99 protein-coding genes (1 of these 99 cut by a window edge) are annotated in these 115,343 nt (G+C 63.2%); 69 read left to right on the top strand and 30 right to left on the bottom strand.

Going from position 1 to position 115,343, the window contains the following annotated elements; all coding sequences use genetic code 11:
- Positions 1-173: 173 nt before the first annotated feature.
- Entirely contained in the window at positions 174-1,022 is an 849-nt protein-coding gene (locus tag COCCU_RS07990; protein ID WP_156231026.1) for a peptidylprolyl isomerase, read from the bottom strand.
- Between the two features lie 258 nt (positions 1,023-1,280).
- Here COCCU_RS07990 and tpx point away from each other — a divergent pair, with 258 nt between their 5' ends.
- The 3 genes from tpx to hisS all read left to right on the top strand — a co-directional run bounded on the left by tpx (position 1,281) and on the right by hisS (position 3,802).
- The gene (gene tpx / locus COCCU_RS07985; protein ID WP_156231025.1) at positions 1,281-1,778 is read left to right on the top strand and encodes a thiol peroxidase; all 498 of its coding nucleotides are present in this window, start codon (positions 1,281-1,283) and stop codon (positions 1,776-1,778) included.
- A 65-nt stretch (positions 1,779-1,843) separates the two neighbouring features.
- Positions 1,844-2,488 (top strand): MBL fold metallo-hydrolase, encoded by a 645-nt coding sequence (locus COCCU_RS07980; protein ID WP_156231024.1) that lies wholly within the window; start codon positions 1,844-1,846, stop codon positions 2,486-2,488.
- 27 nt (positions 2,489-2,515) lie between these two features.
- Positions 2,516-3,802 (top strand): histidine--tRNA ligase, encoded by a 1,287-nt coding sequence (gene hisS, locus COCCU_RS07975; protein ID WP_156231023.1) that lies wholly within the window; start codon positions 2,516-2,518, stop codon positions 3,800-3,802.
- 620 nt (positions 3,803-4,422) lie between these two features.
- Here the strand turns inward: hisS and COCCU_RS07970 are convergent.
- From COCCU_RS07970 to COCCU_RS07950, 5 genes are all read right to left on the bottom strand, one after another.
- Positions 4,423-5,838 (bottom strand): L-serine ammonia-lyase, encoded by a 1,416-nt coding sequence (locus tag COCCU_RS07970; protein WP_156231022.1) that lies wholly within the window; start codon positions 5,836-5,838, stop codon positions 4,423-4,425.
- Positions 5,839-5,892: 54 nt separating this feature from the next.
- The gene (locus COCCU_RS07965; RefSeq protein WP_156231021.1) at positions 5,893-6,561 is read right to left on the bottom strand and encodes a CE1759 family FMN reductase; all 669 of its coding nucleotides are present in this window, start codon (positions 6,559-6,561) and stop codon (positions 5,893-5,895) included.
- A 38-nt stretch (positions 6,562-6,599) separates the two neighbouring features.
- Positions 6,600-7,715, bottom strand: coding sequence for an LLM class flavin-dependent oxidoreductase (locus COCCU_RS07960; RefSeq protein WP_156231020.1), 1,116 nt, complete (start codon positions 7,713-7,715; stop codon positions 6,600-6,602).
- 118 nt (positions 7,716-7,833) lie between these two features.
- On the bottom strand, positions 7,834-8,574 hold the full coding sequence (locus tag COCCU_RS07955) for a hypothetical protein (protein WP_197088315.1): 741 nt from the start codon (positions 8,572-8,574) through the stop codon (positions 7,834-7,836).
- Positions 8,575-8,661: 87 nt separating this feature from the next.
- The gene (locus tag COCCU_RS07950; RefSeq protein WP_197088314.1) at positions 8,662-9,312 is read right to left on the bottom strand and encodes a TetR/AcrR family transcriptional regulator; all 651 of its coding nucleotides are present in this window, start codon (positions 9,310-9,312) and stop codon (positions 8,662-8,664) included.
- Between the two features lie 351 nt (positions 9,313-9,663).
- On the opposite strand from COCCU_RS07950, the gene COCCU_RS07945 reads away from it, so the two are divergent.
- Positions 9,664-12,486: a DEAD/DEAH box helicase gene (locus COCCU_RS07945; RefSeq protein ID WP_156231017.1), complete on the top strand. Its 2,823-nt coding sequence runs from the start codon at positions 9,664-9,666 to the stop codon at positions 12,484-12,486.
- Here the strand turns inward: COCCU_RS07945 and ypfJ are convergent.
- On the bottom strand, positions 12,483-13,370 hold the full coding sequence (ypfJ, locus tag COCCU_RS07940; protein WP_156231016.1) for a KPN_02809 family neutral zinc metallopeptidase: 888 nt from the start codon (positions 13,368-13,370) through the stop codon (positions 12,483-12,485). The two genes, COCCU_RS07945 and ypfJ, sit on opposite strands and share 4 nt — an antisense overlap.
- Positions 13,371-13,575: 205 nt before the next feature.
- On the opposite strand from ypfJ, the gene aspS reads away from it, so the two are divergent.
- The 16 genes from aspS (at position 13,576) to COCCU_RS07860 (ending at position 31,910) form a co-directional block, all read left to right on the top strand.
- Positions 13,576-15,411, top strand: a complete 1,836-nt coding sequence (gene aspS, locus COCCU_RS07935) for an aspartate--tRNA ligase (protein WP_156231015.1) — start codon at positions 13,576-13,578, stop codon at positions 15,409-15,411.
- A 177-nt stretch (positions 15,412-15,588) separates the two neighbouring features.
- Positions 15,589-16,842 (top strand): phosphotransferase, encoded by a 1,254-nt coding sequence (locus COCCU_RS07930; RefSeq protein ID WP_156231014.1) that lies wholly within the window; start codon positions 15,589-15,591, stop codon positions 16,840-16,842.
- 12 nt (positions 16,843-16,854) lie between these two features.
- Entirely contained in the window at positions 16,855-18,219 is a 1,365-nt protein-coding gene (locus COCCU_RS07925) for a replication-associated recombination protein A (RefSeq protein WP_156231013.1), read from the top strand.
- A gap of 204 nt (positions 18,220-18,423) precedes the next feature.
- Positions 18,424-21,093 carry an alanine--tRNA ligase gene (gene alaS / locus COCCU_RS07920; protein WP_156231012.1) on the top strand — a complete coding sequence of 890 codons (2,670 nt, stop codon included), beginning with the start codon at positions 18,424-18,426 and terminating at the stop codon, positions 21,091-21,093.
- Between the two features lie 359 nt (positions 21,094-21,452).
- On the top strand, positions 21,453-22,097 hold the full coding sequence (gene ruvX / locus COCCU_RS07915) for a Holliday junction resolvase RuvX (protein ID WP_156231011.1): 645 nt from the start codon (positions 21,453-21,455) through the stop codon (positions 22,095-22,097).
- The gene (mltG, locus tag COCCU_RS07910; RefSeq protein ID WP_231598703.1) at positions 22,094-23,296 is read left to right on the top strand and encodes an endolytic transglycosylase MltG; all 1,203 of its coding nucleotides are present in this window, start codon (positions 22,094-22,096) and stop codon (positions 23,294-23,296) included. Before ruvX ends, mltG begins: the two co-directional genes overlap by 4 nt.
- Entirely contained in the window at positions 23,293-24,117 is an 825-nt protein-coding gene (locus COCCU_RS07905; RefSeq protein WP_156231010.1) for a shikimate dehydrogenase, read from the top strand. The genes mltG and COCCU_RS07905 overlap by 4 nt, the downstream gene beginning before the upstream one ends.
- A 10-nt stretch (positions 24,118-24,127) precedes the next feature.
- Positions 24,128-24,610, top strand: a complete 483-nt coding sequence (locus tag COCCU_RS07900; RefSeq protein ID WP_231598702.1) for a prepilin peptidase — start codon at positions 24,128-24,130, stop codon at positions 24,608-24,610.
- 147 nt (positions 24,611-24,757) lie between these two features.
- Positions 24,758-25,984 (top strand): chorismate synthase, encoded by a 1,227-nt coding sequence (gene aroC / locus COCCU_RS07895; protein WP_156231009.1) that lies wholly within the window; start codon positions 24,758-24,760, stop codon positions 25,982-25,984.
- Positions 25,965-26,510, top strand: coding sequence for a shikimate kinase (locus COCCU_RS07890; protein WP_156231008.1), 546 nt, complete (start codon positions 25,965-25,967; stop codon positions 26,508-26,510). The genes aroC and COCCU_RS07890 overlap by 20 nt, the downstream gene beginning before the upstream one ends.
- 85 nt (positions 26,511-26,595) lie before the next feature.
- The gene (aroB, locus tag COCCU_RS07885; RefSeq protein WP_156231007.1) at positions 26,596-27,672 is read left to right on the top strand and encodes a 3-dehydroquinate synthase; all 1,077 of its coding nucleotides are present in this window, start codon (positions 26,596-26,598) and stop codon (positions 27,670-27,672) included.
- A 6-nt stretch (positions 27,673-27,678) separates the two neighbouring features.
- Positions 27,679-28,116 carry a type II 3-dehydroquinate dehydratase gene (gene aroQ / locus COCCU_RS07880; RefSeq protein ID WP_156231006.1) on the top strand — a complete coding sequence of 146 codons (438 nt, stop codon included), beginning with the start codon at positions 27,679-27,681 and terminating at the stop codon, positions 28,114-28,116.
- Positions 28,117-28,359: 243 nt separating this feature from the next.
- The gene (locus tag COCCU_RS07875) at positions 28,360-29,451 is read left to right on the top strand and encodes an aminopeptidase P family protein (RefSeq protein WP_156231005.1); all 1,092 of its coding nucleotides are present in this window, start codon (positions 28,360-28,362) and stop codon (positions 29,449-29,451) included.
- A 55-nt stretch (positions 29,452-29,506) separates the two neighbouring features.
- Complete coding sequence (efp, locus tag COCCU_RS07870) at positions 29,507-30,070, top strand: elongation factor P (protein ID WP_156231004.1); 564 nt, start codon at positions 29,507-29,509, stop codon at positions 30,068-30,070.
- Positions 30,071-30,091: 21 nt separating this feature from the next.
- Positions 30,092-30,766 carry a transcription antitermination factor NusB gene (nusB, locus tag COCCU_RS07865; protein WP_156231003.1) on the top strand — a complete coding sequence of 225 codons (675 nt, stop codon included), beginning with the start codon at positions 30,092-30,094 and terminating at the stop codon, positions 30,764-30,766.
- 286 nt (positions 30,767-31,052) lie between these two features.
- Positions 31,053-31,910 carry a PPK2 family polyphosphate kinase gene (locus tag COCCU_RS07860; RefSeq protein WP_156231002.1) on the top strand — a complete coding sequence of 286 codons (858 nt, stop codon included), beginning with the start codon at positions 31,053-31,055 and terminating at the stop codon, positions 31,908-31,910.
- A 78-nt stretch (positions 31,911-31,988) separates the two neighbouring features.
- Here COCCU_RS07860 and COCCU_RS07855 read toward each other — a convergent pair whose 3' ends face one another.
- The 3 genes from COCCU_RS07855 to COCCU_RS07845 are packed head-to-tail and all read right to left on the bottom strand — an operon-like array spanning position 31,989 to position 34,550.
- The gene (locus COCCU_RS07855) at positions 31,989-32,456 is read right to left on the bottom strand and encodes a YbjN domain-containing protein (RefSeq protein WP_156231001.1); all 468 of its coding nucleotides are present in this window, start codon (positions 32,454-32,456) and stop codon (positions 31,989-31,991) included.
- Complete coding sequence (locus COCCU_RS07850) at positions 32,446-32,943, bottom strand: YbjN domain-containing protein (protein WP_156231000.1); 498 nt, start codon at positions 32,941-32,943, stop codon at positions 32,446-32,448. Before COCCU_RS07850 ends, COCCU_RS07855 begins: the two co-directional genes overlap by 11 nt.
- Before the next feature lie 50 nt (positions 32,944-32,993).
- A complete protein-coding gene (locus COCCU_RS07845; protein ID WP_156230999.1) occupies positions 32,994-34,550 on the bottom strand; it encodes a TIGR01777 family oxidoreductase in 1,557 nt (518 codons plus the stop codon).
- Positions 34,551-34,695: 145 nt separating this feature from the next.
- On the opposite strand from COCCU_RS07845, the gene pyrR reads away from it, so the two are divergent.
- The 13 genes from pyrR to fmdA all read left to right on the top strand — a co-directional run bounded on the left by pyrR (position 34,696) and on the right by fmdA (position 50,892).
- Positions 34,696-35,277 carry a bifunctional pyr operon transcriptional regulator/uracil phosphoribosyltransferase PyrR gene (pyrR, locus tag COCCU_RS07840; RefSeq protein WP_156230998.1) on the top strand — a complete coding sequence of 194 codons (582 nt, stop codon included), beginning with the start codon at positions 34,696-34,698 and terminating at the stop codon, positions 35,275-35,277.
- On the top strand, positions 35,278-36,219 hold the full coding sequence (locus tag COCCU_RS07835) for an aspartate carbamoyltransferase catalytic subunit (protein ID WP_156230997.1): 942 nt from the start codon (positions 35,278-35,280) through the stop codon (positions 36,217-36,219).
- A 32-nt stretch (positions 36,220-36,251) separates the two neighbouring features.
- Entirely contained in the window at positions 36,252-37,613 is a 1,362-nt protein-coding gene (locus COCCU_RS07830) for a dihydroorotase (protein ID WP_156230996.1), read from the top strand.
- A gap of 70 nt (positions 37,614-37,683) precedes the next feature.
- Entirely contained in the window at positions 37,684-38,832 is a 1,149-nt protein-coding gene (gene carA / locus COCCU_RS07825) for a glutamine-hydrolyzing carbamoyl-phosphate synthase small subunit (protein ID WP_156230995.1), read from the top strand.
- Positions 38,833-38,838: 6 nt separating this feature from the next.
- Entirely contained in the window at positions 38,839-42,186 is a 3,348-nt protein-coding gene (carB, locus tag COCCU_RS07820; RefSeq protein ID WP_156230994.1) for a carbamoyl-phosphate synthase large subunit, read from the top strand.
- Complete coding sequence (gene pyrF / locus COCCU_RS07815; RefSeq protein ID WP_156230993.1) at positions 42,186-43,034, top strand: orotidine-5'-phosphate decarboxylase; 849 nt, start codon at positions 42,186-42,188, stop codon at positions 43,032-43,034. The genes carB and pyrF overlap by 1 nt, the downstream gene beginning before the upstream one ends.
- A gap of 209 nt (positions 43,035-43,243) precedes the next feature.
- Complete coding sequence (mihF, locus tag COCCU_RS07810; protein WP_156230992.1) at positions 43,244-43,567, top strand: integration host factor, actinobacterial type; 324 nt, start codon at positions 43,244-43,246, stop codon at positions 43,565-43,567.
- A gap of 5 nt (positions 43,568-43,572) precedes the next feature.
- Entirely contained in the window at positions 43,573-44,145 is a 573-nt protein-coding gene (gene gmk, locus COCCU_RS07805) for a guanylate kinase (protein ID WP_156230991.1), read from the top strand.
- Between the two features lie 85 nt (positions 44,146-44,230).
- The gene (gene rpoZ, locus COCCU_RS07800; protein WP_156230990.1) at positions 44,231-44,512 is read left to right on the top strand and encodes a DNA-directed RNA polymerase subunit omega; all 282 of its coding nucleotides are present in this window, start codon (positions 44,231-44,233) and stop codon (positions 44,510-44,512) included.
- 193 nt (positions 44,513-44,705) lie between these two features.
- The gene (coaBC, locus tag COCCU_RS07795; RefSeq protein ID WP_231598701.1) at positions 44,706-45,992 is read left to right on the top strand and encodes a bifunctional phosphopantothenoylcysteine decarboxylase/phosphopantothenate--cysteine ligase CoaBC; all 1,287 of its coding nucleotides are present in this window, start codon (positions 44,706-44,708) and stop codon (positions 45,990-45,992) included.
- Positions 45,993-46,122: 130 nt separating this feature from the next.
- Positions 46,123-47,337 carry a methionine adenosyltransferase gene (gene metK, locus COCCU_RS07790; protein ID WP_156230989.1) on the top strand — a complete coding sequence of 405 codons (1,215 nt, stop codon included), beginning with the start codon at positions 46,123-46,125 and terminating at the stop codon, positions 47,335-47,337.
- Between the two features lie 11 nt (positions 47,338-47,348).
- Positions 47,349-49,370 (top strand): primosomal protein N', encoded by a 2,022-nt coding sequence (locus tag COCCU_RS07785; protein ID WP_156230988.1) that lies wholly within the window; start codon positions 47,349-47,351, stop codon positions 49,368-49,370.
- Between the two features lie 88 nt (positions 49,371-49,458).
- Complete coding sequence (fmdA, locus tag COCCU_RS07780; RefSeq protein ID WP_156230987.1) at positions 49,459-50,892, top strand: formamidase; 1,434 nt, start codon at positions 49,459-49,461, stop codon at positions 50,890-50,892.
- Here the strand turns inward: fmdA and COCCU_RS07775 are convergent.
- The 3 genes from COCCU_RS07775 to COCCU_RS07765 form a co-directional block, all read right to left on the bottom strand.
- Positions 50,815-51,558, bottom strand: coding sequence for an MBL fold metallo-hydrolase (locus COCCU_RS07775; protein WP_156230986.1), 744 nt, complete (start codon positions 51,556-51,558; stop codon positions 50,815-50,817). The two genes, fmdA and COCCU_RS07775, sit on opposite strands and share 78 nt — an antisense overlap.
- A gap of 223 nt (positions 51,559-51,781) precedes the next feature.
- On the bottom strand, positions 51,782-52,738 hold the full coding sequence (locus COCCU_RS07770; RefSeq protein ID WP_156230985.1) for a PRC and DUF2382 domain-containing protein: 957 nt from the start codon (positions 52,736-52,738) through the stop codon (positions 51,782-51,784).
- A 651-nt stretch (positions 52,739-53,389) separates the two neighbouring features.
- A complete protein-coding gene (locus tag COCCU_RS07765; RefSeq protein ID WP_156230984.1) occupies positions 53,390-53,650 on the bottom strand; it encodes a G protein-coupled receptor family protein in 261 nt (86 codons plus the stop codon).
- Between the two features lie 79 nt (positions 53,651-53,729).
- On the opposite strand from COCCU_RS07765, the gene def reads away from it, so the two are divergent.
- The 18 genes from def to secG all read left to right on the top strand — a co-directional run bounded on the left by def (position 53,730) and on the right by secG (position 73,874).
- Positions 53,730-54,239 carry a peptide deformylase gene (gene def, locus COCCU_RS07760; protein ID WP_156230983.1) on the top strand — a complete coding sequence of 170 codons (510 nt, stop codon included), beginning with the start codon at positions 53,730-53,732 and terminating at the stop codon, positions 54,237-54,239.
- 34 nt (positions 54,240-54,273) lie between these two features.
- The gene (gene fmt / locus COCCU_RS07755) at positions 54,274-55,230 is read left to right on the top strand and encodes a methionyl-tRNA formyltransferase (protein WP_156230982.1); all 957 of its coding nucleotides are present in this window, start codon (positions 54,274-54,276) and stop codon (positions 55,228-55,230) included.
- Positions 55,227-56,906: an RsmB/NOP family class I SAM-dependent RNA methyltransferase gene (locus COCCU_RS07750; RefSeq protein ID WP_156230981.1), complete on the top strand. Its 1,680-nt coding sequence runs from the start codon at positions 55,227-55,229 to the stop codon at positions 56,904-56,906. Before fmt ends, COCCU_RS07750 begins: the two co-directional genes overlap by 4 nt.
- Positions 56,907-56,937: 31 nt before the next feature.
- Positions 56,938-57,594 (top strand): ribulose-phosphate 3-epimerase, encoded by a 657-nt coding sequence (gene rpe, locus COCCU_RS07745; protein ID WP_156230980.1) that lies wholly within the window; start codon positions 56,938-56,940, stop codon positions 57,592-57,594.
- 3 nt (positions 57,595-57,597) lie between these two features.
- Complete coding sequence (gene ribD, locus COCCU_RS07740) at positions 57,598-58,638, top strand: bifunctional diaminohydroxyphosphoribosylaminopyrimidine deaminase/5-amino-6-(5-phosphoribosylamino)uracil reductase RibD (protein WP_156230979.1); 1,041 nt, start codon at positions 57,598-57,600, stop codon at positions 58,636-58,638.
- Positions 58,638-59,279 carry a riboflavin synthase gene (locus tag COCCU_RS07735; RefSeq protein WP_156230978.1) on the top strand — a complete coding sequence of 214 codons (642 nt, stop codon included), beginning with the start codon at positions 58,638-58,640 and terminating at the stop codon, positions 59,277-59,279. Before ribD ends, COCCU_RS07735 begins: the two co-directional genes overlap by 1 nt.
- 11 nt (positions 59,280-59,290) lie before the next feature.
- On the top strand, positions 59,291-60,562 hold the full coding sequence (locus tag COCCU_RS07730; RefSeq protein ID WP_156230977.1) for a bifunctional 3,4-dihydroxy-2-butanone-4-phosphate synthase/GTP cyclohydrolase II: 1,272 nt from the start codon (positions 59,291-59,293) through the stop codon (positions 60,560-60,562).
- Positions 60,562-61,041, top strand: coding sequence for a 6,7-dimethyl-8-ribityllumazine synthase (gene ribH / locus COCCU_RS07725; protein ID WP_156230976.1), 480 nt, complete (start codon positions 60,562-60,564; stop codon positions 61,039-61,041). The genes COCCU_RS07730 and ribH overlap by 1 nt, the downstream gene beginning before the upstream one ends.
- 51 nt (positions 61,042-61,092) lie before the next feature.
- Positions 61,093-61,662 carry a PH domain-containing protein gene (locus COCCU_RS07720; protein ID WP_407924130.1) on the top strand — a complete coding sequence of 190 codons (570 nt, stop codon included), beginning with the start codon at positions 61,093-61,095 and terminating at the stop codon, positions 61,660-61,662.
- A gap of 18 nt (positions 61,663-61,680) precedes the next feature.
- The gene (uvrC, locus tag COCCU_RS07715) at positions 61,681-63,768 is read left to right on the top strand and encodes an excinuclease ABC subunit UvrC (RefSeq protein ID WP_156230975.1); all 2,088 of its coding nucleotides are present in this window, start codon (positions 61,681-61,683) and stop codon (positions 63,766-63,768) included.
- 87 nt (positions 63,769-63,855) lie between these two features.
- Positions 63,856-64,752, top strand: a complete 897-nt coding sequence (gene rapZ, locus COCCU_RS07710) for an RNase adapter RapZ (RefSeq protein WP_197088313.1) — start codon at positions 63,856-63,858, stop codon at positions 64,750-64,752.
- Positions 64,753-64,806: 54 nt separating this feature from the next.
- Positions 64,807-65,781 carry a gluconeogenesis factor YvcK family protein gene (locus tag COCCU_RS07705; RefSeq protein ID WP_156232696.1) on the top strand — a complete coding sequence of 325 codons (975 nt, stop codon included), beginning with the start codon at positions 64,807-64,809 and terminating at the stop codon, positions 65,779-65,781.
- 205 nt (positions 65,782-65,986) lie between these two features.
- Positions 65,987-66,970, top strand: coding sequence for a DNA-binding protein WhiA (whiA, locus tag COCCU_RS07700; RefSeq protein WP_156230973.1), 984 nt, complete (start codon positions 65,987-65,989; stop codon positions 66,968-66,970).
- 458 nt (positions 66,971-67,428) lie between these two features.
- A complete protein-coding gene (gene gap, locus COCCU_RS07695; RefSeq protein WP_156230972.1) occupies positions 67,429-68,433 on the top strand; it encodes a type I glyceraldehyde-3-phosphate dehydrogenase in 1,005 nt (334 codons plus the stop codon).
- 160 nt (positions 68,434-68,593) lie between these two features.
- Complete coding sequence (gene pgk / locus COCCU_RS07690; protein WP_156230971.1) at positions 68,594-69,811, top strand: phosphoglycerate kinase; 1,218 nt, start codon at positions 68,594-68,596, stop codon at positions 69,809-69,811.
- 81 nt (positions 69,812-69,892) lie between these two features.
- Positions 69,893-70,672: a triose-phosphate isomerase gene (tpiA, locus tag COCCU_RS07685; RefSeq protein ID WP_156230970.1), complete on the top strand. Its 780-nt coding sequence runs from the start codon at positions 69,893-69,895 to the stop codon at positions 70,670-70,672.
- A gap of 45 nt (positions 70,673-70,717) precedes the next feature.
- Complete coding sequence (gene ppc, locus COCCU_RS07680) at positions 70,718-73,483, top strand: phosphoenolpyruvate carboxylase (protein ID WP_156230969.1); 2,766 nt, start codon at positions 70,718-70,720, stop codon at positions 73,481-73,483.
- A 154-nt stretch (positions 73,484-73,637) separates the two neighbouring features.
- A complete protein-coding gene (gene secG, locus COCCU_RS07675) occupies positions 73,638-73,874 on the top strand; it encodes a preprotein translocase subunit SecG (RefSeq protein ID WP_156230968.1) in 237 nt (78 codons plus the stop codon).
- A gap of 80 nt (positions 73,875-73,954) precedes the next feature.
- Here the strand turns inward: secG and pgl are convergent, their stop codons facing one another.
- The 5 genes from pgl to tkt all read right to left on the bottom strand — a co-directional run bounded on the left by pgl (position 73,955) and on the right by tkt (position 80,729).
- On the bottom strand, positions 73,955-74,716 hold the full coding sequence (gene pgl, locus COCCU_RS07670) for a 6-phosphogluconolactonase (RefSeq protein WP_156230967.1): 762 nt from the start codon (positions 74,714-74,716) through the stop codon (positions 73,955-73,957).
- Positions 74,717-74,767: 51 nt separating this feature from the next.
- Positions 74,768-75,712 carry a glucose-6-phosphate dehydrogenase assembly protein OpcA gene (locus COCCU_RS07665; protein WP_156230966.1) on the bottom strand — a complete coding sequence of 315 codons (945 nt, stop codon included), beginning with the start codon at positions 75,710-75,712 and terminating at the stop codon, positions 74,768-74,770.
- Between the two features lie 61 nt (positions 75,713-75,773).
- Complete coding sequence (gene zwf, locus COCCU_RS07660; protein ID WP_156230965.1) at positions 75,774-77,333, bottom strand: glucose-6-phosphate dehydrogenase; 1,560 nt, start codon at positions 77,331-77,333, stop codon at positions 75,774-75,776.
- Positions 77,334-77,427: 94 nt separating this feature from the next.
- The gene (gene tal / locus COCCU_RS07655; RefSeq protein ID WP_156230964.1) at positions 77,428-78,510 is read right to left on the bottom strand and encodes a transaldolase; all 1,083 of its coding nucleotides are present in this window, start codon (positions 78,508-78,510) and stop codon (positions 77,428-77,430) included.
- A 125-nt stretch (positions 78,511-78,635) separates the two neighbouring features.
- Positions 78,636-80,729, bottom strand: coding sequence for a transketolase (tkt, locus tag COCCU_RS07650; RefSeq protein WP_156230963.1), 2,094 nt, complete (start codon positions 80,727-80,729; stop codon positions 78,636-78,638).
- A gap of 540 nt (positions 80,730-81,269) precedes the next feature.
- On the opposite strand from tkt, the gene COCCU_RS07645 reads away from it, so the two are divergent.
- On the top strand, positions 81,270-82,202 hold the full coding sequence (locus COCCU_RS07645; RefSeq protein WP_156230962.1) for a heme o synthase: 933 nt from the start codon (positions 81,270-81,272) through the stop codon (positions 82,200-82,202).
- 97 nt (positions 82,203-82,299) lie between these two features.
- On the opposite strand, the gene COCCU_RS07640 is transcribed toward COCCU_RS07645, so the two are convergent.
- A complete protein-coding gene (locus COCCU_RS07640; RefSeq protein WP_156230961.1) occupies positions 82,300-83,262 on the bottom strand; it encodes a quinone oxidoreductase family protein in 963 nt (320 codons plus the stop codon).
- Positions 83,263-83,444: 182 nt separating this feature from the next.
- Here COCCU_RS07640 and COCCU_RS07635 point away from each other — a divergent pair, with 182 nt between their 5' ends.
- Positions 83,445-84,686, top strand: coding sequence for a winged helix DNA-binding domain-containing protein (locus COCCU_RS07635; RefSeq protein WP_156230960.1), 1,242 nt, complete (start codon positions 83,445-83,447; stop codon positions 84,684-84,686).
- Between the two features lie 102 nt (positions 84,687-84,788).
- Here the strand turns inward: COCCU_RS07635 and COCCU_RS07630 are convergent, their stop codons facing one another.
- The 4 genes from COCCU_RS07630 to mptB all read right to left on the bottom strand — a co-directional run bounded on the left by COCCU_RS07630 (position 84,789) and on the right by mptB (position 89,404).
- Positions 84,789-85,820 (bottom strand): COX15/CtaA family protein, encoded by a 1,032-nt coding sequence (locus COCCU_RS07630; RefSeq protein ID WP_156230959.1) that lies wholly within the window; start codon positions 85,818-85,820, stop codon positions 84,789-84,791.
- Positions 85,821-85,887: 67 nt separating this feature from the next.
- On the bottom strand, positions 85,888-86,592 hold the full coding sequence (locus COCCU_RS07625; RefSeq protein ID WP_156232695.1) for an ABC transporter permease: 705 nt from the start codon (positions 86,590-86,592) through the stop codon (positions 85,888-85,890).
- 79 nt (positions 86,593-86,671) lie between these two features.
- Positions 86,672-87,625 carry an ABC transporter ATP-binding protein gene (locus tag COCCU_RS07620; protein ID WP_156232693.1) on the bottom strand — a complete coding sequence of 318 codons (954 nt, stop codon included), beginning with the start codon at positions 87,623-87,625 and terminating at the stop codon, positions 86,672-86,674.
- Between the two features lie 51 nt (positions 87,626-87,676).
- Positions 87,677-89,404, bottom strand: coding sequence for a polyprenol phosphomannose-dependent alpha 1,6 mannosyltransferase MptB (gene mptB / locus COCCU_RS07615; protein WP_197088312.1), 1,728 nt, complete (start codon positions 89,402-89,404; stop codon positions 87,677-87,679).
- Between the two features lie 360 nt (positions 89,405-89,764).
- On the opposite strand from mptB, the gene COCCU_RS07610 reads away from it, so the two are divergent.
- From COCCU_RS07610 to COCCU_RS07580, 7 genes are all read left to right on the top strand, one after another.
- Positions 89,765-90,499 carry a helix-turn-helix transcriptional regulator gene (locus tag COCCU_RS07610; protein WP_156230957.1) on the top strand — a complete coding sequence of 245 codons (735 nt, stop codon included), beginning with the start codon at positions 89,765-89,767 and terminating at the stop codon, positions 90,497-90,499.
- Positions 90,496-91,938, top strand: a complete 1,443-nt coding sequence (gene sufB / locus COCCU_RS07605; protein WP_156230956.1) for a Fe-S cluster assembly protein SufB — start codon at positions 90,496-90,498, stop codon at positions 91,936-91,938. The genes COCCU_RS07610 and sufB overlap by 4 nt, the downstream gene beginning before the upstream one ends.
- A 5-nt stretch (positions 91,939-91,943) precedes the next feature.
- Positions 91,944-93,122 (top strand): Fe-S cluster assembly protein SufD, encoded by a 1,179-nt coding sequence (gene sufD, locus COCCU_RS07600; protein WP_156230955.1) that lies wholly within the window; start codon positions 91,944-91,946, stop codon positions 93,120-93,122.
- A gap of 92 nt (positions 93,123-93,214) precedes the next feature.
- Positions 93,215-93,970: a Fe-S cluster assembly ATPase SufC gene (sufC, locus tag COCCU_RS07595; protein ID WP_156230954.1), complete on the top strand. Its 756-nt coding sequence runs from the start codon at positions 93,215-93,217 to the stop codon at positions 93,968-93,970.
- Positions 93,971-93,975: 5 nt separating this feature from the next.
- The gene (locus tag COCCU_RS07590; protein ID WP_156230953.1) at positions 93,976-95,241 is read left to right on the top strand and encodes a cysteine desulfurase; all 1,266 of its coding nucleotides are present in this window, start codon (positions 93,976-93,978) and stop codon (positions 95,239-95,241) included.
- On the top strand, positions 95,241-95,687 hold the full coding sequence (sufU, locus tag COCCU_RS07585; protein ID WP_156230952.1) for a Fe-S cluster assembly sulfur transfer protein SufU: 447 nt from the start codon (positions 95,241-95,243) through the stop codon (positions 95,685-95,687). The genes COCCU_RS07590 and sufU overlap by 1 nt, the downstream gene beginning before the upstream one ends.
- Positions 95,684-96,106, top strand: coding sequence for a metal-sulfur cluster assembly factor (locus COCCU_RS07580; RefSeq protein WP_156230951.1), 423 nt, complete (start codon positions 95,684-95,686; stop codon positions 96,104-96,106). The genes sufU and COCCU_RS07580 overlap by 4 nt, the downstream gene beginning before the upstream one ends.
- Positions 96,107-96,388: 282 nt before the next feature.
- Here COCCU_RS07580 and COCCU_RS07575 read toward each other — a convergent pair whose 3' ends face one another.
- Positions 96,389-96,850, bottom strand: coding sequence for a CPBP family intramembrane glutamic endopeptidase (locus COCCU_RS07575; protein ID WP_197088311.1), 462 nt, complete (start codon positions 96,848-96,850; stop codon positions 96,389-96,391).
- 166 nt (positions 96,851-97,016) lie between these two features.
- Positions 97,017-97,199, bottom strand: coding sequence for a hypothetical protein (locus COCCU_RS07570; protein WP_156230949.1), 183 nt, complete (start codon positions 97,197-97,199; stop codon positions 97,017-97,019).
- Positions 97,200-97,801: 602 nt separating this feature from the next.
- On the opposite strand from COCCU_RS07570, the gene COCCU_RS07565 reads away from it, so the two are divergent.
- From COCCU_RS07565 to COCCU_RS07550, 4 genes are all read left to right on the top strand, one after another.
- Positions 97,802-99,433 carry an ABC-F family ATP-binding cassette domain-containing protein gene (locus COCCU_RS07565; protein WP_156230948.1) on the top strand — a complete coding sequence of 544 codons (1,632 nt, stop codon included), beginning with the start codon at positions 97,802-97,804 and terminating at the stop codon, positions 99,431-99,433.
- Positions 99,434-99,443: 10 nt separating this feature from the next.
- Positions 99,444-99,938: a DUF1990 domain-containing protein gene (locus COCCU_RS07560; protein WP_156230947.1), complete on the top strand. Its 495-nt coding sequence runs from the start codon at positions 99,444-99,446 to the stop codon at positions 99,936-99,938.
- Between the two features lie 426 nt (positions 99,939-100,364).
- Positions 100,365-101,189, top strand: coding sequence for a GDSL-type esterase/lipase family protein (locus COCCU_RS07555; RefSeq protein ID WP_156230946.1), 825 nt, complete (start codon positions 100,365-100,367; stop codon positions 101,187-101,189).
- 108 nt (positions 101,190-101,297) lie between these two features.
- Complete coding sequence (locus tag COCCU_RS07550) at positions 101,298-103,001, top strand: AMP-binding protein (RefSeq protein WP_156230945.1); 1,704 nt, start codon at positions 101,298-101,300, stop codon at positions 102,999-103,001.
- Between the two features lie 84 nt (positions 103,002-103,085).
- Here the strand turns inward: COCCU_RS07550 and COCCU_RS07545 are convergent, their stop codons facing one another.
- Positions 103,086-104,450, bottom strand: coding sequence for a PFL family protein (locus COCCU_RS07545; RefSeq protein ID WP_156230944.1), 1,365 nt, complete (start codon positions 104,448-104,450; stop codon positions 103,086-103,088).
- Positions 104,451-104,465: 15 nt separating this feature from the next.
- Entirely contained in the window at positions 104,466-104,732 is a 267-nt protein-coding gene (locus COCCU_RS07540; protein WP_156230943.1) for an ACT domain-containing protein, read from the bottom strand.
- Positions 104,733-105,131: 399 nt separating this feature from the next.
- Between COCCU_RS07540 and COCCU_RS07535 the strand changes: the two genes are divergently transcribed.
- Complete coding sequence (locus COCCU_RS07535; protein ID WP_156230942.1) at positions 105,132-105,785, top strand: NAD(P)H-binding protein; 654 nt, start codon at positions 105,132-105,134, stop codon at positions 105,783-105,785.
- A gap of 138 nt (positions 105,786-105,923) precedes the next feature.
- Positions 105,924-106,610: an NAD(P)-binding oxidoreductase gene (locus tag COCCU_RS07530; protein WP_156230941.1), complete on the top strand. Its 687-nt coding sequence runs from the start codon at positions 105,924-105,926 to the stop codon at positions 106,608-106,610.
- Between the two features lie 14 nt (positions 106,611-106,624).
- On the opposite strand, the gene COCCU_RS07525 is transcribed toward COCCU_RS07530, so the two are convergent.
- The 3 genes from COCCU_RS07525 to acnA all read right to left on the bottom strand — a co-directional run bounded on the left by COCCU_RS07525 (position 106,625) and on the right by acnA (position 111,030).
- On the bottom strand, positions 106,625-107,386 hold the full coding sequence (locus tag COCCU_RS07525) for a glutamine amidotransferase (RefSeq protein ID WP_156230940.1): 762 nt from the start codon (positions 107,384-107,386) through the stop codon (positions 106,625-106,627).
- 160 nt (positions 107,387-107,546) lie between these two features.
- Positions 107,547-108,113 (bottom strand): TetR/AcrR family transcriptional regulator, encoded by a 567-nt coding sequence (locus tag COCCU_RS07520; protein WP_156230939.1) that lies wholly within the window; start codon positions 108,111-108,113, stop codon positions 107,547-107,549.
- A 115-nt stretch (positions 108,114-108,228) separates the two neighbouring features.
- Positions 108,229-111,030 carry an aconitate hydratase AcnA gene (gene acnA, locus COCCU_RS07515; protein WP_197088310.1) on the bottom strand — a complete coding sequence of 934 codons (2,802 nt, stop codon included), beginning with the start codon at positions 111,028-111,030 and terminating at the stop codon, positions 108,229-108,231.
- A 301-nt stretch (positions 111,031-111,331) separates the two neighbouring features.
- On the opposite strand from acnA, the gene COCCU_RS07510 reads away from it, so the two are divergent.
- The 3 genes from COCCU_RS07510 to COCCU_RS07500 all read left to right on the top strand — a co-directional run.
- Positions 111,332-111,853 (top strand): Rv1476 family membrane protein, encoded by a 522-nt coding sequence (locus COCCU_RS07510; protein WP_156230937.1) that lies wholly within the window; start codon positions 111,332-111,334, stop codon positions 111,851-111,853.
- 657 nt (positions 111,854-112,510) lie between these two features.
- Complete coding sequence (locus COCCU_RS07505) at positions 112,511-114,367, top strand: DIP1281 family NlpC/P60 protein (RefSeq protein WP_231598700.1); 1,857 nt, start codon at positions 112,511-112,513, stop codon at positions 114,365-114,367.
- 23 nt (positions 114,368-114,390) lie between these two features.
- Positions 114,391-115,343, top strand: the 5' portion of a protein-coding gene (locus COCCU_RS07500) for a ferrochelatase (protein WP_156230936.1). It continues 130 nt past the right edge of the window; 953 of the gene's 1,083 nt are visible here — the first part of the coding sequence; it begins with the start codon at positions 114,391-114,393; its stop codon lies off the right edge, out of view.

The following is a 115,343-nucleotide window of genomic DNA, read 5'->3' as shown; positions in this document are numbered from 1 at the left end:
CATCAAAAGCCCCCCGAAGGGTTGAATGAGCAGAAAACTTCGGATCAAATCGGGCACCACTCATGAGAAATATCACCTCCCCCTTAATTAGGGGGAGGTGAACTTCAGGGAAAGGGGTCCAGAGGGGTGAATCCCCATGCCCGGGGGCAAGCCCCGGGTTTTCAGAAAATCAACTAGGCGATGCTGGCCTCTTCGATCCGGACCTCTTCCACGGGGGCGCCGTCACCGGCGCCGCCTTCCACACCCTTTTCGGCGATGGCATCGAGGGTGGCGAGCCCTTCCTCGGAGATCTGACCGAAGTAGGTGTAGTCCGGCGCCAACGGGGAGTCCTGGTAGTTCAGGAAGATCTGGGAACCGTTGGTGCCGGGGCCGGCATTGGCCATGGCGATCGAACCGCGCGGATAGATCACCGCACTGGTTTCCTCATCGGCCTCATCGGTGGGGTACTCATTGGCGAATTGGAAGCCCGGGCCACCGGCACCGTTGCCGCTGGGGTCACCACACTGCAGCACGAAGATCCCGCTGGTGGTCAGACGGTGGCAGACGGTGTCGTCATAGTAGTCATTTTCCGCCAGATGCTCGATGGCGTTGACGGTGCAGGGGGAGACGCTCCGGTCCAGCTCCATACCGATGTTGCCCTGGTTGGTGCTCAGGTTGACGGTGACGGTACCGGTGGTGGGGATGTCCTCCCCGGCCGGGACGCTGACCTCGCGGGCGGCATCGCCGGTTTCCTCGTAGGTGCAGGCCACAGTTTCCGCCAGCGGAGTCTCACGGGTCATGGCCAACGGCTCAATCTCCGGGGCTTCAGTGGTCTGCTGGGTGGAGGTCTCCTCGGCGGTGATCTCCTCTTCATCACCATTCTGGGTGGCGGCGAACCAGATACCGCCGACCACCACGACGATGGCGGCAGCCGCTGCGACGACGGTCTTGAGGGGACCTGTCTTCTCCTTGCGGTCGCGTGCCTTGAGTGCCTTGTCCAGCTGCTCGAGCGACTGCTCGCCGCGCTCCTTATTATTGCTCAACGTAGAAGTTCCTCTGCCGTGTCGGTGGACTGTCCAGGGATGGTCCCGGCGCGCACTGTCCCAGCCCCCAACGCTTGACGGCTGGGAGGTGGCGAAACCCGAGCGCGGGCCATCTGCTCCGCATAATTGTAGCGCCCGGCCCGGTACCCGGCCCCGCAGGGCGAGATCGGGTGCCACCCCGGCCCCGAGACCGGGTCGGGGTGGGGTACTCCGACAGCCCCGTGGCAGGAGACCTGAAAAATGCCTATCCTGGCGGTTATGGCAACCACTAATTTTCAGAATGACCCCACCCAGACCTCCGGCGAGCTGCCCCAGGTCGGCGAGACCCTCCCCGATTTCACCCTGGTCGGCTCTGAGCTCGGTGAAATCTCCCAGGCTGATTTCGCAGGTAAGCGCATCGTGCTGAACATCTTCCCCTCCGTGGACACCGGTGTCTGCGCCGCCTCGGTCCGGGAGTTCAACCAGCGTGCCGCTGACCTGGAGAACACCGCCGTGCTGTGTGTCTCCCATGACCTGCCCTTCGCCCAGGGTCGTTTCTGCGCCGCTGAGAACATCGAAAATGTCACCTCCGGTTCCGCTTTCCGTTCCACCTTCGGCCAGGACTATGGCCTGAAGCTGGAGGGCTCCCCGCTGAAGGGGCTGCTGGCCCGCGCGGTCATCGTCGCCGATGAGAACGGCAAAATCGTCTATGAGCAGCTGGTTCCGGAGATCACCACGGAGCCGGACTACGATGCGGCCATCGCAGCGCTGAACTAGCCTGCCTTCCCGGCCCTGGCGGGGCATCGACAAGCACCCCCAGGGTTGCGGATAAACTCTGATCCATGCAGATCTCGGGTTTTTCCGCCGGCCCCTACCAGACCAATTGCTACCTGCTTCATGAAGGGGAGCAGGTGGTCGTCATTGATCCCGGCATGCACACGCATGACCGGGTTCTCGACTTTCTCCAGCAAAATGACGCAAGCCTGGAAAAGATCATCCTCACCCACGGGCACATCGACCACACCCGTGATGCCGGGACGCTGGCGCGTCGTCTGAATGTGCCGGTCTACATCCACCCCGAGGACGCCTTCATGCTGGCGGGTGGGCGTGGGGTCTCCGCGAACTCCCAGGTGCTTTTCGAGGCTGCGGGTATGACCCCCATCGATGATCTTCGGGAACTCAACGGGGGAGAGCGTATCCGGCTAGCTGGTACGGAGTTCGAGATCAGCCACGCGCCGGGGCATTCGCCGGGGTCAGTGATGTTGCACAATGCGGAGCTCTGCTTCTCGGGGGATGTCCTCTTCAAGGGGGCGATCGGGCGTACCGACCTGGAGGGTTCGGATCCGGCGCAGATGATGGATTCCCTGCGGGGCCCGGTGCTGGGGCTGGCGGACCAGGTGCAGGTGCTGCCCGGTCATGGTCCGATGACCACGATGCGGGCGGAGCGACACGGTAACCCCTTTTTGCAGGGTCTGGCTCCGGCCTGAGGCTGAGCTCAGGCTAAAGTTGTTCGGGTGAGCGATAAGCAGAAGTTTCAGGCCCTGTCCGCACCGAAGGGTGTCCCGGACTACGTACCCCCGGTGTCCCCGAAGTTCCTCGCCGTGCGCGAGGCCTTCACCAATCAGGCCCATTTGGCCGGTTACCAGCACATCGAGCTGCCGATCTTCGAGGACACCACGCTGTTCGCCCGCGGCGTCGGCGAGTCCACGGATGTGGTCAGCAAGGAGATGTACACCTTTGCTGACCGTGGTGAGCGTTCGGTGACCCTGCGCCCCGAGGGCACCGCAGGGGTGATGCGCGCGGTGATCGAGCACAACCTCGACCGTGGACAGCTGCCCATCAAGCTGAACTACGCCGGTCCCTTCTTCCGTTATGAGCGTCCCCAGGCGGGTCGTTACCGTCAGCTTCAGCAGGTGGGCATCGAGGCCATCGGCATCGACGACCCGGCACTGGATGCTGAGGTCATCGCCGTGGCGGACCGAAGTTACCGCAGCCTGGGGCTGTCCCAGTTCCGTTTGGAGCTGACCAGCCTGGGTGATGCCAACTGTCGTCCGGCGTACCGGGAGAAGCTGCAGGAGTTCCTCTTCAAGCTGCCGCTGGATGAGGAGACCCGCCAGCGTGCTGAACTCAACCCGCTGCGGGTACTCGATGACAAGCGTCCCGAGGTGCAGGAGATGACCGCGGACGCCCCGCTCATGCTTGACCACCTGGATGCCGGTTGCCGCGAGCACTTTGAGACCGTCACCGGCCTGCTTGATGACATGGGTGTGCCCTATGTGATCAACCCGCGGATGGTGCGTGGTCTGGACTACTACACCAAGACCTGCTTCGAGTTCGTCCACGATGGTCTCGGTGCGCAGTCCGGCATCGGAGGTGGCGGCCGCTATGACGGTCTGATGGGTCAGCTCGGTGGCCAGGATCTCTCCGGCATCGGTTATGGCCTGGGTGTGGACCGCACCCTCCTGGCCCTGGAAGCTGAGGGTGTGGACCTCTCCAGCCTGGGTGTGGACCGCCGCGTTGACGTCTACGGTGTGGCTCTGGGTGCAGCAGCCAAGAAGGCGATGGCCGGTCTGGTCAACCAGTTGCGTGGTGCCGGCATCTCCACCGATATGGCCTATGGTGACCGTGGCCTGAAGGGTGCGATGAAGGGTGCTGACCGCGCCCAGGCCCGTTTCGCCCTGGTTCTGGGCGACCAGGAGCTGGCCAATGGAAGCGTGGCGGTGAAGAACCTGGCCGAGCATTCCCAGGAGGATGTTGCCCTGGCTCAGGTGCAGGAGTACCTGGCCCAGGCACTGGCTTAAACAGGCTGTCCCTTGTAATGCCCCTGCTGGCTGACCCGGAGCTCCGGGTCAGCCAGCAGGGGCATTTCTTCCCGTGAGAATCTGCGCACCTGCCGGCAGCCGAAAAGGCCCCTTGTGGCCGCACTCGGGGTGGGGCACTTTTTCGCATCAGCCCACTTTTTCCTGGGACTGAACCTACGAACCGGAGCGGGCTCCGCCAGCGGCGCGGAAGGTTTCCCGCGTCATCATGGATCATCTTCACCGGCAGGGGTCTCCCCGGACTCAGAAACACCCGGTTTTCTTAAATGGACTCGGGGGGGTAGCGGTCGCGGGAAGGGGAGGGCGGGCTCTCTGGCCCGCGCTCCGGCCTAAGGGAATCTCCGATGCGCAACGAATGTACACCATGCCACACATTAGCGATCTTGTCACGCTTGTGTGCTGCGTAAATATGGGAAGAAGTGGTGATGCACGGTATCTATAGGGCAATGCGAGGAGGACGGCGGGGGTGAAAAGCTTTTTGATGTGAACTACCCTGCCCGCTGGTCCCTGCCCGGGGAGAACGGATCCCCAGCAGATCCCGAGCCGTGGTTCCGGTGGGTGCTACCCAGCGCCCCACCGGTAGCTCTCGGCACTTGAAAATCTCAGCACTCCGTGAAAGCCACCGAGATGCCAATATTGACCGCCAGCCCACCCATGGAGGTCTCCTTGTACTTGCTGAGCATGTCCCGGCCGGTCTCCGCCATCGTGCGGATCACATCATCCAGGGTGACACGGTGAATTCCCTCACCCATGCAGGCCAGCCGGGCGGCGTTGATGGATTTCACGGAGCCGATGGCATTGCGCTCGATGCACGGGATCTGCACCAGCCCGCCGACGGGATCGCAGGTCAGCCCGAGGTTGTGCTCCAGGGCGATTTCGGCGGCATTCTCCACCTGTGAGGGACTGCCGCCGATGATCGCCGCGAGTCCTGCCGCCGCCATGGCGGAGGCTGAACCAACCTCACCCTGGCAGCCGACCTCAGCACCTGAGATCGAGGCATTCTGCTTGATGATGATCCCCACCGCGCCGGCGGTGAGCAGGAAGGTATGAACTTTCTCGATGCTGAAGTCCCGGAGGAAATCCCGGGCATAGTGCAGCACTGCCGGGATGATTCCGGCGGCACCATTGGTGGGGGCGGTGACCACCCGGCCACCGGCGGCATTCTGTTCATTGACCGCCAGGGCGTAGAGGTTGACCCACTCCATCGCATCCAGTCCCTCACCCCGGGTATGCCGGGAACCACCCTCCATCAGGGAGTCGAAAAGCAGCGGTGCGCGGCGGACCACACCCAGGCCACCCGGCAGAGTGCCGTTGGCGGCCAGACCTGCGGAGACACAGGACTTCATGGCCGCCCACACCCGATCCAGGTGATCTAGGACCGGGGGCTGGGCAGCGCCCTCTGCCGGGGGGGTCAGGGCAATCTCATTGGCCAGCACGATCTCGGCGAAGGACTTGCCCTCCCGCTGAGAATGCTCCAGCAGTTCTGCGGCGGTATTGAAGGGGTAGGGGACCTGGATCTCACGATCCGCGGAGGCGGCACCTGCCTTGATGCCTTCACCGGACAGCTGCTCTCTCAGCTGCTGGGCGGTCTGGATGAAGCCACCACCGACGGAGAAATACTCCATCGTCTCACCCAGGGGCTGCCCGGACTCATCGAAGGCACGCAGGATCATCCCGTTGGGATGCTGGGGAAGCGCCTCATTATTGAAGATGAGGGAGTACTCCAGCTGCCCGGCTGGACCGGAGTGGGTGCCCTGGGCAGGCACCGCCTCGCCCGGCGCGGGCTCCACATCCGCCGGGAGGGTGGTGGGCTCATATCCGACCAGCCCCAGGATCACCGCCCGGTCGGTGCCGTGTCCGGCGCCGGTGGCGGACAGTGAGCCGCGGAGCTCCGCCTCCACCCGCGCCGGGAACTGGGGCAGCTGGGAGGTGAAGTCATGGGCGGCGCGCATCGGGCCCACCGTGTGTGAGGAAGATGGGCCGATGCCGATGCTGAAGAGGTCGGAGACGCTGATCACGGAAGAAACCTCCGGAAGTGGTGAGGGGAATTGTGCTTGCCCTCACATTAGCGTCTAGGAGCCGTCGTAGTCAGCCAAAAGCTCAGAGAAGGAGGTGAAGTCCTCCCCCAGGTCGGTACCGGAGTGGCGTTCCCGGGTGCTGCGCGAGGTGGGGCCAGCCAGTCCACCGACCACGGTGCCGGACTGGGCGAGCATCAGCTCGGCCAGTTCCTCGGCAGCTTGCTGGATACGGCGTTCAATGGCGGCGCCCTCAGCGCCACCGAAATCCTCGGTGGCGGCGAAGATTCCGGTGGGCAGCACGCGGGCCCGCATGTAGCTGAGCAGGGGGCGTAAGGCATGCTCGAGCACCAGTGCATGGCGGGCGGTACCGGCAGTGGCGGCGATGACGGTGGGCATGTCATTGATCGCCTCATCGTCCAGGACGTCGAAGAACATCTTGAGCAGCCCGGTGTAGCTGGCCTTGAATACAGGGGTGGCCACGAGCAGGCCATCACTTTCGCTGAGCTGTTTCTTGGCCGCGCTCAGAGCTTCGGAGCTGATGCCACCGGCGGCCATGGCGTGGGCCAGGTCGACGGCGAGGTTCTTGAGCTCGATGACATTGATCTCCAGAGCTTCGCCGCGGGCGGTGACGGCGGTGTTGACGGCCGCGGCGATCTGGTCGGCCAGGGTGCGGGTGGAGGAAGGGTTGGATAGTCCCGCTGAGATGACGGTCAGTCTGGGCATGGGGGAGGTGCCTTTCGTGCTGCTCGGGGTTGTGGGGGTTAGGCATTGTCCTTGCCGGGGCGGACCTTGTGGTGGGGGTGGCCCGGGTCTGCCTTGAGGGTGGCGTGGGTCGGCGGTTCGGAGGGGACGTGCTCGGGGCGGCGGGCCTCCATGCGGTGGCGGACCTCCGGGACGACCTGGGTGCCCAGGATCTCGATCTGCTTGAGCACGACCTCCAGGGGCAGGCCGGCGTGGTCCATGAGGAAGAGCTGGCGCTGGTAGTCCCCGACCCAGTCGGCGTGTGCCATGGTGCTTTCGATGACCTGCTCGACGGTGCCGACGGTCAGCGGGGTCATCGCGGTGAACTCCTCGAGGGAGGGGCCGTGGCCGTAGACCGGGGCGTTGTCGAAGTAGGGGCGGAACTCCTTCTTCGCCTGCTCCTCGGAGTCTGCGATGTAGACCTGGCCGCCGAGGCCGACGATGGCCTGGTCGGCCTGGCCGTGGCCATGCTTTTCGTAGCGGCGGCGGTAGATGTCGACCATCTGCGCCGTGTGTTCCTTGTTCCAGAAGATGTTGTTGTGGAAGAAGCCGTCGCCGTAGAAGGCGGCCTGCTCGGCGATCTGCACGGAGCGGATGGAGCCGTGCCAGACGAAGGGCGCGACGTCGTCAAGCGGGAAGGGGGTGGTGGTGAATCCCTGCAGCGGGGTGCGGAACTTGCCCTGCCAGTTCACGTTCTTCTCGCGCCAGAGGCGACGCAGCAGATGGTAGTTCTCGATGGCCAGGGGGATACCCTGGCGGATGTCCTTGCCGAACCAGGGGTAGACCGGTCCGGTGTTGCCGCGGCCCATCATCAGGTCCACACGACCGTTGGAGAGGTGCTGCAGGAAGGAGTAGTCCTCAGCGATGCGCACCGGGTCGGTGGTGGTGATCAGGGTGGTCGCGGTGGACAGCTTCAGGTTCTTGGTCTGGGCGGCGATATAGGCCAGATGGGTGGTCGGGGCGGAGGGTACGAAGGGGGGGTTATGGTGCTGGCCGGTGGCGAAGACATCCAGGCCGACCTCCTCGGCCTTGAGTGCGATCTGGGTGATGGCGTTGATGCGCTCATGCTCGGTGGGGGTCTTACCGGTGGTCGGGTCGGTGGTCACGTCACCGATGGTGAAGATGCCGAACTGCATGGGGGTGCTCCTAAATCGGGAATTCAAAAAGGTTTGTTGTTATGTCAACAACTATAGTCTCAAAGTATTCCCCGGCGCCACTGAGCGTTGCGACGCCCCCCGCCCGCAGCCTGGCCCACTACTCCACCGCCTCCAGCAGAAATGCCAGGTCAGAACCCCCGATCACGCGGATCGGGCGCTGATCCCGCCGCCCGTGTTCGGTGATCAACACCGCCCGGGGCAGCCTGCCCGACCGGTCCGGAACGGTCAGCTCCTCCAACACCTCCCGGGCCGTGGCCTGCCGGGAGAGGAAGACCGCATCATCATTGTCCTCGGCGAAATCCAGCACCTCCCCAATGCTCCGGGCATCCAGATGGTCATTGTCATCCAGGTCGGCTGCCACCCACCGGGCGATGGTGTTGGTGGTCAACAGTGCCCGGAAGGTATCGCCCTCATAGATCGGAAACTGGGAGATCGTGCTCTGCCGGATGATCCCCAGCGCCTGGCGGACATCATCTTCCGGACTGAAGGACTGCACCTGGTGGGGGCCCAGCACGTTCAGCGCCAACGGAGGATCCAGCAGTAGATCCCGGATCCGGGAGATCTCGTCCACCGTTTCCGGCAGCGGTTCCGCAATGGGGCGGTGATCCCGGTAGGTGCCGTGGCTGATCGCGTTGCGCAGATCCGCAAAGGCCTGCAGCGCCTCGGAATGGGTGTCCGAGATCAGGCTCTTTCGTGCCGCCAACCGCACCATCCAGCTGAAACCATCCGACTTCCTGGCGCTCAATTCATTGCGCAGATGGTTCTCGATGTCATTGAAGGCCGCCAGGAAAGGAATGGCGCGGTTGGGGGACCTGGGAGTCGAGGAATTCTCTTTCACCAGGCCGAGGTTAATGGTCGACGCCCGGCCCTGCTGGGCCAGATGTCCAGACCGGGGGAGGGCGGCGGGTAAGGGGTGGTTGCGGGTTTAACTCTCCTGCGTCGGGAAGGTGACACCCAGGTGTTCACCGTCCATCTGCTCCGGCAGTGGGTCCAGAACCAGTTCCTCCGGACCCTGGCGCAGACCGGCGAGATAGACGCGGAGCAGCTGGCGGTTGAGCTCGGGAATCGCGCCCGGGGACGTGGGCTCCGCCGTCCGGGACAGGATGATCAGCCCCTTGAGCAGGGTGTGGGGGGTGATGTGGGAATGAACCAGGCCAGCCTCCTGCACCAGGGTGAGTACCTGCCTGCCCTGCACATCATTGGCGGCCTGCAGTTCCCGCATTCCCGGGGGGAGCTGCTGGAAATTATCAGGGGTCATGACCTGCGCCAGTGCCCCCAGGCCGAGTCTGGCCAGATCCCGCACAAAGCTGTGCCAGAGAGGCAACGGATCCACTGGTTCGCTGGCGAAATCTTCCAGGAACACTCTCTGCAGCTCATTGACTTCATGCATCAGGTGTTCGATGCAGGCATGCCAGAGTGCCTGGCGGTTCGGGAAATTACGGTAGAGGGTGGCAATCCCCACGCCTGCGGCCCGAGCCACCTCCTCCAACGTCAGGCCTTCGATATCCCGGCCGCGCAACAGGTTGCAGGCGGTGTTGATGATGCGTTCTCTTCTCTCACGGGCATCCGCACGCATATCTTGGTCGATCCCTTCCGGCCATGCCTTTCGCCATCTGGCGGAGTGGCCCATGTTCTTCGCAGGGGGGTGTCCCGGTGCAATTTCAGCCACCGGGGAGGTACACGGCTGATGTTTCCCTACTCCGGCAAATTAGTCAGCTGAATGAAGGGGGGAACCCATCAGTGCCCGCAACGCTTGAAGATAAATTATGTCAGTAAAAATTAATATACCGAGGCGTAAGTATAACCTTTTAATTATGTGCTAAAAATCATGAAAAAATCAATGACAGGTCAGACCATTTTCAGACTCCGCGGGGGAGCATCTGAGAGACACTTTCGCCCCTCTGGCAGAATCAGCCAGGTGACAAGGGTGGAGAAAACACAACTCGAAGCAATCCTGGCCGCAGCCGACCGGGCCATCGCCGTGGCGCAGGAAGCCGAAGAAGCAGTGGGCTGCCTCGGCTCCGGAGAAACAGCCACCGCTGGCACCATCCTCTCCGGAGCGCGCCTCGAAGAAGCAGAATTCCGGGTGGACATCCTCCCGCACGGAGCCCTCACCTGGCCTGAGAGCCTCTACCTCCACCTCGAGTTCTCCCACCACCCCCATGCCGCCGACACTCTGGTCCAGGTGATCCACACCTGTCGGGAACTGCCCGAACTCCGGGAAAAGGCCACCCATGCCGCGCCGGGTCTGCTCGGTCGACTCTTCGGTGGCAACCGGGTTAAAGCTGGCCAGGAAGCCGCCGCGCAGATGCAGGCCATGCTGGCGGACCCGAACCGCCGGGGCCTGCTCACGGACGCAGGAACGCTGCTGGATAAATTCCAGCGCGCCGAAACCCTGCAACGAGTCGGAGTCCGGCTCTTCCCCGGTTCCCACGGCACCCCGGACCACCTGATCGCCGGGGCCCGGCACGCCCTGGCCCAGGCCCTCGGCACCGAAAACCCCGTATTCCTCCAGTGGGAGCAGTCCCAGATCCAGCCGGTGCTGCGCCTGGCCCAGGCCCTCCGGACAGACCCCCACAGCGAACCGAAACTACGCCAGGGCGCCCAAGCGGCGCTCAATGCGCTCAACGGTGAAAGAGTTGAGGTGCTGCTGCGCCAACTGCCGGTGGAGGCCCTGCGCACCGCCACCCGGGAACGCCTGCGCTTCCCCGACCTCTCAACCCACGGGTACAACAGCGTCGCCGATGTCCTGAATGCCAGCCAGCGCGAGCTGATCGCCCTCAACGGCATCGGTGAGGTCACCGCAAAAAGAATGAAGGCTGCCGCCCAGACCCTGCACCGCGAGGCACTCGCGGCACACCACACCGCCATCGGTGACACACCCACCACCGCAGCACTGCGACTACTGGCCATCCTGGCCCAATTCGATGCCCTCAACAGTCTCGACGAGCTGGAGAGGGACCGCCGGAACCGGGTGTTGGAGGACACTGAACACCTTCCCCTCACGGACTCCCCGGATCCCTGGACCGTGGTTCTCAACACCCCCGAGGCCGAGAACCAGCTCTGGCAGCGCTACACCGATGACCTCGCCTGGGCCAGGGCGCACCCCGCACCCTTCCGGCCAGCGAAAGATCTGCGTTCCCGGCCCCTTCAGGGCATGAGCGCCTGGGAGGACTACCTCACCCGCCCCGCCCACTACCAGGGACTCCTGGTCAGCCTCCTCCAATTGGAGGTCGAAGGTGGCGGTGACCTGGCCGGAGACACCCTCGCAAGAGTCCGGGCACTACGCCTGGATCGCAGCCACCTCAAAGACCTGCGGCTACGTGGTTACCAGTCCTTCGGGGCACGCTTTGTCATCGTGCAACGCAAGGTCCTCCTCGGGGATGAAATGGGGCTGGGAAAAACCGTGCAGGCTCTCGCAGCAGCCGCCCACATCGCCGCCGGTGTCGAGAAAGAAAGACAAAAATCTGCCCACCTGCTGGTGGTCTGCCCGGCTTCCCTGCTGGGCAACTGGGTGCGGGAATCCCACCGCTTCACCGACCTACCGGTTCACCGTGCCCACGGCAGTGACAAGGACACCGCCCTCGGCCAGTGGCGGGGCAGCGGCGGAATCCTGGTGTGCACCTTCGATGGAGCCCGCACCCTCGACATCGGCCGCATCGACATGATCATCGTGGATGAAGCACACATGATCAAAAATCCGGAGACCCAACGCTCCCGCGCCCTCCAGACACTGATCACGCGGGCCACGTACGCCCTGCTGATGAGCGGAACCCCCCTGGAAAACCGCGTCTCCGAGTTCGCCGCCCTCATCAACTACCTCCAGCCCGAGCTGATCACACCGGCCATGGCCACCATGTCCGCCACTGATTTCCGCAAACACATCGCCCCCGCCTACCTGCGCCGCAACCAGGTAGAAGTACTTGATGAACTGCCCGAGAAAATGGACCAGATCGACTGGGTGCAACTCAACGACGCCGACCAACGCCACTACGCCACCGCCGTTGGGGAAGGCAGCTGGATGGACATTCGCCGGGCCGCATTCTCCACCCCCGGCGTCGAACCCGCCAAACTCACCCGGATCCGCGAAATCCTCGAAGAAACCACCGAAGCTGGTCGCAAAGCCATCATCTTCACCTACTTTCGAGAAGTTCTCTCCCGCCTGGCGGAAGAACTGGGGGAGCAGGTGCTGGGCACCATCTCCGGATCCGTGCCACCCACCAGGCGCCAGGACCTGATTGACGCCCTCGCTGACGCTCCCGCCGGCTCCGTCCTGCTGATTCAGATCACCGCTGGCGGAGTGGGCCTCAACATCCAGTCCGCCAGCGTCGTCATCATCGCCGAACCCCAGGTCAAACCAAGCATCGAAGCCCAAGCCATCGCCCGCGTCCACCGCATGGGCCAGATCTCCACCGTTCAGGTTCACCGCCTGGTCGCCGATGACACCGCCGAAGAACGCATGCTTGACATGCTCGCCGATAAACGCCGACTCTTCGACACCTACGCCCGGCCCAGTGAATCCGCCGCCATCCACGACGCCGTCGACATCAGTGAAGCCACCCTCGCCGCCGAAATCATCGCCGAAGAACGCCAACGCCTGGGCTACTCGACGACCCCGCCGAATCCCGGGGACGCCGGAGCGAACCAGCACGACCTGCACCCCCCGGGGCACGCTGCGTCGTCAAGCAGGCACCGCAAAACCCCCGGCCACCAGGACACGGTGACCGGGGGAGAGGACCAGCAACCCTAGGGGTTGTAGACCCCACGCTCCAGCGTGTCGCAGGCAGCCATCGAACCAGTTTCATAACCGGTCATGAAGGCCTGCTGACGCTGCTCCGAAGAACCATGGGTCCAACTCTCCGGAGACACCTCACCCCCGGAGCGACGCTGGATATTATCATCACCGACCGCACCGGCGGTGGCCATCGCATCAGCCAACTGCTCCCTGGTGATGGTCTCCAACAGGGCATCCTCCCCATCATCGGCATAATGCGCCCAGATCCCGCCGTAACAGTCCGCCTGCACCTCGATCTTCACCGCATTGGATTCCGCGCCGGGGTTGTTGTAGTCGCTCATCCCCAGGGTGCCCTCCAGGTGCTGGATGTGATGGCCGAACTCGTGGGCCACGATATATTCCTGCGCCAGCGGGGCATCCTCGCCACCGAGCTCCTCCAGCTGAGCGAAGAAGGAGGTGTCGAAGTAGGCGGTCTGATCACTGGGGCAGTAGAAGGGGCCGGTTGCGGCCGAAGCTGCCCCACAACCGGAGGAGATGGACTGTTCGAAGATCATCAGGCCCGGTTCGACATAGTCGATACCGGCCTGGGCGGGCAGCTCCTCCACCCACACCTGATCCAGGGACACCGCTGTGGCAGCCACCCGGCAGTCTGCGTAGGTGTTGGCGGCCTCAGCGGTGCCACAATGCTCCAGTCCACCGCTTTCGGAGCCAGGCTCCAACTGGCGTTGGCCCTGCCCGCCCACGATGTCATCGACCTGGGAAGGGTCACCGCCCAAGAGCAGGAAAAGTCCGACCAGCACCAGGGCGCCAAGACCGCCGCCACCGGCGATCAGTCCGCCGCGGCCGCCACCCGTCCGGGCACGGCCACTGGATTTACTCACATCGCCACGAAAGGTCATGAGAAAATCATGCCATGAACTGTGCCCTCAAGTGACAGCGGACACCATTATGTGACCAAAGGAGGGGTTCTGGGTGGGGTGGGAAGAATCCCGGAAAGGGCCGGCCGAGGCAGCTGGTGTGGGCCGATCCCCGGGCGGGTCCGTGGCAGCAGGTAAAGTGGGCGCCTGACAGAAGCTGCTTGAATACTGGAAGGACGTAGACGCCTTGCTGCGTACACATCTCGCGGGCGACCTCCGCAAAGAAAACGCTGGACAGACCGTGACCCTGACCGGCTGGGTTTCCCGTCGTCGCGATCACGGCGGTGTGATCTTCATCGACCTGCGTGACCGCACCGGCCTCGCCCAGGTCGTGTTCCGTGACAGTGAGGTCGCTGAGCGGGCCCATGATCTGCGCAGCGAGTACTGCCTCCAGGTCACCGGCGTCGTTGAGCTCCGCCCCGAGGGTTCCCAGAACCCCAACCTGCCCTCCGGTGACATCGAGCTCAACGTCACCGAGCTCAACGTCCTCAACGAGTCCGCCGCGCTGCCCTTCCAGATCGGGGATTCTTCAGCCGGTGGTGAGGTCGGCGAGGAGACCCGTCTGAAGTACCGTTACCTGGATCTGCGCCGCCCGGTCCAGGCCAACGCCCTGCGACTGCGCTCCGCCGCCAACAAGGCGGCCCGCACCGTTCTGGACGGCCATGACTTCACCGAGATCGAGACCCCGACCCTGACCCGCTCCACCCCTGAGGGGGCGCGTGACTTCCTGGTGCCGGCACGTCTGAAGCCGGGCTCCTTCTACGCCCTGCCGCAGTCCCCGCAGCTGTTCAAGCAGCTGCTGCAGGTCGCCGGCATGGAGCGTTACTACCAGATCGCCCGCTGCTACCGGGACGAGGACTTCCGTGCCGACCGTCAGCCGGAGTTCACCCAGCTCGACGTCGAGATGAGCTTCGTCGACCAGGATGATGTCATCGCCCTGGCCGAGGAGATCCTGGGTGAGGTCTGGAAGCTGATCGGCTACGAAATCACCACCCCGATCCCGCGGATCACCTACGCCGAGGCGATGCGTCGTTTCGGTTCCGATAAGCCGGACCTGCGCTTCGACATCGAGATCACGGAGTGCACCGAGTTCTTCCAGGACACCAGCTTCCGTGTGTTCAAGAATGAGTACGTCGGTGCGGTCGTCATGAAGGGCGGGGCTTCCCAGCCGCGTCGTCAGCTCGATGCCTGGCAGGAATGGGCCAAGCAGCGTGGCGCCAAGGGCCTGGCCTACATCCTCGTCGGCGAAGGCGGTGAGCTGGGCGGCCCGGTGGCCAAGAACATCACCGACGCAGAGCGTGCCGGTATCGCCGCCCACGTCGGTGCGGAGCCGGGGGACTGCATCTTCTTCGCCGCCGGTGAGACCAAGCCCTCCCGTGCCCTGCTGGGCGCGGCCCGCGGTGAGATCGCGGAGAAGCTGGGTCTGATCAAGGAAGGCGACTGGGCCTTCACCTGGGTCGTCGACGCCCCGATGTTCGAATCCGCTGCCGATGCCACCGCTTCCGGTGACGTGGCCCTGGGCAACTCCACCTGGACCGCCGTCCACCATGCCTTCACCTCCCCGAAGCCGGAGTACCTCGAGAACTTCGACACCGAGCCGGGTGAGGCACTGGCCTACGCCTATGACATCGTCTGCAACGGCAACGAGATCGGTGGCGGCTCCATCCGCATCCACCAGAGTGATGTTCAGGAACGCGTCTTCAAGGTGATGGGCATCTCCGAGGAGGAGGCCAAGGAGAAGTTCGGCTTCCTGCTTGACGCCTTCGCTTTCGGCGCCCCGCCGCACGGCGGCATCGCCTTCGGCTGGGACCGTATCGTCTCCCTGCTGGGCGGTTTCGACTCCATCCGCGATGTCATCGCCTTCCCGAAGTCCGGTGGCGGAGTTGATCCGCTTACCGATGCCCCGGCCCCGATCACCGCGCAGCAGCGCAAGGAGTCCGGTATCGACGCCAAGCCGAAGTCGGCTGAAGGCGGCGAGAAGGCCGGGAAGAAGGCTGTGGCCACCGCGGCCGAGGCCAACTAACACCTCAATCCCGAAGCGGGAGCAGTCATGCCCCCGAATTCAGTTTTTTCTCGAATTCGGGGGTATCACCGTGCCCGCCATGCATAATCGTCAACAGGTGGGCTAGTTCACACTTCCCACATCAGTGGCCCCAGATCGCCTACCGGGTCACACCCCCCGCTTGAAGGAGAAACCCTCGTGCTGTCCACGGAAGAGATCATCCAGATCGCTGAAAGTCTGCTCTCTGAGCGTTTCGGCGGCCAACAGGAGATCACCGAAACCGAGCAGCTGAGCGGCTCCGGAACCGCCACTGTCCTCCGGGCCCGCGTGGCGCCCTCACCCTTCCTGCAGCAGCGCAGCATCATCCTCAAATGCATCCCCGAGACCGGGGAAAGGCTTGATGATGCCGCCCTGGTCCGCGAGGTGGTCTCCTACCAGTTCACCACCTCCCTTCCGGAGGAGGTCCGCCCGGGGCCGATGCTGCTGGCCCATGACATCACCCGCCGCATCCTGGTCATCACCGACTCCGGTGACGGTGACACCTTCGCTGATCTGCTGACCACCACCTCGGGGGAGACCCGCATCCAGATCCTGCGCAACCTCGGCCAGGCACTCGGTCGGATGCACGCCGGTACCGCCGACCGGGAGGAGGACTTCGACATCCTCATGGCCCGGATGCTGCGCACCCACCCGGAGACCTCCGATGTCAACCGGCTCCGCGACCGGGCCCTGGTCTTCTCCATCCAGGTCGGCCTGGAACTGCTGCGCGACGCCGATTTCGAGATCCCCCAGGTCGTGCTGAACCTGGCCAAGGAGGCGGAGCGTCGGCTGCTGACCGGTCACCACCGCGCCTTCACCCCCTTCGACCTCTCGCCCGACAACATCATTGTCGCCGAGCGCACCCACTTCCTTGACTATGAGTGGGCCGGATTCCGGGACGTCTCCTTCGACATCGCCAGTGTGGTCGCAGGTTTCCCGCAGTTCCTCTTCTCCCGGCCCATCACCGATGATGAGGCTGATGTCTTCATCGACGCCTGGGTACGTGAGGTCTCCACCCGCTGGCCCAACACCAAGATCGAGGAGGAGCTGAACCTGCGGGTCACCGCCGCCCTGATCGGCTGGCTGTTGGAATCGATCTCCCTGATGCGTTTCGGTTCTCTGACCAACACCGTCTTCGCCCTCCGGGACAGTGGCCTGGCGCCGGAACTCACCGAGGGGATCCGGGTGCCTGAGTCCGCCCCGGAACTCAAGGAAGGGGAGGGGCTGGGTGACATCCTCCGCCGCGCCAGCGAAGGACCCTTCACGCAGGATGAACTCCTGGTCCGTCAGGACCTCTATGAAACCGCGGAGGCGCTGTCCCGTTTCGCGGAGCGCAGCAAAGACACACAGCTGGAGATCGTCGCGAAGTTCGCCAGCGAGATCGCCGAGCGGGTCGCGGTCCGGGAAGCGTAGACTTTCCCAGCTATGAGCCAGGATTCTCTGTTCGGACCAGCTGACCCCCTCTCCGGTGGTGATCCCGCTGACAGCGGGAACGCCGAAGAGTTCTTCAAGGTCGGTCCCGGAGCGCCCCTGGCTGCCCGGATGCGGCCCCGCACCCTGGATGAGGTAGCCGGCCAGCAGCACCTGCTGGGGCAGGGCCGTCCCCTGCGCCGCCTGATCGAGGGTTCCGGCGAGGCCTCGGTCATCCTCTACGGACCACCCGGTACCGGAAAAACCACCATCGCCTCCCTGATCAGTACCGCCACAGGCCAGAAATTCGTCGGTCTCTCCGCCCTGAACTCCGGGGTGAAACAGGTTCGCGAGGTCATCGACCGGGCCCGCCGCGATCTGATTCACGGTCAACGCACCGTCCTCTTCATTGATGAGGTGCACCGTTTCTCCAAGACCCAGCAGGATGCTCTCCTGGCCGCGGTGGAGAACCGCACCGTGTTGCTGGTGGCCGCAACCACGGAGAACCCCTCCTTTTCAGTGGTGGCCCCGTTGCTCTCCCGCTCCCTGCTGCTGCAGCTGGAGTCCCTGGAGCCGGAGGACATCCACCAGCTGCTGGAACGTGCCTTGAGTGATGAGCGTGGCCTGGCAGCGCGGATCACAGCCTCCGCGGAAGCTCTGGAACAGCTGGTGCTGCTGGCTGGTGGTGATGCCCGTCGCGCGCTGACCTACCTGGAGGCGGCGGCGGAGGCGGTCAGCGATGGTGGGGAACTGGACGTCGATACGGTCCGGGACAATGTCAACCGTGCAGTGATCCGTTATGACCGCGATGGTGATCAGCACTATGACATCGTCAGTGCCTTCATCAAGTCGATCCGGGGCTCGGATGTGGATGCTGCACTGCACTACCTGGCCCGGATGGTGGAGGCGGGGGAGGACCCCCGGTTCATCGCCCGCCGCCTGGTGGTGCACGCCAGTGAAGATATCGGCATGGCAGATCCCACCGCCCTGCAGACCGCGGTGGCCGCATCCCAGGCGGTGCAGCTCATCGGGATGCCGGAGGGCCGCCTGGCACTGGCCCAGGCAACGATCCACCTGGCGACCGCACCGAAGTCCCCCGCGGTGATCAACGCCATCGGGGCTGCCGTGGCGGATGTACAGAAGGGGCATCTGGCACCAGTCCCCGCCCACCTGCGGGATGGTCACTATGAGGGGGCGAAGAAGATGGGCAGTGCCGTGGGCTATCAGTATCCCCATGATGATCCCCGGGGTGTGCTCACCCAGCAATATATGCCGGAGGGCATGTCGGACCGGGTGTATTATCAGCCGACCGAGCATGGGGTGGAGAAGAAGATCTCCAGCTACCTGGGCAGACTTCGACGCATCGTCCGCGGCCACTGAGCCGGAGGGGCAGATGATCCTCCTCACGTGGGGGAGGTGGGGTGGAATTTAGCGGTCCCGGAGGCTGTTCCTGAAAAGTGGGAGGGCTGACACTTCAGTTCAGCTGCCAGGCAGGTAATGTAGGGCACCGTTCACTTTCGGTTCGGGAGTAGCCTTCCCGGAACAAAATAGCTAGCCATAACAATATGGAACAAGGAGCACGGCGTGCAGACCCATGAGATCAGGGAGCGTTTCACCAATCACTTCGTCAGGTCCGGACACGAGGCGGTCCCGAGTGCGTCGCTGATTCTCGATGACCCCAACCTGCTCTTCGTCAACGCAGGAATGGTTCCCTTCAAGCCCTACTTCCTGGGCCAGGAGACCCCGCCTTTCGCCAACGGCACCGCCACCTCCATCCAGAAGTGTGTGCGCACCCTCGACATCGACGAGGTCGGCATCACCACCCGTCACAACACCTTCTTCCAGATGGCCGGCAACTTCTCCTTCGGCCAGTACTTCAAGGAGGGGGCGATCACCCATGCCTGGACGCTGCTGACCGGTTCCCTGGCCGAGGGCGGCCTGGGCCTGGACCCGGAGCGACTGTGGGTCACCGTCTACCTCGATGATGATGAGGCCGCCGAGATCTGGGAGAAGAAGATCGGTGTTCCGGCGGAACGTATCCAGCGTCTGGGCATGGAGGACAACTACTGGCACATGGGTGTGCCCGGCCCCTGCGGTCCCTGCTCCGAGATCTACTTCGACCGTGGCCCGGCCTACGGCAAGGAGGGCGGCCCGGCGGTCGATGACAACCGATACATGGAGATCTGGAACCTGGTCTTCATGGAGAAGGAGCGCGGTGAGGGCACCGCTAAGGGTGAGTTCGAGATCCTCGGTGACCTGCCCAAGAAGAACATCGACACCGGCATGGGTGTGGAGCGTGTCGCCTGCCTCCTCCAGGGCGTGGAGAATGTCTACGAGACCGATCTGCTGCGTCCCGTGATCGACACCGCCGAGAAGTTGACCGGCGCCACCTACGGCAAGGACAACACCGCCGACATCCGCTTCCGTGTGATCGCCGACCACTCCCGCACCGGCATGATGCTCATCCTTGATGGTGTCACCCCCGGTAATGAGGGTCGTGGTTACATCCTGCGTCGTCTGCTGCGCCGCATCATCCGCTCCGCCCGTCTGCTGGGGGCCACCGCTGAGACGATGCAGCAGTTCATGAACACCATCATGGACACCATGACCCCCTCCTACCCGGAGATCGCCGAGAACCGGGAGCGCATCCTCAACGTCGCCACCAATGAGGAGAAGGCCTTCCTGCGCACCCTGGAGTCCGGCACCCAGCTCTTCGAGCAGGCTGCCAGCAGTGTCAAGCAGTCCGGTTCGACCACCGTCGCCGGTGATCAGGCTTTCGCGCTGCATGACACCTATGGCTTCCCGATCGACCTGACCCTGGAAATGGCCGCCGAATCCGGCCTCGAGGTCGACATCGAGGGCTTCGAGTCCCTGATGGCGGAGCAGAAGGCCCGCGCCAAGGCGGACAACCAGGCCAAGAAGCACGGCCACGCCGACCTCAGTGTCTACCGCCAGTGGGTTGATGAGCACCCCACCGAGTTCCTCGGTTATGAAGCACTGAGCTCCCAGTCCAAGGTGCTGGGCCTGGTTCGCAATGGTGAATCCATCAATGAGGCCCATGCCGGTGAGGAAGTCGAGGTCATCCTCGACCACACCCCGATGTACGCCGAATCCGGTGGTCAGCTGGGTGACCGCGGCCAGTTGGTCTCCGGTGACACCCTGCTCAACATCAATGATGTGCAGAAGATCGGCAAGAAGCTGTGGATCCACAAGGCCACCGTCGCCTCCGGGGGACTGGACCTGGGTTCAGAGGTCACCGTCAACGTTGACGGGAAGTGGCGTCACGGTGCCCGCCAGGCACACACCGCCACACACCTGATCCACGCTGCCTTGCGCCAGGTGCTCGGCCCCACCGCGGTCCAGGCCGGTTCCCTGAACCGTCCCGGTTACCTGCGTTTCGACTTCAACTTCACCGAGGGACTGTCCCCGGCACAGATGGAGCAGATCGAGTTGATCACCAACCAGGCGGTGGACACGGACTGGGCTGTCAACACCATCGAGACCTCCCTTGAGGAGGCCCGGAAGATGGGCGCGATGGCGCTCTTCGGTGAGAACTACGGCGACAGTGTCCGCGTCGTCGAGATCGGTGGCCCCTTCTCCATGGAACTCTGCGGTGGCACCCATGTCACCCACTCCTCCCAGATCGGGCCGGTCACCCTGCTGAGCGAGGCCTCCGTGGGTTCCGGCGTGCGCCGTATCGAGGCTTACTCCGGCATGGATTCCTTCCAGTTCCTGTCTCGGGAGGCTGCCCTGGCTTCTGGTCTGGCGTCCTCCCTGAAGACCCCGACCGTTGATCTGCCGGAGCGTGTCCGCCAGCTCACCGATAAGCTCAAGGCCGCCGAGAGGGAGATCGAGAACCTCCACAAGGCACAACTGGCGGCCAACACCTCCAAGCTGCTGGACCAGGGGGTCGAGATCAATGGTTTCACCGTCCTGACCATCCAGCTGCCCAAGGGCACCTCCGCCGGTGATCTGCGAACCGTGGCCACCGACCTGCGTGGTCGTCTCGGTGAGCGGGAGGGCATCGTGGTTCTGGCTGCCGAGGATGGACAGGGGAAGGCCCCCTTCATCATCGGTGCCACCAAGTCCGCCATCGCCCGGGGCGTGAAGTCCGGTGACCTGGTCAAGCTGCTCGGCGGTTATGTCGATGGCCGGGGTGGCGGAAAGCCGGACATGGCGCAGGGTTCCGGCAGCAAGCCGGAGGGCTTCAATGCAGGTTTTGAGGCACTGAAGAGCGAACTCGCCCAACTCTAAACCTCCCAGACACCACCCTGACTAGAGTCGGGGTGGTGTCTTCATCTCCCCAGGGACCGGCACTCTCCCCAGGGACTTCCGGGAGATTCACACTGACCCTTCTGGATTGCTTCGCTCATGTACGGGTTAGCATGGTTGACGCTTGTTCGGGCATGCTGTGGTAGTCCGAACGGGCATCCAGATCAGGCATCTCAGCTAAGGAAACTTTGCCCCAGGCAAAGCTGAGAGTGTGTATCGATTAAGAGACACACGCCTGAAATGGGTCCAGAGACGTTGCGAAACCGTTACATTGGAGCAGTGCGAGGGTGATCGTCCCATGCCCCTGCCCCATCCCGAAACCGAAAGGCGGCGGTAGCCAGATGAAGGTCACCCCGGATGTCCCAGGTGTCAATGATCCCGGTCCTGGCCGAAGGCTCGGCATTGATGTCGGCACCGTCCGTATCGGAGTCGCCTCCTCAGACCGTAATGCGACACTGGCAACCCCGGTGGAGACCATTCCCCGGGTGACCGGCTTCAAGGGCAGGGACGGTGCAGATATCGACCGACTCATTGAACTCATCGAGGAATACCGGGCGGTGGAGGTGGTTCTGGGCCTGCCCCGTGACCTCAAGGGGGATGGCTCCCACAGCGTCAAGCATGCCAAGGAGATCGCCTTTCGGATCCGGCGCCGCCTCAACAACCCGGATAGTGCCTTGAGCAATGTCGCGGTCCGGCTCGGCGATGAGCGGCTGACCACCGTGGTGGCCCTTCGGGCGATGCGAGAGTCTGGAGTGGGGGAGAAGGAAGGCCGGAAATTCATCGACCAGGCCGCCGCCGTGGAAATTCTGCAGACCTGGCTCGATACCCGTGCCAACCATCTCGCCCAGAATTCCCTGACGCCCCAGGCAACCCCGGATACCCCGCAGCCAGAACAAACCAGCACCCCTGAGACCGGCTCAGATAAGAGCAGCACCGAGCAGCGCCCTGTGACACCGGGGCCTGAGAACCAGAATGGAACGCTATGACCCAGAAAGTAAAGCGTGCGGCCAATGGACGGCGAATGGAAAACAAGTTCGTCAAACGCCGCCAACGTGGCCTGGCGGTGCTCATCGCCGCACTGGTGCTGCTCATCGGCGGGGTGATCTACATCGGCGTCCGGGTCTCCAGTGGGGAGAACGGAACCTCCGTCTCCGCCACCGACTATGAGGGCACCGGCAACGGTGAGGTGCAGCTGGTGGAGATCCCCGAGGGTTCCTCACTTTCGGCGCTCGGCCCCCAGCTGGAGGAGCGTGACATCGTCAAATCCGATGCCGCCTTCCAGACTGCAGCCGCCTCCAACCCGGATGCCTCCAATGTGCAGCCCGGTTTCTACCGGTTGCAGGGCCAGATGAGCGCGGTGGAGGCGGTCCGGGCACTCTTGGATCCGGCCAACCGCACTGAACTACTCGATATTCACGGGGGTGCGACCCTGTTGGATGTCAATGTCATCGGCGGGGCAACCCGACTGGGTGTCTACTCCCAGATCTCTGCCCTGACCCAGGATGGACTGGGCAACCCCACGGTCACCGCGGAACAGCTGGAGCAGGTTGCGGCGAACACCCCGCCGGAGCAGCTGGGTGTTCCGGAGTGGGCCCTGGAGGCGGTCAACGCTCGCGGCAATGACCCTAAACGCCTGGAGGGCCTGATCGTGCCCGGACAGTATGTGATCAACCCGGAACTCAGCGCAGCGGAGATTCTCACTGACCTGGTCACCCGTTCCACCCAGAACTACAATGACAGTGGCATCGTCGACCGGGCGGCAGCCCTGCAGCTGAGCCCCTATGAGCTGCTCACCGCCGCCTCCCTGGTGGAACGTGAGGCACCGGCTGGGGAATTCGACAAGGTAGCCCGGGTGATCCTGAACCGCCTGGCAGAGCCGATGCGCCTGGAGTTCGACTCCACCGTCAACTACGGCCTGGAGTCGGTGGAGGTCGCCACCACTGATGAGGACCGTGCCAGGGTGACCCCCTGGAACACCTACGCCAAGGATGGGCTACCGGACACCCCGATCGCCGCGGCTTCCATGGAGGCGATTGAGGCGATGGAGAACCCGGCGGAGGGTGACTGGCTCTTCTTCGTCACCATCAGTCAGGATGGCACCACCGTTTTCAACAATAATTTTGAGGATCACGTGCGAGACACTCAGCAGGCACTGGACAACGGTGTTCTGGATTCGCAACGATGAGCGGGATCAGCCACCGTGCCGCTGTACTCGGCTCGCCGATCGAACATTCCCGTTCCCCGCTGCTGCACAACGCCGGTTACCGTGAGCTCGGCCTGGATGACTGGGAGTATGGCCGTTTCGAGTGCACCGCGGAGCAGCTGCCCGAGCGGGTTTCCGGGCTGGGTGACAGCTACGTGGGTTTCTCGGTGACCATGCCCGCCAAGTTCGCGGCCCTGGAATTCGCCGATGAGGTCAGCGATCGGGCCCACCAGATCGGTTCCGCCAACACCCTGGTGCGTACCAGCTCAGGTTGGCGGGCGGATAACACCGACTGTGATGGCATTGCCGGTGCCCTGCGGGAACTGCTGGCCGCTAAGTCCCCGGCGGGGATGCATGCCCTGGTGCTCGGTGGGGGCGGCACTGCCCGCCCGGCACTGTGGACCCTGGCCAACGAGGGTGTGGCAAAGCTGACGGTGCTCAACCGTTCCGACAAGCGCGCCGAGCTGGCACCCCTGGCCACCGCACATGGTGCCGAGTTCGAGATGGGGGACTTCTCCGGGGACCTGGAGAAGATCGCACTCTCCGCGGACCTGATCGTCTCTACTCTGCCCGCCGGGGTGCTGGCGGGGATGGAACGTCAGCTGGCACACGCCCCGGTCTTCGATGTGCTCTATGAGCCCTGGCCCACACCCCTGACGGTGCAGGCCGCCGCCAATGGCCACCGCAGTGTCGGTGGCCATGTGATGCTCGCACATCAGGCCTATGGCCAATTTGAGCAGTTCACCGGCATTGCAGCTCCCCGTGAGGCGATGTGGCAGGCACTGGAGAAGTCTTTGAGCTAATCTCAGGCACATGATCGGGTCAGCCGTGGGGGCGGCGAATATTCCGGGCGTGCTCATCGATGCCGCGCACAGCGCAGCTTCAATGAGCACGCCCTTCCTCTTGCTCGGGTTGGGCTGCACCACCTGGGCCATCGCGCTCTGTGTAGTGGATTTGCGGCAGCGGCGGTTGCCGGATGCACTGACCCTGCCGGCTATTCCACTGGCATGGGGGTTGGCACTGCTGTGGCAGCCCACGGCGGTCCTGGGTGGGGTCGGGTGGGCCCTGTTTCTGCTGTTGATCGGGATCTGGCTGGGTGGGGTCGGCGGGGGAGACATCAAATTGGCTGCCTCGCTGGGCACCGGTGTGGTGCTCGGTGCGGGCTTTGGCACCCTGCCCTGGGTGATGGCCGGGGCAGCGGGGATTGCCGCACTGATCATGCTGCTCAGCCGTCGGGAGAGCCTGCCCTTCGGGCCAGCGATGCTGCTGGCTGCGGGACTCGGGATTCTCTCCTGAACCGGCGCCTGAACCTGTGCCTGAGCCTGTTCCGGGGGTGGGTGCGGGGGATGAAGGGTCGCCTGGAGTGGGGTGTCTGGGTGTGCTGACCACCGCTTAAGGGGAGTCTAAGCGCTTAAGGTCCGGCAGTCATGAGATAATGTCAGCATGCTTCGATGGACTACTGCAGGGGAATCCCACGGCCAGGCGCTGATCGCCATGGTGGAACACATGCCCGCGGGGGTGCCGGTCTCCAAGGAAGAGATCGCCGCTCAGCTTTCGCGGCGCCGACTCGGTTATGGGCGGGGTGCCCGCATGAAGTTTGAGGCCGATGAGCTGACACTGCTCACCGGCATCCGACACGGCAAGACTTTGGGCGGCCCGATCGCTGTCATGATCGGCAACACCGAGTGGCCCAAGTGGACCACCATCATGTCGGCCGAGCCGGTGGATCTGGACGATCCAGAGATCGCCAAGGAAATGAACTCCGGGCGTGGTGCCAAACTGACCCGCCCCCGCCCGGGCCATGCTGATTTTGCCGGCATGCTCAAATATGACTTCGATGAGGCCCGGCCGGTGCTGGAACGTTCCTCCGCCCGGGAGACCGCCTCCCGGGTGGCTGCCGCCACCATTGCCCGTAGCTTCCTCCGGGAAACCCTCGGCGTGGAGGTTTTCTCCCACGTCATCTCCATCGGCCGTTCCGAGCCTTATATGGGCGAAACCCCGAGCTTCAGTGCTCTCTCCGCCATCGACGAGTCTCCGGTCCGGGCCTTCGGCAAGGATGCCGAAGAGTCCATGATCACCGAGATCGATGCCGCCAAGAAGGCCGGTGACACCCTCGGTGGCATCGTCGAGGTCGTGGTGGAGGGGCTGCCGATCGGCCTGGGCTCCCACGTCTCGGGTGAGGATCGTCTCGATGCTCAGCTGGCCGGCGCCCTGATGGGTATCCAGGCCATCAAGGGGGTGGAGGTTGGTGACGGCTTCGAGGAGGCCCGCCGCCGAGGCTCCGAGGCCCATGATGAGATGGTCCGCACCGAGGATGGTGTCGACCGGCTCAGCAACCGGGCTGGTGGACTAGAGGGTGGCATGACCAATGGTCAGACCCTGCGGGTGCGCGCTGCCATGAAGCCGATCTCCACGGTGCCGCGGGCCCTGAAGACCGTCGACATGGCTGATGGTTCTGCCGCCACCGGCATCCACCAGCGTTCTGATGTCTGCGCCGTCCCAGCTGCTGGTGTCGTCGCCGAAGCAATGGTTGCCCTGGTCCTGGCCCGTGCGGTACTCAAGAAGTTCGGGGGCGATTCCCTCAATGAGACCCGCCGCAATATCGAGGGCTACCTGGACCACATCAATGCACGATTGGATTTCAACACCCATGACGGAACTGATTCCTAACGTGGACGAAACCGCCCAGCGTCCGAGGGTGGTCCTGGTCGGCCCTCCCGGTGCCGGAAAGTCCACCATCGCCCGCCGCCTGGCCAGGGCCCTCAGCCTTGGCCTGGTCGACTCCGATGAACTGATTGAGGAGGCCACCGGCAAGGCCTGCGGTGAAGTCTTCGCCGAGCTGGGCGAACCCGCCTTCCGTGAGTTGGAGGCCGCGCAGGTGGCCGAGGCCCTGAAGACCAGCGGAGTGGTCAGTCTCGGTGGTGGTGCAGTGGTCACCGCATCAACCCGGGAACTGCTCGCTGATCACGATGTGGTCTGGATCGATGTTTCTCCGGAGGAGGGCTACCGCCGCACCTCCAGCGATGACACCCGCCCGGTGCTGCTCGCGGAGAACCCGCGGGAACACTACCGGAATCTGCTGGAGACCCGCATGCCGCTGTACCACGAGGTCGCCGGCTTCCGGATCCGCACCGATCGACGCACCCCGCAACAGGTGGTCGCCGATGTACTCGGCCATCTTGATTCCCTGGTCTGACCTAAGCTTTCAGCATCTGAAATAACATCCGGGGCCTGCCCACAGGCTCCCCCCGGAGCGAACCTGCAGGAGGATCCACCCCGCCATGACCATCATCGACGTCAACGGCCCCACCCCCTACCAGGTGCACATCGACCGCGGTCTGAACTCCGCGATCGTCGATCGTGTCCTGGTGACTGGTGCAGCCAAAGTCGCCATCATCCATCAGCCCACCCTGGTGGAGCCGGTGCGGGAACTGACCAACCTGCTGGGGGAGCGGGGTCTGGAAGTGGTGCCGATCCTAGTTCCTGACGCCGAGGCGGGAAAGAGCCTGGAGGTTGCCGGGCAGTGCTGGGATGCGCTCGGCCAGGTGGCCCTGGGTCGCCGGGATGTGGTCATCGGTTTCGGTGGCGGTGCCGCCACCGACCTGGCCGGTTTCATTGCCGCCGCCTGGATGCGTGGTGTCAAGGTCATCCAGGTGCCCACCACCCTGCTGGCCATGGTCGATGCCGCAGTCGGTGGCAAGACGGGTATCAATACCGCCGCCGGTAAGAACCTCGTCGGCGCCTTCCACGAGCCGGACTCGGTATTCATCGACCTGGATCGTTTGGAGACCCTGCCGAAGGAAGAGATCATCGCCGGTTCCGCGGAGATCATCAAGACCGGTTTCATCGCAGACCCGGTGATCCTGGAACGCTATGAGGAAGATCCGGCGGCGGCCCTGGACCCGGCTGGTTTCCTGCCGGAGCTGATCGCCCGTTCGGTGCAGGTCAAGGCTTCCGTGGTGGGCCAGGACCTCAAGGAGTCCGGCCTGCGTGAGATCCTCAACTACGGACACACCTTCGGGCATGCTGTGGAGCTGCGTGAACAGTACCGCTGGCGTCACGGTAACGCCGTTGCCGTGGGCCTGATGTTCATCGCCGAGCTGGCGGAGATCAACGGCCTGATCGATGCTGAACTCGTGGCCCGCCACCGTCGCATTCTGACCTCCGTGGGCCTGCCCACCACCTATGAGGCCGGGGTTTTCGATGAACTCCATGAGGGCATGACCCGCGACAAGAAGAACCGGGACGGCAACATTCGTTTCGTGGCGCTGACCGGAGTGGGAGAGACCACCCGACTGGAAGGCCCGGCCCTGGGTCAGCTGCAGGATGCCTACCGGCGCATCAGCGAAGGAGCTTAAGGGCACATGAAGGTTCTCGTTCTCAACGGCCCCAACCTCAACCGCCTGGGGAAGCGTCAGCCGGAGATCTACGGTTCCACCAGCCTGGCTGATGTGGAGAAGATGATCTCGGTGCGTGCCGCCGAACTCGGGCTGGAGGTCGAGTGCCGCCAATCCAATGCCGAGCATGAGTTGCTCAATTGGGCCCATGAGGCCGCCGACAACAACTGGGCTGTGATCATCAACCCGGGTGGTTTCACCCACACCTCCGTGGCATTGCGGGATGCTCTGGTGGAGGTCTCTGATGGTCATGGTTTTGTGGAGGTGCATATTTCCAATGTGCACGCCCGGGAACCTTTCCGGCAGCACAGTTACCTCTCGCCGATTGCCCGGGGTGTGATCGCCGGGCTGGGGGTGCAGGGCTATTTGATGGCTCTGAGCTACTTCGCCGCCCAGTCGTCCTGAGGTCTCCTCCTGATCCGCAGTGTGGATCAGGGGCGGGGCCTTGTAAAGCGTGGCACCAGAAGTGGGTGCCAGGGGGTTGGAATGATGGGGGAAATCCTTGGGGATCCCCCCGGTGATTCCAACCCCCTTCCTGACTTTTGCGGGTTAAGCTTGGTTGATAATTCAAAATGCCTGTTGCTGCCGCCCAGCCCCTCCCCGGGGAGGGGTGTGCCAGTAACCGACCTACGTGGAGGTTTCGACCAGATGGCTCTCGCGGACACCCGTTTCGCCACCCGACGTCGCGCTCTGGCGGCCAAGCTCGCCGGCCAGCGTATCGACATGATGCTGGTGACCAACCTGATTCATGTCCGTTATCTCTCCGGCTTCTCCGGCTCCAATGGTGCACTTCTGCTCTCCAAGGATCTCAACGCCCACATCTGCACTGACGGTCGCTACGTCACCCAGATCGCGGAGGAGGTCCCCGATATCGAGGCCTTGATCGCACGTCCCTGTGCCGAAGCTCTGCTGGGCAGGATTGAAGGCCCTCGTCGGGTCGGCTTCGAAGCCTCCTACGTCTCCGTGGAGCAGCTGGAGTCTCTGCAGGAGATCTGTGGTGAGGACGTCCAGCTGGTCCCTGTCAGCGGGGTGATCGAGGAGATCCGTCTGACCAAGGATTCGATTGAGCTGGAGCGACTGCGGGAAGCCGCTGATATCGCCGCCACCGCCTTCAAGGATCTGCTGGCAGCAGGGGAACTGGCGGTGGGCCGCAGTGAGAGGGAGGTCGCTGCTGATCTGGAATACCGCATGCGCCTGGGTGGAGGAGAACGTCCCTCCTTTGACACCATCGTCGCCTCCGGCCCGAACTCCGCTAAACCCCACCACGGGGCAGGTGAGCGTCGTATTGAAAAGGGTGACCTGGTCACCATCGACTTCGGGGTGCACACCCGTGGCTTCAACTCCGACATGACCCGCACCCTGGTGATGGGGGAGGCGAATGACTTCGCCCGCGAGATCTATGATGTGGTGCTGCGTGCCCAGCTGGCCGGCATTGAAGCTGCTAAACCGGGAACCGCTCTGGTGGATGTGGACCGGGCCGCCCGAGATGTCATCGTCGAGGCAGGCTATGGTGATTACTTCATTCACTCCACCGGCCATGGCATCGGCCTGGAGGTCCATGAAGCTCCCAGTGCCTCGCTCTCCGGCGTGGGGGTGCTCAGGGAGAACATGTCCCTGACCATCGAGCCCGGAATCTATGTGCCGGGTAAAGGTGGGGTGCGCATCGAGGACACCCTGATCATCACTCAGGGCATGCCCGAAATTATCACCGATATCAAGAAGGACCTGCTTGTGATGTAGGATATGTAAGCTATTTACACCAGGTCATAAACCAAGCTCAAAGGGAGACACCTAAGTGGCGACCACAGCCGATTTTAAGAACGGTCTTGTCCTCAAGGTCGATGGCAAGCTGCAGCAGATCATCGAATTCCAGCACGTCAAGCCGGGCAAGGGCCCCGCATTCGTGCGCACCAAGCTCAAGGATGTCCTCTCCGGCAAGACCCTCGACAAGACCTGGAACGCAGGCGTCAAGGTCGAGACTGCGACCGTCGACCGCCGCGACATGACTTACCTCTACAACGACGGTTCCTCTTTCGTCGTCATGGACGACAAGAACTACGAGCAGGTTGAACTGCCGCTGGACGCCTTCGGCAATGCCGGCGACTTCCTGCTGGAGAACATGCGGGTTCAGGTGTCCTTCCACGAGGGCGAGGCTCTTTTCGGTGAGCTCCCCGTTTCCGTGGATCTCGTTATCCAGCACACCGATCCGGGCCTGCAGGGTGATCGTTCCACCGGTGGCACCAAGCCTGCCACCCTCGAGACCGGCGCCGAGATCCAGGTGCCGCTGTTCATTGAGACCGGCAACGTCGTTAAGGTGGACACCCGCAGCGGTGAATACCTGTCCCGCGTGAACAACTAATTCGGCGGTAGAGATATTTCAGTGAGTGATCCCAAGAATTACCGTCGCCATGGTGCGCGTTACCGCGCCCGCCGTCGCGCCGTGGATATCCTCTTCGAGGCTGAAGCCAGGGACCTTGATCCCGTGGCGATCATCGAAGATCGGGTACAGCTGTCCAGAAACCTCGACAACGGAGTTCCCCCCGTCGCCGACTACACCCGGGTGATTGTGGCGGGTGCCGCCGCCGAACTCGACCGGATCGACGACACCGTGGAGAAGTACCTCTCCGAGGACTGGGAGCTGCACCGCATCCCGGCGGTGGACCGAGCCATCATGCGCGTCGCCACCTGGGAGATGCTCTTCAATCCCGATGTTCCGGTGAAGACCGCCCTCGTCGAGGGTGTGGAGCTGGCCAGCGAGTACTCCAACGATGCTGCTGCGCCCTATATCCATGCTCTGCTTGACGACATCGCGCAGGTGGTTCATGAACTCCGCGCCGAGATCAAGGGCGAGGCTGCACCAGACGTCGCAGCAGAGGCTGCAGATGTCGAGAATGAAAAGGCTGTGGCCACCACCCCCGAGGCCGAAGCTGCGGAACAGTCCGAGACTGCTGCACCAGCTGTGGAAATCCCGGCTGAGCAAGCTGAGTCAGTTGAGCCGGTTGAGACCGAAGCTGAAGCCGCATCGGCTGATCCGGTCACCGGAGACAACAGGTAGTTTCCTGCCTGCCCGGGTTTTCTGCCGCGGTGCCCTGAACAGATCCTTTCCGAGGATCCGTTCAGGGCACCGCGGCTTTTGTCGCCTTCCAGGGCCTGGGACATCGTCGGGGTGGAATTTTTTCCGCCGGATGCCCCATCCCGGAGAAGTTCCCCTCGGTCAAAGCGTGCCCCGCGTGAGCGGGAGAAGCAGGGATCTGCTGAAAATCACGGTTTTCCATATCTGTTGGGTCTCTATCCGCATTATTCCCGCAGGGCGGGGGAGTGTCGGCGCTAACATGGAAACCATGTCCGATTTCAGCATTAAAGATGCCCAACGAACTCGCGTCGGCCCCGGATTCACATTGTCTGAGGTTGATCCGGACTCCACCCCCGGTTTCAAGGGCGGCAACAAGGATCTTGATCGAGCTTTCAGGGAACCCGATGAGGAACTGCTCACCCTGCAGGAGAAACTCTGGGCTAATGGCCGACGCAACCCCGAGGAAATCGGATCCGTACTGGTGGTGCTCCAGGGTATGGACACCTCCGGGAAAGGCGGCGTGGCCCGCCGCGTCTTCGGTATCTTCCCTCCCTATGGCCTGAAGGTGTACGCCTTCGGTAAACCGACCGAGGAAGAACTGGCCCATGATTTCCTGTGGCGGATCCGCCCCCAGGCCCCGGAACCCGGACAGATCGCCGTGTGGGACCGCTCCCATTATGAGGATGTGCTGGTTCACCGGGTGCTCGGGCTCAGCCCGGCGGAGGAGATTGAACGCCGCTATGGGGCGATCACCGACTTCGAGTGGGAACTTTCTCAGCGTGGCACGCGCATCATCAAGGTGATGCTGCATATCTCCCCGGAGTTCCAGGCCAAAAATCTGCTTGATCGTATCGAGAACCCGGAGAAGGTCTGGAAGTATCAGCCCGGTGACATTGATGATCGCCGTCATTGGGATGACTATCAGGAGGCCTTCGAGATTGCGCTCACCCGTACCTCCACCGCCTATGCCCCCTGGTACTGTGTGCCCGGCGATGACAAGGACTATGCCCGCCTGGTGGTGAAGTATCTGCTGCTGAATGAGCTGCGCTCCATGAATCTGGAGTGGCCGGAGATCCATTTCGACCCGGATATGGAGAAGCAACGACTCTTTGACTCCATGAAGTAGTTTCCGGGGGGCCTTGGTGCTGCGCCGAGCGCCCCCTGCCTGGGGGGGCAAGGGGAGGGCGTCGATAAGCGGGGCTTTTTAAGCTTCGGTGGCGCCGGGGGCGGCTGCGCGAATTTCCTGGGCGGCCTGCTGCACCGCGGTCTGGGCGGCGAGCACCGTATCCACCGCTTCCTGGATATTGCTGTGCAGCTGATCATCGGACATGCCGGCAGCGACCAGGACATCATGCTCGGTGCGCACGATCAGCTTCTCGGAACGGTCCACGATGGCTGCCTTGGCGGCGAAGGTACGGCTGTTGACCTGGTTGCAGGCCAGATGCAGTGTCGGATCGCCCTGCTCGGTGATCTCCTCGGTGGGGACATCTGCTCGTATGATGAGCACGGAACTCAGCAGTGCGAAAGTGACCATGGTGCCATTGAGGTTGGCGGTGGTCACGGTCTCATTTTCGCCGGGGATCAGCTCAACTCCGAAGCTGGCCATAGTCTCCGTGATCCGCGGGAAATCCACCGCACTCAGCGGTTGTTTCGCAGAATTCTTAATGCTCATCGTGCTGATCCTCCCAGGTCACGAGTTCTGGGAACTGGCTCTCCAACCACTTGGCGCAGTTGTTGACGGAATCCAGGGTCGACATCATGAAGGCCCCGATCTGGTTCCGGCTCAGTCCATGGGTGCTATTTGCCTGACGGCTGGCGCTGAGGGCCAGGACACCGCCCCGGGTCTCGAAGAAGCGCAGTGTCGGGGTGAACTGGGTGAGATTCCACTCGTTGACCGCCGCCACCACCTGTGGGGCCATTTCAGGGGCGGGGGTGCCCCGCCACATGGAGTCGAAGATCAGATGATCTGCGTCCACAGCAAAAGAAATGGCCACATTGATGAATCCGGTGCGGACGATCATCTGCTTCTCACCGTCGGGGCCCGGGGCCTCCTCCAGTCGGTACTGAAGTCCCTCGGACTCCAGGATTTCAGCCACCCGCTGAGGTGTCACCGCAGCGATGGGGGTGTCCGGTTCTCTCTCCGGTTCAGGTGTGGTCACGCCTGTTACGTTCCTTAAAGATCATGGGGGTCAGGTACTCCGGAACCATCCTAGCTATCAGACCAGGCACCGGTCTGGGGGTCCTCTTCTAGGACATGGCCATCGAGCTGCTGGCCAGCAGTTTTGGGGGCGGACTCAGTTTCCCCCGGTTTCTTTTCAAGGCTTTCAGCTGGCACGGAACTGTCCTCGGGAAGTACGGCAGGCTCCGCGGCTTCCGTCTTCTCCACCAACCCGCCCTTCTGCTTCATCCCCATGATCTCCTCGAAACCGAGTTCATGAGCCAAGGCGGAGTTGAGGCTGGGGTAGCGGAAATGGTGCCCCAGCCCCTGCAGTACCTCAGGGATCACCTTCTGGTCTGCCAGGGCCACCTGCTGGGCTCCTTCCTTCCCCAGCACCATGCGGGGGCCGATGGAGGGGATCTGAAACAGCTTGGGGCGGTGCAGGCTGGTGCTCAGGGCGGCCATGAAATCATGGTTGATCACCGGGCTGGGCGCGACAGCATTAACGGGGCCGGAGAGCTCCGCATCGAGGATGGCGCGGAGGTAGATGTCGGTGAGGTCATCGATGGCGATCCAGGACATCCAGAAATTTCCGTCACCGATATCACCACCCAACCCAGCACTTGAGAGGGTGCGCAGCGGAGGTAGGAGACCGCCCAGGCCACTGAGCACCAGGCCGGTACGGATCTGGACGGTGCGTGCCCCCGACTCGGCGGCGGGGGCGGTGGCCTCCTCCCAGTCACGGATCACTTCGGCGAGGAAATCATCCCCGGCGGTGGCGGATTCATTGAGCTTCTCACCACTGCGGTCCGCACCGTAGTAACCGATGGCGGAGGCGGAGACCATGGTGCGGCAGGTGGGGGAGTCCCCCACGAGCTGGGCTAATCGGCGGGTCGGTTCAATACGGGATTCCCGGACCGCCTTCTTGTGGGCTTCATTGAAACGGCTCGAGATGGGTTCGCCAGCCAGGTGCACCAGCACATCAACACCCTCGAGCAGATCGGCGGCGGGGTAGAAGGGATCCCACTGTCGCTGCCCAGGCTTCGGGGTTTTACGGACCAGCTGGATCACCTGGTGGCCGGCGGTGCTCAGCTGAGCACTGAGGGCCCGGCCGATGAACCCCCGGGAACCGGTCATGGCGATGACCAAGGAGCGGGGCTCACCTCCGGTGTCTCGCGGGGTGAATTCCTCGAAACGTCGCAAGGCCAGAATGTCCTCGATCAGCTGGTGCTGACGGTAGGCGAACATGGGTGCCAGACTGGCTCCGGGAAGCCGGGTGCTCACTGTGTCGGTGATCAAGGTGCCATCCTGGTGGTCCGCGAAAGCGTGGATATGGCGCCAGTTGGCCATCAGTTTGAAGGGGGCACTGGTACAGACATCGGTGAACTGGTGCCCCCGCCGGTAGGCGGAGAGATCATGACGGGAGACCCATTTGAGGCCGGCGGGGAGTGCGAAGATGGTGGTGCCATCGGAAAGCCGCTCCGCCTGCTGGATGGGGGTCATCGACAAAAATGGTGGGGCAAGCCGGGTCAGAGCACCGGGGCGGGTGTGCCACTCCCAGACGAACTCGCGGGGTGCAGGAACAATATGGCTGGCGGTCAGGCTCATCCGACGGCCCTCCCTCTGGTGGCGTTGATGGGGTGGAGTGGCAGGAGTTCATGTTAGAATTCGACTGTCTCAAGCATAGACAAATGTTTCGATCCATTCAGACATCCTTTAAGGACCGCCCAGAGAGGCGGGGAAGGAGGTCACGATGAGCGAATACGACGTTTCCGAAGACACCATCGAGCTACTGAGCTCGGATGAAGTCCGGCGTACCGTCGCGCGCATCGCGCACCAGATCATTGAACAGACGGCCCTCGACTCCGAGGATGCCCCGACCGTACTCTTGCTGGGTATCCCCTCCGGCGGTGTCCCCCTGGCCAAGCGCCTGGCGGAGAACATCGAGGAGTTCACCGGCATCAAGGTTCCCACCGGCGCACTGGATGTCACCCTCTACCGTGACGATCTGCGGAATAAGCCGCACCGTGCGCTGCAACCCACCAGCATCCCCTCCGGCGGCATCGATGATGCCGTGGTGATCCTGGTTGATGATGTTCTCTTCACCGGACGCACCGTCCGCGCCGCCTTCGACGCGCTCGGCGATCTGGGTAGCTACCACAGCATTCAGCTTGCGGTCCTGGTGGACCGTGGCCACCGTCAGCTGCCGATCCGCGCCAACTATGTGGGCAAGAACCTGCCGACCTCCCGCAATGAGAAGGTCGACGTAATGCTCTCCGAGATTGACGGCCGTGATGGTGTCCTGTTGACCCGACCCCAGCGCGAGGCACAATAGATGAAGCATCTTCTTTCCATCTCTGACCTGGACAAGGAAGAGATCATTGCACTGATGGATGAGGCGGACCGCTTCCGGGAGGCTCTGGAGGGTCGGGAGATCAAGAAGCTCCCCACTCTGCGGGGCCGCACCATCTTCACCATGTTCTATGAGAACTCCACCCGCACCCGCGCCTCCTTCGAGACCGCCGGCAAGTGGATGAGCGCCGATGTCATCAACATCTCCGCCTCCTCCTCTTCGGTGTCCAAGGGTGAGTCCCTCAAGGACACCGGTGCCACCCTGGCCGCCATCGGCGCAGACGCCATCATCGTCCGCCACCCTGCCTCGGGTGCCGCCCAGCAGCTCGCCGGCTGGCTCGCCCCCGGTGGAATCGGCCCCAGCATCATCAACGCCGGTGACGGTTCCCATCAGCACCCCACCCAGGCGCTTCTCGACGCCGTGACCATACGGCAGCGCCTCGGTGAGCTTGAGGGCCGCAAGGTCGTCATCGTCGGGGACTGTCTCCACTCCCGGGTGGTGCGCTCCAATGTGGATCTGCTCTCCGCCCTGGGTGCCGAGGTTGTCCTGGTTGCCCCGCCGACCCTGCTGCCTGCCGGTGTGGACACCTGGCCGGTGCGCACCACCATGAACTTCGACGCCGAGATCAAGGACGCCGATGTCGTGATGATGCTGCGCGTGCAGGCGGAACGCATGCACGGCGGTTTCTTCCCCTCGCACCGCGAATACGCCAATTACTTCGGGTTGTCCCAGGCACGTTCCGCAGCCATGAAGAAAGGTGCGATCGTGATGCACCCCGGTCCGATGCTGCGTGGCATGGAAATCAACTACGCCGTCGCGGATGCTCCGCACACCGCGATGCTCCAGCAGGTCTCCAATGGTGTGCACCTGCGGATGGCGGTGCTGTTCACCCTCCTCGCCGGTTCCGATCAGCCAGGCTTCTAGTACGGCGTTGCCGGAGAAAGAATAGAGAAACAATGTCAGAAAAGATTCAGGAAGCGGATTTTCCGGCCACCGGCCCGCTGGCCGCACCCCCTGCAGGGACGCTGCTGCTGAGCAATGTGCGCCCCTATGGAGAGGGTGATCCGATCAACGTCCTCATCGAAGACGGTGTGATCACCGACCTGGACGCCGCCGCGGACACCCCGGCCGATGAGCAGGTTGAGGGCAATGAGGGAGTGCTGCTGCCGGGTCTGGTGGACATGCATGTCCACCTGCGTGAGCCGGGCCGGGAGGACACCGAGACCATCGCCACCGGTTCCGCCGCCGCCGCCAAGGGTGGTTTCACAGCGGTTTTCACCATGGCCAACACCAGCCCCGTGATGGATCAGCCGGTTATCGCCGAGGGCGTGTGGCTCAAGGGTCAGAACAGCAACCTCTGCGATATTCACCCCGTCGGTTCCATCACCAAGGCCCTGGCGGGCAAGGAGCTCACCGAGTTCGGCATGATGGCGTCCTCCGAGGCGAAGGTCCGCATGTTCTCCGATGACGGCAAATGTGTCGCGGATCCGCTGCTGATGCGCCGTGCCATCGAGTACGCCCGTGGCATGGATGTGCTGCTGGCCCAGCATTGCGAGGAGCCCCGTCTGACCGAGGGGGCTGTCGCCCATGAGGGTGAGATGGCCGCCAAGCTGGGGCTGCGGGGCTGGCCCCGTGCCGCCGAGGAATCCATCGTGGCCCGGGATGCCCTGCTGGCCCGGGACTACGGCAACCGCATCCACATCTGTCACGCCTCTACCGAGGGAACCGTGGAGCTGCTCAAGTGGGCCAAGGGGCAGGGCATCCCGATGTCCGCAGAGGTCACCCCGCATCATCTCATCCTCACCGATGAGCGCCTGGCCACCTATGACGGTGTCAACCGCGTCAACCCGCCGCTGCGCGAGGAGCGCGACACCCTGGCCCTGCGTCAGGCACTGTTGGACGGGACGATCGACGTGGTCGCCACCGACCATGCCCCGCACGGTTCCGAGGACAAATGCGTGGAGTTCGAGCACGCCAAGCCAGGCATGCTCGGGCTGGAGACCTCCCTGGCCATCATCGCGGACACCTTCGTCAAGAGCGGCCTCGCCGACTGGCGCTGGGTGGCCAAGGTGATGAGTGAGCGCCCTGCCGAGATCACCCGGTTGCCGGGCCACGGTCGGCCGCTCGCGGTGGGGGAGCCCGCTAACCTCTGTGTGGTGGACCCGGGCCAGACCTGGACCGCCCACGGCGCGGAGATGGCCTCCAAGGCAGAGAACACCCCCTTTGAGGGCATGGAGTTCAGCGCGAAGGTCAGCACCACCATCCTCCGGGGCCGAGTGACCTGCCATGAGGGTGTCCCCGCCCCTTCCGCGGCCTAGTCGCATAAAATACGAATAACTGAAACATATACAATTGACCGAGAATTACCTCCAGTCGAAAGGTGACGCCTTGACGTCTACTACTGACCTTGCCCTGCTGGTCCTCGCTGACGGCCGCGTTTTCCGCGGTCGCGGTTTCGGAGCCACCGGCACCACCCTGGGAGAAGCAGTCTTCACCACCGGCATGTCCGGTTATCAGGAGACCATGACGGACCCCTCCTTCCACCGTCAGCTGATCACCATGACCGCCCCCCAGATCGGCAACACCGGTTGGAACCATGAGGACAATGAGAACCGGGAAGGCAAGATCTGGGCAGCCGGCCTGATCATCCGCGACCTGGCCGCCCGCGTCTCCAACTTCCGCGCCACCCACTCCCTGCCGGAGGAGATGGAGAAGCAGGGAATCATCGGCATCCGCGGCATCGACACCCGAGCCCTGACCCGCCACCTGCGCGACCACGGTTCCATCGCTGCCGGCATCTTCTCCGGTGCCGATGCCCAGCGCGATGTCGAAGAGCTCATCGCCGAGGTCAAGGCCCAGCCCTCCATGGCCGGTGCCGACCTGGCCGCCGAGGTCACCACCCAGGAGAACTACACCCTGGAGCCGGAAGGTGAGGTCAAGTTCACCGTCGTGGCCTATGACATGGGTATCAAGTCCGCCACCCCGAATGAACTGGTCAAGCGCGGCATCCGCACCATCGTGGTGTCCGCCAACACCCCCTTCGCCGAGATCCAGCAGCACAACCCGGACGGCGTGTTCATCTCCAACGGCCCCGGTGACCCGGCCACCGCCGACGGCATGGTCAACATCGTGCGCGAGATTCTCGCCGCCAAGCTCCCCCTCTTCGGTATCTGCTTCGGTAACCAGATCCTGGGCCGTGCCCTGGGCATGGAAACCTACAAGATGAAGTTCGGCCACCGCGGCATCAATGTCCCGGTTCTCAACCACCTCAACGGCAGGATCGACATCACCTCCCAGAACCACGGTTTCGCCCTGAAGGGGGAGGCAGGCAAGACCTTCGAGACGGACTTCGGTCCCGCCAAGGTCACCCACACCTGTCTCAACGACGACACCGTCGAGGGTGTCGCCCTGGAGAACGGCCTGGCCTTCTCGGTGCAGTACCACCCGGAGTCCGCGGCCGGCCCGCACGACGCCAACCCGCTCTTCGACCAGTTCCTTGAGCTCATGTCCGCCCAGCAGACCACCCAGGAGGGTTAAACAAAAATGCCCAAGCGCAACGACATCAAGCACGTCCTGGTCATCGGTTCCGGCCCGATCGTCATCGGTCAGGCCTGTGAGTTCGACTACTCCGGCACCCAGGCCTGCCGCGTGCTCAAGGAGGAGGGCCTGCGGGTCACCCTCATCAACTCCAACCCGGCGACCATCATGACCGACCCGGAATTCGCCGATCACACCTACGTCGAGCCGATCGAGCCGGAGTACATCGACAAGATCTTCACCAAGGAAACCGAGCAGGGCCACCCCATCGACGCGGTGCTGGCCACCCTGGGCGGTCAGACCGCCCTGAACGCCGCAATCCAGCTGGACCGTGCCGGGATCCTCGAGAAGCACGGTGTTGAGCTGATCGGCGCCGACATCGAGGCCATCGAGCGTGGTGAGGACCGCCAGAAGTTCAAGGACATCGTCGCCACGATCGGTGGGGAGTCCGCCCGTTCACGGGTCTGCCACAACATGGAGGAGGTGCACGAAACCGTCGCCGAGCTCGGCCTGCCGGTTGTCGTCCGTCCCTCCTTCACCATGGGTGGCCTGGGCTCCGGCCTGGCCTACAACAACGAGGACCTCGAGCGCATCGCCGGTGGCGGCCTGGCCGCCTCCCCGGAAGCCAATGTCCTGATCGAGGAGTCCATCCTCGGCTGGAAGGAATTCGAGCTCGAACTCATGCGTGACTCCGACGACAACGTCGTGGTCATCTGCTCCATCGAGAATGTCGACGCCCTGGGTGTCCACACCGGTGACTCCGTCACCGTGGCACCTTCCATGACCCTGACGGATGTCGAGTTCCAGAAGATGCGAGACCAGGGCATCGCCATCATCCGTGAGGTCGGGGTGGACACCGGTGGCTGTAACATCCAGTTCGCCATCAACCCCGCTGACGGTCGCCTGATCACCATCGAGATGAACCCCCGCGTCTCACGTTCCTCCGCCCTGGCCTCCAAGGCCACCGGCTTCCCGATCGCGAAACTGGCCGCGAAGCTGGCCATCGGCTACACCCTCGACGAGGTCAAGAACGACATCACCGGCACCACCCCGGCCGCCTTCGAACCGACCCTGGACTATGTCGTGGTCAAGGCTCCGCGCTTCGCCTTCGAGAAATTCGTCGGGGCAGATGACACCCTGACCACCACCATGAAGTCGGTGGGTGAGGCCATGTCCCTGGGCCGCAACTACACCTCCGCCCTGAACAAGGTCATGCGCTCCCTGGAGACCAAGGCCGCCGGTTTCTGGACCCTCTCCGATGAGGCCATCGCCGGCGAGCGTGCAGGCGATGTCCAGGCCATCCTGGAGGATCTCAAGCGCCCCACCGAGGGCCGCATGTACGATGCTGAACTCGCACTGCGTCTGGGTGCCAGCATCGAGGAGGTCCACGAGGCCTCCGGCATCGACCCCTGGTTCCTGGCTGAGCTGCAGACCCTGGTCGACTTCCGCCAGACTCTGATCGATGCCCCCACCCTGAATGAGGATCTGCTGCGCGAGGCCAAGTTCTACGGCCTCTCTGACGCCCAGATCGCCGCCCTGCGCCCCGAGCTCGCCGGTGAAGATGGCGTGCGTCGCCTGCGCTGGTCCCTGGGCATCCGCCCGGTATTCAAGACCGTGGACACCTGTGCCGCCGAGTTCGAGGCACAGACCCCGTACCACTACTCGGCTTATGAGATGGACCCCGCCGCCGAGTCGGAGGTCGCCCCGCAGACGGAGCGCGAGAAGGTCATCATCCTCGGTTCCGGCCCGAACCGCATCGGCCAGGGCATCGAGTTTGACTACTCCTGTGTCCACGCCGCTCTGGAGCTCTCCCGCGTCGGCTATGAGACCGTCATGGTCAACTGCAACCCGGAGACCGTCTCCACCGACTACGACACCGCGGACCGCCTCTACTTCGAGCCGCTGACCTTCGAGGATGTCATGGAGGTCTACCACGCGGAGTGCGAGTCCGGCACCGTTGCCGGCATGATCGTCCAGCTCGGTGGCCAGACCCCGCTGGGTCTGGCCCAGAAGCTCGAGGACGCCGGTGTCCCGATCGTCGGCACCTCCCCGAAGTCCATCGACCTGGCTGAGGACCGTGGCGAGTTCGGCGGCGTGCTGGAGCGCGCCGAGCTGCCCGCCCCGGCTTTCGGCACCGCCACCTCCTTCGCGGAGGCCAAGGCCGTCGCCGGCAACATCGGCTACCCGGTTCTGGTCCGCCCCTCCTATGTCCTGGGTGGACGTGGCATGGAGATCGTCTACGACGAGGAATCCCTGCACGACTACATCGACCGCGCCACCGAGCTCAACACCGCTCACCCCGTGCTGGTGGACCGTTTCCTGGACTCCGCCATCGAAATCGACGTCGATGCCCTCTGTGATGGTGAGAATGTCTATCTCGCCGGCGTCATGGAACACATCGAGGAGGCCGGTATTCACTCCGGTGACTCCGCCTGCGCACTGCCCCCGATGACCCTGGGTGACGAGGACATCGAAAAGGTTCGTACCGCCACCATCAAGCTGGCGCACGGTATCGGTGTCAAGGGCCTGATGAACGTCCAGTTCGCTCTCAAGGACGATATCCTCTACGTCATCGAGGCCAACCCGCGTGCCTCGCGCACCGTGCCCTTCGTTTCCAAGGCCACCGGCGTGCAGCTGGCGAAGGCGGCTTCCCGCATCGCCCTGGGTGCCACCATTCCGGAGCTGCAGGCTGAAGGTATGATCCCGACCTCCTATGACGGTGGCTCGCTGCCCCTGGACGCGCCGATCGCGGTTAAGGAAGCAGTGCTGCCCTTCAACCGGTTCCGTCGTCCGGACGGCAGCATGCTCGACTCGCTGCTCTCCCCGGAGATGAAGTCCACCGGTGAGGTCATGGGCCTGGCCGATAACTTCGGTGCCGCCTACGCCAAGGCCGAGGCCGGCGCCTTCGGTGCGCTGCCGACCGAGGGCACCATCTTCGTCTCGGTGGCCAACCGCGACAAGCGCAACGTCATCCTGCCGATCCAGCAGCTGGCGGCCCGTGGCTTCCGCATTCTGGCCACCGCCGGCACCGCCACCATGCTCAAGCGCAATGGCATCGAGTGCGAGACCGTCCTCAAGCAGAATGAGGTCAAGGCCGGCGCCGAGGGTACCTCCGTGGTGGACCTGATCAAGGCAGGCGAGATTGACCTGATCCTGAACACCCCGGCTGGTTCCGCTGGCGCCCGCCACGATGGTTATGACATCCGTGGTGCCGCAGTCTCCAAGGGTGTCCCGCTGGTGACCACCGTTCAGGGCATCACCGCTGCGGTCCAGGGCATCGAGGCCCTGCGTAAGGGCGAGCTGACCGTCCGTGCGCTGCAGGAGCTGGAGCACACCGTGGTGGGGCAGCAGTAGTGTCAGCGGCACCGCAGACCTTCGGTGACCGCCTCCGTGAGGTGGCGGTGGAGCGCGGTCGACTCTGTGTCGGCATCGATCCTCACGCCGCCCTGCTCCGGGCCTGGGGCCTGGCTGATGACATCGAGGGCCTGGCTGAGTTCAGCCGTCGTTGTGTGGCCGCTTTCGCGGACACCGCTGCCCTGGTCAAGCCTCAGGTCGCCTTCTATGAGCGCTTCGGTTCCCGCGGTTTCGCGGTGCTGGAGGAGACCATCGCCACGTTGCGCGAGGCCGGCTGTCTGGTGGTCGCCGATGCCAAGCGTGGTGACATCGGCTCCACCATGGCCGGTTATGCCGAGGCTTGGCTGGGAGATGACTCCCCGCTGCTTTCCGACGCCGTGACTGTCTCGCCCTACCTCGGGGTCGGGGCGTTGGCGCCGGTACTGGAGTTGGCTGAGGAGACCGGTCGGGGAGTGTTCCTGCTGGCAGCAACCTCCAACCCGGAGGCTGTGGAACTGCAGTCCATCACTGATGGGCAGGGACGTAAGATCTCCCAGCGCATCGTCGATGAGGTTGCGGAGCGCAATGCCGCACACCGTGCGGCTGGCCGGGCAGGCAACCTCGGTGTCGTGGTTGGCGCGACCCTGGCGGCACCGCCGCAGCTCTCGGAGCTCAACGGCCCGGTGCTGATGCCTGGTGTCGGGGCGCAGGGCGCGGGGGCGGAGGATGTCTCCCGGATTGCCGCCGGAGTGGAGGATCTGACCTTTCCGAACATTTCCCGGGCCATCCTGAAGACCGGTCCGGAAATTGCGGAACTGCGGAATTCGCTGGTTGAGGCAGCCGCTGAATTCCCGGGTTTCCCCAGGTGAGCGACCTCGCTGACTGACCTGGTGTTTTGTGAATTGCACTTCGTTGACGTGCTGAAACGCTGATGAAATGCGGGCTCTCAGAGCACCTAGTGCTAGACTGGCAGAAAATCTTCGGGGCGACTCCAGATGTGTCTATCTGGATTCGTCCTGGGGAAATCTGGTACTCATGTACCGGAAGAACATTCCATTAATCTGAATCGGAGGAACCCGTGGCCCTTCCACAGTTGACTGATGAGCAGCGCAAGCAAGCCCTTGCCAAGGCTGCTGAGGCCCGTAAGGCTCGTGCTGAGCTGAAGGAGAACCTCAAGCGAGGCGACACCAACCTCAAGGCCGTCCTGGAAAAGGCTCAGACCGATGAGATCATCGGTAAGACCAAGGTTTCCGCACTGCTTGAGGCCCTGCCGAAGGTCGGTAAGGTCAAGGCCAAGGAGATCATGGAGGAGCTCGAGATCGCCCAGACCCGTCGTCTGCGTGGCCTCGGTGACCGCCAGCGTCGCGCTCTGCTTGAGCGTTTCGGTTTCTCCGAGGACTAAATCAGATGACCGACGATAACCCCGAGGGAACCCTGGTCGTTCTGGCCGGGCCCTCGGCAGTGGGCAAATCCACGGTGGTTAATCGTCTTCGCAGTGATGTCGAGCGGCTATATTTCAGCGTCTCGATGACCACCCGGGCCCCGCGGCCCGGAGAGGTGGATGGGCGAGACTACTTCTATGTCTCCGCCGAGGAGTTCCAGGCCAATATCGATCGTGGTGAGATGCTCGAATGGGCAGAGATCCATGGTGGGTTGCAGCGTTCCGGAACTCCAGCCGCCCCGGTGAAGCAGGCCCTCGCTGAAGGTCGACCTGTTCTGGTTGAGGTCGACCTGGAGGGTGCGCGCAATGTGGCGCGTATGCTCCCGAGTGCGAAAACCGTGTTCCTGGCACCCCCGGACTGGGATACGCTCGTTGAGCGTCTCACCGGCCGTGGCACCGAACCGGAGGAGGTCATCCAGCGTCGTCTGGAGACCGCCCGTGCAGAGCTGGCTGCGAAAGACGAGTTTGATCATGTCGTCATCAACGATGACGTGAATGAGGCTGTCAAGGCCATCAGTGCTATTCTGCAGGGCAGATAAGCACCACCGGCCGTGGTGAGGCAGCACCCTTTAGGGGATGCTGCCACCCAAGTATTTTCCGCAATCCCCAGTGAAAGGGTGCTACGTGAGCAACGTGAGCAATGAGACCCAGGCTGTGTTCGATCCGCCGATCGGTATTACCTCTCCGCCGATCGACTCGCTCCTGGAAAAGGTCTCCTCCAAGTACGCCCTGGCGATCTTCGCAGCTAAGCGCGCGCGTCAGATCAACAGCTACTACCAGCAGGCAGATGAAGGCGTGTTCGAGTTCATCGGACCGCTGGTCACCCCGGAACCCGGGGAGAAGCCGCTGTCGATCGCGCTCCGCGAGATCGATGCAGGTCTCCTCGATCACGAGGAAGGCCAGTAGCTTTTAAAAGCTGAGCGGTGTCCGCACCGCTCTGGCACCGGACCCCGGTTTTTCCTGTCCATCCCCTCAAGGGGATGGTGGGGGAGAACCGGGGTTTTCTCCTTCCTGGGCTCCCCGCATGCCGGATGATGAGAGGGCTTCTCGGTAGGCTTGCGGGCGGGGAAAGACCCCGGAACTTATCCGCGCAGGTGAGGTGCACAATAAAGTGAAGCAGCAGCCCGAGGAACTCGGCCGGAAGATTGTGGTCGGAGTGGCCGGCGGCATCGCCGCATATAAGGCGTGCCATCTGGTCCGTGATCTCAAGGAATACGGGGATGATGTCCGGGTGGTGCCCACGGACAGTGCCCTGAGATTCGTCGGGGCCGCAACCTTTGAGGCCCTGTCCGGCAATCCGGTTTCCACCACTGTCTTTGATGCGGTGGAGGAGGTGCAGCATGTTCGGGTCGGTCAGGAGGCGGAGGCCATTGTGGTGGCTCCGGCCACCGCGGACTTCATGGCCCGGGTGGCTGCGGGTAGGGCGGATGATCTGTTGACGGCGACCCTGCTGGTGGCCACCTGTCCGGTGATCCTGGTTCCGGCGATGCACACCGAGATGTGGTGGAACCCGGCCACCCGCGCGAATGTTTCCCTGCTGCGGGAGCGTGGCATCATCGTCATGGAACCGGCCCATGGCCGGCTGACAGGCAAGGACACCGGCCCGGGGCGTCTGCCGGAGCCGGAGCAGATCGCGGAGCTGGTGCGCACTGTGCTGGATGGGCAGGTCCCGAAGTATGACTGGGTGGGCAAGAAGGTGCTGATCACGGCCGGTGGTACCCAGGAAAATATTGACCCGGTCCGTTACGTGGGTAACCGCTCCTCCGGCCGGCAGGGTTATGCCCTGGCTGAGGTGGCGGTGCAGCGTGGTGCCGAGGTGACGCTGATCGTCGGGAATGTCGACGAGCTCCCGACACCCCCCGGGGCGAGGGTCCTGCCGGTGGTGTCCACCGCGGAGATGGCCGCGGCCGTCGCGAAGCATGCCCCGGTGCAGGATCTGGTGATCATGGCGGCAGCGGTGGCCGATTTCCGCCCGGATACCCAGGCCACCGCCAAGATGAAGAAGGGTCGGAACGAGGATTCCCTGCAGACCCTGAGCATGGTGGAGAACCCGGATATTCTGCGCACCCTGGTGCAGGACCGGTCAGCGGGGAAAATTCCGGCCTCGACGGTGATTGTCGGTTTCGCCGCGGAAACCGGTGATCCGGAGCATTCTGCCCTGGAGCTGGCGACCCAGAAGCTGGGGCGCAAGGGTTGTGATCTGCTGATGTGCAATGAGGTGGGCGCTGATAAGGTGTTCGGGCAGAAGCGGAACCGTGGTTGGCTGCTGGCACGTTCGGAGGATCCGGCATCTCCCCAGGTCACCGAGATTGAAGATGGTTCTAAGCAGGTGGTGGCGGCACAGATCCTGGCGGCGGTCGATGAGCTGAGGATTGGGCAGGAGTAACCTTGGGGGCTTCCGTAGCTAGCTTCGGCTGGCCTGAGCAGTATGCCTCCTCGTTGCTAATCTAGACCGCTTGGTCTAACCTGTTCAGGTATCCAAATTAGGTTGATTGACCCATGTTAGGAATGATTTCGTGGTAAATACCGCAGTGCGCCTGTTCACCAGTGAGTCCGTGACCGAGGGCCACCCCGACAAGATCTGCGACGCCATCTCCGACACCGTTCTCGATGCGATTCTGGCGAAGGACCCCCACGCTCGCGTGGCGGTCGAAACTCTGGTGACCACCGGTCAGGTGCACGTCGTCGGTGAGGTCCGCACCTCTGCCTACGTCGAGATCCCCGCGCTGGTCCGCGAGAAGCTCACCGAGATCGGTTTCACCTCCTCCGAGGTCGGTTTCGACGGCAGCACCTGTGGCGTGAACATTGCGATCGGGGAGCAGTCCCCGGAGATCGGCCATGGTGTGGACAACTCCCACGAGGTTCGTTCCGGCGATGAATTCGAGGATGATGACCGGGCGGGTGCCGGCGATCAGGGCCTGATGTTCGGTTATGCCTCCCAGGAGACTCCGGAGTACATGCCGCTGCCGATTGCTCTGGCGCACCGCCTGGCGCACCGCCTGACCCAGGTCCGCAAGGAGGGCATCGTCCCCAACCTGCGTCCGGACGGCAAGACGCAGGTCACCTTCGCCTATGAAGGCGACACCCCTTCCCATCTGGACACCGTGGTCATCTCCACCCAGCATGATCCGGAGGTCACCCAGGACTGGTTGGCCGAGCAGCTGCGCGAGCATGTCCTGGAGTGGGTGATCAAGGAAGCTGACCTGGAGAAGTACTACACCGAAGACCTGACCCTGCTGGTCAACCCTTCTGGTTCCTTCATTCTCGGCGGCCCGATGGGTGATGCCGGTCTGACCGGCCGCAAGATCATCGTCGACACCTACGGCGGCATGGCCCGCCACGGCGGTGGTGCCTTCTCCGGCAAGGATCCGAGCAAGGTGGACCGTTCCGCCGCCTACGCCATGCGTTGGGTGGCCAAGAACATCGTCGCCGCCGGTCTGGCGGAGCGTGCTGAGGTGCAGGTCGCCTACGCCATTGGTCGGGCCAAGCCGGTGGGCCTCTACGTGGAGACCTTTGGCACGGCCCAGGAGGGGCTGGACGATGAGAAGATCCAGGCTGCCGTGCGGGAGGTCTTTGACCTGCGTCCCACTGCGATCATCCGCGAATTGGATCTGCTGCGCCCCATCTACGCCGCCACCGCCGCCTACGGCCACTTCGGGCGTACCGATGTGGACCTGCCCTGGGAGCGCACTGATCGCACCGATCAGCTGCGCCAGGCTGCGGGTCTGTAAACTAAGCTCTCATGGCTTCACCCCGCGTCCCCGCTTCCACGAAGTCGGTGGCGCGGGTTCTTCCACTTCTGGGCCTGGCCCACCTCGACCGGCTCTTCGACTACCGCATCGACTCCGAACAGGACTCCGAGGTTCAGCCCGGTGTCCGGGTCCGGGTCCGCTTCGGCGGTCGGCTTGTCGACGCTCTGGTCATCGACCGCACCCATGACACCGAGCATGAAGGCCGCTTGATGTGGCTGGAGCGGGTGATCTCACCTGTGGTGGTTTTCCCGGAACAGACCCGCAACCTGGTGGAGGCCCTGGCCCAGCGTTATGGCGGGGTCCGTTCCGACATCATCCGTTCCGCGATTCCTTCCCGCCATGCCCAGGCGGAGAACTCCGATGTCAGCACCAGTTGGGAGGAGCTGGGGGAGTACTCCGAACCCGATCTCTCCGCCTGGGCGGTGTACCACCACGGACAGTCCTTCGTGGAGGCGGTCCTGGGGGGCGTCACCGCGCGGGCTGCCTGGCAGATCGCCCCCGGTGGGGACTGGGCCACCGCCATTGCGGCACTGGCTGCCAAGGTCGTCATCGACGGGGGTGGTGCCCTGGTGGTGGTCCCGGATCAGCGGGATGTTGATCAGCTGGAAGAGGCGCTGCGTGAGATTCTGGCGGCCAAACAGATCACGGTGCTTAACTCCGGACTCGGCCCTCAGGCCCGCTACCGGCGTTATCTCTCGGTGCTCTCCGGGCAGGGGCGCCTGGTGATCGGCACCCGCAGTGCCGCTTTCGCCCCGGTGCACAATCTTCGCCTGGCGATCCTGCTCAATGACGGTGATGAGAACCTGGTGGACCCCCGGTCCCCTTATCCGCATGCCCGGGAAGTGTTGACCACCCGCTCGGTGCAGGAGGGCTGTTCCCTGATCCTGGCCGGGCATTCCCGCACCGCCGAAACCCAGCTGCTGGTCGAATCCGGTTGGGCCCATGATCTGGTCGCCCCGCGTGATACGCTGCGCGCCCGGATGCCCTGGATCCGGGCGGTGGGGGAGACCGACTTCGAACTCGAACGCGATCCCCTGGCACGTTCCGCCCGCATCCCCAAGATCGCCTTCGATGCCCTGCGCAACGCCCTGGGGCGCAAAGACCCGGTGCTGATTCAGGTACCCCGCAAGGGTTATGTACCCACCCTGGCCTGCGGCACCTGCCGCACCCCGGCGCGCTGCCGACACTGCAACGGCCCGCTCGGACTGCCCTCTGGGGAGGGGTTGGCTTCCATGCCGACCTGTCGTTGGTGCGGTCGGCCGGATTCTCGCTACCGCTGTGGGGAGTGTGGTTCCACGAAGCTGCGGGCGGTGGTGTTGGGTGCGCAACGTACCGCGGAGGAACTGGGCAGGGCCTTTCCCGGGGTGAAGGTCAACACCTCGGGTGGTAATCGAGTTCTGGACACCCTGGAGCACGGCCCGAGGTTGGTGATCGCCACGCCCGGGGCGGAGCCCCGCATTCTGGGCGGTACTTATGGTGCGGCGCTGTTGTTGGATACCTGGGCGCTGTTGGGCAGGCAGGATCTGCGTGCCACGGAGGAGACCCTGGGTAAATGGGCGGCGGTGGCCACCCATGTGAAGTCCCGTTCCCTGGGTGGGGAGGTGATTGTGGTGGCTGATCCTGGTCTGGCGGTGGTGCAGCATCTGATCCGTTGGGACATGGTGGGTGCCGCGGCCGCGGAGCTGGCGCAGCGCCGGGAGGTGGCTTTCCCACCCTCGGTGCATATGGCTGCTGTGGACGGTGCCATGGTCGCCCTGGACCATTTCATGGAGCTGGTGGATCTGCCGGAGAACTCTGAGGTGCTGGGTCCGGTGGATCTGCCGCCTGGGGTGAGTTTGCCGGGGGAATATGACGAGAGAAAGTATGGGCCCCCGCAGCGACTGCTGATCCGTACCCCCTTGGGGCCGCGCTCTGAACTGGGTCGGGCGTTGCGCTCAGCGATGGTGGCGCGTGCCGCCCGTAAGGATGATCTGCCGTTGCGGATTCAGGTGGACCCGATCCATATCGGCTAGCGCTGGGTGTCGGGTGGTTTCTGGGTGTCGCAGCCTGACCCGCCAAGGGGGTGCTCCAGGTCACTTTTCTCCTCTACGCTAAGGGTGCATGAGAGAAAATTTATTCACTCTGGATCCCACAAAGCCCTTCCACAAGCAGGCGCCCCTCGGCCATAACCGTTGGCATCCGGACATCCCGGCGGTGGCCACCGTCCGCCCGGGGGAGACTTTCCGGGTGGATTGTCGGGAGTGGTTCGATGGTCATATACGCAATGATGAATCCGCCGAGGATGTGCTCACCGCCCCCTTTCACATCGGACATCCCCTCTCCGGGCCTTTCCGGGTGGAGGGGGCCAAACCCGGGGACCTGCTGGTGGTGGACATCGTTGATGTCCAGCCCACCAGTGAAGTCGGCACGGCAGGGGAGACTGGACCGCTGGCTGGCGAGGGGTGGGGTTATACCGGTATCTTCGCCCCAGCCAATGGCGGTGGCTTCCTGCACGAGCATTTCCCGGACGCACATAAGGCGATCTGGGAATTCCGGGAGGGCAGGGCCACCTCGAGGCATATCCCCGGTGTTTCCTTCGCTGGCGCCCCGCATCCTGGGGTAATGGGTACCGCCCCCTCCGAGCAGTTGTTGAGACGGTGGAATAAGCGGGAGGCGAAGTTGGTGGCACGCCGTCCGCTGCGGGTACCGCCCCTGGCTCTGCCACCCCTGCCAAAGGGCGCGGTGCTCGGGAAGGTTTCCGATGAGCAGGCCGCGCGTCTGGCGTTGGAGGCAGCCCAGACCACCCCGCCGCGGGAGAATGGTGGCAACCAGGACATCAAGGACCTCACCCGTGGCAGCCGGGTGTTTTACCCCGTCTTCGTGGAAGGTGCCAACCTTTCCGTGGGTGACCTGCACTTCTCCCAGGGTGACGGGGAGATCACCCTCTGCGGGGCCATCGAGATGGGTGGGGTGGTGGATCTGCATGTCGACCTGATCCCGGATGGAATGTCCACCTACCGGGTGTCGGAGAACGCCATCTTCCTCCCCGGCGAGGCCGCACCCCGTCATGACAACTGGCTGGCCTTCGCCGGTATCTCCGTCACTGAAGACGACCGGCAGCGCTACCTTGACCCCTACCTCGCCTACCAACGGGCCTGCCTGCACGCCATCGACTACCTGAGTGCCTTCGGCTACAGCCGAGAGCAGGCTTATCTGCTGCTGGGCGCTGCCCCCATTGAGGCGCATCTGTCGAGTGTGGTGGATATCCCCAATGCCTGTTCCACCCTTTATCTGCCCACCGATATCTTCGACTTCGACATCCGGCCCAGTAGCGAAGGCCCTCACCAGGTGGTCTCTGGGCGGCAGCCCCCGCATGCCGATGCCGTGCAACTGCCGGAGGAAGACATTCTGCGGGCAGGCAGCCCAACCCGTCAGTGCGGTCTTCGGTCATCTCCGTGGGCTGCTCGGCCGCTGAGGTTAATGCTCCCCAATCGCGCGGGCTCGGTCCACGGCCTTGTCGACGCCGTGGGCCCAGGGGTCACCATGCCCCGGTAGGACAGTGGTCGCCCCGGTGTCCACCAGAACATCCAGCGCGGCCAGAGCCTGACGGGTATCTTTCGTGGCTGCGGACGCCACAATCTGAGGACCGGGTTTACCGGTGTAGGGATCAAGGGTCACCAGGGCGTCCCCGCTGATCACGGTGTCTCGGTCCGGTAGGTGGAGGATGCACTGCCCAGCAGTGTGACCCGGGGCGAGCATCGCTACCGGGGACCCGGGCAGTGGCAGCGGATCACCGGTTGTCAGGGCGCGGGTGTCGCTGATGCCCCTGATGCTCAATGCCCCGGCAAGTGCCATCCTCCCCAACAAGGGCAGGGAGCGGGGGTGTGCCAGCGGGTAGAGGAATCGGTTGCTCTGAGGTTGGTAACTATAGGGGTGGGCTGCGAGATATTCATCCTGTGGGTGGACGAAAACGGGGACACCTAGTTTCTGGTGGACATGCCGGGCGAAGCCCACATGATCGAAGTGGCCGTGGGTGAGCACCAGCCCCCGGATGTCCTCAGCCTGTCGGCCACGCCTGACCAGAGCCCCGAGGACCATGGGCCACATGCGGGGGAGTCCCGCATCGACGAGGGTGACTCCTTCATCCGAGTCGATGAGATAACAGTTCACGTGAGCATGGGAGATCAGGTCAATGCCATCGGCGACATCGGTGGTGATCATGGTCGTCTCCTTCAGGGGGACATTCTCCGGGAAAAACTCATGGTTCTTCCATGATGGAGGGGCGCACTGCCCGGATCAAGGGGCTACGGTCATCTGTGCTGTCTGCAGGTCCATGATCGGCGCGTGCTGTTCTGGCGGGCCTGGGTTTTAGAGCGGGAGAGCGGAAAAGAGGCCCTGCCGGACCGGGTTGGTCTGGCAGGGCCTGCAGGTGATGGATCAGGGGTTAGCGACGCAGGTTGGGATCATCGATATCACCGTCGACACCGTCGACACCGTCGACATCGAGCTCTTCACGGGCGACATCCTCGTGCACCGTCTCGGTGTCGCGGACGGTCTCCTTGGAGAGACTGACCTCTTCCACGGGTACGGTTTCCTTGGTGACATTGGCATGCTCCTCGGAGAGGGTCACCGAGACCTCATCCTCGCCGAGGCCTTCGCCACGCAGTCCGCGGCGGGTGTCATCGGCATCGACCGGGGTGCGTTCGACATGCACCTCTTCGCGCTGCACGGGGACCTCGACGGTCTCGGTGTCGTGGACGACGTACTTGCGCAGTCGGACCTTGCCGGTCTCCACCCGTTCCTTGTCGACATTCAGGCGTTCCTCGGAAAGGACCATCGAGTCAACGTCATCGGTGCGCTGCCCGGTGTCGGCACGCTCTCCGGCTACGCCGGCAGCGTCCCGGTCAACCAGACGGTCTTGTTCGGTTTCGCGGACATCAGCGGCGTCAACACGCTGGTCATGCTTACGGTCGAAGGCGGCGCCCCCGCCGACACCAGCGGCGCCTCCGGCAGCACCAGCGGCGGCCCGGTCGGTTCCGAGATCACGCTCGTTGTCGCGGAAGTCAGCGTTATAGGTCTCGAGGTTCTCTGCTCCCTCGAGCTCATAATGACGGTAGATGAGGTCGTGGTCCTCTTCGGAGAGGTGGGTGTCATCCTCAATATTCGGAGCGTCCTTGATACGGTCCTTGCTGAAAGCGAGGCGCAGGTCTTGGCCGCTGAGCTGGTGCCCACGCAGCGGCACCAGGCTTGAACTCATGCCGAAGAGGCCGTGGCCGACCTCTACGAAATCCGGCTGCCCGGTGGAGTCATTGACGTAGACCTGTTTGACGGAGCCCAGCTTCTCCCCGTCGCGGTCATAGGCGGTGGCGGTCGTGAGGTCGTGAATATCGCGCTTATCCATTAGGTTCTCCTTATAGATTGGTGCATTCACCCAGTCCATCAAGATCACGGTCACCCATGATCTTGATGTCTTGTCCAACTGTCACTCTGGATGCTGACACTTCCCACTGTAGGAAGACCATGCCTGAGATGCCTGGCCCCTAACTTATGAATCACCTGAAAACCGCCCTCCAGTCAGCAGTAACACCCCGATGTTTCGGAATGATAAAGATTTCTGGATAGCCCAATAGCCGCACCTTCCTACCGTTCTCATGTCGCTTTGCCACCCTGAGATCGCTTAGCGGCTCCCAGTCACCGCCCGGAAAAGAACTGTCAGATAAACCCGGAAAACCTCGCCGGGGACTGTCCACCCTGAACAGTCTGCTGAACCTTCATGACACCCATTGTCCCCACCTCAACGATCGCCGCAGCGCTCCCGCAGGTACCGCTCACCCTGCCGGAACAAGATGAGTGATGGATGATGAGCTGATCCAGCGGTGGGAGAGCTTTTGCCCAATCCATCAGGGGGTGTCCACGAGATGGTCGCCCACGCCCCGGCAGACATCACTGAGGAAATGCTGGACAGTCCGGTCTGTGACAGGGGAAGTCCACGCATCCTCCTGGTTTCCGATCCCAGGGAGGAACCACTGGCTGCAAGCTGGAAGCATGTGCGCTACTTCTCGATATACGCAGTGATCGGCGGCATGGACTGTCTCGCAGCTCCGGGGACCTTGTACTCCAGGAGCTGCGGATATTGCACGGCACCGATCCTGACGGCCTCCCTGCACCGGTGCGGAAGGGGGCGCAGCGTCGATAAGCATCTTTCCGCCCCCCCCGAGAGCATCGCGCCGGGCCAGCTCAGGGGTCGGATCGCGGGGATATCCGCCACCAGCGATACGATGGAGGATAACTCATCGCCTCCGGGGATACGCATCTGTCCCCCGGGGGTGTGCCCAGGGGGCGGTTGAAGCATGGCCGCCCCACCACTCAGACTCAAGGAGTCCGCTGCACCAATGACCCTCCGATCCATCCGTATGTTCGGCGACCCGGTCCTGACCACCCGCGCCGAGGAAGTCACCGACTTCGATGAGTCCCTGGCCACCTTGGTCGAGGACATGCTCGAGACCATGGACGAGGCCGGTGGCGTCGGCCTGGCCGCCAACCAGGTCGGTGTGACCCGACGGGTTTTTGTCTATGACTGCTCCCATGAGGAGGGCGGGCAGCGTGGCCACATCATCAACCCGGTGTGGGAGGCCATAGGTGAGGAGACCCAGACCGGCCAGGAAGGCTGTCTCTCCATCCCGGACATCTCCCAGGAGGCCACCCGTTTCAATACGGTCAGCCTCAGTGGCCAGGACCTCAACGGGAATCCGGTTTCCCTGGTGGCCTCCGGCCTGATGGCGCGGTGTATCCAGCATGAGACCGACCACCTGGACGGGGTGCTCTTCCTCAAGCGGCTGAACCCGGAACTGCGCAAGGAAGCCATGCGTGAGATCCGTAACTCCGCCTGGTTCAACGCTTAAAAGACCAGCCTTCAGAAAAGGAACAGCAAAGAATATGCGTCTAGTTTTCGCCGGCACCCCGGAACCCGCTGTGGTGGCACTGCAGCGGCTGCTTGACTCCGAGCATGAGATTGCCGCCGTGATCACCAGGCCTGATGCCCGCAAGGGCCGTGGTCGCACCCTGCACCCTTCGCCGGTCTCCGCACTGGCGCAGGAGCACGGTATTGAGGTGCTCGCCCCGAGCACCCTGAAGCCCGGCACCGAGGACGGGGAAGCCCTGCGTGCCCGCCTCCGCGAGATCGCACCGGACTGCATCCCGGTGGTGGCCTACGGCAACCTGGTCACCGAGGATCTACTGGATCTGCCCATCCATGGGTGGGTGAACCTGCACTTCTCCCTGCTCCCGGCCTGGCGCGGTGCCGCCCCGGTGCAGGCCGCGATCAACGCCGGTGATGACATCACCGGCGCCAGCACCTTCCGCATCGAGAAGGGGCTGGACACCGGTCCGGTGCTGGGGACCGTCACTGAGCGGATCCGCGACACCGATACCGCCGATGACCTGCTGACCCGCCTGGCCTACTCCGGCGCGGACCTGCTGGTGGCCACCATGGACGGCCTGGAAGCCGGCCAGATCCAGCCCCAGCCCCAGCAGGGTGAGGCCAGCTACGCCACCAAGATCACCACCGAGGATGCACGCATCACCTGGTCCAACCCGGACTTTGCGGTGGATCGACACATTCGTGCCCACACCCCGGGTCCAGGTGCGTGGACCCTGCTGGGTGAAGAGCGCTTCAAGATCGGCACCGCCCCGAGAGTCAAGGACACCGAACTGACTGATGAGCTTAAGGGTCTGGCTCCGGGTGTGGTACTGGTGAACAAGGACTCGGTGCACGTGGGCACCGGAACCACCCCGCTGCGCCTGGATCGTATCCAGCCCCCGGGCAAGAAGATGATGGCCGCGGCCGATTGGGCCCGGGGTCGCGAAAACACGGATGGGATGATTTTTCAATGAGCCAGAACAACAGTGGTGGGGGCTTCCGTTCCCGTTCCCGCAAGAGCCGTGACAACTCCGCTAATGATCCGCGCGCCAATGGATCGCGGGAAAACGTCAGCGACTCCCCACGGGCTTCCCGTGGCGGGGAGGAGGGAAAGAGCTTCCGGAGCCGTTCTAGTCAAGGTTCAGGACGAGATAATGCAGGACGGGATAATGGGGGACGTGGCACTGCGTCCCGCGGGGAGCGCGGCGCTGAGCGTGGGCGTGGCCAGAACGTGAAACAGGGCGAGAACCGGGGTCAGGGCGGCTCCCGCCCCCAGCGTGGGGACAGCCGGCCCCCGAAGCCTGAACCGTTGAATATCGGCATTGATGTCGCCCGCACCGTGGCCTACGAGGTCCTCTCCAAGGTGCGCGCCAATGACGCCTACGCCAACCTGCTTCTTCCGCAGCTGCTGCGGCAACGCAAGCTGAGCGGGTCCCGGGACGCCGCCTTCGCCACCGAACTGTCCTATGGTGCCCTGCGTACCCAGGGTGTGCTGGACGCGGTGATCGCCGATTGTTCCAGCCGGCCACTGGCCGATATCGCCCCGGAGGTGCTCGATGCCCTTCGCCTGGGCGCCTACCAGCTGCTCTATACCCGTGTGGAACCACATGCCGCGGTGGACACCACCGTCCGCATTGTCGAGGGTGTGGGCCAGATCCACGCCAAGGGTTTCGCCAACGCCATCATGCGCACCATTTCGCGCAGCACCCCGGAGAAGTGGATTGAAAAGCTAACCCCGGCCGGGGAGATCGAGGGGCTGGCCTTCGGCCATGCCCACCCCACCTGGATCGCCGAGTCTTTCGCCAAGGTCATCGGCATGGAGGAGCTTTCGGCCGCCCTGGAAGCCGACTCCGAGCGCCCCATCGTGCACCTGGTGGCCCGCCCCGGTGAGATCAGTGCCGAGGAACTGGCCCTGTCCATCGGCGCGGAGGAGGGGCGTTACTCGCCCTATGCCGTCTATCTCGAGTCCGGCGACCCCGGTGAGCTGGAACCGGTCCGTGATGGCCTGGCCGCAGTGCAGGATGAGGGCAGTCAGCTCATCGCCCGCGCCGTGGCGGAAGCCCCCATCGAAGGAAAAGATCAAGGACGTTGGCTTGATCTTTGCGCTGGCCCGGGCGGTAAGGCCGCGCTGCTCGGCGCCTTGGCGCGTATCGACGGCGCAAAGGTCGATGCCGTGGAGATCTCGGAGCACCGCGCGGAACTGATCCGCCGCACCGTTGGTGACCTGCCGGTCAGGATCAAGGTCGGGGATGGCCGTGACCCTGGCTACGAACCAGGTTTCGACCGTGTGCTCCTCGACGCCCCCTGCTCCGGCCTGGGTGCTCTGCGCCGCCGCCCAGAGGCCCGCTGGCGCAAGTCGGAATCCGATATCGCCGAGCTCAATGAACTCCAGTCACAACTGCTGGACTCCGCACTCAAGCTGGTCCGTCCCGGTGGCGTGGTCATCTACTCCACCTGCTCCCCGGATCTGCGCGAGACCCGGGACATCGTGGATGCCGCTCTGGCCAGCCATGAGCTGGAGGAACTGGATGCCCATGAGTTGGTCCCCGGCATGGAGAACACCGGGGAGGGGAAGTCGGTGCAGATGTGGCCACACCGCCACGGCACCGATGCGATGTTCTTCGCGGTGCTGCGCAAGCCCGTGAGCTAGGACGGAATCGGTGGCGGGTATGATCGGGGTCATGGCTACCCCGATCATCGCCCCTTCGATTCTCGCGGCAGATTTCACCCGGCTGGACCGGGAGATCGCCGCCATTCCCGACGCGGACTGGATCCACGTCGACATCATGGACGGCCACTTCGTGCCGAATCTCTCCTTTGGCCCGGATGTCACCGCCGCCGTCAACCGGATCACCGATAAACCCCTCGATGTCCACCTGATGATCGAGAACCCTGGGAAGTGGGTCGACCACTACATCAAGGCCGGTGCGGACTGCATCATCTTCCACGTCGAAGCCGTGAACAACCCGGTTGCGCTGGCCGATGAAATCCGTGCCAAGGGTGTCAAGGTCGGTTTCTCCCTACGCCCCGGCACCCCGATCGAGCCCTATCTGCTGCACCTGGAGCACTTCGATGAAGTCCTGATCATGAGTGTGGAACCCGGTTTCGGGGGACAGTCCTTCATGCCGGAGCAGCTGGACAAGGTCCGTACCCTGCGTGCCGTCATCGACGAGAACAATCTCGATGTCCTCATCGAGATCGACGGCGGCATCTCTGCCGAGACCATCGCCCAGGCTGCGGAAGCCGGCTGCGATGCCTTCGTCGCCGGTTCCGCCGTCTACGGTGCCGAGGACCCCAATGCCGCGGTCCGGGAGCTGCGGGCACTGGCGACCCTCTGAAACATGAGGATCCCTGCGATAGACCCGGAGAATCTGGACGCTGATCTCGCCCGGGGACTGGCGGCCGCCCTGGCCGCCGGTGCCGAGGCACATGGCCGGACCAGCCCCAACCCGCCGGTAGGTGCCGCCATCCTGGACACCAGCGGGAACATTGTCGGTGTCGGCGGCACCCAGCCTGCCGGGGGGGCCCACGCCGAGGTCATGGCGCTGGCCGAGGCGGGGGAGAAGGCCCTGGGGGGCACTGCCGTGGTCACCCTGGAACCCTGCAATCACATCGGCCGGACCGGACCCTGCACCCAGGCGCTGCTCAAGGCTGGTATCGCCGCGGTGTACTACGTCCATCCGGACCCCAACGGCCAGGCCAGTGGTGGCGCCCAGTTCCTCCGGGAACAGGAGGTGGCGGTCGTCCGCATCAACACCTCCTCCCGGGATCTGCTGCCCTGGCTGAATTCGCTGCAGCTGGGCCGGCCCACGGTGACCCTCAAATTCGCCCAGACCCTGGACGGTTTCACCGCAGCCCTGGATGGCAGCAGCCAGTGGATCACCGGAGATCAGGCCCGGCGCAGAGTGCATGAGGACCGTCGTCAGCGTGACGGCATCATCATCGGCACCGGTACCGCCCTGGCTGACAACCCCTCGCTGACCGCCCGCCGGGAAGACGGTAGCCTCCATGACACCCAGCCCCGCCGGGTGGTCATCGGCTCCCGGCCGATCAGTGCGGAGCAGGCCCCCAACCTCCACCGCCTGGGCTTTGAGCAGTACCCGGAAATTTCCACCGCCCTGGCGGCGTTATGGCAGGCAGGAGCACGTGATGTGCTTGTCGAAGGTGGGGCCGGACTGGCCTCAGCATTCCTCGCCGCCGGACTGGTGGACAATATTCAGGCCTATATCGCACCCACCCTCTTAGGGCAGGGGCATCCGGTCCTGGCGAATGCGGTCTCTGACACCCTCGCCGGTGCGGCCAGCTTCGAACTAGTCTCCCAGACCAGGCTCGGTGGAGACCTACTCCTGGAACTCAAGAAGAAAGGTAGCGTGAGCGACTAATGTTCACCGGAATTGTGGAGGAGATCGGCACGGTGGAATCCGTGAAGGATCTCGGTGACTCCGTCCAGATGAGCATCCGTGCCAAGCAGGTGCTCTCTGATGCCAAATTAGGGGACTCCATTGCGGTCAATGGTGTCTGTCTGACTGTTGCCACCCAGGAAGCGGAGCTCTTCACCGCTGACCTGATGAAGATCACGCTGGATGCCACCAATCTCGGCCGGCTGGTGCCGGGCTCCAGGGTCAACCTGGAGCGAGCTCTGGCGGTCAGCGACCGCCTCGGCGGCCACATCATGCAGGGGCATGTCGACGGCACCTCGGCCCTGCTCAGCCGCACTCCCTCCGAGCACTGGGAAGTCCTTCGCTTCGCCCTGCCGGAGGCGCTCGCCGCCTATGTGGTGGCCAAGGGATCCATCGCGATCAACGGCACTTCCTTGACGGTGGCGGGGCTGGGGGAGGACTGGTTCGAGGTCTCCCTGATCCCGACCACCCTGGCGGATACCACCCACGGTGCTCTCCAGGTCGGCGACACCGTCAACCTCGAGGTTGACGTGCTGGCCAAGTATGTCGAACGGATGCTCAGTCGGGGAGTCCTCCCCGATGCGGGTGGACCGGTGACCGGATCCTCATCGACGGCGGGCTAAGGTTGAACACTGTGACTGAGCAAGAATCTCGCAGGCTGCGCCTGGATACCGTTGAAGAGGCCATCGCCGCCATCGCCGCTGGAGAAGCGGTCGTGGTGGTCGATGATGAGGATCGCGAGAATGAGGGCGACCTTATTTTCGCGGCTGAACTCGCCACCCCCGAGCTTGTGGCCTTCATGGTCCGATACAGCTCTGGCTATATCTGCGTTTCCATGACGGAGGAGGACTGCGACCGGCTGAACCTCCCCCCGATGATCGCTAGGAACCAGGATGCCCGCCAGACGGCTTATACCGTCACAGTGGATGCCGCCACCGGCACCACCGGAATCTCCGCCACCTCCCGGGCTGAGACACTGCGCTGGTTGGCTGACCCGGAGCGTAAGGCCAGTGACTTCACCCGCCCCGGCCATGTGGTGCCGCTGCGTGCCCGAAGTGGTGGCGTACTCACCCGTGACGGCCATACCGAGGCCGCGGTCGACCTTTCCCGCGCGGCCGGTCTTCGTCCGGCAGGTGTGCTCTGTGAGGTTGTCAGTGAGGATGACCCCACTGACATGGCGCGTGGCCCGGAACTGCGTCGCTTCGCCGATGAGCATGGCCTGAAGATGATCTCCATCGAGCAGCTCATTGAGTGGCGTCGCCGCAATGAGGTGCAGGTGGAACGAGTCGTGGAGACTGTGCTGCCCACCGAACACGGCCCCTTCCGGGCAATCGGCTACCGCAATAAAGTCGACGGTTTCGAGCATATCGCCCTGGTCGCGGGTGAACCGGAGCACGATGGTGGGGAGGATGTCCTGGTCAGGGTGCACTCGGAGTGCCTGACCGGGGATGTCTTCTCCTCCCGGCGTTGCGACTGCGGCCCGCAGCTGCAGGAGTCGATGCGGATGGTCCAGGAAGCTGGCCGGGGCATCATCATCTACATGCGCGGCCATGAGGGTCGGGGCATCGGCCTGCTGGCCAAGCTGCAGGCCTATCACCTGCAGGACCAGGGCATCGACACCGTCGACGCCAACCTGCAGCTGGGGTTGCCAGCTGATGCCCGCGAGTACTCCAGCGCCGCCCAGATCGTGCGGGACCTCGGGGTGAAGTCGTTGAGCCTGCTCAGCAACAACCCTTATAAGTCCTCGGCTCTGGTCGGACACGGTGTGAAGATCGGTGTCCCCACCCCGGTGCCGGTCACCCCGAACTCCGACAACATCAACTACCTGCGCACCAAGCGGGACCGGATGGGCCATAAACTGCCCTCCGTCGCCGTCTGGGATGCCACCCATCCAGAGGAGAACTGATGAGCAAGGAAGGCCTGCCGGGGATCAACCATGTTGACGCCACCGGCCTGAAGGTTGCCGTGGTGACCGCCACCTGGAACCAGGAGATCTGCGACCAACTGCATACCCGTGCGGTCACCACCGCCACGGAATGCGGTGCGGAAGTCAGTGAGTACCGTGTGGTCGGTGCCCTGGAACTTCCCGTGGTGGTCCAGGAAGCCGCCAAAACCCATGATGCCGTCGTGGCGCTGGGTTGTGTCATCCGGGGCGGCACCCCGCACTTTGATTATGTCTGCGACTCCGTCACCCAGGGTCTGACCCGCATCGCCCTGGACACCGGAGTTCCGGTCGGCAACGGCGTGTTGACCACCAACACCCAGGAACAGGCCGAGGACCGCTCCGGCCTGCCGGGCTCCGAGGAGGACAAGGGTGCGGAGTCCATGATCGCGGCACTGGATACCGCCCTGCTGCTTTCGTCGATGCGGGCCTCCCGCGGTTAGACTGACAAAGCAGGACAACCCAAGGCTCAAGGAAGAGTGTGAAGCTGAACCGTGGACGCTAAGAACAGCGACACCCCGAACGTGGATCCACAGCGCGGTGCAGATGCCGGACAGAAGCTCGGTGACCGCCAGATCCATGCCTACACCGCAGCAGACGCTGGGGCGATGACCAGTGACAAGCCCTGGGAGCTGGTGGCGACCTCCAAGCGACTCAAACTGGTTGCCGTCATCCTGGTGATCCTTATCATGGCGGTCCACATCTTCATGGGTGTCACCGTCGGTATCGGATATACCGGTGCGGCAATCACCCCGATCGACCAGTTCGCCTTCATCGGTGTGGGCATCATCATCTCCGTGGCGGCCTTCCTCGGTCTCTCCCGCCCCCGGGTGCGGGTAAACGCCGACGGTGTTGAGGTCCGTAACCTCATCGGTTCCCGTTTCTACCCCTGGACCGTGGTCTACGGTCTCTCCTTCCCCAAGGGGCACCGTATCGCCCGCCTGGAGCTGCCGGAGTTTGAGTACGTTCCGGTGTGGGCGCTGCAGTCCATGGATGGCGAGCAGGTGGTCCGGGACGTCGCGAAGTTCCGTGACCTCGAAGCCAAGTACATGCCCCAGGACTAGGGTCCACAACAGCACGTCATGGCAGATCCAAGCACCTACCGCCCGGCGCCGGGGAGTATTCCCACGCAGCCGGGCGTTTATAAATTCCGGGATGAGTCCCGCCGCGTCATCTACGTCGGTAAGGCCAAGAACCTGCGGGCCCGACTCTCCAACTACTTCCAGGACCCCACCCAGCTACACCCCCGTACCCGCCAGATGGTGTTCCATGCGGCGTCGGTGGAATGGACCGTGGTCTCAACCGAGGTGGAGTCCCTCCAGCTTGAGTACACCTGGATCAAAAAATTTGATCCGCGCTACAACGTCAAGTACCGCGATGACAAGACCTACCCGATGTTGGCGGTCTCCACGGGGGAGCGGATCCCACGTGCCTTCTTCTACCGTGGGCCCAGACGCCCCGGGGTCCGTTATTTCGGACCCTACTCCCATGCCTGGGCGGTGCGCGAGACCCTGGATCTGTTACTGCGGGTGTTCCCGGTCCGGACCTGCTCCAAGGGGGTGTACAACCGACATGAGAAACTCGGTCGCCCCTGTCTCCTGGGCTATATCGACAAATGCTCCGCACCCTGCGTCGGCCGGGTCAGTGAGGATGAGCACCGCGAGATCGTGGCCGGTTTCACCTCCTTCATGGGAGGTAACACCGATAAATTGACCCGTCAGCTGGAGCAGGAGATGCAGACCGCGGCGGAGGAGCTCGACTTCGAGAAGGCCGCCCGACTCCGGGATGACCTGGCCGCGGTGCGCAAGGTGATGGAGAAACAGTCTGTGGTGCTCGGTGACGGCACCGACGCCGACATCATTGCGGTGGCCTCCGATGAGCTGGAGGCTGCGGTGCAGATCTTCCATGTCCGGGGCGGCCGGATCCGGGGTCAGCGCGGCTGGGTGGTGGAGAAAGCTGGTGACCAGGCCGAAAATCTCACCGAGGCTGCCGCGGAGCCCGCCGGAGAGGACAGCACTGAGAGTCCTGACCCGGCCCTGCCGGCATTACTGCAGAACTTCCTCACCCAGTTCTACGGGGATGCCGTGGAACGCTCCCGTCAGGAGGCTGAGGAGGATGTCCGGGAGATCGAACGCCGTGGTGTCGACCAGCTGTCCCATCTGAACCCGGAGAAACCGAATGTGGTGCCTCGGGAGATCCTGGTGCCGGTGCTGCCCGCCGAGGCCACCGAGACCGAGGACTTCCTCAGTGGGCTGCGCGGTTCCCGGGTGGATCTGCGGGTCCCGCAACGCGGTGATAAACGTGCCCTGGCTGAGACCGTGGAACGCAATGCCAAGGATGCGTTGCGCCAGCACAAACTCAAGAGAATCGGGGACCTCACCGCCCGCTCCGCGGCACTGCAGGAACTGCAGGAGGCACTGGGAATGGAGGAGGCGCCGTTGCGGATCGAGTGCACCGACATCTCCCATATCCAGGGCACCGATGTGGTGGCCTCCCTGGTGGTCTTCGAGGATGGTCTGCCACGTAAATCCGACTACCGGCGTTACCGCATCAAGGAGGCGGCGGGGGATGGGCGTTCCGATGATGTCGGCTCCATCGCGGAAGTTACCCGCCGGCGTTTCCTGCGGCACAACCGCGATAAGTTGGCGGTACCGGAGGCTGAGGAGTTCGATGGCTCCACTTTCGAGGACGAGCAGGTGGAGGAGATGAGCACGGACACCCGTCGCTTTGCCTACCCCCCGCAGCTTTATATCGTTGATGGTGGTGCCCCGCAGGTCGCCGCCGCCCAGAAGGTCTTCGATGAGCTCGGCATCATCGATGTCATGCTCATCGGTCTGGCCAAGCGACTGGAGGAGGTGTGGCTGCCCGGGGATGAGGACCCGGTGATCCTGCCGCGTAATTCCCAGGCGCTCTTCCTGCTGCAGCAGATCCGTGATGAGGCGCACCGCTTCGCCATCACCTACCACCGCCAGCAGCGTTCCAAACGGATGCGGGTCTCCGAACTTGATGGCATCCCGGGCCTGGGCCAGGTGCGCCGCACCGATCTGGTCAAGCACTTCGGCTCGGTGAAGAAGCTCAAGGAAGCCACGGTGGAGGAGATCGCGGAGGTGAAGGGTTTCGGGCCGAAGCTGGCGGAGTCGGTGTACCGGAACCTGCACCCCGGGGAATGAACACCTGCCCCGGGTTTCGGGGGGTCGGCGATAAGCGGGGGTGGAAACGGTCCGGCGGGGTATTCAACAGTGGTTAATATGGGGGTCATGATTCATAAGACCTCGGCAGCGGTGCCGCAGCGTTTCAGCACTCCTCCCGTCCTGATCACCGGAATGTCCGGGGCAGGCCTCAGTAGCGCCGCGAAGGTGTTCGAGGACAAGGGCTGGTATGTCGCCCACAACCTGCCGCCGGCACTGATTCTGGACCTGCTGGAGATGTGTTCGGAACCGGACTCACCGGTGGAGCGCGTCGCCGTGGTCACTGATGTCCGTTCGAGAATGTTCAAGGGCAGTCTGCAGCAGACGTTGGCGGAGCTGCATGAGCGCGGTATGGCCCCGACGATCGTGTTCATGGAGGCCCGGGATGAGGTGCTGATCAGTCGTTTCGACAATGTGCGGCGCACCCACCCCCTGCAGGGGGTGGACACCCTCCAGCACGGCATCACCCGGGAGCGCAATGCCCTGCTCCCCATCAAGGAGGAGGCGGATGTGGTGATCCACACCTCCGATCTTTCGGTCCATGATCTCCGTCGCGCCATCGAGTCCAGTTTCGATAATGTGGGCAATCCCCGCCAGCATGTCACGCTGCAGTCCTTCGGTTTCAAACACGGCGCCCCCAAGGATGCCGATATCACCCTTGACGTGCGTTTTCTCCCCAATCCTTTCTGGGTTCCGGAGCTGCGTCCCTACCGTGGCGTCGACGCTCCGGTCTCGGATTATGTCCTCAGTCGGGAGGGGGCCGAACCCTTCATCCGGAGTTTCGTGGAAATGTTCAGTGCGATGCTCGCGGGGTATCGTCACGAAGGTAAGAATTTCATCACCGTCTCCATCGGCTGTACCGGTGGGCATCACCGTTCAGTGGCGGTCTCCGAAGAAATCGGGCGCCGTCTCCGCGAGATCGACGAACTCGACATCAATGTTCTGCACCGCGACCTGAACAACTAAGGTTTGGGACACCCAGGCCTGAACCAAGTTAGAAAGGTCGACTCAACAGTGACCATGGACCCCGCAGTGCCCTCCGCCATCACCAGCCTCGGTGGCGGACACGGCCTTTATCAGACTCTGCTCGCGGCGCGAATGTGTCGGCCGGAGAAGATCTCCGCCGTGGTCACAGTCGCCGATGACGGGGGCTCTTCAGGGCGCATCCGCCGCGAACTGGGCATCATCCCTCCGGGGGACCTGCGAATGGCTTTGGCCGCGCTGTCCAATGAGACCACGCAGGGAGTCACCTGGGCCAAGACCCTGCAGCACCGTTTCGGCGGTACCGGAGCCTTGGCCGGGCATGCGGTGGGTAACCTGCTGATCGCCGGCCTGACCGAGGTGCTGGGCAGTGAGCAGCAGGCACTGGACGCCGTCGCCCAGCTCACCGACTCCTGTGGCCGGGTGCTGCCGGTGTGCAATGAGCCCCTCGAGATTGAGGCGGATGTCTCCGGGCTTGACGACGACCCGCGGGTGATGTTGCAGGTCCGCGGCCAGGTCGCGGTGGCCACCACCCCGGGGTCGGTGCGTCGGGTGCGTCTCATCCCGCATGATCCGATGCCCAGCCCGGAGGCCATCCAGGCGATCCTCAGCGCTGATCTGCTCACGCTCGGCCCGGGTTCCTGGTTCAGCAGTGTTATCCCGCATCTGTTGATCCCGGCGGTGGTGCAGGCCATCAAGGAGAGCGAGGCGCAGCGTGTGGTCGTCCTCAACCTCAGCTCCGACAATGGCGAGACCAATGGCTTCAACCTGGAACGGCATATCCACATGCTTTCCCAGCATGCCCCGGGCCTGCGGCTGGACCGGATCCTGGTTGATGATGCCCACACCCAGAAGAGCAGTGAGCGGCGCTACCTGGATCGGGCAGCGGAGACACTGGGCGCCCGGGTGGTCTATCACGATCTGCGTGAGGTTGATGCTGAGGGCAGGCTGACCGAACGCCATGATCCCGCCAAACTCGCGACCGCCCTGATGCATAATTTCCGGGAGCGCTAGGATTGGAGGGTATTAACGCCCGAGCTTTCCCACCCCCCGGGGAAAATCCTGTGGCAGGTACCCATCCAGGTACCTGCGGCTCAGCACAACCAACAGCACTGGCACAGGTGGCTGAAACCCCTGGTCGTTGTGTTTTCAATGTTCTGATCACCAGGGGGCGGGAAGCCTGGGCGGACTTGTCTCATCCTAGAAAGGCGGCGAAATCATGGCATTGACGCCGAAGGTCAAGGAGGAGCTGGCCCGGGTCAAGGTGTCCCGGCACTCCGCGCGAGCTGCTGAAGTGGCAGCCCTGCTGCGCTTCTCCGGCGGACTCCACATCATCAACGGACACCTCGTCGTGGAGGCTGAACTGGATTCCCAGCTGGTGGCAGAACGACTGGCCAGCGCCCTGCGGGAACTCTATGAGGTCAACGTCCACCTCCACACCATTTCCCCGGGTGGGGTGCGCAAGACCACCCGCTATGTCCTGCGGGTCACCGAAGGTGCGGATGATCTGGTCCGCCGCGTCGGTCTGGTCACCCGCTCCGGACATCCCGTGCTCGGATTGCCACCCCAGGTGATTTCCGGATCTGTCTCCGATAATGAGGCAGCCTGGCGGGGTGCCTTCCTGGCACATGGCTCACTGAGTGAACCGGGCCGTTCCTCCACCCTGGAGGTTGCCTGCCCCTGTCAGGAGGCCGCCCTGGCGTTGGTCGGCTGCGCCCGCCGCCTGGGGATCGCCGCCAAAACCAAGGAGACCCGCGGCTCTGATCGGGTGGTCATCCGTGATGGGGATGCCATCGGTGCCTTGTTGACCCGGATGGGGGCCCAGCAGGTGCGCCTGGAATGGGAGGAGAAGCGGCTGCACCGTGAGGTGCGCGCCACCGCTAACCGGCTCGCCAACTTCGATGACGCCAACCTGCGGCGCTCCGCCCGGGCCGCGGTGGCCGCCGCAGCCCGGGTGGAACGTGCCATGAGCATCCTCGGTGATGATGTGCCGGAACACCTGGCGGAGGCGGGTCAGCTGCGGGTGCAGCACCGTCAGGCATCCCTGGAGGAGCTGGGCCGTCTCGCGGATCCACAGATGACCAAGGATGCCGTGGCGGGCCGTATCCGGCGCCTGCTGTCCATGGCGGATAAGCGCGCTGAGGAACTGGATATTCCCGATACCTCCAAGGCTGTCACCGAGGATCTCCTGGACCAGGCTTAAGCCCCATCCTGCGCTGGGGTGGGGGCACGCTGTACCCCTGGACCCTGTGCTTCGGGGGCGATTTATCGCCAAATGGGGGGGTGGGGGGTGGTTGTTTTCCTGCCGAACAATGTCCGCCCAGGGTGTGAAGATGGCCACATTGAACCTTTGGGTGAGGGGTCGGGCGGGGCCGCTCCAATTCACCCCCTTGATCATACCTTCCTACTTTTGGGGGTGGGTGAGGGAGTTCGACTCTGAATTCTGGCCCCGAAAAGTGGGAAAAGGCCGAAAGTGTCCCGCTGAACTTCTGGAAGTGTGCTAGTCGCAATGCTTTCGGGGGTGAAAATGCGGCTTTAGTTTTCCCACTGCGGGCATCGGAGGTCCTCGCTAGACTCGGCACTGATGGCGAGTGAGGGGGAGCCCCGGAAAACGGAAATTCCCTCACAAGCGGACGCAATCCCAACAATGAGGAGAATATCGTGACCATTCGCGTAGGAATCAACGGCTTCGGCCGCATCGGACGCAACTTCCTCCGTGCAGCCCTTCAGCGCAGCGAGGATCTTGAGGTTGTCGCAGTCAACGACCTGACCGATAACAAGACCCTGCGCACCCTGCTGCAGTTCGACTCCATCCTCGGACGTCTGGACCAGGCGGTCGAATTCGACGATGAGTCCATCACCGTCGGTGGCAAGCGCATCGCGGTCTCCGCCGAGCGTGACCCGAAGAACCTGGACTGGGCCGCCCACAACGTTGACATCGTCATTGAGTCCACCGGCTTCTTCACCGATGGGGAGGCAGCCAAGGCCCACATCGAGGCCGGCGCCAAGAAGGTCATCATCTCCGCTCCGGCGAAGAACGAGGATGCCACCTTCGTTTATGGCGTCAACCACCAGGACTACGATCCGGCGAACCACAACGTCATTTCCGCCGCATCCTGCACCACCAACTGCCTGGCACCGGTGGCCAAGGTCCTCAACGACAAGTTCGGCATCGTGAACGGCCTGATGACCACCATCCACGCCTACACCGGTGACCAGCGTCTGCACGATGCCCCGCACAAGGATCTGCGTCGCGCCCGCGCTGCTGCCCAGAACATTGTCCCGACCTCCACCGGTGCCGCCAAGGCTGTTGCCCTGGTTCTGCCGGAGCTCAAGGGCAAGCTGGACGGCTACGCTCTGCGTGTTCCGGTCATCACCGGTTCCGCCACCGACCTGACCTTCACCACTAACTCCGAGGTCTCCGTCGAAGCTGTCAACGCCGCCATCAAGGAAGCCGCCACCGGTGAGTTCGGCGAGACCCTGGCCTACACCGAAGAGCCGCTGGTCTCCACTGACATCATCACCGACCCGCACGGTTCCATCTTCGACTCCGGCCTGACCAAGGTCTCCGGCAACACCGTCAAGGTCGTCGCCTGGTACGACAACGAGTGGGGCTACACCTGCCAGCTGCTGCGCCTGACCGAACTGGTCGCCTCCAAGCTCTAAGGATCTCCAAGGCCATCCTGAGCACACCTGAAAAGGTGGGCGTGGCTGCTGAAAACCCTGTTCGGCCCGGGGTGTGCCGAGGCACACCCCGGGTCCTTTTCATATTTACGTAACATCGACTTCGGCAAGAGTGCCCTAGTAGAAAAATCAAGGAGAATACATGTCCCTGAAGACCCTCCAGGACCTGCTCGACGAAGGTGTCGACGGCCGTCACGTCCTCGTCCGCTCGGACTTCAATGTGCCGCTTAACGACGCCGGTGAGATCACCGACCCGGGTCGTATCACCGCCTCCCTGCCTACCTTGAAGGCACTGCTCGACGGTGGCGCCAAGGTCATCGTCACCGCACACCTGGGCCGCCCCAAGGGCGAGGTCAACCCCAGGTTCTCCCTGGCACCGGTCGCCGAGGCCCTGTCCGAGGCCCTGGGCCAGTACGTTGCCCTGGCCGCCGATGTCACCGGTGAGGACGCCCATGAGCGTGCCAACGGCCTGACCGAGGGTGAGATCCTGCTGGTCGAGAACGTGCGTTTCGATGCCCGTGAGACCTCCAAGGATGAGGCGGAACGCGGTGCCTTCGCCGATGAGCTGGCAGCCCTGGCGGCCGACAACGGCGCCTTCGTCTCCGATGGCTTCGGCGTGGTCCACCGCGCCCAGGCCTCCGTCTACGATGTGGCCAAGCGCCTGCCGGCCTACGCCGGTGCGCTGGTCGGCACCGAGATCTCCGAGCTCAAGAAGGTTGCTGAAGCTCCGGAGAAGCCCTATGTCGTCGTCCTCGGCGGCTCCAAGGTTTCCGATAAGCTGGGTGTCATCGAGGCACTGTCCGGCAAGGCCGACAAGCTGATCATCGGTGGTGGCATGTGCTACACCTTCCTCGCCGCCCAGGGCTACAACGTCCAGAAGTCCCTGCTGCAGGAAGAGATGATCGACACCTGCAAGGACCTGCTGGCCCGCCACAGCGACAAGCTCGTGCTCCCGGTCGATCTGCTGGCTGCCGCTGAGTTCAGTGCCGATGCCGAAAACAAGGTCGTCGCCCTGGATTCCATCCCGGAGGGCTGGCTCTCCCCGGACATCGGGCCGAAGTCCGTTGAGGTTTTCGCCGAGGTCCTGGCCACCGCCAAGACCATCTTCTGGAATGGTCCGATGGGTGTCTTCGAGATCGAGGCCTTTTCCCAGGGTACCGCCGGTGTCGCCCAGGCCATCATCGACGCCACTGCCAAGAACGGCGCCTTCTCCGTGGTCGGTGGCGGCGATTCCGCAGCCTCCGTCCGTGTTCTCGGCCTGGATGAGGAAGGTTTCTCCCACATCTCCACCGGTGGCGGAGCCTCCCTGGAATATCTCGAGGGCAAGGAACTACCCGGCGTCGCCGTGCTCTCCGCCTAAGTTTCACCCCCCTGACGCCGGAGGACGCGGACCCCCCCGCGGCCCCCGGCGTTTCCCACCCCCCTGAAAGGATGACCCACCATGGCCCGCAAGCCGCTGATCGCCGGTAACTGGAAGATGAACCTCAACTACAAGGAGGCGATCAACAGTGTCCAGAAGCTCACCTTCGCGCTTCCCAAGGAGTACTACAAGAAGGTGGATGTGGCACTGACCGTGCCCTTCACCACCATCCGCAGCGTGCAGACCCTGGTCGATGCTGACAAACTGCCGATCACCTATGGCGCGCAGGATGTCTCCGAGCATGAGAACGGCGCCTACACCGGCGATATCTCCGCTGCCATGCTCTCCACGTTGGGTTGCACCTGGATCGTGGTGGGTCACTCCGAGCGTCGTGAGTACCACCGTGAAGATGACGCCCAGGTCGCGGCCAAGGCCAAGGCCACCCTGGCCAGCGGCATGAAGCCGATCGTCTGTGTCGGTGAGCCGCTGGAGATCCGTGAAGCCGGCACCCACGTCGATTATGTACTCGAGCAGACCCGCCAGTCCCTGGCCGGTCTAAGCAGGGAGGATCTGAACAACACCGTCATCGCCTATGAACCAGTCTGGGCCATCGGCACCGGCAAGGTGGCCTCCGCAGCTGATGCCCAGGAAGTCTGTGCCGCCATCCGCGGACTCATTCAGGAATTAGCCGATGAAAACGTGGCCTCTGAACTGCGCATCCTTTACGGTGGTTCCGTCAAGGTCGACAGCATCGCCGAGATCATCTCCCAGCCGGATGTCGACGGTGGACTCGTCGGCGGTGCCTCGCTGGATGGCGAGCAGTTCGCCAAGCTGATCGCCGCTGCCGGCGACGCAATCTAAGAAAGCTCATTTCCAGCGGCACATCGAAAACAGGGGAATTTCACCATGCATGCTCCGGATCATCTTCAGGAGGACATCCGCTACCTCGGGCGGGCCCTCGGCCATGTCATTGCTGAGCAGGAGGGGCAGGAGGTCTTCGACCTCGTCGAGGGTGCCCGCCAAACCGCATTCGAGATAGCCCGCGGTGAGGCGGGGATGGATGCCCTGGTCTCGATGTTCCGCAATATCGACCCACGTCGCACCACCCCCATCATCCGCGCCTTCAGCCACTTCGCCCTCATGACGAACCTGGCGGAGGATCTGCACGATGAGAGCAGCCGGGAACGAGCTCTGGACGCCGGGGAACCCGCCCCGGACTCCACCCTCGAAGCGACCTGGGCCAAGCTCGAAGGTGCCCAGGTCACCGCAGCTGAGGTCGCCGAGGTGCTTAGTCGAGCCCTGGTGGCCCCGGTGCTCACAGCTCACCCCACCGAAACCCGGCGTCGCACCGTTTTCGATGTGCAGCAGAAGATCTCCGAGCTGATGGCTGAGCGGCACCGCCTCATCGAAGCCCCGGAAAATGCCCGCACCCAGTCCCGGATGGAGGAGCTGGACCGCCAGATCCACCGCCGGATGACCATTCTCTGGCAGACCGCCTTGATCCGGGTCTCCCGACCACGGATCGAGGATGAGATCGAGGTGGGCCTGCGCTACTACAAGCTCAGCCTGCTGGAGGAGATCCCGGCCATCAACCAGAATGTCTCCCAGGCCATCTCCCGGGTGTACGGGGCAGAAAGTGCCACCCCGGCGATTCTGCGTCCCGGTTCCTGGATCGGTGGTGACCATGACGGAAACCCCTTCGTCACCGCCGACACCCTGCGCTATGCCACCACCAGGGCCTCCGCCACGGCACTCAAGTACTACGTCAACCAGCTGCATGCGCTGGAACATGAGCTGAGTCTTTCCGACCGGCTCTCCGATGTCACCGTGGAGCTGGTGGCGCTGGCCACTCGGGGTCAGAATGATGAACCCAGCCGGGTGGATGAGCCCTACCGCAGGGCGGTACACGGGATGCGGGGCCGGATGTGCGCGACCGTCGCCAAGCTGATTGATCCGGCGGCAGTGGAAGGCACCTGGCACCAGAAGTTCGCACCTTATTCCTCGGCCGAGGAATTTGCTGCTGACCTGGCTGTCATCGATGAGTCCCTGCGGTTTTCACATGATGAAATCATCGCTGAGGACCGGGTGGCCACCATCCGGGTCGCGCTGGACACCTTCGGCTTCCATCTCTACTCCATGGATCTGCGGCAGAACTCCGAGAGTTTTGAACAGGTGGTCACCGAGCTTTTCGGGGTGGCCCAGGTACATTCGGACTATGCCTCCCTGAATGAGGAGGAGAAGGTGCAGCTGCTGATCGCTGAGCTGCATACCCCGCGCCCCCTGGTACCCCGCGGATACCGGGATTTCACGGAGGCGGTGCAACGTGAGATCGACATCTTCGTGGAAGCGGCCGCCGCGAACGCGAAATTCGGGCCGGAGATGATTCCCCACTGCATCATCTCCATGGCGGAATCCGTCAGCGACATCCTGGAACCGATGGTGCTGCTCAAGGAGGTAGGCCTCATCCAGGCGGCGGGGGACAACCCCCGGGGTGAGGTGGATGTGATCCCCCTCTTCGAGACCATCGGGGACCTACAGGCCGGTGCCGATATTCTGCGCCAGCTCTGGCAGTTGCCGCTCTACCGTTCCTATCTCGCCCAGCGCGGTGATACCCAGGAAGTGATGCTCGGTTACTCCGACTCCAACAAGGACGGTGGTTATTTCGCCGCCAACTGGGCCCTGTATGCCGCGGAGCGGGAACTGGTGGAGGCTGGTTCTGAGAATGAGATCAGTCTGCGACTTTTCCACGGCCGTGGGGGCACCGTCGGTCGTGGTGGCGGTCCCTCCTATGAGGCGATCCTGGCCCAGCCCAAGGGTGCGGTCACCGGTTCAGTGCGCATCACCGAGCAGGGTGAGATCATCTCCGCGAAGTACGGTTCGCGGGACACGGCCCGCCGTAACCTGGAGGCTCTGGTGTCCGCAACCCTGGAGGCCAGCCTGCTGACGGTGGATGACCTGAGTAATCCGGAACGTGCCTATGAGATCATGGCTGAACTCGCCGAGCTCAGCCAGCAGAAGTACTCCTCCCTGGTGCATGAGGATCCCGGTTTCATCCCTTACTTCACCCAGTCCACCCCATTGCAGGAGATCGGATCCCTCAATATCGGATCCCGCCCGACCTCCCGGAAGCAGACCGAGGGGGTGGAGGATCTGCGGGCGATTCCCTGGGTGCTGTCATGGTCCCAGTCGCGGGTCATGCTGCCCGGCTGGTTCGGTGTGGGCAGTGCCATTTCCCAGTGGATCGGGGAGGGGGAGCAGGCTGAGAGCCGGATCGCTGAGCTGCGCCGTCTCTATGAAATCTGGCCCTTCTTCGACTCCGTGATGTCGAATATGGCGCAGGTGATGAGCAAGGCGGAGATGCGGTTGGCTGAACTCTACGCCCAGCTGGTCGATGATTCGGACACCTCCCAGCGGATCCACCGGCTGATCGCCGAGGAGTTTGAGCTCTCCCGGGAGATGTTCTTCAAGATCACCGGCTCCGAGCACCTGCTGGCGGACAACCCCATGCTGGCACGTTCAGTACGTACCCGCTTCCCTTACCTGCTGCCCCTGAATGTCATCCAGGTGGAACTGCTGCGTCGCTATCGTGCCGGTGATGAAAGGGATGCCGTGTCCCGGGGAATCCAGTTGACCATGAATGGGTTGGCCACCGCGCTGCGTAACTCAGGTTAGTGGCGGGGGGTGAGTCCGCTTCCATTCCGGCAGGTCCCGGCCAGCTGGCGGAAGTGAGCTCATGTATACTGTCCTAAGTTAAGAACAGTGCCCCGCTAATTCCTTATGCGCCGGGGCCATACCCGACCTGCTGCACGTCAGCCTAAGGAAATCAATGACTCTCGCACTCCAGATCATTCTCGTTCTCTCGAGCATCCTGCTGACCGTCTTCGTCCTTCTGCACAAGGGCAAGGGCGGCGGTCTGTCCAGCCTCTTCGGTGGTGGCGTCCAGTCGAACCTCTCCGGTTCGACCGTGGTGGAGAAGAACCTCGACCGCTACACCGTGCTGACCGCTCTGATCTGGATTGTCTGCATCATTGCCCTGAACCTGATCCAGGTGTTCACTTTCTAGATCAGCTCAGGTAAAAATGCCGCCCACCCTTAAATAAGGTGGGCGGCATTTTCCTTTGCCTATTTCAGAACCCCAGGCAATCAGCCCAGTTCGGTGGCGGCATCATCCGTCAGGAAGAGCACCGTCTCCTTGGTGCCTCCCACTCCGGCGGCCGGCCAGTCCACCGCCTCGGCGCTACGCATCACCGCAGCAGCGGCAGAGGCCTTCTCGGCACCGGCGACCAGCAGCCACACCCGACCGGAGGAATTGATGGCGGGCATGGTCAGGGTGACCCGCTCGGCTGGCGGCTTGGGGGAGTCCTTCACCGCCATGACCAGTTTTTCCTTTTCTCGGACCGCATCGGTGTGGGGGAAGAGGGAGTTGATGTGCCCCTCGCCGCCCATCCCGAGCAGATGCAGATCGAAACCATCGGGTGCGTGTCGGCGGACCGTCTTCTCATACTCGGCGGCCGCCTCATCCAGATCCTGGCCGTTCAGACCATAACCGTGGATGTTCCCCTCGGGGATACTGATGTGCTTGAGCAGGGTGTCGCGGGCCTGGCCCTCATTGGAGTCCTGGTGGGAAACGGGCACATTGCGCTCATCGCCGAAGAAGATGTGCACCCGGGACCAGTCGACCCGCAGGGTCGGGAAGGACTCGGACTGGGCTTCAGCGGCGGCATCCAGCCGTGCCAGTTCCTTGAGGAGGCCGATGCCGGCACCCCCACCGGTGAGCACCACCCGAACCAGACCATCGCCGTGGAGGGCGCCGGAGAACTGGATCTGGGTGATGGTCTCGATGAATCGGCGGGAGGCGAGGGTGATCAGTTCATTGAGGTCAGAGACACGGGCGAGAGAAACCAAGGGATTGACCTTTCGTGGGTTTGCGGAAGTGAGTCGGATCCGGGGCCCAGTCTAGCGGCGGGTCAGCTGACCCAGTCCGCGGAGCGCATTGGCGTAGGCGGTGTCTGGGTCGAGGTGACGCATTTCCTCGGCCAGGCATTCGGCGATGCCGCGGCGGCTGAGAGCGACCAGAGAGTCCGGTCGTCCCGGCACGCTGAGCCGGATGGTGCGGTAGTCGACCACGGACACCACGATGGCACCGTTCTCCTGTTCCAGCTCCAGGCGGGAGATCATGAAGTGGCCGGCCTCGCGGGCGGCATCTTCCTCCCCCGAATCCTGGGAGGTGCGGATGATCTCCACCCCCAGGCGATCCGCGAGCCAACCAGCGGCAATGTCGACACTGGGGTGGTTGGCGGGGCCGTAGACCTTCGCCCCGATGACCTTCTTGCCGGGGCGCTGCTCCAGGGAGGAAGCCACGATACCCCGCCAGTGGGTGATCCGTGACCACATCAGGTCGGAGTCCCCGGGGGCGTAGTTCTCACGGCGGGCGGAGAGCACCAGGGAGCGGGTGTCATTGAGGGCGTCGGTGATCCGACGTTGGGCGAGTCGTCCGATGGGGTGCTCGGAGGGGTTGGCGGGGGCCGCTGAAGGCCACCAGGCCACGATCGGGGTGTCGGGCAGCAGCAGCGGGGTGACCACGGACTCCAGGTGGTTGGAGAGGGTACCTTCGGTGCGCATGACCACCATTTCCGCGGCACCGGAGGCACCAGCCCCCGAGACCTCGGCATCGAGACGTGAGGGGCCTTCCGCGGAACCGGTGAGCATCACCAGCACCCGGGCGGGGTGTTCATGGGCGGCCGCCTCAGTGGCCTGGATGATCTCGTCGACATCATCCTTGGTGGAGGCGACGACGATCAGGGTGAGGACACGGCCGCTGGCCTGGGAGGAGTTGTCCCGGGACTCCATCAGGGCTTCGGCGACCTTCCGGGTGGTGGTGTCGGTGAGAGTGATGATCATGAGGGCCTTTCAGACTCAGGATTCGAGAAGAAGAAAAGGGGGGGTGGAATGCTTCCAGGCCCTAGGGGCGACGCCAGTGGCGGCCAGTGCGTTCCACCATCTTTTCCGCGGATTCCGGACCCCAGGTTCCGGCCGCATACTCATCGGGAAGGCCGTGTTCCTCCCAGTAGTTGAGCACCGGGTCCAGGATCTCCCAGCTCAACTCCACTTCCTCATTGGTGGGGAAGAGGCTGGACTCATCGAGCAAAGCATCAAGGATGAGCCGTTCATAGGCCTCCGGGGATTCCTCGGTGAAGGCCTCCGAGTAGGAGAAGTCCATGTTCACGTCACGGACCTCCATGGTCGAGCCCGGCACCTTGGAACCGAAACGCATCAGCACACCCTCATCCGGCTGTACCCGGATGACCACGGCATTATTGCCCATGGCGCTGGTCATGCCCTCAGCGAAGGGCTGGTGCGGGGCCTCCTTGAACACCAGGGCGATCTCGGTGACGCGGCGTCCCAGACGCTTGCCGGTGCGCAGGTAGAAGGGGACACCAGCCCAGCGGCGGGAGGAGATCTCCAGGGTGCAGGCGGCAAAGGTTTCGGTGGTGGACTTCGGGTCGAAGCCCTCCTCATCGCGTAACCCCGGAACCCAGGTTGAACCCTGCCAACCGGCGGTGTACTGACCTCGGGCGGTGGTCTTGGCCAACGGGTAGACCGGCTTGGTGGCGCGCAGCACCTTGATCTTCTCGGCCTGCAGCTCAGTCGGGGAGAAGGAGACCGGCTCCTCCATGGCGACCAGGGCCAGCAGCTGGATCAGGTGGTTCTGGATGACATCCCGGGCGGCACCGATACCGTCGTAGTAGCCGGCGCGGCCACCCAGGCCGATGTCCTCGGCCATGGTGATCTGCACATGGTCGACATAGTGGGCGCTCCACATCGGATCGAAGAGCTGGTTGGCGAAGCGCAGCGCCATGATGTTCTGCACCGTCTCCTTGCCCAGGTAGTGGTCGATGCGGAAGACCGACTTCTCCGGGAACACGGCATTGACGATCTCATTGAGTTTCTTGGCGGAGGACTGGTCATGACCGAAGGGCTTCTCGATGATCACTCTCCGCCAGGCATCGTCCCGGGACTCCGCCAGGCCGGAACGCTGCAACTGGTGACAGACATCGGCGAAGTAGTCCGGCGGAACCGAGAGATAGTACGCCCAGTTCCCACCGGTACCACGGGTGGCGTTCATCTCTGCGAGGGTGTCCGCCAGGGTGTCGAAGGCGGCATCATCGTCGAAGTTGCCGCGAACGAAATGCATGCCCTCAGCCAGGCGCTCCCAGACATGATCACGGAACTTGGTGCGGGCCCCGGCATGCACTGCTTCGAGCACATAATTCTCGAACTCCTCCTTGTTCCACTCCCGGCGGCCATAACCGATCAGGGTGAAACCGGCCGGCAGCAGACCACGGTTGGCCAGGTCATAGACCGCCGGCAGCAGTTTGCGTCGTGCCAGGTCACCGGTGACTCCGAAAATGACCATGCCGGAGGGGCCGGCGATCCGAGGAAGTCTCTTGTCATGGGGATCGCGGAGCGGATTGACCCAGTTGTTCTCGGGGGAATCGGAATCAGTATGCAGCTCAGACAAAACGGTGTCCTTTTGAGGGAAGGAAGGCGGGGAGCAGAAGACTTGGATCCGGCCCCACGTTCCCAGGGGATCGTGGGGCCGGCGGGAAGGAGATTTAAGAGAGGCGGGCCTGCATGGATTCGAGCAGCTCGACCCAGGCAGCGACGAACTTCTCGACGCCCTCACGCTCCAGGACAGCGAACACATCCTCAAGGTCGATGCCGACCTCGCTCAGGGAACGCAGTACCTGATCGGCCTCGGTGACATCCCCGGAGAGGGTGTCACCGTGCAGGTTGCCCTGCTCCAGGACGGCGTCGATGGTCTTCTCCGGCATGGTGTTGACGGTGTGGGGTCCGGCCAGCTCGGAGACATAGAGGGTGGTGGGGTAGTCCGGGTTCTTCACACCGGTGGAGGCCCACAGGGGGCGCTGGACATTGGCGTCGGCGGGGAGATCCGCGGCGTCGAAAAGCTGGGTGAAAACGGAGTAGGCGCGCTGGGCGTTGGCCACACCGGCCTTGCCGCGCAGTGCCAGGGCCTCCTCGGTGCCGATGGCCTCAAGACGCTTGTCGACCTCGGAGTCCATGCGGGAGACGAAGAAGGAAGCCACGGAGTGGATCTTGGAGACATCCTTGCCGCTCTCGGCGGCGCGCTTGATGCCCTCGATGTAGGCGGCGATGACCTCGCGGTAACGGGTGACGGAGAAGATCAGGGTCACGTTGACGCTGATGCCCTCGGCCAGGGCCTCGGTGATCGCCGGAATGGATTCCGGGGTGGCGGGGATCTTGATCATGACGTTGGGGCGGTCAACCTTGGCCCAGAGATCACGGGCCTGGGCGATGGTGGCCTCATATTCAGCGGCGTGGCGCGGATCGACCTCGATGGAGACGCGGCCGTCCTTGCCCCCGGTTGCCTCGTAGACCGGGGCGAGAATATCGCAGGCGTCGCGGACATCATCGATGGACATGGCGAAAACCGCCTCATCCACGGCTGCACCGGCAGCCTTGAGCTCGGCGATCTGTGCATCGTATGCAGTGCCCTGGGACATTGCGGCGGCGAAGATGGCCGGGTTGGTGGTCACCCCGACGATGGACTTCGACTTGATGATCTCCTCGAGGTTGCCGCTCTTGATGCGGTCACGGGAGAGGTCGTCCAACCAGGTGGAGGTGCCGAGCTCGGCGAGGGTGTCAATGTGGGACATGGAGAATAATTCCTTCCGGGAAAGTGGGAAACCGATGGGGGATCAGGCAGGTGGAACAGGGGGGAAGAAACCCGCCCGATCTTGGGGGATGAAGGGTCAGATGGGGCGGGTTGTCAGGCACGGCTCTAGGCGTTCAGGGATTCCTTGGCGGCGTTGAACACTGCCTCCGCGGTGATGCCGAACTCCTGGAAGAGCTTCTGGTAAGGGGCGGAGGCGCCGAAGTGCTCCAGGGAGACCGCCCGGCCACGGCTACCGATCCAGCGGTGCCAGGACATGGCCAGGCCAGCCTCGACGGAGACGCGGGCGGTGACGGCGGTGGGCAACACCGACTCGATGTAGTCCTGATCCTGCTCCGCGAACCAGTCCATGCAGGGCACGGAGACCACCCGGGCGGCGATGCCCTCAGCCTCGAGCTGCTTGGCGGCTTCCACGGCCAGCTGGACCTCGGAGCCGGAACCCATCAGGATGACATCCGGGGTCTGTTTGGAACCTTCCACGAGGACGTAGGCACCGCGGCGGACACCCTCATCGGCCTTCTCCTTGGTGCCCTCGAGCACCGGGACGTTCTGGCGGGTCAGCGCCAGACCCTTGGGGCCGGACTTGTACAGCAGGGCGTTCTTCCAGGCAGCTGCGGTTTCATTGGCATCGGCGGGGCGCAGCATGGACATACCCGGGATGGCGCGCAGGGAGGTCAACTGCTCAACCGGCTGGTGGGTCGGACCATCTTCACCGAGGCCGATGGAGTCGTGGGTCCAGACGTAGTAGGCGTCGGTACCCTGCAGGGCAGCCAGGCGCACGGCCGGACGCATGTAGTCGGAGAAGATCAGGAAGGTGCCGGCGTAGGGGCGGGTGCCACCGTGCAGGGCGATGCCGTTGAGGATCGCACCCATGGCGTGCTCACGGATGCCGAAGTGCAGGTTACGACCATAGGGCGTGGCGGAGAACATGTCGGTGGTGATGTTCTCGGGGCCGAAGGAGGGCTCACCCTTGATGATGGTGTTGTTGGATCCGGCCAGGTCGGCGGAACCGCCCCAGAGCTCCGGCAGGGTCTTACCCAGTTCCTGCAGCACCGCCTCGGAGGCCTTACGGGTGGCCACACCCTTGGCATCCGGCTCCCAGGTGGGCAGCTCATCGGCGAAGTCGGCCGGCAGCTCACGGGTGATCAGGCGATCATGGAGCTCCTTGGCTTCCGGGAACTTCTCGGCCCAGGCGTCATAGCGCTTCTGCCACTCAGCGTGCTTGGTGGCACCGCGTTCAGCCAGGGAGCGGGTGTGGGCCAGAACCTCCGGGGCCACGTCGAAGTGTGCCTCCGGGTCGAAGCCGAGCTCACGCTTGGTGGCGGCGACCTCTTCCTCACCCAGGGCGGCACCGTGGGCGGCGCCGGTGTTCATCATGGTCGGCGCGGGGTAGCCGATGATGGTGCGGACGCGGATGAAGGTCGGGCGGGTGGTGTCGGCCTTGGCCTCTTCGACGGCCTTCTCGATGGCGGCAACATCCTCGCCACCTTCGATCTCGATGGTCTGCCAGCCGTATGCCCGATAACGGGCGACGACATCCTCGGTGAAGGCGATCTGGGTGTCATCCTCGATGGAGATGCGGTTGTCATCCCAGAAGACGATCAGGTTGCCCAGCTGCTGGGTGCCGGCCAGGGAAGAAGCTTCACCGGTCACACCCTCCTGGAGGTCACCATCGGAGGCGATGACGTAGATGTGGTGGTCGAAGGGGGACTCCCCGGCCGGTGCCTCCGGATCCAGCAGGCCACGCTCCCGGCGGGCGGCCATCGCCATGCCCACGGAGGACGCCAGGCCCTGGCCCAGCGGGCCGGTGGTGATCTCCACACCGTCGGTGTGGCCGTACTCCGGGTGTCCGGGGGTCAGTGAACCCCAGGTGCGCAGAGCCTTCAGGTCCTCCAGCTCCAGACCGAAGCCACCCAGGTAGAGCTGGATGTACTGGGTCAGTGAGGAGTGGCCCGCGGAGAGGATGAAGCGGTCACGCCCTGCCCAGTTCTTCTCAGCGGGGTCGTGATTGAGGATCCGCTGGTAAAGGGTGTAGGCCAGCGGAGCCAGGCTCATCGCGGTACCCGGGTGTCCTGAACCACACTTCTGGACGGCATCGGCGGCGAGCACTCGGACGGTGTCAACCGCCTTGGTGTCGACCTCGGTCCAGTCAGCGGGATAATTGCGGACGGTCAGGGCCTGAAGTTCGGGCGACAGGGTCACGATGGTGAAACCTCACTTGTTCTAGTTGCTGATGACTTAAAGGCTTGGTAGCACCAACTTTACCGGGGCCGAACTAATCCGGGAGATCCCAGGGCTGCCAGATCACCCAAACCTCAAGTCTGCGTCAGCTACCACCATAGTTCCTTTTGAGTCCGGGCTGTGACACTGATGCCTCAACTTTCGGGGATGTGCCTATGCCCACGGAATTATGGGGGGATGTGGGCCACCTTGGAGTGACTTCCAGCGCCTTTCATCGATTGCGGCGGTGGGGGATTGTGGAATGAGGCAGCTGAACAGATAGCATGGAAAAGCTGTATTTAAGAGCATCCGGGTCAACCCCGGCCGCCCGGGAACTTTTCCGGGACCTCATCCGACTAATGGATCAGCACGCCCCGCAACCACCCCTGGTTTGTGGGGCGCCGCCGGGCCCGTCGATACGAGCAGATGACGGGCCCGCACCCATGTTCCGGAGGGGTTTTTCCGGTGATGCGGCGCAGATGCCGCGACAAGTAGAACCACTGAAAGTTGGAGGAATCGCCCTTGGACACCATCAAGGCCTATATTGCGCTGACGAAACCAAGGGTGATCGAGCTGCTTCTTGTGGCCACGATCCCGGCGATGCTCCAGGCGGAGCGGGGCGCGAACAATATCGTCCTGATCCTCCTGACGGTGGTCGGCGGTTGGATGGGTGCAGCAGCCGCCAACACCTTCAACATGGTCGAGGACTCTGACATTGACCAGAAGATGGGACGCACCCGCGCCCGCCCCCTGGTCAAGCACACCGTCTCCAATCGGGCCGCCAGCATTTTCGCCTGGACACTGACCGTCCTGAGCTTCCTGTGGCTCTGGTTGCTCTGTAACTCCCTGAGCGCGGCGATCTTCGTGATGATCACCATCGCCTTCTACATCTTCGTGTACACGAAGTTCCTGAAGCGCCGCACCCACATGAACATCGTCTGGGGAGGCGCCGCGGGTTGCATGCCCGTGGTTGTCGGCTGGGCTGTGATCACCGATAACCTGCCCGCGGGAGTCCCCAACCAGTGGTGGCAGGCCCTCGTGATGTTCCTGATCATCTTCTTCTGGACCCCGCCCCACACCTGGGCACTGGCCATGAAGTACAAGGAGGACTACAAGGCTGCCGGTGTGCCGATGCTGCCGGTGGTCCGTGAGCCTGTCGAGGTCACCCGTCAGATCGTCTGGTACACCGTGGCCACCGTCCTGGTTTCCCTCCTGCTGATCCCGGCCACCTCCTGGATCTACCTGGTCGCCTCGGTCGTCGCCGGCATCTGGTTCCTCGCCAGCGCGATCACCCTCCACAACGGGGTCCGCAAGGGTGGTGAGGTGAAACCGCTGAAGCTGTTCATCCTCTCCAATAACTACCTCGCCCTGGTCTTCGTGGCACTGTCCGTGGACGCGGTCTTCGGCTGGGACACCATCGGCATGATGCTGGGTTGGGACACCACCTTCTTCTGACCTGGTTTCAGATGCTGAAGCTGAAAACGCCGGAGGGAGCCACCATATGATTGGTGGCCCCCTCCGGCGTTTCGGGGTTTTAAAGTGCCCGCCAGTTCTAGCTGACCTGCAGCACAATGGAGCCGGTGGTGCGGCGCGCCTGGATATCACGGTGGGCCTGCGCGGCGTCGGCAAGGGGGTAGACCCCGCCGATGCGGAAGTTCAGGGTGCCGTCAACCACACCCTGGGTCACGGCCTGGGCACGCATCCGGAACTCGCCCTCGCCGGAGGTGTAGGCACCCATCGAGGGGCGGGTGAGAAAGATGGAGCCGTGCGTGTTCAGCAGCTGCGGATCGAAGGGTTCCACCGCACCGGATGCCGCACCGAAGAGACAGACTGTGCCACGGGGACGCACCGCCTCCAGAGACTCCTGGAAGGTGTCCTTGCCCACGCCGTCATAGACCACATCCACGCCAACCCCACCATTGCGGCGGCGGACCGTTTCCGCCAGCTCCGCGGAGTACAGGAAGACCTCGGTCGCCCCGGCAGCCAGTGCCAGTTCCACCTTCTCCTCAGTCGAGACCACGGAATAAACCCGTGCCCCCTTGGCTGCGGCCATCTGGGTGGCAATCAGCCCCACGCCACCGGCACCGGCGGTGATCAGGCAGGACTCTCCCTCCTGCAGATCGTGCACACCGTGGGTGAGGTAATGCGCGGTAATACCCTGCAGCAGCATGGAACCAGCCACATGCGGGTCGACGCCCTCAGGGACAGCCACCAGTCGCTCACGGGGAACACAAACCCGCTCAGCATAGGAACCGAAGGCATCCATCCAGGCCACCAGAGTGCCCTCGGCGATGATGCCCTGCGGGTCATGCAGCACCCGCCCGGTGCCCTCCTGGCCCGGCACGAAGGGGATGGCAGCGTGGTAGACGCCCTCCCGGTAGTAGGTGTCGATGTAGTTGATGCCGGCCACGTCCACCGCCACCAGCACCTGGTCCTCTGTGGGGGTGGGTGCTTCGATATCGCGGAGCTGGAGAACTTCCGGGCCGCCGGTCTCTGTAATCTGGATTGCCTTCATAACATCAAGGCTAATGAAATTGGGCGGCGTCGTGGTGGCTTTTGATAGAGATGGGGGAACAATGGGGATTGATTCCCAGGTCCATGAGGACATCCCCCCACTCACCGGAGGCTTGCCAACCCATGACCTGACGGTGACGAATGATGTTGACAGTGTATGAGGCACGTGGCGAGGATAAACCAATGCGTTTGGTCACCAATGATGAAAGACGTGCCCGACTGGGCGTGCGACATGCTCTCACAGTTTCAACTGGACTCCGCACCCCGGAGGAGGTGGCCCGAGCGCTGGTGGGCCTGCATGCGACAGAATCAGCCAGCGTCCACCTGTCAATAGGGGCGCGCAGCAGGGAAATCTCAATCTCCGATGTCCAGCGCTCCCTCTACCACTCCCGGACACTCATCACACAGCTCTCCATGCGGGAAACGCTTTTCGCCTATCCCCGTGATCTGATTCCGGCGGTGCTGGGAAGTGCCGCCGCCCGGGTCGCCGGAGTCGCCCGTCGGCGTCTGATCCGCGACCTGGAACGCTGGGGGTCAACCGGGGAAGGCGAGGGACAGGCATGGCTGACGGCGGCAGAAACAACAGTCCTGAGCGGACTGGCAGACGGAGTGCCACGCTCCTCAAAACAGATTCGCACCGAGATAGTCGAGGTCAGTGGGGTAATTAACCAGGCACCTGATAAGTCCTGGGGTGGGCCGGTGGCCATCGCCCCCAAGGTGCTCGCCCTCCTGAACCTGCAGGGCAGCCTCGCCCGCGCCGGGAATGCCGGTGACTGGTACCGGAACCACCCGACGTGGACCACTGCCCGGGCATGGTGGGGGCAGGAACCGCCGGGGCCGCTGACCGCGCGGCAGGGATATGCGGAACTGGTGCACCGTTGGCTCTGGTCCTATGGGCCCGGCACGGTGGAGGACATGGCCTGGTGGCTGGGAACCACCAAGACCGCGATCCGCGCCGCCCTGGAGAATGTGGATGCCCGTCAGGTTGTCCTGGAGGATGGTTCGGTTGGGTGGCTGCGCAGTGATGACCTGGATGTGATCACTGCTGCGGAAGATTGGGTGGCGCTGCTGCCGATGTTCGACCCCACGGTGATGGGATGGAAGAAGCGGGACTTCTACCTGGGGGAGCATGCACCCCAGCTCTTCGACAGTGCCGGCAACTCCGGGACGACCGCGTGGGTGAATGGCCGGGTGGTGGGGGTGTGGATCCAGGATGCGGGAGGGCAGGTCCAGGTCCGGCTACTCGAGGAGGTCTCGGCCGCCGCCGGTGAGGCACTGCTGGCTGAAGCGGAGCGGCTCAACCAGCTGTTGGAGGGGAAACGGGTGTTCACGGTCTACCCCTCACCGGCGATGCAACCTGAAGCAGAGCTCAGGATACTTTCTCCCGACCTTTCCGCGGAGAGCTGCGGGAAACGGTCCCAGTAGACACCCCCCTGGAGATGAGATCACCCCGAAGCATGGCAGGGAAACCATGATTCGGGGCGAGCTGTCCGCCTCCGTCAAGAGACGGTGCGGTATTCGGCGCAGCTAGGCCGCAGTGGCGTTGGCTTGTGCCACCTCACGCTGACGGAGCCGCTCATCACCTGTCGGGGAGCCGGTGCGCAGCTCCTCTGTGCCACCCTGACGGACGACACCGTGGGCATAGAGGAAGGCTGAGAAGGCGACAACCACGGAGGACATGGCGATGTGCACCGGGATGGACCAGCGGGGGACACCCAGGTTGTACTGGGCGATGCCGATCGCGCCCTGGATGAGGATCATCGCGATCAGGACCCAGCTGGTCTGCTTGGCGGCACCGGAAGCCTTCGCACGATAGAGCAGGCCCACGACAATCAGGGTGAAGGCCAGGTAGACGTACATGTTGTAACCGTGGATATGGGCCATCAGGTCGATATCGACCTCGAGGCGACCCTCCATACCGACTCCGGCATCACCGGAGTGCGGGCCGGCGCCGGTGACCATCGTGCCGGTGGCCAGGACCACCGCCAGCGAGATCACGGAGATCAGCAGCAGGACACGGATGGCGGTGGGGAAGACCTTGGTGGGGGCACCGTCATCCGGCTGGGGGAGACGGGTATAGAGCAGGGCGGCGACCCACACCAGCACCATGGAGGGCAGGAAGTGGATGGCCACGGTCCACCAGTGCAGGTCCATCAGCACTGAGATGCCGCCGAGTACGGCCTGAAGGACGATGCCCAGACCTGAGATGATGGAGTAGACCAGGATCTCGGTACGTCGCTTGGCACGCAGAACCATGAAGAAGACAGCGATGGCGGCGGCAGCGACCACGAAGGTCAGCAAGCGATTACCGAATTCGATGGCCTGGTGAATCCAGGGGGCGGCACCGGCCTGGGGGACCAGGGATCCCTCGTGGCACAGCGGCCAGGTATCACAGCCGAGACCGGAACCGGTGACTCGGACAATGGAACCGGTCACGGTGATTCCACCCTGGGCCAGCAGCAGGATGAAGGCTGCGATGCGCTGGATGCGCAGGGTGGGGATCCAGGGGGTCTTGGGAGTTGGATTCTCTGTGGAGGCAGGTGTCGTCGCGGTACTCACGGCACCCAGTCTAACCCTGCTGCCAGCCACAATGACAATCACTAAGGGCAGGTGGGAGGGCTGTGATCTAGGACGCGAAACGGAACCATTTGACCGCCGCAGCCGACGCGGCGATCAGCCAGGCCAGCAAAATCAACAGCTGCAACCAGGGGAGGGTGCCCTCGAAAGCGAGGGTGAGGCCGGAAGCCAGGGTCACCGAGGGAATCAGGTTCGCCCAGCCGGCTTCATGCAGACCCTGACTGAGCAGCACCCAGCCGACCAGGGCGGAAAGCACCACCCAGATCAGATTGGCCAGGGCAAGCACCACCTCCGAACTCAAGGTGCCACCCATCAACAGACCGAAGGATGAGAAGGCGGCCACTCCGATGATCAAGGTCAAGGCGCCAATGATGACTCCGAGGGCATCGGGGCGCCACCCGAGGATAAGTGCGGTGCCGCTGAGCACGAGGGTCTGGATCAGCACCATCGTCACCACCGCGGCAACCTTGCCCATGATGATCGTCGAGGCCGGTACTCCGGAGGCCCCGGTGCGCTTGAGGGCACCGTAGCGGCGGTCAAAGGCCAGGGCGATGGCCTGACCGGTGAAACCGGAGCTCATCGCCGCGATTGCCAGGATGAGCGGGAAGGCCTCGTCGATGGGCTGGTCACTCTCCAGGATCGGCACCTTCGCCAGCACGATCAACATTGCGAAGGGAATGATCATGCTCAACAGCTGCTGCTCCCCATGGCGCAGGAAGAGCTTGGACTCGATCCTGGCCTGTGCCCGGACCATCTTCGCGGGGGAGGCGGATCGGGGGTCTGGGGCGAAGGTTCCCGGGGCGAAACCGGTGGATTTCGGGGTACTCAAGTGACTAGCTCCTCAGTTCTTTTCCGGTCAGCTCGAGGAAGACCTGCTCGAGATTGCGGTGGTCCGCTTCCATCCGGCGGATCAGCACATCCTGCTTCGCGACGGCCGCGGCCAGATCAGCCAGCAGCTGCGGGGTTGCCGTGGCAGGCAGGTTGTAGTGCAGCGGGCGGATCGCCTGCAGCGCCGGAACCTGGTGTCCTGCCGCTGTCAGCGCGGTTTCGATAAGCGGGACATCAAGTTCCCGGTCGGTACTGATAGTCAAGGTCTGTATCCCGGCGGTGTCGCCGTTGGTCAGCTCGGCAGGGGTGCCGGCGGCGACAGTCTGACCATGATCAATGATCATGATGCGGTCGGCCAGGGCCTCAGCTTCATCCATCAGGTGGGTGGTCAGTACCACTGAAACCCCGTCCTGACTCAGCTGGGACACCAGATCCCAGACCATGAGACGGGATTGAGCGTCCATGCCGGCGGTCGGCTCATCGAGGAAGACGAGTTCGGGCCTTCCGATCAGCGCCATCGCCAGTGAAAGACGCTGTTGCTGCCCGCCGGAGAGGCGACGATAAGTGGTGCGGCGCTGTTTACTCAGGCCCACGACATCGAGCAGCCACTCGGGGTCATGGGGGTTGGCGCTGTATGAGGCAGCCAGGTGCAGCATCTCACCGGCCCGGACACTGGAGTAGGCGCCGCCTCCCTGAAGCATGATGCCCACGCGGCGTCGCACCTGGTCCGGGTCTCGGGTCGGGTCCACCCCCAGCACCCGGATATTTCCTGAGGTGGGGGTCTGGAAACCCTCACACATCTCGATGGTGGTGGTCTTGCCGGCACCATTGGGGCCGAGGAGGGCGAAGATCTCGCCTCTTTCGACCCGGAGATTGAGGCCCCCCACCGCAGTTGTGGAGCCGAAGCGCTTGACGACATCGCGCAACTCCAACGCGGGGGCATCCGCGGGGTCATCCATAAGTTGGCGCACGGGCCCGCCCTGAACTTCCGATTGAGCAGTCACAGGGACTCAGTCTAGGACAAGGAGGTCCCGACCTCTTAATAACCACCAGCCCAGACCCGCGATGATGACAAAGCTCACTGCGGAACCGACATAGATCGCGATGACCGTGTCCGGGGGTAGCGCCAGTCCGCGGGGCAGCACAAAGAAGCTGAAGGCGGCGGAATAGATGGCCACGAACGCCCGGAAGAAGATGCGGTTGGCCCAGGCTGCCAGGGGCACAATCGCCCAGAGCATGTACCAGGGGTGCACCACAGGAAAGAGGATGACCAAAGCGAAGGTAGAGACACCGAGCCCACCCACCGGGTGGATGGTGCCGGAGAAGGTGGCGAAGAGCATGCGGATGATGAAGGCGGTGGCCACCAGCACTCCCGCCGCGCGGGTGATCACCAGGATGGCGGCGGTGTGATCGCCCATGCCCAGGAGCATTCCCAGCCAGCCGGCGATGACCCCGGCATCCGTGGTCACGGACATCCAGCTGCGGATCGTAGCTGCACCGCCTTGGCCCGTCACCCATCCCAGGCCGATCCCACTGACCAGGGTTACCAACCCGACGGTGAGCACCAGCACCGCCACCTGGCCGGCCACCGCCAGGCTTATTGACGCCCACCGCGGCAGCCCGCGGCAGTGCAGATGCCGGGCGAGCGCCATCCCGACGAAACCCAGGGAGAGGAAACCAGTGACCTTCACCATGCCCGCGCAGGAAATCAGGGCACCGGAGAGCATGATGAAGGCAATACCCCGATTGCGGACCCCGGCATCCAGGTGGTCAATGCCCCGGAGGCCGATCTCCAGGCCGAGCAGGGCAAAGCCCAGCATCACCGACTCATTGTGGATACCGCCGATCAGATGCAGCACCGTCAGTGGATTGAGGATGCCCAGCCAGAGGGCCGCAGAAGGATTGACCCGGCAGCGTTTCGCCAGCATGACCACCGCCCAACCAGCTACCAGCACACCGGCCAGGGAGAGCAGTCGGTGGGCGAGGACACCCAGCAGGATGGAGTCATTGGTCAGCAGACTGATCAACGCCGCCAGGGCAAGGGCCACCGGACCATAGGGGGAGGCGGATTGGGACCAGATGAAGGGCACCGAACGTGCCAGGTGATTTTCCGTTCCCAGTAACTCCACTGGGCCAGCGGAGTAGGGGTCCATGCCCTGGGCGACGATGGAACCATTGGCCAGATAGGAATAGATGTCCTGGGTGAAAAGTGGGGCGGTGAAGAGGATCGGCAGGGCCCAACCGATGAAGGTGCGCCGCAACAGGGAGGCTGACACCACTCCGCGTTCCCGGGTTCCGGGGCGTAAAGAGGCGCCCACGTATGGGGCCATCAGCACCCAGGCCACCACCAGTAGACCGACGCCGACCAGCACCACCATGGAAGAGGTCTGCAACATCCGGAACATCAGTGAGCCGCCCGGATAATACTGATAGGGATTGTCCACCACCGGTAGGGCGCCGGCCCCTAAGGCGCCGAAGGCCAGCATCAGCGAGCCCACGGTACCCAGCCAGCGCAGCACCGTGAAGCGGGTCAGATCCTGGATGCCGAGTTCGGTCTTCGTCCCGGGCTCTCTGCCCGGGGAAATGTCCGGCCGGATCGCATCAGCCTGCTCCGGACCCATCGGTTCATGATGAAGTTCGGCCGAGCGCGAGCCGGCGGTGCCGAGTCGGGGCAGGTCCCTGGTAAGCGTCCGCCACATTCTCCGGGGTAAAGGGTCTGATGGTTGCACAGGGCACATCCTACGCAGCCGTGCGCGCGGATCGATGAGAAGCCACCGATGACATCCCGGAAGTTTAATTCCCGCCCTCTGGGAGGAACGGGTGCCCTATCAGGGGGGAGTACCCCCAAGCCAGGGTGGCCGGCTCAGGTGGGGAAATATGTCAAAACCCCCATGAAGACCACTTAATCCAGTGACTCCAGCCATGAATTACTTTCATGGTGATGCAGGTCATCGATTACCTGCCGGGTGAGACGCTTCCCAGAGGTGGCACGTTGGACACGGGAATAGAATTAGGGAACACTAGTGTTGTCTAATGATGAGAGCCAAAACAGATGGGTCCAGGCGGCCCGGAGAAATCCGCAGGAGGTGAAGCAAAAAATGACTGAGCTAAATCAGCGGAACAAGAACGACAATCGGGTCACCGAAACGCGCTCCACTGAGGGCGAGACCCGCAATCAGATCATGCTTCACCTGCTGCAGCAGGGACCCTCCACCGCCTCCCAGCTTGGCGATCGTCTCGGCATCTCTGCCGCAGGTGTTCGTAGACACCTGGACATTCTGGTGAACGAGGGACTGGCTGAAGCGGTTGTCCGCCCCAGCCGTTCACGTTCCGGGGCGACCCCCTCGCGGGGGCGGCCCGCGAAAGAGTTTCGGCTGACCGACTCCGGTCGGGCACATTTCGGCCATGACTATGACAACCTGGCACTTCTCGCCTTGACCGCACTACGTGATATCGGTGGGGAAGCGGCTGTGAAAGAATTTGCCAGGAAGCGCATCGCCGACATCGTCGAGGGTATCGCCCCCGCCGATGACGGTGAAGAATCCGTGGAGGCCACAGCCCGGGCCCTCGCGGAGGTATTCGGTGAGCACGGTTACGCTGCCACCGTCACCAACGCCGGAAGCGGAGTTCAGATCTGTCAGCACCACTGCCCGATCTCGAACGTCGCCGCTGAATTCCCGCAGATCTGCGAGGCGGAGCATGAGGCAATCTCCGACCTGGTGGGAGTTCATGTCCAACAGCTGGCTTCCATTGCTGAGGGACACGGCATCTGCACGACGAATATTCCCTTGACCCCCATTAACAACACTCCTGATGAGAGGAGCGGACAATGACCCAAACTCAGAACCCCGGTGTCAACACTCCGAAGAGTGATGACGAGATCATCGATTCAATCGGCCCGTACAACTTCGGCTGGCATGACGAAGACGCCGCAGGCGCCTCCGCACGACGCGGCTTGAGCGCTGAAGTGGTCGCCGATATCTCCGCGAAGAAGGATGAGCCGGAGTGGATGCTCGAGCAGCGTCTCAAGGCCCTGAATATCTTCGACAAGAAGCCCATGCCCACCTGGGGTGCAGACCTCTCCGGCATCGACTTCGACAACATCAAGTACTTTGTCCGCTCCACCGAGAAGCAGGCCACCTCCTGGGAGGAACTGCCCGAGGACATCAAGAACACCTACGACCGACTGGGCATCCCGGAGGCTGAGAAGCAGCGCCTGGTGGCCGGTGTCGCAGCACAGTACGAGTCTGAGGTCGTCTACCACCAGATCCGTGAGGACCTGGAGGAGAAGGGTGTCATCTTCGTCGACACCGACACCGCCCTCAGGGAGCACGAGGAGATCTTCCGGGAGTACTTCGGAACCGTCATTCCCGCCGGCGACAACAAGTTCTCCGCGCTCAACGCCGCGACCTGGTCCGGTGGCTCCTTCATCTACGTGCCCAAGGGTGTCCACGTGGACATCCCGCTGCAGGCCTACTTCCGCATCAATACCGAGAACATGGGCCAGTTTGAGCGCACCCTGATCATCGTGGACGAGGATGCCTACGTCCACTACGTCGAGGGTTGTACCGCCCCGATCTACAAGTCCGACTCCCTGCACTCCGCAGTCGTCGAGATCATCGTGAAGAAGGGCGGCCGCTGCCGCTACACCACCATCCAGAACTGGTCCAACAACGTCTACAACCTGGTGACCAAGCGCACCAAGGTTGAAGAGGGTGGCACCATGGAGTGGGTTGACGGCAACATCGGCTCCAAGGTCACCATGAAGTACCCGGCTGTCTGGATGACTGGCCCCCACGCCAAGGGTGAGGTCCTCTCTTTGGCCTTCGCTGGCGAAGGTCAGTTCCAGGACACCGGTGCCAAGATGATCCACATGGCCCCGTACACCTCTTCCAACATCGTCTCGAAGTCGGTCGCCCGCGGGGGCGGACGCTCCGCCTACCGTGGCCTAGTCCAGATCAACGCCAACGCGCACCACTCCTACTCCAATGTGGAGTGTGACGCCCTCCTGGTGGACAATATTTCCCGCTCGGACACCTACCCCTACAACGACATCCGCAACGATCACGTCACCCTCGGTCACGAGGCCACTGTTTCCAGGGTCTCTGAGGAGCAGCTCTTCTACCTGATGAGCCGCGGCCTGGCTGAGGAAGAGGCCATGGCGATGATCGTCCGTGGCTTCGTTGAGCCCATCGCCAAGGAACTGCCGATGGAGTACGCGCTCGAGCTCAACCGACTGATTGAACTGCAGATGGAAGGATCGGTGGGCTAAGCCCAATGACTGAAGTAGCAACCGTCAAGAACGCGGCTCCGCACAACACGAAGGGGGATATCTTCTCCTCCTTTGATGTCGAGGATTTCGATATTCCGAAGGGTCGTGATGAGGTCTGGCGTTTCGTCGCCCTCCGTCGCCTCCGCGGCCTGCACAATGGTGAGTTCGCCACCGCGGTGGACCAGGACATCACTGTTGAGCTGCCCGCTAACGCCACCGGTGTCAGCACCGAGACCCTCGCCAAGAGCGATCAGCGTCTCGGCCGCGCCGGTGCCCCCATCGACCGGGTCGGCGCACAGGCCTGGACCTCCATGGAGTCCGCCCAGCTGATCAAGTTTGAGCGTAACTCCCTCAATGCTGAGCCCGTGGTGGTCACCATCACCGGCCGCGGCGATGATGTCACCTCCTTCGGTGCCACCGTGGTCGAGGTGGAGCAGGGTGCTCAGGCAACCGTCGTCATCCGCTACCAGGGTTCCGGCACCCACGCCGACAACCTGGAGTTCCTGATCGGCGACAACGCCCGCCTCAACGTTGTCGTTGACACGGACTGGAACGCCGATGCAGTGCACCTCTCCGGTCACCTGGCACAGCTGGGCCGGGACTCAGTCCTGCGCCACAACCTGGCCAACTTCGGTGGCGAGATCGTGCGCATCACCCCGCGGGTGAAGTTCACCGCCCCGGGTGCCGACGCCGAGCTGCTCGGTGTCTACTTCGCCGATGATGGCCAGTACTTTGAGCAGCGTCTGCTGGTCGACCACGCTGTCCCGAACTGCCGCTCCAACGTCATGTACAAGGGTGCCCTGCAGGCTGACCCGGACAGTGACCGCCCCGAAGCCCGTATCGCCTGGGTCGGCGATGTGCTCATCCGCGCGGCGGCTGAGGGAACCGACACTTATGAGGTCAACCGCAACCTGGTGCTGAGTGAGGGCGCCCGCGCCGACTCCGTGCCCAACCTCGAGATCGAGACCGGTGAGATCGCCGGTGCCGGCCACGCCGCCACCGTCGGCCGTTTCGATGACGAGCACCTCTTCTACCTCATGGCCCGCGGAATTCCGGAGGGAGAGGCCCGTCGTCTCATCGTCCGTGGCTTCTTCTCCGAGGTGATCAACCAGATCCCGGTTGAGTCCATCCGGGAAGAATTAGAGAACCGCGTCACCGCCGAGCTTGAGTCCGTCACCGCTTAAGCACCCATTTCGTTGAGCACCCCCTTGAGTTGGCCGGGTTCACCTGCACCCCGGCCCAGCTCATCCCCCGATCTAGCACTGAAAGAGCATCAATGAGCACCCTTGAAATCAAGAACCTCTCCGCCCAGGTCCTGCCGAGCGATGAAAGCGCCGCACCCAAGGAGATCCTGAAGGGCGTCAACCTCACCATCAAGGCCGGCGAGGTCCACGCCATCATGGGCCCGAACGGTTCCGGCAAGTCCACCCTGGCCTACGTCATCGCAGGCCACCCCCGCTATGAAGTCACCGGTGGCGAGGTGCTTCTCGACGGCGAAAACATCCTGGAGATGGGCGTCGACGAGCGTGCCCGTGCCGGCATGTTCCTGGCCATGCAGTACCCGACCGAGATCCCGGGTGTCTCCATGTCGAACTTCCTGCGCTCCGCAGCCACTGCCGTCCGCGGCGAGGCTCCGAAGTTGCGCGACTGGGTCAAGGAGGTCCGTGAGGCACGCGAGGAGCTGGCCATCGACCCCTCCTTCGGTGAGCGTTCCGTGAACGAAGGCTTCTCCGGTGGCGAGAAGAAGCGCCATGAGGTGCTCCAGCTCGGTGTCCTGAAGCCGAAGTTCGCTGTCATGGATGAGACCGACTCCGGTCTCGATGTGGATGCACTGCGCATCGTCTCTGAGGGCATCAACAACTACCAGGCGGAGACCAATGGCGGCATCCTCCTGATCACCCACTACAAGCGCATCCTCAACTACGTCCAGCCGGACTTCGTCCACGTGTTCGCCGACGGCCGCATTGTCACCTCCGGTGGCGCTGAGCTCGCCGACAAGCTCGAGGCCGACGGCTACGATCAGTTCCTGTGAGGTCGATGATGACCTTCACCAACCCTGACGGAACCCTCAACGTCCAGGCCATCCGGGCGGAATTTCCCATCCTCTCACGCACCGTGCGAGATGAGAAGCCGCTGGTCTACCTGGATTCCGGTGCGACTTCCCAGCGCCCGGAGCGGGTGTGGCGTGCTGAGGAGCAGTTTGTGCTCCACACCAACGCCCCAGTCCACCGTGGCGCCTATCAGCTCGCGGAGGAGGCAACCGACGCCTATGAGTCGGCGCGCGATAATATCGCCGCTTTCGTCGGCGCTGACACCGATGAGATCGCCTTCACCAAGAACGCCACCGAGGGACTGAACCTCATCGCCTACGTGCTGGGTGATGATCGGGCAGGGGAGTTACAGGTCAAGGAGGGCGACACGGTCGTCGTCACCGAGTTGGAGCACCATGCGAACCTGGTTCCCTGGCAGGAGCTGTGCCGCCGCACCGGTGCCACCCTCAAGTGGTACTCACTGACGGAGGATGGGCGCATCGATCTTGATTCCCTGGAACTCGATGAGACCGTCAAGGTCGTGGCCTTCACCCACCAGTCGAATGTGACTGGTGCGGTGGCTGAGGTCCAGGAGTTGGTGTCCCGCGCCAAGGCGGTCGGTGCGCTGACCGTGCTGGATGCCTGCCAGTCGGTGCCGCATATGCCGGTTAACTTCCATGAGCTTGATGTGGACTTCTCTGCCTTCTCCGGACACAAGATGCTCGGTCCCTCCGGGGTCGGTGCCTTCTACGGCAAGGCGGAACACCTGGCGAAGCTGCCCCCTTTCCTCACCGGTGGTTCCATGATCGAGGTTGTGTCCATGGACGGCTCCACCTACGCTGCCCCGCCGCAGCGTTTTGAAGCCGGCACCCAGATGACCAGCCAGGTCGTTGGACTGTCCGCTGCAGTGGACTTCCTCCGTGAGGTGGGGATGGAAAATATCCACGCCCACGAGCAGGACCTGGTGGCTTATGCACTCCCGAAGCTCGCCGAGATCGAGGGACTGCGGATCATCGGTCCGCTGGACACCCACCTGCGTGGGGGTGCCTTCAGCTTCGTAGTCGATGGCATCCACCCCCATGACCTGGGGCAGGTCCTCGATGACCGTGGCGTGTCCATCCGCGTGGGTCATCACTGCGCCTGGCCGCTGCACCGCTGCATGGACATCCAGTCCACCGCACGCGCCTCCTTCTACCTGTACAACACCCGCGAAGAGGTCGACATCCTGGTCGATGCGATCATCGCGGCCAAGGAATTCTTCGGAGTGAGCTAGTGAACCTCGAATCCATGTACCAGGAAGTGATCCTGGACCACTACAAACACCCGATGCACGCCGGTCTCCGGGATCCTTATGAGGCCGAGGTGCACCATGTCAACCCCTCCTGCGGCGATGAGATCACACTGAGGGTTCACCTCTCCGCGGACGGCAAGACCGTCGAAGACGTCTCCTATGATGCCGAAGGCTGCTCCATCAGCCAGGCCTCAACCTCCGTGATGGCCGAGGAAATTATCGGCAAACCGGTGGAAGAGGCAATGGCGAAACTGACGGCTTTCGAGGAGATGATCACCTCCCGGGGCAAGAAGGAGGGTGACATCGAAATGATCGGAGATGGCGTCGCCTTCTCCGGCGTGTCCAAGTACCCCGCCCGAGTCAAGTGCGCCCTGCTCGGCTGGAAGGCCTTCCAGGCCGCAACCGCAGATGCATTGGAGAAGCTATGAGCGAGCAAGACACCACCCAACAGGACACCCCGTCCACCGAGGAGCGCGAGTCCTCCTCGACCTTCGAGAAGCAGCAGGCCCGCCCGCCGCAGACCGAAGCACAGATCGCGATGGCCGCTGACGTCGAGGAGTACATGCGCGATGTCATCGACCCTGAGCTGGGCATCAACGTCGTCGATCTCGGCCTGGTCTACGACATCTGGATCGAGGGGGAGCGGGATGCCATGATGGACATGACCCTGACTTCTCCCGCCTGTCCGCTGACCGATGTCATTGAGGACCAGTCCACCTCAGCCATTGTCGGTAACAAGGTCGCCGACAGCCTCACCATCAACTGGGTGTGGATCCCCGCCTGGGGTCCGCACATGATCACCGAGGAGGGTCGCGAACAGCTCCGCGCCCTCGGCTTCGCGGTCTAACTCCCGCAGCAAGAAGCACACCCCCAGGGGATCCCGCCAAAGTTGGTGGGATCGATCCCTGGGGGTGCTTGTGTTTGCCCCGCCTGGCGAGGTTCCGGCGCTGATCTCGCCGAATCCCAGAATGCTCACCGCGCTGAGCGGTGATGAGAGAAAAATCTTCGTACCTACTGCCACCGCAACTGTGAAACGCCGTCACGCAGCGATCATCGAGAGATGAAAAACTTTAAGCCTTCACCCCTGAAATCCTGACCACTCCACGCATGGGCCACCTTCGGCTCCAAATCATGTCTCCTCTCGCTTTCGCGGACATCGGGTGGTGATCAGAATTCCGGCGAGGGTGAAGGGGATGACACCGAGGGAGAGCATCGCCACTCCGGATCCACCTGCGAAGACGACCGCCTCATGGGTGAGGACGAGCTGGGCCCCGGTCTGGAACGGGACATGGAAACCAAGGGACATCCAGATGGAACCGGTGATCAGTCGCAGATATCCGAAACCGATGCCCATCCTCAGGAAGAGTGAGAGATCCAGGAGATTCCAGTCCTGGTGGAGCATGCCGGCGAAGACGGTAAACAGCAGCGCTTGGTTGGTGATGACCCACCAGCGACTCTGCACGGCGGACAGCGCGGTGGTGACATAACCCCGGAAAACTGCCTCTTCAGGAATTGCCTCAGTGACCAGGACGGCAACAAACAGCAGCAGAGCAGTTCTGACCAACTCTCCGACGGAGACAGTGAGGGTCAACGGTGTCCCCAGGAGCGCGAGAACAGCGAAGGTGAGCGAGCCGGAATGAACCAGAGCGCGGCACCCCTTGGTGCGAGGTGCCAGTCCGCGCGCATTTTCGTGATCCCCGCATCGGGCATCTGACGGGGGTCGGCTTTTCTGATGAGGAGAGCAATGAGCCCGAGCATCACAGCGCCCATTGCCGCTCCCGCACCGATTCGGGCCAACAGGGCCCCGGCTCGGAGGAGAACTCTGTGGGCAGGAAGTCGGCGCTGCCTGCGAGGCAGCCCCAGAGGACGGCGATGACGAGCGTAATTCGCCAGGCTGCGCTCATGATGCGATGCCACATCATCGGGGCGGGGTCGTTCATGCGAGCTCACCTATGCCTCGAACCGCGTACACTCCGTCTCGATCATTTTCTGACCCCGATGACACCTGCATGTCCAGGAATCTGAGAAGTCATACCCGTAGTTTGATGATCCTTGCTCTTGACTAAGGGGGTGGGACTCGGGGACTCGGAGCCCGCGGGAAAACACTAAGGACTTTTAGCTTCTCAGCGTAGAGAAAATCCTGGTGAAAGTGTCTGATATCCCTGAATTGAGGCACTGGTGCAGGGATACTGAGCATCCTCGTAGGGTTAAATATTTCCCGAACCCAACCAGGACATATGGCCTCACGCTGGAGCGGAGGCCACGAATCATCATGCCGCCGGAAAGCTGCCCCCGGGGACGCTGACAGGTCACCGTTTTTCAATTCCCGTACCTGAATGTCGATCCTTCAAAGCCATCATTCGAAGCTGTGGAAAAGCCGCCAATGAACCTGCGCGGCACAGAAAACAGGGGGTGAGCGCTCTCTGATTTCGGTACTGGTGGGGGAGTGTCCACCTGGAAAACCTTCTGCCTTCAATGTGATCTGGGGCTCGCTTATTCTCCCGTTTAGCTTTCAGCAGTTGAATTGATACACTGGCCTGCTGTGATTGTCACCAACGACCTTGAAGTGCGCGCTGGCGCCCGAACCCTGCTCAATGCCCCCGGGCAGCTCCTGCGGGTCCAACCGGGTGACCGTGTCGGACTCGTCGGCCGTAACGGTGCCGGCAAGACCACCACCATGCGCATCCTGGCGGGAGAGACCCAGCCCTACGGCGGTAAGGTCACCACCGCCGGTGATATCGGCTACCTGCCCCAGGACTCCCGGGAGGGCAATATCGAGCAGACCGCTCGGGACCGTGTGCTCTCCGCCCGTGGACTGGATCAGATCCGTTCCGCGATGGAGCGGCAGCAGGAGATCATGGAGACGACCCTCGATGATCGCAAGCGCGATGCGGCGATCGGCAAGTATTCCCGCTTCGAGGAACAATACGCTTCCCTCGGCGGGTATGAGGCTGACTCCGAGGCCGCCCAGATCTGCGATAACCTGGGCCTGCCCGCCCGGATTCTGGATCAGAAGCTCAACACCCTCTCGGGTGGCCAGCGTCGCCGTGTAGAGCTGGCACAGATCCTCTTCGCCGCCACCAACGGCTCCGGAAAGTCCGCCACCACCCTGTTGTTGGATGAGCCCACTAACCACCTGGATGCCGACTCTATTTCCTGGCTGCGAGGGTTCCTCTCCAAGCACGAGGGTGGGCTGATCATGATCTCCCACGACGTCGAACTGCTGGACGCGGTCTGCAACAAGATCTGGTACCTGGATGCAGTCCGCAGTGAGGCTGATGTCTACAACATGGGCTTTACCAAGTACAAGGACGCCCGTGCCACCGATGAGGCCCGTCGTCGTCGGGAGCGCGCCAACGCCGAGAAGAAGGCCGGTGCACTGAAGGTGCAGGCCGCGAAGCTGGGTGCCAAGGCCACGAAGGCTGCCGCAGCCAAGCAGATGCTGGCTCGTGCCGACAAGATGGTCAACTCCCTCGATGAGATCCGGGTGTCTGACCGGGTCGCCAGCATCTCCTTCCCGGAGCCCGCACCCTGCGGCAAGACCCCCATGAACGCCAAGGGGCTGACCAAGATGTACGGTTCCCTGGAGGTCTTCGCGGGTGTGGACCTGGCCATTGACAAGGGATCCCGGGTGGTGGTGCTGGGTTTCAACGGCGCCGGTAAAACCACCCTGCTCAAGCTGCTGGCCGGTGTGGAACGCACCGACGGAGAGGGTGGCATCGTCTCCGGTTATGGCCTGAAGGTGGGTTATTTCGCCCAGGAGCATGACACCATCGATCCGGATAAGTCGGTCTGGCAGAACACCCTCGACGCCTGTCCGGATGCGGTGGAACAGGATCTGCGGGGCGTGCTCGGTGCCTTCATGTTCAGCGGCGATCAACTGCAGCAGCCTGCCGGCACCCTCTCCGGTGGTGAAAAGACCCGCCTGGCGCTGGCTGGCCTGGTCTCATCCCGGGCAAACGTTCTGCTGCTTGATGAGCCCACCAACAACCTGGATCCGCAGTCCCGTGAACAGGTGCTGGATGCCATCCGAACCTACACCGGCGCGGTCGTCCTGGTCACCCACGACCCGGGTGCCGTCAAGGCACTGGAGCCGGAGCGGGTCATCGTGTTGCCTGACGGCACCGAGGATCTGTGGAGTGACGAGTACATGGAAATCGTCGAGTTGGCCTAGGCTCAGCAGCATGAGCACGCTGACCTACCCGACCTTCTTACGTGGGGCGAGTCTGAAATTAGCGGCTGGGATAGACCCTGTGGAGCTGGGACTTGAGGGATGGCAGATCACCGACCGTTCCCTCGTGCTGGGTCGGGGCCGGAACTGTTTCGAGCAGGCCTCACAGCGCCTCTTCGACTGGCGGGCACATGCCCACGCAGGGGTGAAGGTGCAGCGTTCTGGTCAAGTGGTGGAGCTGAAGTTCGGGCCCACCCTTTCTCCCTGTCTGATTTTGGTTGAGGAGCGCGGGGCGGAGCAGTCTCTGCTGATGTACGGAACTCTGCCGGGTCATGTGGAAAATGGGGAAGAGGCCTTCCTGATCACCTTGGAACCCTCAGGTGAGGTTCGGGCCCGGTGCGTGGCCTTTTCCAAACCTGCCTGGTTCTGGGCTCGACTGGGAAAGCCAGTGGCACGAGTGGTACAGCTGGCGGTCACTGATGCCTATCTACGGGGAATGCGGTCCTAGGGCCGCGAGGCTTCCACAGTATTGACCTGGCGCTTCCGTCCTCCTGGGCAGGCCTGCTTCCGTGCTACCTCCTTCAGTTCGGGCCCTTCCTGGGGGTCGCTTCGAACGTCGATCCGCGAGACGGGGGAGTGGGGTCTGTTTCTCTGAGAAATTGCTGGAGATGGCCTGTGTTGTGGCGGGCTGATCTGAGCGGGAAAAAGCTTCATCGTCTCTCTTTCGTGATCTTATTGTTATCATTCTTTGAAGTCTGATCCAGCGAGTCCCCAGCCCGCGCGGAGAATACTGGTACTTTTGGGTCTGGTGTTACGAAAGTTGATTCCTGAGGCTCGGGATAACTTTTGTTTCCCGAAGCTATCCTGCGCTATTCTTCCAACCGTAACGAACTCTTGGGCCCAGCCGAAGTAGAGCCTGAAGGTGGTAATAAATATGAAGAAGAAAACTCTGGCGTCAATTCTCGCCGCGGTCATGGCAACCCTGGGAGTGGCGGCAGCACCCCAGGCATCGGCTTCCCCGAACTCTCTGGTTGCCTTCGGCGACTCCGTGATGTCCAACCCGGACATGGGTTCCTGGTTCAACAGTCGCGCCCTGGGGTCCTCCTCGGGCAGCAGCGACGGCCGCAATTGCCCTACCGACCCGAACAGCTTTTCCAAGCATGCAGCCTGGCAGCAGGGGATGGTCCCGCATGACTACTCCTGCACCGGTGCCTCCGTCTTCAGCGGCGGCAACCAATTGTCCACCCAGGTTGACTGGGCCATCCAGGATGGTCACCTTGATCGGGGTACCCGCGAGGTGCTGGTCAACTTCGGCTTCAATGACACCTACGGACCGCTGATGAATGGTGCCACGGAGCAGTGGATCCGGGACACCTACATCAATGTGGCCGCTGGCCAGGTCGACCGGATCAAGGCCGCCGCCCCCAATGCTGAGATCAAGATCGTCGGTTACCCTTCCATCACCAACGGTTCCGCGGTGTGCCTACTGCAGCTGGGAAATAATATCCGCACTTATGAGCCGCTGCCGATTGTCGCGCAGTCGGAGAACCTCATCCATTCCATGCAGTCCGGACTGGCACAGCGCACCGGGACCAAGTTTGTCGACATCCGAGCCGCCTCCCGCGGGCACGATATGTGCGCCCGGGACGGCCAGCGCTGGTACGGTGCCCTCTTCGACTTCGGTGAGTCGACCAACCTGCCCGTCCACATGACCGCCCGCGGTATGACCGAGGTTGGCGGTATCATCGCCCGCGCCTGAGGCGCCCCGCCGGATCCAGTGAGAAACGCACCGGATCCGGCCTTCTCTTTCATCCATCCCGTCCTGCTCGAGCGCGGGGCACTGACCAAGACCTGAGGAACATCCAACGTGGCAAAAAATCAACCCATCGGCTCCGCTCTCAATGTGGAGATTCCCCCCATGGAACTGGCCCGGCAGTTCATTGAGTCGGTGCCCTCGCTGGCGGGCGCTGGTGCGCTGGCCTTCCGTGGGGTCGGTGGTGTGGCCACCCTCGGTCAGTCAGTCACCCGATGGGGGATGTCCTTCGCCTTCCTTGCGGAAGCTGCTGCCAGCCACAGCCCGAAGCATCCCGCCATCATCGACGACATGGGCCAGATGAGCTACCTCGAGCTTCGCGACGGTGCCCGGGCGCTGGCCCGCGGACTGCAGGCCAGGGGAGTGCGTGCGGGCCACAACGTCGGTGTGCTCGCCCGCAACAGCCGGGTCAGCCCGCTGGCACTGATCGCCTGCGCCTACCTGGGTGCGAGCCCGCTGATCATGAACCCCTACTCCTCCGGAAACCAGGTCAGCGCCATCCTGAGGCAGTATAAGGGCATGGCCCTGGTGGCTGATGCGGAATATGTCGGTGAGATCGAGAACCTCGAGGGAATCCAGGTCATCCTCGGGTATAACCCGGAGCCGGAATCCCTGCCGGAGAATGTCTCCCGCTATCCCGGGATCATGGAGGTCATCGCCACCACTGATCCAAATATCCCGCTACCCTTCCGCCCCACCCAGCATCCCACCATCATCATGTCCTCCGGCACCACCGGCACCCCGAAGGGCGTGGTCCGGGGCGTGCCTAAGACCCCGCAGGTACTCGGCGCGGTTCTGCCGAAGGTGCCCTGGCGGCTCGGGGGAACTATCCAGCTCAGCGCCTCCCTCTTCCATGCCTGGGGCTGGCTGAACCTCAATATTTCGCTGCTGACCAAGTCCACTATGGTGCTGCGACGCAACTTCGACCCGGTTCAGGCGGTGTCCGACTGCATCGAGTACCGCATCAACGGAGTGGTCTCCGCAGCGGTGTTCCTCCGAGATTTCATCGCTGAATTGGAGCAGGCGGAAAATGCTGATCCGAAGGTCGCCCCCAAGGTGGGGCCGATGGAGTTCATAGTCTCCTCCGGCAATGCCATCCCGCCCTCACTGGTGCGCACCCTCAATGCTCGTTTCGGTCCGGTGGTGTGCAACTTCTACGGCTCCACCGAACATGGCCCCATCGCTGTCGCCAGCGGGGCGGAGCTGGCAGAGGATCCGGACCGTGCCGGTACCGTCGCCACCGGTGTGCGCACCATCATCCTGGATGAGGACCTCAATGAGGTGCCAGCAGGGCAGGTGGGTGAGATCTACAGTGCCAACTCTGAATCCATGCATGGCTACCTCTCCGAGAAGGACCAGGTGCGCTCCTACCGCGGCATGTTGGCCACCGGTGATCTCGGCTTCTTCGATGAACAGGGTTATCTTCATGTCCGCGGCCGTGCCGATGACATGGTGATCAAGGGGGGCGAGAATGTCTACCCGCGGGAACTCGAGGAATTTCTGGTCAAGCAGGAAGGCATCGCCGATGTCTTCGTCAAGGGGGTGCAGAATGACATCATCGCCGACCTGAACTGTTATGTGGTCCGGGACGACACCGAAGCCGGCCGCTCCTTGGACAATGAGGCGGTCCGTCAGCTGGCCGCGGATAACCTGGCCTGGCAGAATGTGCCCGATCACATCGTCTGGTGTGATCATCTGCCGCGTAATGATGCGGGCAAGGTGGTTCCCCGGGAACTGCCGCAGATCAAGCAGTCCTAGTTTTTAAGAAAGTAGCGGGCTCCTCACTTCCTTTCAGGGAGGTGAGGAGCCCGCGGGCTTTCTTCTTGAGGGTTCCGGCAATAATTAGTTGCGGAAACCGTGGACCGGGGAGGGGATGAAACCGCCGCGGTTGATGAAGGCGGAGTTACCCACCTGGTTGACCGGGATGACCGGGGCATAGCCCAGCAGGCCACCGAAGTTGACCTCATCACCCGGGACGGTTCCCGGCACCGGGATGACGCGTACCGCGGTGGTCTTATGGTTCATCACGCCGATGGCGGCCTCATCGGCGATCATGCCGGCGATGGTCTCGGCGGAGGTGTCACCCGGGATGGCGATCATGTCCAGGCCGACCGAACAGATGGCGGTCATGGCCTCAAGCTTGTCTATGGAGATGGTTCCGGCGCGGACCGCCTCGATCATGCCCTTATCTTCGGAGATCGGGATGAAGGAGCCGGAGAGGCCACCCACGCGGGAGCAGGCCATCATGCCACCCTTCTTCACGGCGTCGTTAAGCAGTGCCAGTGCGGCGGTGGTGCCGTGGGTGCCCACCTGGTCCAGGCCCATGACCTCCAGGATATTGGCCACGGAGTCACCGACCTCGGCGGTGGGAGCCAGGGAGAGGTCCACGATGCCGAAGGGAACACCGAGGCGCTCCGCGGCGAGATTGCCCACCAACTGACCGGCGCGGGTGATCTTGAAGGCGGCTTTCTTGATTTCCTCGGCGACCTCATTGAGGGTGGCGCCGCCCATGTTGGCGAGTGCGCGGGAGACCACACCAGGCCCGGAGACACCGACGCTGACCACGCAGTCCGGCTCTTCGATGCCGTGGAAGGCACCCGCCATGAAGGGGTTGTCACCGACGGAGTTGGCGAAAACCACCAGCTTGGCGCAGGCGATGGCACTGCGATCGGCGGTCAGTGCGGCGGCCTCCTTGACCACGCGGCCCATCTCGGCGACGGCGTTCATGTTGATGCCGGCGCGGGAGGAACCGATGTTCACCGAGGAACAGACCACGTCCGTCTCGGTCAGGGCCTGCGGGATGGAGCGGATCAGCTTCTTCTCGGCGGTGGTGCCGCCCTTCTCCACGAGTGCGGAGTAACCGCCGATGAAGTTGACGCCGACCTCCTTGGCCGCGCGATCCAGTGCCTTGGCCAGGTCCACCGGATCCCCGTCAAGCCCACCGGCGATCAGTGCGATCGGGGTGACCGAGATGCGCTTGTTCACGATCGGGATGCCGAGTTCCCGTTCAATTCCCTCACAGACCTCCACCAGCTGGCGGGCCTGGGTGGAGACGCGGTCATAGACGGCCTCACAGGTTTCGGCCATGGTGGAGCGGGTGCACTCCAACAGGCTGATGCCCATGGTGACGGTGCGGATATCAAGGCGGTAGCGCTCGATCATCTCGATTGTGTCGAGGATCTGCGTGCCCTTGTCATCGAATGCCATGTTGATTTCCGACCCTTAAATTTCGTTGACTGCGGTGAAGAATTCCTCGGACTGGATGCGGATGACCAGGTTCTCCTGCTTCTCCACAGCCTCCATCTTTTCCTGGACACCGGCGATGACCGAGTCCTCGGGAAGCGCGATATGCAGGATCATGGTGAAGAAATTATCCATGATGGACTGCTGGACATTGTGGATGTTGATGTTCTGCTCAGCGAGTGCGGTGGCAACTGCGGCAATGATTCCGGTGTGGTCGATACCGGTCACGGTCATGATGGCTTTCATAGTGGCCAATGTTACCTGGAGGGGGGAAGCTCAACCGACTGGGGGTTTGATCACACCATTTCTGGACATTGTGCCCCGGTCACCCCCACCCCCTGATTATTTTGCCCAGGAAAATTCTTGCCCGCTGAAGTTCGGGAAGGACACAGACAATGCTCTTTCCTGGGGGATCCCGCTCCTTAGGTGCAGCGGGGATGCCGGAAAAACGCCCCGTCCCTCGAACTTCCCGACACGTTCCGGAACCCCGGGTCTCCCTGGCCCGCCGAGCGAAAGATGAAGTGGTGACCGAAGTGGACCCCGGATCTGGGCAACATGTTCAATGGTTTCGCGCAGGGCCCCCTATTTTCTGGGTGGCAGGAATCGGGCGGGAAGTGAGTTGAGACCGTATCATCAGGAATTGTGATGAAACAAGCACTGATCCTCGGTGGTAATGGGACGGTGGCCCAGCTGACCACCCCGAAACTACAGCTCGGCGGATTTGAGGTCACTTCCGTGATCCACGATAAGGGTCACGTGGACACCATCATCGAGCTGGGTGCAGCCCCCGTGATCCAGGACATCACCCGCGCAGATCTGAAGACCTGGCAAGCTCTGCTCGATGGGATGGATCTGGTGATCTGGGCCGTCGATGGAATGGGCAAGATGCCCGCGGAAGCGGAACAGCAGGCTGCGATCCAGCTTATCGATGCCGTCGCAAACTCGCCCTATGCGCCCCGCCTGCTGCTGCTCAGCACCCGCGCGCATACCGCCGCGGAGGCCCGGTCAGATCCGAGCCTGGAGCCATGGCTGAAGGCTCGGTTGGCTGTTGAGGATTATTTCTGTCGCCGGGCACTGGAAGATGCCCTCCTTCTCGGGCCCGGTGGGCTCGTTGACGGAAATGGATCCGGCATCCGTCTGATTGACTCCAGTGCGACCCCTCACCCCTGGGTCCGACCCGGTGACACCTCCCGTGGCCTGGTCTCCCGGGTGCTCGTGGAGATGGCTTTCCGGGAGGATCTGCCGGTCTGGGGTCGCCTGGACTTCATCAATGGACACGGTGAGGTATCGGTCCTCTGAGCAGGGTACTCTCCTGACTTCAGCAATCTTTTCCGGGGTGTCCGGCAGCGCCCTGGGAGAGGTGGTCTGAGCGCTCCCCTAGGTGGGTTAGTGAGTTAGGTCCCTGCGAAGCTGCAGCAGCTTCACTAAGGTGGGGCCATGGCAGACAAGAAGAGCAAGAAGGTACTGATCATCGGCGGACACGGCCGGGTGGCCCTGATTGCGACCCCGAAGCTGATTGCTGCGGGTCATGATGTCACTTCCGTGATCCGCAACCCCAACCACGTCTCTGATATCGAGGCCATCGGTGCGACCCCCCTGGTCCGCGATATCATCGGCCTTGAGGTGGAAACCTGGGAGCAGAGGCTCACCCAATATGATGTGGTGATCTGGGCCGCCGGGCATGGCGACAGGGACAGTGTCGAAGGAACCTACGCTGTCGACCGGGATGCCGCCCTCACCTCGCTGGAGGCCATGCGTAACCTTTTGGCCCGCGGAGAGCACGTCCCGCGCTATCTGATGGTTTCCTTTTTGGGCTCGTTGAACCTGCAGGTCGACCCGGAGGACAGCTTCTACGCCTATGCCGAGTCCAAGAAGCAGGTGGACCGGGAGCTGCTGGCCGCCGAGGACCTGGATGGCCTCATCCTGGCCCCTGGCCAGCTGACCATGGATGATTCCCCCGGCGGAGGAACCCTCCTCGATCCGGAGAATGAGAGCCCCTGGGAGCGGAAGACCTCCCGTTACCTGGTGGCCGAGGTGATCACGGAGATGGTCGGCAGGGAAGAGCTGCCGGAGAAAAAGGTGCTGGCTTTCACGGACGGGAAGACCCCACCCAGCGAATTCTGAGCGGGATCCCCGCACTAACCGACGGGCGCCTTCTCCAGTTGTGGCTGGAGGGTGGCGCTGTTGTGTTCAGCGCAGTAAGTCACGAAGTTGCGCAGCACCTGGCGGGACCAGGTGGTGTCCACACTGGGCAGGTGGGCGACAATGGCTGCATAGTCCTCGGGGGAGAAGTAACCGTAGTCGAAGTAGAAGTCCATCCGATCCTTCATCGCAGCTGCGTCCATGTCAGCATGGAACTGGCAGGCCCAGGTCCACTCATTGGTGCGTATCATCTGCACCGGGCAACTGGGGCCGGTGGCCAATACCACTGCACCCCGGCCCGGCCGCTCGATATTCTCGGTGTGCCCGGTCAATGAGGTGAAACGCTCCGGAAGATTCGCGCTCAGCGGATCCCGTCGGCCGGCCTCGGTCAGTTCGACGATGGTGGGTCCGCTGCTTTCCGGGTGGCTGCGCCCCACCCGGCCGCCGCCGGCATAGGTCAGGAAACTGGCGCCATAGCAGACCATCAGGGTGGGGATGGACGCCTCGGAGAGGCGGGTGAGTTCTTCATGGACCTGACGCTGCCAGGGGCCATATTCGAAGTCGGTGACGTTCAAGGAGCTGCCGCCGACGATGACTCCGTCGAACTCACTGAGATCCCCGATCACCGCATCCTCGGAGTCGAGCATTCGCTGGGTCAGTTCCTCCGGCTCAAGCCCGGTGGCCTTGAGCACGTCCCGATACTCGGCGGCCGCAACAGCGGCGCCCTGACGTGGGGAAACAAGAAGAACTGAGAGCATACCGAGCAGTATAGACTAAGCGGTATGGTAATTCCAGAATCTTTGTTCTGACACAGTGTTGAGGTGACTGAGTCAATGCTTAAAACCCCCTCCGGACACTTTGTGGGAAAGTGTCCGGAGGGGGTTAGCTCCTGAGTCGGCATGATCGTCCGAGAGGTGCTCAGGTGCCGCGACGCACCGAATCTTCGACGAGTGCCAGCACCTGTTCCAGGTGCTCCACGGAACGCCCTGATGCCAGCCGGGAAAGAAATCCCTCCAGCATCGTGTCCAGGTAGACGTGCAGTACGTCGACGGGAACATCGGTGCGCATCCGGCTCTGCGCGGCATTGCGGGTGAGTCGAGTCAGTACCGCCTCATCGAGCAGTGCCTGATGCTCCTGCCACCGTGCCCGGAAGTTCTCATCGGTGCGCAGCATTCGGGTGATCTCCAGGCGGGTGGCCAACCAATCGTGCTTCTCCGGATGATGGAGGAGATCACGCATGACCTCCACCAGACCTTCCTCTGCAGCGACCTGGGCCATCCGTGCCGCATCCTCCCTCGCCAGGGTGAGGAAGAGGTTCTCCTTGTCTCCGAAGTGATGGAAGATGGCGCCCCGGGATTTACCGGTGGCCTCCTCCAGACGTCGGACGGTGGCACCCTCATAACCGAACTCAGCGAAACACCGGCGGGCGCCTTCCAGGATCTCGAGGCGTCGTCCGGATAATTCGGTGTTACTGACAACCGGCATTGAAGCCTCCTTGTCTGGGGGTCCCTGATTCGGAAACCCAAAAGGGGACCACACCAGCGACGACGGGCCAGGCCCGGGGTCGAGGTGCAGCCCCCTTTCAGCTGAGCGCGATGAACTAGGAGTTGATCATCTGGCGCAGAACGTACTGCAGGATACCGTCGTTGCGGTAGTAGTCGGCCTCACCGGGGGTGTCGATGCGGACAACTGCGTCGAACTCGACCTTTTCGCCGCTCTCCTTGGTGGCGGTGACATGGATGGTCTCCGGAATGGCATCGCCCTCATTGAGGGCGGTGATGCCGGAAATGTCGAAGGTCTCGGTGCCGTCCAGGCCCAGAGACTTCCAGGACTCACCCTCCGGGAACTGTGCCGGGATGACACCCATGCCGATCAGGTTGGAGCGGTGGATACGCTCGAAGGACTCGGCGATGACAGCCTTCACACCCAGCAGACGGGTGCCCTTGGCAGCCCAGTCACGGGAGGAGCCGGTGCCGTATTCCTTGCCACCGAGGACGACCAGCGGGGTGCCGGCGGCCTGGTAGTTCTGGGAGGCATCGTAGATGAAGGCCTGCGGAGCGCCTTCCTGGGTGAAGTCCCGGGTGTAACCACCGGAGACATCATCCAGGAGCTGGTTCTTCAGGCGGATGTTGGCGAAGGTGCCGCGAACCATGACCTCGTGGTTACCACGGCGGGAGCCGAAGGAGTTGTAGTCCTGGCGCTCGATACCATGGGCATCCAGGTACTGGGCTGCCGGGGTGCCGGGCTTGATGGTGGAGGCCGGGGAGATGTGGTCGGTGGTGACGGAGTCACCCAGCAGGGCCAGGACGCGGGCGCCCTGGACATCCTGCACCGGGGAGGGCTCGACGGACATGTCATCGAAGTAGGGGGCCTTACGGATGTAGGTGGAATCCTCATCCCACTCGTAGACCTTGCCCTCCGGCACATCCAAGGACTGCCAGCGCTGGTCCCCAGCGAAGACGTCCTTGTAGTCCTCGACGTAGAGCTCGCGGGAGATGGACTTCTGGATGGTCTCCTCGATCTCTTCGGCGGAGGGCCAGATGTCCTTCAGGAAGACGTCATTGCCTTCCTGATCCCGACCCAGCGGCTCCTTCTCGAAGTCGAAGTCCATGGTGCCGGCGATGGCGTAGGCGATGACCAGCATCGGGGATGCCAGGTAGTTCATCTTCACGTCGGGGGAGATACGACCCTCGAAGTTACGGTTACCGGACAGCACGGCGGTAGCGGCGATGTCGTTGTCGTTGATGGCATCGGAGACCGGGACCGGCAGCGGACCGGAGTTACCGATACAGGTGGTGCAGCCGTAGCCGACGAGGTAGAAGCCGAGGGCCTCAAGGTCCTCCCAGAGACCGGAGCGGTCGAAGTAACCGGTGACGACCTGAGAGCCCGGAGCCATGGAGGTCTTGACCCACGGCTTGGCCTTCAGGCCCAGACGGTTGGCGTTGCGGGCGACGAGGCCGGCACCGAGCATGACCGAGGGGTTGGAGGTGTTGGTGCAGGAGGTGATGGAGGCGATGGCGACCATACCGTGATCCAGGACCATTTCCTGACCGGCGTATTCGACCTTGGCCGGAGCGGTCGGGCGGCCAGCGTTGCCGCGGGCCAGGTTCGGGGCGTCGACAGCCACGGAGGGAAGATCGCGGGAGATGCCGCGGTCCCCGGTGCTGCCACCTTCGGCAACGAAGTTCTGGACGTCGGAGACACCGGAACCGTTGGTGTAGTTGCCCAGATCCTTACGGAACTGCTGCTTCGACTCGGCCAGGATGATGCGGTCCTGGGGGCGCTTCGGGCCGGAGATGGAGGGAACGACGGTGCTCAGGTCCAGCTCGAGGTACTCGGAGAACTCCGGTTCCGGAGCGTTCTCAGCGTCCAGCCACATGCCCTGTGCCTTGGCATAGGCCTCAACGAGGGCGATGGAGTCCTCGTCACGCCCGGTCAGGCGCAGGTAGTCGATGGTCTCGGTGTCGATCGGGAACATGGCGGCGGTGGAGCCGAACTCCGGGGACATGTTGCCGATGGTGGCGCGGTTGGCCAGCGGCAGCTGGGCGACACCCTTGCCGTAGAATTCGACGATCTTGCCGACGACGCCGTGGTTACGCAGCATCTCGGTGATGGTCAGCACCACGTCGGTTGCGGTCACACCGGCCGGGATCGCGCCGGAGATCTTGAAGCCGACGATGCGCGGAATGAGCATGGAGACCGGCTGGCCGAGCATGGCAGCCTCAGCCTCGATGCCACCGACGCCCCAGCCGAGGATGCCCAGGCCGTTCTGCATGGTGGTGTGGGAGTCGGTGCCGACACAGGTGTCGGGGTATGCCAGGCCCTCGTTGTCGAAGACGACGCGTGCCAGGTACTCGATGTTGACCTGGTGGACGATGCCGGTTCCGGGGGGAACGACGCGGAAGTTGGAGAAGGCGCCGGTGCCCCAACGCAGGAACTGGTAACGCTCCTCGTTGCGCTCGTACTCGATGTTGACGTTGGCTTCGAGGGACCCCGAGTTGCCGAAGCTCTCGATGATGACGGAGTGGTCGATGACCATCTCTGCCGGGTTCAGGGGGTTGACCTTGTCCGGGTCACCGCCGAGGGTCTTGACTGCCTCACGCATGGTGGCCAGGTCAACGACACAGGGGACACCGGTGAAGTCCTGCATCAGGACGCGGGCCGGGGTGAACTGAATCTCAGTGTTCGGCTCAGACTTCGGGTCCCAGTTAGCGATCGCGTTGATGTGATCGGCGGTGACGTTCTTGCCGTCCTCGGTCCGCAGCAGGTTCTCGCCGAGAACCTTGAGGGAGTAGGGCAGCTTCTCCATGCCGGACACAGCGTCGAGGGCGAAGTAGTCATAAGACTTCTCGCCGACTTCGAGCTTGCGCTTGGCGTTGAAGGAGTTCTTGCTTTCAGTCACAGTGAGCTCCAATGCTTCGGATTGTTGGGTGAGTTCTGCGGACGGCACCAACATCGGCTGGAAGTGGCAACCGCCAGAACACGCGACGGATCGCAATACCAAGTGTAGGGGCGAGTTCCATCGTCTGCTCCCAGTCTAACAGTACGCGCGTTCTGTTGTGGAGTATTGCCCCCTTCGGCGTGCCCCGCCCACCATCGTGGTGCCCCGATATATAACGGGGGAAGAGTTTCACCCCCCCCTGATTCACCGGTGAGGTCTGCTGACCCCTCACCGCCACCCAACCTGAGGATGGTCGCCCATCATGATTCCCGCCGATATCGATCTTGAGGACCTTGCGTTCCAGCTGCAGGAGGATCGGGTCGCCATCGGTGGGGTGGGCCAGGACTATCCGATCATGGAGGGGGAGCTGCTGGAGACGCTGGCGCATGCTGATGCCAGGGGTTTCGGCTCCACCGGCATCGTCGTGCTGGACCAGACCCCGGTTCAGGCTGCAGATCAGCGTGATATCGCCCAGGAGCTGCTCAATCTCACCGGCGTGGACACGGTCATCGTGCGCAGTCCCGGGTCGGGGGCGATTGTCAGTGATATTCATTCCCGCTCCGACATTGAATCGGCGCAGTGGCACTTCCTGGGAAATAATGACTATGTCGCCGCCACCAGGGAGCTGGTGGACCGCATGGTGGACACCCCGGAGCCGAGTTGGATTTTATTGAGTCTGCTGGCGATCCTTTTCTTCACCGCGGTGGCTGTTCTGGCCTGGTTCGGTCTCGGAAGGGGAGACAAGAATAAGGGGCGGGTCGTGGGGGAGCGGGCCACGGTTTAACAACTGTTAAAAGTCGGACAGAAAATCACAGTCCACTTCAACCCGTTTAGAGCCTTTCCATAACGAAACAACCATCGCCCTCCTCGACGGTGTTTAAAATTTTGCTGTCAATAAGGACGGCTGAAAAATTCCCTGGAAATTCTCCACCCAGGCGGCGCGGAAACTTAGACCTGGTCCTAGAGTCAAGCTTGAAGCTGTGATTTTTCAGGCAATCGCCATTAAGGCCCCTTTTGTTTCCCGCCCCCACAAATGGGGGTAGGTAGAGCGTTGACTGCGACATTCGTCACCTTTTTGAGATTTTCCCGTGATCTTGCAGGCAGAGAGGGCTGTTCAGTGCAGGTTCTAGACTTGAATGCCGCGACACCTGGGGCGAATCCTCACGCCTGGGGCCTCTGTGACTTATGGTTCACCATGTCGGTTCATGGGTCGAAAATTCCAATAGTGATCATCTCGAAATCCATTCTTAAGTCAAGCCTTAAGGCCTGATTTGAAAGGGCTTCTTGAAAATTCAGGCAGGTGGGGAAGCTTGCCGGGAGATTCAGGATCTCGGTTTAATCACGGTTGTGACCAATCCGTGGCCAAGGTTTTAAACGATCGACTGTCTCTGCTGAAGGGTATCAACCACCTTCACAAGAACTTCCGAGAAGAGGAGATCCTTTGGTATCCACCATTGGCGCCCCCGGGCAGCGTATGGGAGTGCTGCTCATGCGCACCGCAGCCGTATTCGCCTGCGGCGCCCTGCTCAGCCAGACCATCCCGGCGGTCGCTGCTCCGGTCAATCCCGATGACAAGAGCATTCAGCGTGCCGAGCAAGAGGTGGACAGTGGTACCGCCACCGTGTCCGCGCTGGCCGGCGAGCTCTCCCGCTCCCAGGACGAGATCAACCGGCTGGAGCTGGAGATCGGCGGACTGCGGGAAAGCGTCAACAAGGCGTTGGTGGACCTGCATGATGCACAGGCTGCCGCGGAGCAGGCGCGACAGTCCGTCATCGCCGCCCGCCAACAGCTGGACGGCACCCAGGACGAGATCGACGTGGCCCAGGAAAAGCTCAATGAGATTTCCCGGGCCGCCTACCGCAATGTTGCGAAAAATGGTGCGGTGACGGCCGCCGCCGGTGGCGACAGCGCCGAGGATGCGCTGGACCGTCAGACCTACCTTCGAACCACCGCCCAGAAGCAACGCAGCGCCATCGATGAACTCGATGAGCTGCGAACCCGTCAGGCCAATGAGGAATCCGCCCTACGCCAGGCCCAGAACCTCGCGGAGGAGCGCGAGGCTGCCGCGGAGCAGGCAAAGCTGGATGCCGAACGCCAGATCCGTGAAACCGGGGAACAGCTGCAGGTAAAGAGCACCGAGCGTGATCGCCTGGCTGCGGAACGCGATCAGGCTCAGGCGCAGCTGGACCGTTCCCGCGGGCAGGTCAGCCAGCTGGAGAACCAGCGCCAGGAATACCAGGAGCACCAGGCTGCGGAAGCTGCCCGCCGAACCGCGGAAGCCCAGGCTGCAGTAGCGGCCAAGGAACGCGGGGAGGCGGAAGCCGCAGCAACCAGGGCAGCCGCCGAGGCTGTGGCAGCACAGGAGCGTGCCGATTCGGAGGAGCACACCCCGACGGCACCAGAGACTGCTGAGGCCGCCGAAGCTGCAGCCCCCACACCTCAGGAAGCCGAGCCGGAGAGCGCACCGACGGCGGCAGTGGCAGCCGCCGAGGACGCTGCTGAGCAGGCCCGTCGTGAAGCGGAGCAGGCGGTTGCGCGGGAAACCCAGACTGAGCAGGTCCGTGATGCGGCCGTGACTGCGGCAACCGCCGCGGCCGCCGCCCTGATCGCCCAGAACACGGCCGAGCACACCACCCTGGACAACCCCTATCCCAGTGGGGAAGATGCCGCCGAGGTGCCCATCGCAGCGGTGCAGAACCCGGTTGAGAATGCCGTCATCCCGGAAGTCGCGCCGACGGAGGACGCCCCCACTGAGGCAGTCCCGGAAGCGCCCCCTGAAGAGGTCGTTGCAGAGGATGACTCCCTCTCGGCCGGGCCGGAGCTGGTGACCCTGGAGTCGGTCACCGAAGATGCTCAGGAAACAGTTGACGGTTCCCGGGAGGAACTGATTGAGCTGGCCATTTCCCGCGCCACCTCGCAGGTCGGTGTCTCCTATGCCTGGGGTGGTGGCGCTGCCAACGGTCCGACCCAGGGCATTCGTGATGGTGGAGTGGCCGATAGCCACGGGGACTTCAACAAGGTCGGTTTCGACTGCTCCGGCCTGGTGGTCTATGCCTTTTCCGGGGTGGGTATCGCACTACCGCACTACACCGGTTACCAGTACAATCACGGCACCAAGGTTGATCCGGGCCAGATGCAGCGTGGTGATCTGATTTTCTACGGTCCCAATGGTGAACAGCATGTCGCCATCTATCTGGGTGACGGGATGATGGTGGAGGCACCGCAGTCCGGTTCCACGGTTCAGATCTCCGAGGTCCGCTGGTCGGGAATGAGCCCTTCGGTGGTTCGTCTCATCTAAGCCACAATTGATAGTCTTGGTTCATGTCTGACACAGGGACTCATAACTATGACGCGCTCCTCCTCCTCTCCTTCGGTGGCCCCGAGGGAGAGGAGGAGGTCGTTCCATTTCTGGAGAATGTCACCAGAGGCCGTGGTATCCCGCGGGAACGCCTCAAGCAGGTCGGGGAACACTACTTCCACTTCGGCGGGGTCAGCCCACTGAATCGCCTCAACCGGGAGATCATCGATAATCTCCAGACCGAGCTGGCTGACCGTGGCCATCAGCTTCCGGTTTACTTCGGCAACCGGAACTGGCATCCGATGGCGGAGGACACCGCCGCCCAGATGTCGCGCAATGGGGTGCGCAACGCCCTGGTGTTCGCCACCTCCGCCTGGGCAGGTTACTCCGCCTGCCTCCAGTACAGCGAGGATATCCGTCGGATGCGTGAGTATCTCGGGGAGGCGGAGCTGGCGGAGATCAATTTCACCAAGCTCCGCCAGTTCTACGACCACCCCCTGTTCATCGAGACCATGGCGCGCCACGTACGGGCCGCCTTTGACACCCTCCCTGAGGATCGGCGTGCCGACGCCCGTCTGATCTTCACCGCCCACTCGGTGCCCGATGCCGCCGATGATGCGGCGGGTGGCCCCGGCAACGGCAACCTCTACTCCCGCCAGGTGATGGAGGCTTCCCGTCTGGTGGCGGAGGCGGCGGATGTGGATACCTGGGACCAGGCCTGGAACTCCCGTTCCGGTAACCCCGCCACCCCTTGGCTGGAGCCGGACGTGGTCGACCACCTGCAGCAGATCCACCGGGACGAGGGTGTCACTGCCATGGTGGTCTGCCCGATCGGCTTCATCTCCGACCACATGGAGGTCATCTGGGATCTCGACTCCGAGCTTGCCGACGCCGCAAAGGAACTCGGCGTCGACTTCGCCCGGGTCGACACGGCGGGAGCCACCCCGGAGTTTTCCCGCATGGTCGTCGACATCAT

Origin of the sequence: Corynebacterium occultum, from assembly GCF_009734425.1 — a bacterium.
GTDB classification, from domain to species: Bacteria; Actinomycetota; Actinomycetes; order Mycobacteriales; family Mycobacteriaceae; genus Corynebacterium; species Corynebacterium occultum.
Note: the sequence above shows the minus strand (reverse complement) of the source record. Positions and strands in the feature narration are given on the sequence as shown.

Excerpts from the sequence above, each read along its gene's own strand:
- tpx (WP_156231025.1), top strand. The coding sequence starts at position 1,281 with ATGGCAACCACTAATTTTCAGAATGACCCCACCCAGACCTCCGGCGAG.
- COCCU_RS07980 (WP_156231024.1), top strand. The coding sequence starts at position 1,844 with ATGCAGATCTCGGGTTTTTCCGCCGGCCCCTACCAGACCAATTGCTAC.
- COCCU_RS07965 (WP_156231021.1), bottom strand. The coding sequence starts at position 6,561 with ATGCCCAGACTGACCGTCATCTCAGCGGGACTATCCAACCCTTCCTCC.
- COCCU_RS07960 (WP_156231020.1), bottom strand. The coding sequence starts at position 7,715 with ATGCAGTTCGGCATCTTCACCATCGGTGACGTGACCACCGACCCGACC.
- COCCU_RS07950 (WP_197088314.1), bottom strand. The coding sequence starts at position 9,312 with ATGCGTGCGGATGCCCGTGAGAGAAGAGAACGCATCATCAACACCGCC.
- ypfJ (WP_156231016.1), bottom strand. The coding sequence starts at position 13,370 with ATGACCTTTCGTGGCGATGTGAGTAAATCCAGTGGCCGTGCCCGGACG.
- COCCU_RS07925 (WP_156231013.1), top strand. The coding sequence starts at position 16,855 with ATGAGCCAGGATTCTCTGTTCGGACCAGCTGACCCCCTCTCCGGTGGT.
- ruvX (WP_156231011.1), top strand. The coding sequence starts at position 21,453 with ATGAAGGTCACCCCGGATGTCCCAGGTGTCAATGATCCCGGTCCTGGC.
- mltG (WP_231598703.1), top strand. The coding sequence starts at position 22,094 with ATGACCCAGAAAGTAAAGCGTGCGGCCAATGGACGGCGAATGGAAAAC.
- COCCU_RS07905 (WP_156231010.1), top strand. The coding sequence starts at position 23,293 with ATGAGCGGGATCAGCCACCGTGCCGCTGTACTCGGCTCGCCGATCGAA.
- COCCU_RS07900 (WP_231598702.1), top strand. The coding sequence starts at position 24,128 with ATGATCGGGTCAGCCGTGGGGGCGGCGAATATTCCGGGCGTGCTCATC.
- aroC (WP_156231009.1), top strand. The coding sequence starts at position 24,758 with ATGCTTCGATGGACTACTGCAGGGGAATCCCACGGCCAGGCGCTGATC.
- COCCU_RS07890 (WP_156231008.1), top strand. The coding sequence starts at position 25,965 with ATGACGGAACTGATTCCTAACGTGGACGAAACCGCCCAGCGTCCGAGG.
- aroB (WP_156231007.1), top strand. The coding sequence starts at position 26,596 with ATGACCATCATCGACGTCAACGGCCCCACCCCCTACCAGGTGCACATC.
- aroQ (WP_156231006.1), top strand. The coding sequence starts at position 27,679 with ATGAAGGTTCTCGTTCTCAACGGCCCCAACCTCAACCGCCTGGGGAAG.
- COCCU_RS07875 (WP_156231005.1), top strand. The coding sequence starts at position 28,360 with ATGGCTCTCGCGGACACCCGTTTCGCCACCCGACGTCGCGCTCTGGCG.
- COCCU_RS07860 (WP_156231002.1), top strand. The coding sequence starts at position 31,053 with ATGTCCGATTTCAGCATTAAAGATGCCCAACGAACTCGCGTCGGCCCC.
- COCCU_RS07855 (WP_156231001.1), bottom strand. The coding sequence starts at position 32,456 with ATGAGCATTAAGAATTCTGCGAAACAACCGCTGAGTGCGGTGGATTTC.
- COCCU_RS07845 (WP_156230999.1), bottom strand. The coding sequence starts at position 34,550 with ATGAGCCTGACCGCCAGCCATATTGTTCCTGCACCCCGCGAGTTCGTC.
- pyrR (WP_156230998.1), top strand. The coding sequence starts at position 34,696 with ATGAGCGAATACGACGTTTCCGAAGACACCATCGAGCTACTGAGCTCG.
- COCCU_RS07835 (WP_156230997.1), top strand. The coding sequence starts at position 35,278 with ATGAAGCATCTTCTTTCCATCTCTGACCTGGACAAGGAAGAGATCATT.
- COCCU_RS07830 (WP_156230996.1), top strand. The coding sequence starts at position 36,252 with ATGTCAGAAAAGATTCAGGAAGCGGATTTTCCGGCCACCGGCCCGCTG.
- carB (WP_156230994.1), top strand. The coding sequence starts at position 38,839 with ATGCCCAAGCGCAACGACATCAAGCACGTCCTGGTCATCGGTTCCGGC.
- gmk (WP_156230991.1), top strand. The coding sequence starts at position 43,573 with ATGACCGACGATAACCCCGAGGGAACCCTGGTCGTTCTGGCCGGGCCC.
- COCCU_RS07785 (WP_156230988.1), top strand. The coding sequence starts at position 47,349 with ATGGCTTCACCCCGCGTCCCCGCTTCCACGAAGTCGGTGGCGCGGGTT.
- fmdA (WP_156230987.1), top strand. The coding sequence starts at position 49,459 with ATGAGAGAAAATTTATTCACTCTGGATCCCACAAAGCCCTTCCACAAG.
- COCCU_RS07775 (WP_156230986.1), bottom strand. The coding sequence starts at position 51,558 with ATGATCACCACCGATGTCGCCGATGGCATTGACCTGATCTCCCATGCT.
- COCCU_RS07770 (WP_156230985.1), bottom strand. The coding sequence starts at position 52,738 with ATGGATAAGCGCGATATTCACGACCTCACGACCGCCACCGCCTATGAC.
- COCCU_RS07765 (WP_156230984.1), bottom strand. The coding sequence starts at position 53,650 with ATGCGTATCCCCGGAGGCGATGAGTTATCCTCCATCGTATCGCTGGTG.
- def (WP_156230983.1), top strand. The coding sequence starts at position 53,730 with ATGACCCTCCGATCCATCCGTATGTTCGGCGACCCGGTCCTGACCACC.
- fmt (WP_156230982.1), top strand. The coding sequence starts at position 54,274 with ATGCGTCTAGTTTTCGCCGGCACCCCGGAACCCGCTGTGGTGGCACTG.
- COCCU_RS07750 (WP_156230981.1), top strand. The coding sequence starts at position 55,227 with ATGAGCCAGAACAACAGTGGTGGGGGCTTCCGTTCCCGTTCCCGCAAG.
- rpe (WP_156230980.1), top strand. The coding sequence starts at position 56,938 with ATGGCTACCCCGATCATCGCCCCTTCGATTCTCGCGGCAGATTTCACC.
- ribD (WP_156230979.1), top strand. The coding sequence starts at position 57,598 with ATGAGGATCCCTGCGATAGACCCGGAGAATCTGGACGCTGATCTCGCC.
- COCCU_RS07735 (WP_156230978.1), top strand. The coding sequence starts at position 58,638 with ATGTTCACCGGAATTGTGGAGGAGATCGGCACGGTGGAATCCGTGAAG.
- ribH (WP_156230976.1), top strand. The coding sequence starts at position 60,562 with ATGAGCAAGGAAGGCCTGCCGGGGATCAACCATGTTGACGCCACCGGC.
- uvrC (WP_156230975.1), top strand. The coding sequence starts at position 61,681 with ATGGCAGATCCAAGCACCTACCGCCCGGCGCCGGGGAGTATTCCCACG.
- rapZ (WP_197088313.1), top strand. The coding sequence starts at position 63,856 with ATGATTCATAAGACCTCGGCAGCGGTGCCGCAGCGTTTCAGCACTCCT.
- COCCU_RS07705 (WP_156232696.1), top strand. The coding sequence starts at position 64,807 with ATGGACCCCGCAGTGCCCTCCGCCATCACCAGCCTCGGTGGCGGACAC.
- whiA (WP_156230973.1), top strand. The coding sequence starts at position 65,987 with ATGGCATTGACGCCGAAGGTCAAGGAGGAGCTGGCCCGGGTCAAGGTG.
- pgk (WP_156230971.1), top strand. The coding sequence starts at position 68,594 with ATGTCCCTGAAGACCCTCCAGGACCTGCTCGACGAAGGTGTCGACGGC.
- tpiA (WP_156230970.1), top strand. The coding sequence starts at position 69,893 with ATGGCCCGCAAGCCGCTGATCGCCGGTAACTGGAAGATGAACCTCAAC.
- ppc (WP_156230969.1), top strand. The coding sequence starts at position 70,718 with ATGCATGCTCCGGATCATCTTCAGGAGGACATCCGCTACCTCGGGCGG.
- secG (WP_156230968.1), top strand. The coding sequence starts at position 73,638 with ATGACTCTCGCACTCCAGATCATTCTCGTTCTCTCGAGCATCCTGCTG.
- COCCU_RS07665 (WP_156230966.1), bottom strand. The coding sequence starts at position 75,712 with ATGATCATCACTCTCACCGACACCACCACCCGGAAGGTCGCCGAAGCC.
- tal (WP_156230964.1), bottom strand. The coding sequence starts at position 78,510 with ATGTCCCACATTGACACCCTCGCCGAGCTCGGCACCTCCACCTGGTTG.
- COCCU_RS07640 (WP_156230961.1), bottom strand. The coding sequence starts at position 83,262 with ATGAAGGCAATCCAGATTACAGAGACCGGCGGCCCGGAAGTTCTCCAG.
- COCCU_RS07635 (WP_156230960.1), top strand. The coding sequence starts at position 83,445 with ATGCGTTTGGTCACCAATGATGAAAGACGTGCCCGACTGGGCGTGCGA.
- COCCU_RS07625 (WP_156232695.1), bottom strand. The coding sequence starts at position 86,592 with ATGGTCCGGGCACAGGCCAGGATCGAGTCCAAGCTCTTCCTGCGCCAT.
- COCCU_RS07620 (WP_156232693.1), bottom strand. The coding sequence starts at position 87,625 with ATGGATGACCCCGCGGATGCCCCCGCGTTGGAGTTGCGCGATGTCGTC.
- mptB (WP_197088312.1), bottom strand. The coding sequence starts at position 89,404 with ATGTGCCCTGTGCAACCATCAGACCCTTTACCCCGGAGAATGTGGCGG.
- COCCU_RS07610 (WP_156230957.1), top strand. The coding sequence starts at position 89,765 with ATGACTGAGCTAAATCAGCGGAACAAGAACGACAATCGGGTCACCGAA.
- sufB (WP_156230956.1), top strand. The coding sequence starts at position 90,496 with ATGACCCAAACTCAGAACCCCGGTGTCAACACTCCGAAGAGTGATGAC.
- sufD (WP_156230955.1), top strand. The coding sequence starts at position 91,944 with ATGACTGAAGTAGCAACCGTCAAGAACGCGGCTCCGCACAACACGAAG.
- sufC (WP_156230954.1), top strand. The coding sequence starts at position 93,215 with ATGAGCACCCTTGAAATCAAGAACCTCTCCGCCCAGGTCCTGCCGAGC.
- COCCU_RS07590 (WP_156230953.1), top strand. The coding sequence starts at position 93,976 with ATGATGACCTTCACCAACCCTGACGGAACCCTCAACGTCCAGGCCATC.
- COCCU_RS07580 (WP_156230951.1), top strand. The coding sequence starts at position 95,684 with ATGAGCGAGCAAGACACCACCCAACAGGACACCCCGTCCACCGAGGAG.
- COCCU_RS07570 (WP_156230949.1), bottom strand. The coding sequence starts at position 97,199 with ATGAACGACCCCGCCCCGATGATGTGGCATCGCATCATGAGCGCAGCC.
- COCCU_RS07560 (WP_156230947.1), top strand. The coding sequence starts at position 99,444 with ATGAGCACGCTGACCTACCCGACCTTCTTACGTGGGGCGAGTCTGAAA.
- COCCU_RS07555 (WP_156230946.1), top strand. The coding sequence starts at position 100,365 with ATGAAGAAGAAAACTCTGGCGTCAATTCTCGCCGCGGTCATGGCAACC.
- COCCU_RS07545 (WP_156230944.1), bottom strand. The coding sequence starts at position 104,450 with ATGGCATTCGATGACAAGGGCACGCAGATCCTCGACACAATCGAGATG.
- COCCU_RS07540 (WP_156230943.1), bottom strand. The coding sequence starts at position 104,732 with ATGAAAGCCATCATGACCGTGACCGGTATCGACCACACCGGAATCATT.
- COCCU_RS07535 (WP_156230942.1), top strand. The coding sequence starts at position 105,132 with ATGAAACAAGCACTGATCCTCGGTGGTAATGGGACGGTGGCCCAGCTG.
- COCCU_RS07530 (WP_156230941.1), top strand. The coding sequence starts at position 105,924 with ATGGCAGACAAGAAGAGCAAGAAGGTACTGATCATCGGCGGACACGGC.
- COCCU_RS07525 (WP_156230940.1), bottom strand. The coding sequence starts at position 107,386 with ATGCTCTCAGTTCTTCTTGTTTCCCCACGTCAGGGCGCCGCTGTTGCG.
- COCCU_RS07520 (WP_156230939.1), bottom strand. The coding sequence starts at position 108,113 with ATGCCGGTTGTCAGTAACACCGAATTATCCGGACGACGCCTCGAGATC.
- COCCU_RS07510 (WP_156230937.1), top strand. The coding sequence starts at position 111,332 with ATGATTCCCGCCGATATCGATCTTGAGGACCTTGCGTTCCAGCTGCAG.